Here is a 112,045-nt window from a genome sequence, read left to right on the forward strand (position 1 = left end):
CACCCGTCGGCCGCCCCGGACGTAGTCCTGCACGACCGCGACTCGCTGGCCGAACCAAGGATGCCAGCGGTAATGCACCTCACGACAATCGGTGCTGTGGGTCTTGTCTCGTTGGGTTGTACAACCACTACCGGCCGCACAGATCGCTGGTGTACGTCACCCCGGTCGAGTTCGCGGACCGCTGCCCCGCTCCCGCTCCGGAGTCGCTTTCGGCTACGCCTCAAGCGACTCCTCCGCTCCAGCAGGGCAGCGACCTTACCCAACCCGTACCTTCATAACGGGTGGTACAGAAAATCAATGCTGGTCACCCCCGAGGCGAGCAGCGGCTTACTGATTCTTGTCCGTGAATTATCCAAGCAGATTTCCCTCCTAGGTACCCCCGGTGTAGCCTACACCGGCACGTTCTATAACGCGTGCAAATCACCGAGTATTGGCTAATTGGCTAGGCTCAGTCTGAGAATCCCGATTCTGTCATCAATCGTAGGTAGCGTTTGAGACAGGCCCATTTAACCATGGCGAGGAAGTTAACGGCCGTCTTCTCGAAGCGGGTGAGAACGCGACGGCTCTCCTTGAGCCAGCCAATCAGTCGCTCGACAATGTTGCGTTCACGGTAGGCTTCACGGTCGAACTCAACGGGCCGCGCGTCGCGGTCTTCGTTGGCCTTCGAGGGGATCACCGGCTCGATCTCATTCTCCAAGAGCCAATCGTCGATCCAGTCGGCTCGGTACGCCTTGTCTCCCGCCAACCTCGCCGGATAAGCCAAGGGTTCGCCATCGTGATCCTCGCAGTCGATCCCTTCTAAGAGCGCTTCAAGCTCTTGCGATTCGTGCGTCTGCCCCGGCGAGAGCCGCACGCCCAGCGGGTGGCCGTGGCGATCGCACACGAGGTGGAACTTTGTTGAGAAGCCGCCGCGAGAGCGGCCTAACGCATGCTCAGCTGGCTCTTGGGGGTCCCCTTTTTGCCGCCACCCGCCGCGCACCGCGCCGCGCGGACGTGCGGGCCATCGACGCACCACAGGTCTTCATCGATCTCACCAACTTCGACGTGCGCCGCTACCAATCGACCGAGCGCCTCATCGAGTGTGCCGTCGCTGGCCCACTTGTTGAAGTGGTGGTAGACCGACTGCCACGGGCCGAACTCCTCGTGCAGGTCCCGCCACGGGCAGCCCGTGCGGAGCACGTAGAGGATGCCGTCCACCACGTCGCGCGGGTCCTTCCGCTTCCGGCCCACCGCCGCCGGCGGAGGGAATACGTCCGCGATCTGCTCCCACGCGTCGTCGCTCAATCGATCTCGCACCATCGCTAAGCCCTCCATGGTCGAACCGAAACGTACGACCTCAGCTTGCGATATCGCTACCCTACACCGCAAGATCAGTTCTCAGACAGAGCCTAGTAGTTACGCAATAAGCTAACCTTCATTTTTAGTCGCAAACCCTTGCACCACTTGGCGGCGCGTAACGCGCCAGCACCTCGACGGTCGTTGCGTAGATCGCTGCGACGGCGTCGACGTCTCGGGCGTAGCCACCCCCCATCGCGGCGACCACCGGCAGGCCGCGCTCACGGCACGCGGCGGCGACTCGTTCGTCACGCTCTCGGAGGCCGGCCATCGTGAGCTTCATGCGGCCGTAGCGGTCGTGCTCGTAGGGGTCGGCGCCGGCGATGTAGAAAACCGCCTGGGGGTCGAACCGCCGCCACGTCTCGGCGAGAGTCTCGTCGAGACGCCCCAGGTACTCCGCATCCTCGCAGGCGTCCGGCAGGGGGACGTCGAGGTCGCTCGTTTCTTTCAGGCGGGGGTAGTTCTTGCCGCCGTGGAGGCTCACCGTGAACGTCATCGGGTCGTCGGCGAAGATCGCGGCGGTGCCGTTCCCTTGGTGGACGTCGAGGTCGAGCACGAGGGCGCGCTCGAAGCGGCCCTCGGCGCGGAGGTTGCGAACCGCGACCGCCATGTCGTTGAAGACACAGAACCCTTGCCCCCGGTCGGGGAAGGCGTGGTGCGTCCCCCCCGCGAGGTGGCAGCCCCACGCGTCGCGGCCGGCGTCGCGCTCGGCGAACACGGCCCGCCCCGCCGCAAGCGTCGCCCCGTTGGAATGGAGCGACCGTTGCACAAACCCTTCCGACCAAGGAAAGCCGATCTCACGCTGCTCGACTTCGGTCAGCGTTCCCGAACGGACGCGGCGGACGTACTCGGCGGTGTGGACCCGGAGCAATTCGGCGTCGGTGGCCGGCGGCGCGGGGCGGAGTTCGATCGACAGCTCCGCAGCGAACGCCGTGACCCGCTGCCGCGTCAGCGCGTACTTGTTCCGTGGGAAGGCGTGCTTCTCCGGCAGCGGCAACGCGACGTGGTCGCTGTAGTAAGCGAAGAGCATGGCGGGGCGGGGCGGCTGGTTCGAGGCCTGAGTCCGTGGGGGGCGTCGGCCCCGGATCGGCTCTCAGCCCAACCGGCGTCCAACGCGGCCCTTCACCTCAGGCGCTCTCGGCCGTGGCGGTTTCGATCCGCTCGACGAGGACCCGTTCCACGCGGCGCTCGCTGACTTCCAACACGGTGACCCGGACCGAACCGTTGTGCACGACCTCTTCCCCCTGCCTGGGGACGCGGCCCAATTGCGAGAAGACAAAGCCGCCGATCGTGTCGAAGTCGCCGTCTTCGGGCAGCTCGAGCCCGAGACGCGAGTTGATCTCGTCGACGTGCGTCCGGCCGATCGCCTCGCAGACCCCGTCGCCGACCGAGCGGATCTCGTCCTCGACCTCGTCGTCGTACTCGTCGACGATCTCGCCGACAATCTCTTCAAGGACGTCCTCGATGGTCACGAGGCCCGCCACGCCGCCATACTCGTCGAGCACCAGCGCGATGTGGGTCCTTTCCTGCTGGAACATCTCGAGCAGGTCGTCGACCGCCTTGGTCTGGGGGACGAAGAGCGGTTTGCGGACGAGCTCGCGGACCGTCCGGCGATTGGCCGGGTCGTCTTTCGCCAGCTCGGGGATCAGGTCCTTGACGTAGATCACGCCCACGATGTCGTCGCGCGAGTCTTCGTAGGCGGGGATCCGGGTGTGTCCCATGCGGATGACGTCGGCGAGCAAACCGTCCCAAGTCTGATCGACGTGCACCATGTGCATCTCGGTGCGGGGGGTCATGATCTCCGAGACGTCGGCGTCGCCGAGTTCGATCACCCCTTCGATCATCTCGCGGGCGTCCTCTTCGAGGAGTCCCTCGCGGTGCCCCTCGGTGACGATGGTGCGGATCTCTTCGCCGATGGTCTCCTCGTCGGGGACCGACGGGTCGCGGCCGGCGAGGCGGTGGAGGATGGCGTCGAGCAGTCGGACCGCGGCGCGCAGCGGGGCCGAGAGCGATCCCATCGCTCGCCACACGGGCCAGGTGTGAAACAGAAACGGCTCGGCGAAGACGCGGCTGAACGCCCACGCCGCCGCGACACGGAGCATCGCGAGCGTCAGCCCCACCACCGCGGCGACGGCGAACAGCGCCAGTTCCTGGTCGTAACGCCCCAGCGTCCAGGCGAACGTCGCGATGGCGAACAACGCCACCGCGAACGCCCCGAGAAGGTCGATCCCGAGGGCGGTTGTCTCGTGCTGCCGGAGGATCTCGCCGAAGCGGTCGAGCCGGTCGCGCCGACGGCAGATCTCTTGGAGGTCGGTGCGGGAGAACTCACGCAGCGCGCGGGAGCTGATCGCGGTCAGGCTGGTCGCGACGAGCGATGCGGCGGCGGTCCAGAAGAGGGTCGATTGGCTCACCGGGGCGCCACCTCCGGGGCGGCGGTCGTCGGCGTGGCGGGAGGTTCGACGCCCGCCAGACGCAGGTACTGCGTTTCGGCGGCCCGCATCGCGGCGACCTCGTCGTCCGCCTTGTCGCGGTGGCCGGCCAGGTGCAGAACGCCGTGGACGACGTAGAGCAACAACTCGTTCTCGGGCGGCCAGCCGTAGTCGGCGGCGTTCTCGATCGCGGTGTCGGCGCTGACGATCACCTCGCCTTCCAGCCGCGGCGGCTCGTCCGTCAGGGCGAAGCTGAGCACGTCGGTCGGGTAATCGTGGGCCAGGTGCCGGACGTTCAGTTCGTGGATCGTCGGGTCATCGACGACGGCGACGCTGAGGTCCCCCTCGTGATAGCCGGCGTCGCCCAGGATGGCCGTGGCGACCCGGCGTATTCGATCCTCGTCGACCGCGAGGGCCGACTGCTGATTCGCAATTTCGATGTTCATCGGGGGGGTGAGGGCGTCAGTTTTGGAGGGCCGTGACGGCCTGTCCAGACAACCTGCCTTTCTAAGCGGTCTCCTGATCGGGGTATTTGACGCGTCCGTGGTACACTGCGGTTAGCGACTTTATCAAGCTTTCGCCGATGGTGTGAAGCTCTTGAAGCGTGACGCCGCACTCGTCGAACTGGCCGTCGTCGAGCCGCTTGCGGGTCAGTTCCTCGACGAGGTTCTCGATCCGCGAAGGGGTCGGTTCGACCAGCGCGCGGCTGGCGCTCTCGACCGCGTCGGCCATCATCAGAACGGCGGCCTCCTTGGTCTGCGGCTTCGGGCCGGGGTAGCGGAAACGGCTCTCGTCGACCTTGGCGTCGTCGTCCTGATCGAGGCTCTTCTTCTGCGCTTGGCGGTAGAAGTACTCGACGAGCGTCGTGCCGTGGTGCTGTTCGATGAAATCGATGATGCACTGCGGCAGCTTGTTTTGGCGAGCCAAGTCGGAGCCGTCTTTGACGTGGGCGATGATCACCAGCGTGCTCATCGCCGGCACGAGGGTGTCGTGTTGATTAACGCCTCGGCTCTGGTTCTCGATGAAGTACCCCGGCTTCAGCATCTTGCCGATGTCGTGGAAGTAGGCCCCCACGCGCACCAACAGGCCGCGGGCCCCGATCGACTCGGCGGCCGCTTCGGCGATCGAGGCGACCGTGATCGAGTGGTTATAGGTGCCCGGCGCGCGGCGGACGAGCTCTTGCAGGAGCGGGTGGGCGGGGTCGCCCAACTCGATCAGCGACAGGTCGGTCTGGACGTTGAAGATCCTCTCAACCAACGGCAGCGAGACCGTCAGCAACGAACCGGCGATCACCGGCCACAGCCCGGTCGCCACGGCCAGCTTGAGCGTGGGCCACAGCGGCTGGCTCTCGATGGAGCCGACGGCGAGCGTCGTGATGATCGCCACGACACCGGCCCAGAAGCCGACGACCAGTAGTTTGCTGCGGTGCCGCACCGAGTCGAGCAACGCGATCGAAGCCGCGGCCGGCGCCACCGCGACGATGGTCTCGCCGACGGACCAGCCAAGCCCGATCGCCGCGACCAGACCCGCGGTCGCAGTGACGAGCAACGCCGACTGGTGCCGGTACGCGACCGCGATGGTCATCCCAAGCAGCAGCAGCGGGATCATCTCGAGTCGCCAAGCCGAACCCGCCGCCAACAGCGTTCCGAGCATCCCGGCGCAGGCGAGCAGAAAGGCGATCAACAGCGTGGCGTAGCGCGACAGTTCGGCGACCGCCTCACGATCGGTCCGGTAGAGGCCGAGGCCACACAGGGCGAGCATCGCCGCGTAGACCCAGAAGACCGAGATCGCCCGGCGGATCCGTTCCCCCGTCGAGAGGTCGCTCAGCATCTGCTGGTAGTCAAGTTCGAGCAGCGCGACGCGGGCGTCGGTGAGCGGCTCGCCCGCTTCGGCCAAGCGGTCGCCCGGCTGATAGACGCGGAACACGTCGGCGACCTCTTCCGCTTTGCGGTCGGACTGCACGCGGGTGGCGTTCTCGTTGATCTTCAGCGTGACCGGCAGGTCGAGCCGCAAGCGGGCGAAGACGTGTCGCGCCACGTCAAGCGTCGGCATCAGCCGGCGGAGCGATTGGTCGAGGTCGTTGCGGACGTTGTCGATGAGGGCGTCGCGCACCGCGAGGTCGCGCTGCACCCCCTCGGCGCCCGCTCTTTGGACGAGGATCTGCTCGGCGTTGGCGTCCACCGGCTGCTGTTCAAGGATGCCACGGTCGGCGATCGGCCCGATCGCTTTCTCGAGCGCGGCGCCGAACAAGTCGCGGGACTCTTCGGTGGCCAGGGCGGTGCGGAACCGTTCGAACTCGGTCCGCTTCTCTTCGTCGGTCGGTTCGGGCGTCCCCTCGGCGAGCGTGGGCAGGTACGGCGACCAGACCGCCATGTCGACCGTCTCGAGCGACTCCGCCGCGGCCAGCTGGAGCACTTCGTTGCGCACCTGGGCCACGAGCTGGGTCAACGGCGCGGGGTCGTTGTCGTAGACCGCCTCGGCGAAGCGGCGGGCCCGGCTGCGGGCCTCGCGCGTGGCGCGCTCGTCGGGTTGCTTGAACTCGACGCGGGCGGTCAGGTCACGCGACGGGATCTGCGTGGGGGCGAAGTCGCGCGGCGGCTGCCACCCTTGCATCATCACCATCAACAACGCCGCGGCGAGCGCAGCGATCGCCAGGCGGAGCACCACCACGCCACGGCGCAGCTGCCCGAGCAGCGTCGAGAACCTGCCCGGGGGCAGTTCGACGGTCGCAACGCGTTGGCTGCGAGTGCGCTTTGACGGGGGGCTGGCCATCGGTCGGGCGAAACCATTGCGAGCGACGGCGGCGGCTCTTGGGGCCGCCCGGCGTCACGCCGCCGCGTTATCGCTTCTCCCCCTTCTCGTAGGCGTTGACGATGAGGCTCACCAAGCGGTGACGCACGATGTCTCGGTCGTCCAGTTGAACGCAGGCGATCTCCTCGATGCCCTCCAGCCGCTTCACCGCATCGGCGAGGCCACTCTGGGTGTGGGGCGGCAGGTCGACCTGCGTGGCGTCGCCGGTCACGACCACCTTGGAGCTCGCTCCCATCCGGGTCAGGAACATCTTCATCTGCGGGATGGTGGTGTTCTGCCCCTCGTCCATGATAATGAACGCGTTGTTGAGCGTCCGGCCCCGCATGTAAGCGAGCGGCGCCACCTCGATGATGTCCTCGCTGGTGTAGCGCTTGAGCTGGTCGTAATCCATCATCTCGCCCAGCGCGTCGAGCAGCGGGCGGAGGTAGGGGTGGATCTTCGCTTGGAGGTCGCCGGGGAGGAAACCGAGGCTTTCTCCCGCCTCGACGGCGGGCCGCACGAGCACGATCTTGCGGATCTGCTTGTTGCGGAGCGCCTCAACCGCGGCGGCGACCGCCAGGTAGGTCTTGCCGGTTCCCGCGGGTCCGACACAGAAGACACAGTCGTGCTCTCGGATCGCCCGCAGGTAGTTGATCTGCCCCTCGGTACGGGGCCGAATTGTCACGCCCGGCTGCTGGATGACCACCTCGACGCCGCGAGTCGCGGGGCGTTCGCCCGTCACCTCGGCGAGAATCTGATCGACTTGTTCGGTGGTGAGCGCGCCCTGGCGGCTGACCGCGGCCTTCAGCCGCTCGAAGATGGCGGTCGCATGCATAACGGCCTGCTCGTCGCCCGACAGATGGACCCGCCCGTTGCGGGTGGCGATCTTTGCGGGGATGCGTTGGCGGACCTTTTTGAGGTGCTCGTCACCTACGCCGAACAAGAGGACGGTCTCTTCCGGGCCGCCAACGGGGATTGTCGCTTCGATCATCCGGCGAGTATGGCCATCCGGTGAAAACGGCTGGGGAGGAGGTCGCCGAACCATGCGGCGTACGGCCTGCCGAGCCGCTGTAACTATACCCAACACGCCGGGTTACTGCCCAGCGGAGGGCGGACCGGGCGTCGCAAAGGTTGGCGCCGTCGCCGTTTATGCCGGAATTGCCGGCGGCAGGGCGCCCGAACCCCCTTGATTAGGGGCCCACGCAGCGGGTTATCCACATCAGGAACGCCACCGGGGCGGCGAACAGGATCGAGTCGAGCAGATCGAGCACCCCCCCAAAGCCGGGCATCCAAGTGCTCGAGTTCTTCAGCTGGGCGTCGCGTTTGAGGAGCGAAACCGCCAAGTCCCCCGCGACCCCCGCCGCGCCGACGAGCGCCGCGTACGACAGACACCCGCCGAGCCAAGCGGCCGGCGTGCGGTGGCTGTCGCACCCCAGGAGGTCCGCCAGCGGGCCGAGCGTCGCCATCGTCGCCACCGTCGAGAGGGCGAAACCACCGGCGGCGCCCTCCCACGTCTTGCCGGGGCTGAGCACCGGCGCCAACTTGGTCCGGCCCCACATCCGGCCGGTGAAGTAGGCGCCGATGTCGTTCGACTTCACGACGACGATCAGCGACAGCAGCGCGAGCATCCCCCACCGGCCGTCTTGTCCCCACGGCCCCCCGGCGAGCAGACGGAGCTGGGCGACGAAACCCATCAGCCCGCCGGCGTAGGCGATGCCAAAGATGGCGAGCGCCAGACGGGTGGTCGCCGACCCCGGCTCGCGGTAGCGGCGCATCTCGGCGCAGAAGACGACAAAGCATGACGCCGCTAGCCCGATCGCGACCCAGCCGACGCGGCCGGTGAGCGCCGCGCCGGGCATCTCGCCGAACGGCCAGAACGACGGCGCGAGGCTCGCCAACACCGTGGCCACCGCGCCCGGGACCACCAGGTAGCGCGACGGCGCCGGTGTTTGGTGGTTGTTCTCGAAGAGTCGAACCAACTCACCTGCCGAGAGGAACGCCCCGGCGATCGCCAGTGGCGACATCATCAGCCCGGGCCGCGCCGAACCGAAGTCGGCCCATGCGAGGCCCGCCAACAGCGCGACCAGCAGCACGCCGAGGATGAGTCGCCAGACAAGCACAGGGCGTATTGCGGTGGGGGGTGGGAGGGCAAGCCGCGGCGACTTAGCGGTTGAGCCCGCCGAAGCGTCGTTCTCGACCAGCATAGTCAAGGATCGCTTCGTGGAGCGTCGCTTCGTCAAACTCGGGCCACGCTCGGTCGGTTACCCAGATCTCAGCGTAGCTAATCTGCCAGAGGAGAAAGTTGCTGATCCGCATCTCGCCCGCGGTGCGGATCAAGAGGTCGGGGTCGGGCCGCCCCTCGGTGTAGAGGTGCTTGCCGATCGCTTGCTCGTCGATGTCGGCCGGGTCGATCTGCCCCGCCATGACTTGGTAGGCGAGCGACCGGGCAGAATCGACGAGCTCGCCGCGGCCGCCGTAATTGATCGCCAGATTGAGTTGTAATCCGTCGTTGCCGGCGCTCATCGAGACCGTTTTGTCGAGCTCGTCCAGCACGCGGTCGGGGATCCCCTCGCGACGGCCGATCATGCGGACGCGGACGTTGTCCTCCATCATGATGGGCCGCTCGTTGACGAGGTACGCCTCGAGCAGCTGCATGAGGAACGCCAGCTCTTCGGCGGGACGCTTCCAGTTCTCGCTCGACAGGCAGTAGAGCGTCAGGTGCTCGATCGGGGCGAGGCGGGCGCACTCGCGGGTGATCGCCCGCACGACGTGGCCCCCCCGGTCGTGGCCGGCGACCCGCGCCAGGCCCTGCCGCTCGGCCCAGCGGCCGTTGCCATCCATGATGATGGCGATGTGCCGTGGCCAGCGCTCCGCCGGCACGTCCGCAAGCGGCTCGGGCAGATCGGCGGCGGTTTCGGCGGACATCGGGCGGGAGAAACGATCGATTGTGGGAGGCGTCTCCAGACGCCGATTGCGGTATCCAGTCCGTTTCGGATTGCAGCGCGAAATCGGCGTCTGGAGACGCCTCCCACAGGTGTTGGTTCTCTTGTGAGGGTTCCCTACGCCCCCGTCGCCAACAGCTCCGGCTTGCCGGCCAGGATCGTCTGTTCGCGTCCCGGTCCGACCGAAACGATCGACACGGGTCGGCCGACCAATTCGCTGACGCGTTCCAGATAAGCCAAGGCGTTGGCGGGCAGGTCGTCCATCGAGCGGACGCCGGTCAGGTCCTCGCTCCAGCCGGGGAGCGATTCGTAGACCGGCTTCACCCGACGGATGTCATCGACGTGGCTCGGGAAGACCTGCGTCGTCTTGCCGTCGAGCTCGTAGGCGTTGCAGATCTTCAACTCTTCGAAACCGCTGAGCACGTCGAGCAGCATGACGGCGATGGCGTCGACGCCGCCGAGGCGGGCCGTGTAGCGGACCGCCACCGCGTCGAGCCAGCCGCAGCGTCGGGGGCGCTTGGTGACGGTGCCGTACTCGTTGCCTTGGTCACGCAGCTTCTGGCCGTCGGCGTTGTCTTGCTCGGTGGGGAAGGGCCCGCCGCCGACGCGCGTCGAGTACGCCTTCACGACGCCGAGGGTGTGGTTGATGTAGCGAGCCGGCAGGCCCGAGCCGTTCGAGATGCCGACGCCGCTGGAGTTGCTGCTGGTGACGAACGGGAAGGTGCCGTGGTCCACGTCGAGCAGCGCGCCTTGCGCGCCCTCGAAGAGGATCCGCTTGCCCGCCTCGGCCGCGGTGAGCAACAGTTCGTTGGTGTCGCACACGTGTGGCCGCAGCCGCTCGGCGTACGCCTTGTACTCGTCGTAGATCGCCTGCGGATCGAGCTCCGGCGACGCGCCGCCCGACATGGCCGCGATGACGGGCGTCTTCGCCGCGACGATGTGTTCGATGTGCTGGCGGAGCTCGTCGCGGTAGAGGTCGCCGATGCGGATTGCGTGCGAGCGGGCGACCTTGTCGCGGTAGCAGGGGCCGATGCCGCGCTGCGTGGTGCCGATGTTCTCGCCGTCGGTCGTGTTGGCGTCGAGCGCGCGGTCCTCGGCGAAGTGCCACGGCATGATGACGTGGGCGCGGTCGCTGATCTTGAGGTTCTTCTCAAGGCCCCGCACGTCGCGGCCGGCGAGCTCATCGAGCTCTTCGATCGCCTTGGCGGGGTTGATGACGACGCCGCCGGTGATGACGCTCGTCACCCCCTCGGTGAGCACGCCGCTGGGGAGGAGCGACAGCTTGTAGACCTCGCCGCCGACGACGACGGTGTGGCCGGCGTTGGCGCCCCCCTGATAGCGGACGACGAAGTCGTGCCGGGGGGTGAGCAGGTCGACCAGCTTCCCCTTCGCCTCGTCACCCCATTGCAGACCAATAACGCAAGTGCCGGGCACGGGGGACTCTCTCAAAACAGCGGGCGGGGGAGGGCGAAAACCAGCCTGGTAGTTTCGACCCCCGACGACCCCGCGTCAACCAGCCGGAGCCACCGCGGCGGCTCACCGGGTCCGGTGGTCACTCGGTCTGATACCGAGGCCTTGGCCGGATAAGGCCCTGGTGCGGCGGCCGGAAGAGGCACCAGAGGATCAGCCCCAGGGGCCAACTCGGAAGCAACGCCACGACTAAGGCGACGAGAAGAGCGGGTTTCTGCCGGGCCAACGCATCTCGGTACGCCCAGACGATGCTGTAGACGTAGGCGATCGCCACTGCCGCGAGGATCAAGATGCCGAGGAAGAGGCTGATCGCTTGAACGAACGGTGGGTCCCCCATAGCCGACTCCTAGCAGTAGAAGCGTGGTGCGATGGTTTATCTATTTTTCGCGATAGCGGTTAATCAATTGGGAGGTTCGTTGGGCAGGTCCTCGGGCTGCGGAAGCCTCGCGCCGTGGCGGAAGCTGAGGACCTTCACGATGAGGGCGGTCTCATCGACATGGTAGAGCGCGAGGTACTTCCCGATGAGGACCCGACGAACCTCATAGTCGCAATAGACTTGTTCGGCGGCAATCTGAAACTTTGTCGGCGTCGTCTGGAGGGCTTCGATTGCCTTAAGCACCGATTCGCCCCAGCGTAGTCCGATCTCGATCGACCCTGACTGCCTTTGGATATAGCCGACGTAGTCTTCGATATCTTTCATCGCTCGGTCAGAGATCTCGATGCGATACCGAATCATGCCCGCAGCCTTCCCAGGCGGGCATGCAATCGTTGACGGGCTTGCTCGACGGACATGACTCGACCAGCAAGAACGTCTGCCATTCCCTCATCACAGCGAGCGGCGCTTTCGCGGAGCTCCTCGTCGGTGAGGCTAGCCGACTCGTCCGTATCAGCATGGATCAGCCCGACGACACAGTCCTTGATGTACTCGCGGACGTCATCGTAACCATATTCCTTAGCGACTAAGGTCAATCTATCCATCTCAAGATCAGGAATCTGGATCGTCAAATTCATCGCGTTATCCTCCTGAGGCTTTAACCGCTCCCCCGATTCTACTCGATCCGCAGGTCGTAAGGCATCACAAGCCCGATCGGCTCCTTCGCAAACAGCTGACGCACCCAGCCGGTGCGGCGCACCGCTTCTTCGAGCTCGGGGAGCACGCCCCCGAGGTCGAGGCGCACGCGGACTTCGCGTTGTTCGTCGTTGTCGCCGAAGAGCGACTCGAAGAAGTCTTCCGCCTCGGGGTAGGTGTCGATCGTCACCTCGTCGTCCTCGGCGAGGCCGGCGAGCGACTTCGCTTTGGAGACCGCCGAACGGAGGTCGCCCAATTCGTCGATGAGCTCGAGCCGCTCGGCCTGGCGGCCCGTGTAGACACGGCCGCCGCCGAGCTCCTTGATGCGGTCTTGCGACAGGCCGCGGCCCTTGGCCGCCTTGGCCGTGAACTGCTCGTAGGTGTCGTCCATCAGCGACTGCAGCACGTCACGCTCCGACTCGGTGAACTTCTCGTTCACGCTGAACAGGCCGCTGTTCTTGCCGCGGGCGATCAGGTCGGTCGTCACGCCGAGCTTTTCGAGGAGTCCGCCGACCGCCATCTTGCCGCCGACGACGCCGATCGAACCGGTCACCGTCGCCGGCTCGGCAAACACATGGTCACAGCCCATCGAGATGTAGTAGCCGCCGCTCGCGGCGACGTTCCCCATGCTGGCGACGACCGGCTTCTCGATCCGTTGGATCTGGCTCCAGATCAGGTCGCTGGCGACCGCCGATCCGCCGGGGCTATCGACCCGCAGGACGATCGCCTTGACACGGTCATCGTCGGCCGCGTCGCGGAGCGCCTTGATCATCGTCGTCGAGCCGATCGAGTTGGCGCTGCCGAACAGGTCGCCCTTGCTCTCGCCGGTGGCGATCGGACCGACGGCGTAGACGACGGCGATCTTGTCTCCCCGGCCGGACGATTTCTTTCCGCCCGAGGCGATCATCCCCATCAGCTTGAAGAAACCGGCCGGGCCGCTGAAGTCGGTGTCGACCTTCTGTTTGCCGTAGTTCTCGACGAAGGCGAGCGTGTCGGTGTCATGCCGCTTCTTGAGGGCGTCGCGGAGGTCGCCTTCGTAGGCGAGGCGATCGACGAGACCCGCCTCGAGCGCCTGCGTTGCGGTCAGCAGCCCGCGGTCGATCGCCGCGACAACGGCGCCACGCTTCATCGGGCGGTCCATCGCGATGGTGTCGACCATCTGCTCGTACATATCGTCGATGAGCGACGTGATGTTCGCCTTGACCGGCTCGCTCCACTCGCGGCGGGTGTAAGGCTCGGCGGCGCCCTTGGCGTCGCCGACATGGATGAAGTCCGCCTTCACGCCGGCCTTCGCCAAGAGGCCCTTGTAGAACATCGGCTCGGCCCGGACGCCCGGCAGCAGCAGAAAGCCCGACTCGGGCATGACGATCTCGTCGCACGCGCAGGCGACCAGATAGCCAGCGGCCTCGGCCGCCTCGAGCACCGCGACCGCATGCTTGCCCTTAGCGCGGAACCGGGCGATCGCCTGCCGCACCTCGTTGCGTTGGCCGCTGCCAAGCGTGGGGCTGTCGATCCGCAGGACGAGGCCCTGGATCTTGTCGTCTGCAGCGGCCGCGTCGATGCGGGCGATCTGCTTGCGGAGATCGACCGACAGGTCGCCGAACGGCCCCGCGGCGCCGGGCGACTCGGGCAAGGCGCCGTCGAGCTTGAACCAGGCGTAACGGACCTTCTCGGCTTCCTCGGCCCGCCGCTTGGCGCGGTCGGCGGCGCGTTTCTGGGCGGGGCTCAGTTCCTTCTCGGCTTCTTCCGCCTTCGTTTTGTCCGTGTCTGGTTCTTTGGAGCGGTCGTCGTCGGTCGCTTTGTCGTCCGACGTCTCCGTGGCTTCATTGGCGGTGGGGGCCGTGGTGGCGCCCCCCTCTTCCTGGGACCACGCCCGCGTCGGGGCGAGCGACAGGGCCGCGACCAACAACCAAACCGGTAGCGAGAATCGAGGGCTCATGGCAGAGATCGTTATTTGAGGGAGAACTGACCGCGACGCCCTCAGGACGCCGCGGACGGCTTGTAGGGGTTGGAGCGATTCGCCGGGGTGGGGCCGATCTTGGCAAAATCCCCGACTTGACCATCTTACCCCGCTGCGGCGCGACGGGGAGCTTCGGCGTGCCAGGCCCCCCGCGTGGCGAGGAGCCGTCGGTCCGCCGGCATGGGGGGCTTGAGGCGAAGTCCCAAGCCGGTGGCAATTCTCTCTGGCCCGCCCCGCGAGCCCCTGCTACGGTCCGGCCGCTCCTCGTTCGAGCCCCCGACCTCCCCGCGGAACGGAGTCCGCCCATGGCCCTCGCCCGATCACTCGCCCTCCTGATGGCTGTCGCTCTCGCCACGCCGGCGGGCGCTCAGTTCTGGAACCCGTTCCGCTCGAAGCCTCAGGCCGAGCCCGCGGCCGCCCCGGTGCGGCAGGCGTCGGCCCAGGAGCCGCTTCGCTACAAGCTGACGGAGGAATCGGGCCCGTGGCTGATCCTGGCGACGACCTTCTCCGGCGAAGGCGCCGAGGCGCAGGCCCGCCAGCTCTGCGCCGAGCTGACCCAGACGCTCCGCCTGCCCGCCTATGTCCATGAGATGAACTTCGACCTGGCCGGCGACGAGCCGGTCGGCCGTGGCGTTGATCGCTACGGCGCCCCCGTGAAGATGCGTTATCGCTCGGGTGACGAACGCCGCGAGTGGGCCGTGCTGGTGGGCGACTACCCGTCGGTCGACGACACGATCGCCTCGCGCGACCTGCTGACGGTCAAAAGCGTAAAGCCCCAGGCGCTCGCGATCGACGCCGAGGGGCAGACGCGGCAAAACCTGGCCAACTACCGGGCGATGACCGCGATGATGACCGCCAAGGACGAAGGCGACGGCCCGATGCGGTCCGCCTTCATGACACGCAACCCGCTCCTGCCGGACGAGTTCTTCGCCCCCAAGGGGGTCGACAAGTTCCTTGAGAAGATGAACAAGGACCTCGACTACACGGCCCTAGCGATCCCGGGCCGCAAGACGATCCGCGTCGCCACGTTCCGCGGCCGCGGCACGCTTGTGGGCGCCAGCCAGTCGCGTAGCAGCAAGAGCCGTCGCAAAGACAAAGAAATCGACCCGCTGGTTGAAGCGGCCGAGAACGCGCACTTCCTCTGCGAGGAGATGCGCAGCAAGGGCTGGGAGGCTTACGAGTTCCACGACCGCACCGAGAGCTGGGTCAGTGTCGGCTCGTTCGACAAGGTGTTTAGTGACGACGGGCAACCGCTCGCCGAGGCGGTCGAGATCGTCCGCACGTTCGGCGCCGCCCACAACACGTCCTCGACGCCGCTCGATAAACAGCGCAACGCCCCCGTCGAGTCGGCCCGTGCCGCTCAGGTGAAGCAGCAGTTCAACAACCTCTTCACCAGCGAGATCGGTCAGGTCGCGACCGGCATGAACCCGAAGTACGCCCAAGTGACGTTCGAGAAGGGGCAGGCCCCCCGGCCGATCCCGTTCGACATCTACCCGGAGGCCGTCGACGCCCCAAAACGGAGCGTCAGCAGCGGCTTCGCCTGGCGTCGTTAATTCGTGGTGGCTTTGGGGCGGTGAGGGCGGTCTCCTGACCCCGATTTGTAGAAAGGGTCTCCTGACCAGACTTTTGGGAGGGGTCTCCTGACCGGATTTGTGGGAGGGGTCTCCTGACCCCGATTACGCGCCGCCGGCCGAGAAGGCTACGATGCCGTCATCGGCGTCGGGAGACGCCTCCCACAGTCGGAGCCGCCGGTTGACGATGTCATTTCCCACGCTGGTTATCGGTTCCCGGAACGCCAAGAAGCGCGATGAACTCGTCGGCCTGCTCACGCCGCACGGCATCGCGGTAAAAACGCTCGCCGACTTCCCGGACCTCACGCATGAGGTCGACGAGGACGGCGACACCTTCGAGCACAACGCCCGCAAGAAGGCGACCGAGTACGCACGGGCGCTCGGCCAGTGGGTGCTCGCTGATGACAGCGGTGTCTGTATCGACGCCCTCGGCGGCGCGCCGGGCGTCTACTCGGCCCACTACGCCGGCAAGCACGGCGACGACGCCGCGAACAACGCCCTGGTGCTCGAGAAGCTCGCCGGCCTGCCGCCCGAGAAGCGGGGCGCTCACTACGTCGCGATGCTCGTGCTCGCCGACCCGACTGGCGAAGTCCGCGCCGAGACCCGCGGCGAGTGCCACGGCCGGATCCTCGCCGAGGCGCACGGCGCCGGGGGCTTCGGCTACGACCCGCTATTCGAGGTCCGTGAGTACCACCGCACCTTCGGCCAGATGGGCCCCGCGGTAAAACGCGCCATCAGCCACCGCAGCCGCGCCATGCGGGCGATGCTGCCGCCGATCCTGAAGCTCCTGGCGACAACCTGAGCCGCAGGCGCTAGCCTCGGGCAGCCTCACAAGCGACTCACCAACCATTTGCAGCCACGATGCCGAATCCGTCGTCAAGCAACGCCCCGCTCCTCGTGCGATCGAGCCTCGCCCCCGCCTCGACGGTCTTCGTGCGCGAACTGCCCGGCCGCAACGACGTGTTCGTCGCTCAACTCGCCGCCATCTGCAAGCGAGTTGGCGCCGAACTGCATGTCGTCCCGGCCGGCGAGCCGTACGCCGAGAACCATGTCTGGATGCAAGACGCGGTCGAGTTTCTTGAGCGGTCCGACGGTTCCGGAACGGTCGCGTTGCTCGGCGTCCGCAATCAGGCGATCGACGACTTCGCCAAGCACCGCCTGCCGGGCGTCGAGACGCACCGTGTCGGCGCGTACCGCGAGGCGTTCGCCAGCGGCGAGTCGACCGCGGGCGAGGCGGGCGACTCGTGGATCGACTGGTTCGGCAACCTCGAGGCGTCGCCGCCGACCGCCATGTGGCCTAACGGCCGGGTGCTGTACGGCGTGAATCCGGCGACCGACGGGCAGCTGCATCCCGACGTCGTGGCGTTCCTCGCCGAGCAGGGCCTGCAAGAGCCGCTCGCGCTGGATGTCGGTTGGCTGACGGTGCGGCACGTCGACGAGATGTCGTCCTTCTTGCCCGCGAAGGATGGCGGCTTCTACGTCGCGGTCCCCGACCCGCTGGCGGCGCTGGCGTTGCTTGAGCGGCTCGATCAGGAAGGGCAGGGCGCCACGCCGCTGTTGTCGCCTTACGAAGAGGGGACGACGGTCGCGTCGATCCTCGCCGATGAGGATTTCGTGCGGCACAACGAGCGGCTTTGGCGAGAGCGGATCGAGCCCGCGGCCAGGACGCTCGTTGAGGGAATTGGCGCCGATGTCGACCGGCTAATCGGCCTGCCGGTGATGTTCCGCGCCAGCGGCGAGTCCCGCACGCCCAACGTGGTGAACTGCCTCGTCCTCCCTGGTCGCGACGGCGCCGCGGGCCAGATCGCTATGTCGGACCCCCACGGCCCAATGGTCGAGGGGGAAGACGTTTTCCAAGCCGATATCCGCAAGCGGCTCGCCGACGTCGACGCCGAGATTCACTTCGTCGACGACCGGCAGTATCACAAGTGGGCCGGCAACGTACACTGCGCGACCAACGCCATCCGTCCGCTGAAGCTTTGAGCCTCGTGGACGCTACGCCGCGGCGTAGTCCTCGGCGTAGTCGAGCACCCAGCGGTCGATCAGCTGGCGGAATTCCTCTTCGTCGAAGTCGGCGATCGGTTTGTGGTGCGTCCGGCTGAAACTTTCCTTGTTGCGGATGGCGCCCTTGGCGGTCACGTCGATGACGTGGAACTCGTTGAAGGGCCCGACCAGCAGCTGCAGCCGGCTGTAGAAGTTCTGGCGCTTGCCGCGTACGACGATCAGGTCGTCACGGTGGATGCCTGAGCCCCAGCCGCGATCCTCGACCAGCGACTCAAGCTTGAAGCCGGGCAGGTTGTCGGCCAATTCGCGCAGCCGTATCTCGATGTGCTCGGTCAGCAGCAGCCGGTGCTGCGAGTGGAGCCGGCGTTGCTCCTCTTCGCTGAGCGCGTCGGCGGCCGCCTCGAACTCTTTCTCGGCGCGGAGGCTGTGGCCACGCTGTGTGGCGCGTTTGAGTCGTTCGCTGAAATCCATGCCGCTCAGTTTTCCTTGCCTTCGAACGAGACTTTGTCGTAAATGTCGCGGAGCGTCAGAACCACCTCGGCCGTCACGAGCCGGACCTCGCTGTCGAGGCCTTCGGTGGGGTTGAACCGCCAGGCGCCGTCATCGAGCCGAGTGAAGTGCTCGACCTGCGGGGCGTCTTGCGACACCAGCAGGTACTCTTTGAGCGACGGGAGGTTGCGGTAGCTGGCGAACTTGTCGCCCCGATCGTACTCGGCGGTTGACTTGCTGAGGATCTCGAAGATCGCGTTTGGATTTAGCAGCGTGTCGAGGACATCGTCCTCAAACTCAGGCCCGCCGCAGACTACCGATAGGTCGGGATAGGTATACCGGCCGCCCGAGGCCACTTTGACCCGCATGTCGGAGATGAAGTGCTCACACGGTTTCCCCTTGAGCCCGACACCTAGAAGCGTGCCGATATTTGCCGCTATCCGATTGTGATTCCTGCTAGCGCCGCTCATCAGGCGGATTTGGCCGTTGACGAACTCGTGCTTCTCTTCGCTCTTCCGTTCGAAGGCGAGATAGTCGGCGGCGGTGGTGGTCTTCGGAGCGGTCTGCGTGCTCATCGACGCGTCCTCGGCGGGCGGGGGAGTCCCCTCTATCGTAGCACGGTCGGGCGCCCCGGCGGTACGCTGGTTGGATGGCCGAAGCCGTGACCCACGCCGACGTGCTGATCCTCGGCCAGGGGCTGGCCGGCTCGACGCTGGCGTGGCGGCTCGCTGAGCGGGGCGTCTCGGTCATCGTCATCGACCGCGGCGGGATCGACGAGGCCGGCCGCCCGAGCGCCTCGCGCGTCGCCGCCGGGTTGATCACACCGGTGACCGGCAAGCGGCTCACCGTGGGTCCCGACTACGTGGCGACTTGGGAGTCGGCCCGCTCGTTCTACCGCACGGTCGAGTCGTCGACCGGTGCGGCACTGCTGTGCGAGCAGCCGGCATGGCGATTGTTTCGCGACGCCGCCGAGCGAACCTCCTTCCTGTCTCGGTTAGAACAGCCCGGATTCGCGCGGCACGCCCGGTTGGCGGAGCACGACGAACTGCCCCCAGTCGTGACGGCGCCGTGGGGGGGCTTCGTGATGCCGGGCGCTGCGCGGCTGAACGTGATCGGCTATCTCAACGCGACCCGTGATTGGCTGGCGGGCAAGGGAAGCTACCTCCGGGCGGATGTCACGCTCGACTCCGACGTAACAGTGAACGCCGCCGGCGTTCGGTTTGATCGCCTTGGCGTTACGGCTCGCTGCCTGGTGGAATGCCAAGGCTACGCCGCGACGCTGCCGCCGCTCTCCCCGGTGAAGGGCGAGGTCCTGTTGATCAATGCCCCCGCCCTACAAGTCGACCGTGTCCTCCACGCCGGCGTTTGGATCGCACCCGAAGGGGGTGGGGGGTATCGGGTCGGTTCAACTACGGACCACGAGCGGATCGACTCGACGCCGACCGAAGCGGGGCGCCGCGAGCTTTCGGAGAAGCTACTGGCGTGTGGCGTCACGGGGTTCACGGTGGCCGAACACCTGGCCGCGGTGCGGCCCGCGACGTCGAAACGCGAGCCGACCTACGGTTTCCGCCGCGATCAGCCCCGGGTTGGCTGGTTCAACGGCCTCGGGGCCAAGGGCTCGCTCTGGGCGCCGGCCTACGCCGACCGGATGGCCGAATTGGTCGTGGGGTCGCTCTCCTGACGGCCCCTTCTCGGTCGCTGTGAAATCGGGGGCGGAAAGGGTAAATTGCGGGGCCCAACGAGGCCCCCGGCCGGGACGCTGGAAGCGACGAGTTTTGCCCCGCGGCCGGCGGGCCCCGCACTGCGACACCGAAGGAACCTGCGCGTGGCCGACGACGAAGTGAACGGACCGGACGACATCGAAGAGGGCCCTGCCCCCTCCAGGAGGCCCGCCACCAACGACGACGTCCCCGAAGGGGGCGTCCTGCTCAAGCCCGGCTTCGACCCGGTCAACGAGGCGATCGCCCTGCGGCTGGTCGACCTGCCGATTGAGGACGAGCTCAAGCAGTCGTACCTGACCTACGCGATGAGCGTCATCGTCAGCCGCGCGCTGCCCGACGTGCGCGACGGGCTGAAGCCGTCACAGCGGCGGATCCTCGTCGCCATGAACGACCTGGGCCTCACCCCCGGCGGCAGCACCAGCAAGTGCGCCGGTATCGTCGGCGAGACGATGAAGCGTTACCACCCGCACGGCGACGGGGCGATCTACCCGACGCTCGTCCGGATGGCCCAAGAGTGGTCGACGCGGTGCCTGCTGATTTCTCCGCAGGGGAACTTCGGCAGCATCGCCGGTTTGCCGCCGGCCGCCATGCGGTACACGGAAGCCCGTCTTTCGAACGTCGCGGCGATGATGCTCGAGGACATGAAACTCGACACCGTCGACTTCATCCCGACCTACGACGAAAAGCTCACCGAGCCGACGGTCCTGCCGTCGAAGTTCCCCAACCTGATCGTTAACGGTTCGGGCGGCATCGCGGTCGGCATGGCCACGAGCATCCCGCCGCACAACCTGGGCGAGGTCTGCCGCGGCATCATCGCGTTGCTCGACAATCCGGAGATCGGCATCTTCGAATTGATGGAGCACATCCCGGGGCCCGACTTCCCGACCGGCGGCGTCCTCTGCGGCCGCAGCGGCATCGTCAAGGGCTACACCACCGGCCGCAGCACGGTGGTGCTCCGCGCGAAGACCACGATCGAGGACGACAAAAAGAAGAAGCGGATCCTCATCCACGAGATCCCCTACCAGCAGTCGCGCGACGGCGTCATCAAGAAGATCGCCGGCCTGGTGAACGAGGGGCGGATCGCCGGCGTCAGCGCCGTCCGCGACGAGTCGGACCTCAACGAGCCGGTCCGCGTCATCATCGAGCTGAAGCGCGACGCCGACCCCGACGTGGTGCTCAACCAGCTCTACAAGTTCTCGCCGCTGCAAGACTCGCAGAGCGTCATCTTCTTGGCCCTCGTCGACGGCAAGCCGCGGGTGCTGAACCTCAAGGAGATGCTCGAAGAGTTCGTCCGGCATCGGGTGGTCGTCATCCGTCGGCGGACCCAGTTCCTGCTGTCGCGCGCCCGCAAGCGGAAGCACACGGTGCAGGGCCTGTTGCTCGCGCACGCCAACATCGACGAGGTGATCCGCGTCATCCGGGCCAGCAAGACGCAGCCCGAGGCGAAGATCGCCCTCATGCAGATCAAGACGCCCGGCGCCTTGATGAAACGGGCCCTCGGAGACGACGGCTACGCCCAGTTCCAGTCCGAGCGCGGCGTCGCCGAGGAGTACACGCTGACGCCCGTCCAGGCCGACGCGATCCTCAAGATGACGCTCGGCCAGCTCGTCAACCTCGAGCAAGAGAAGCTCGCCGAAGAGCACGCCCAGCTGCTCATCGAGATCGGCGAGTACCTCGACATCCTCGGCGACGAGAAGCGGATCTTCGGCATCATCCGCGAAGACATGGAGCAGATCCTCGCCTCGCGTCTGATCGACGAGCGCCGCACGATCATCAGCAACGAGGAGGTCGGCAACGTCGACCTCGAGGACCTGATCGAAGAAGAGACGATGGTCGTCTCGATCACCCACAACGGCTACATCAAGCGCACCGCGGCCAGCACCTATCAGGCGCAGCGCCGCGGCGGCAAGGGGATCAAGGGCGCCAAGAGCGACGACGACGACCCGATCGAACACGTCTTCGTCACCAGCACGCACGACTACCTGATGTTCTTTACGAACCAAGGCAAGGTCTACTGGCAGAAGGTCTACAACCTGCCCGAGCTGGCCCGCGACGCGAAGGGCCGCGCCGTGGTGAATCTTCTGAACTTCGCCGAGGACGAGAAGATCGCCGGCTGCACCGCGGTCCGCGATTACTCGCTCCCCGACCATTACCTGATGATGGCCACCCGCAAGGGCTTGGTGAAGAAGACCGACCTAGCCGCCTACAGCCGCCCGATGAAGACCGGCATCATCGCCATCAAGCTCAAAGAGGGCGACGAGCTCATGGCGGTTGAGATCGTCAAAAAGGGGGACGAGGTCCTGCTCGCCACCGCCGACGGCATGGCGATCCGCTTCGACGAGTCGGACGCCCGCTCGATGGGCCGCAACTCCAGCGGCGTGAAGGGCGTCGGCCTCAGCAAGGGGGACGAACTCGTCGGCATGGTCGTCGCCAATCCCGACGCGACGCTCCTCACCGCCACCGAGAACGGCTACGGCAAACGGACCCCGTTCGGCCCCAATGCGCCCGACCTGCTCCCAACCGAAGGCGAAGCGAGCACGGAGGAAGAGGACACCAGCTCGAGCGCCCGCTACCGCACGCAGAACCGCGGCGGCAAGGGTCTCCGCGACATCAAGACGACCGACCGCAACGGCAAGGTGATCGGCGTGACGAGCGTCACCGACGCCGACGAGCTGCTGCTGATGACCTCCCGCGGCAAGCTCCAGCGCATCCGCGCCGCCGAGGTGAGCACGATCGGCCGCAACACCCAGGGCGTGCGGATCATGGGCCTCGATAACGGCGACACGCTGATGGCGATCGTGAGGGTGCCGCTGGAGGAAGGGGGCGAGGCAGAGGCGGCGCCGGAGACGACGCCCCAAGAGTAGCACCGAACCGCGACCGTCAGGGAGTCGACCAACGCGGTAAGCGACCGTTATCGATAGGGGCGTTCGTTGAGACATCCTTCGGAAGACCAGTCGTTGAACCACCAATCGGCCGGTTGGCGCTGGTCGCTGTTGGGCGTGCTCTGGTGGGGTTTGAAGCGGTTGCTGGTGGCGGTCGTTGTGATCGTCGCCGTGGCGAACGTTTGGGCATGGGCCGACCCGCCCGAGCCGCTCCGCATCTCGGCTGAAACAACGCTGATAACCGAGCCGATCGCCGAGGATGGGCTCCCGGACTTCGCCGGGGCGCTGCTTGACCGACTTGGCCGGGGGGTGAAGCCCGAGGACAACGGGGCGATCGAGTTTTGGCAGGCGATTGGGCCGGGCGAGTTCGACCCGGAACTTCATGCGCTGCTCTTTAGCGCAATTGGATGTGCCGCGCCGGACCCCGATCTGGCGATGACGCCAATTCGTAGCGGGCAATCACTGGCTAACGTCGTAGCATGGTTGTCAGAGTCTCGGCCCGACCTCGACCCTAAGCAGATCAATATTCAAAGTGAGCAATTGCTCCACTTCGCACGCAAACGGCATGGCGCCGTCGAAGCTATTCCACCGCTCGTCTCTTGGTTCCAAGAAAACGCGAAGCAACTCGAATTGTTTCACGACTCGGCTAGCAAACCCTTCTTCTACAGTCCACCGCCAAACCTGCTCACTGTGCCCCCGGCTCCTCTAGTCGAAGCTTTGCTCCCAGCCGAACAGGGGGTGCGAGAGCCCGCGTTTGGGCTTGCGACACGTGCCGCATGGCATATCGGTATGGCTGAGTACAACGCAGCCTGGAGGGATCTCAATACGATTCTTGTGTTCGGAGAACGTTTTACCTCGGAACCCTTAATTACTCCGCAACTTGTCGGCGTAGCAATACGAGCGATTGCTTTCGAGGAGCTTAACCTCCTGGTCGATCATTGCGATGATGATGTGCTTCTACGGCAGGTAATCGACCGCCTGAACAGCTTGGGCGATCCCGATTGGATTGCCGATGCTCATGGGTTTGGGGAACCGCTCACGCTTATTGATAACGTGGTCTGTTCGATGTACTCAACTCGACCCGCGACGGAGTTGGACTTGTCGAAGGATCGAAAGGCCATCGAGCCCAATCTCTTGCTAGGCGAAATCCGCAGGTGGCAAGTTCGTGCGGCGAGGATCGCCAACATGCCAGACCGCCGATCAAGACGCCTCGCGGCCGATGCGTTTGAGCGGTCGCTGGACGAGATGGCTGACGGCTTGTCCTCATGGACGTTGCTCACGACCGCCTTCTCGAGAGCAGCGGTGAATCGATCAGTTGCCAGGATACATGTCGCCTTGCTGACGCCCGCTGTTGTAGCGTCCTTCTCTGCGGAAGACCGATCCTGCGCCCAGCAGCGCCTCACGCTCCTCATCGCCGCGCTCAAGCTCCACCAACTCCAGCACGGCGAGTACCCTGAGACCCTCGATGCCTTGACGCCAGAGCCCCTCGCCGAGATCCCGCTCGATCCATTCACTAACGAGCCCTTCCGCTACGAACGCCGCGACGAGGGCTTTGCGATCTGGAGTCTTGGGCACAACGGCGTCGATGACGGTGGCAGCGACCGATCGGGCGAGTTCGTCGCGGGCGACTACGCCCCGATCGATTGGACCGGCGAGCGTCCCAAGCCGGACGGACCTGACGACGTGGTCGTCCGGCTGCCGGTGCCGCGGTTGGAGCTGCCGGGTGTGGTGCGTTGAGATCGTTCGGCGGTTCACTCCCCGGGCTCGCGCCCGGGGCTCAGGCCCAACGGAATGGCTGCCTGTCTAGTCGATCGGAGCCTCGGGCGCGAGCCCGGGGAGTTGCGTCAGGCTCTGGCTTTAAGCCGCCGGGCGCCGGCGCTTCGCGGCAACGCTTGCGAACACCATCCCCATCGCCAGAAAACCCGACGCCTCGGGCACGGGCGCCACGATTGTCGTGAAGCCGATGTCGATGAACGAGGCGATCGTCATGTCGCTGATAAAGGTCGGGCTGTTGAGCCAACCGGTCATGAGCTCGTTGCGGAGGTCGCCGTCAACGCTCGTGATGCCGACCAGGCCCGCGCCGCCGAGGTTTTCGTTCCAATGGCCGTTGGCCGTCCCGGGGCCGCCGTCGAGTTCGACGTCGGGCGTGCCCGTCTGGCCGAACTCGCTCTGCCAGTAGGCGGTCGCGTTGGGGCCGGTGAACTCGCCCGTGCCGACCGAGGCGACGTTGTTGTTGGTCCAGAGCGTGCCGAAGCCCAGCACGTGGGCCATCTCGTGCAGCACGACGTTGCCGAATGAGCCGGCGGACACGAGGTTCGCCGCGTCGGCCGAGTCGAACGTCATCTCCCCGTCGGTCGCCAGGATGTAGTTGGCGGCGTCGAGCGCCACCTCGGTGGGGCCGGCTGACCCGAGGATCATCCCAGGCCCGTCAATCGGCGAGACTTGGGCGGTGATATAGACGGTGGTCAGCGGGTCGCCGACGAAGCCGCCGATGTAGCTGCTGCCGCTCGAGACCGCCTGGATGGCGCCATCTTGGTAGCCGACGAGCAGGTTCTGCCACGTCGTCGCGGCCGCCGCGAAGTAGGGCTCAAACAGCGGATCGCCCGTGTAGCTGACGTCGATCGTCAACGTCGCACGGGCGGGCGCCGTCGTGAAACAGACGGCGGCGAAGACAACAAGAAGCGTCGGGCGGATCATCGGACGATTTTTCTTCAGTGTCGCAGTTAGACGAGAGGCTGAGAGCCGCAACGAACGGAAGTCTCGGTCAGCGTCCGGGTGTGTCGTTCGGCTTCGATTTCGATCATGGTAGGAGGCGAGTGGTGACTCAAGCAGAATCGCGCCGCAATTCCGCCTTTTCTAAGTCCGTCGCCGGCGATCGCGTTGGACGGACGCCCCGCAAGCGAAGTGGATGGCCCATGCCGACCCGTATCTTTCTGGCCTTGTTGTTTGGCGTTCTGTTGACCGTCGCCACGGTCTGCCCGGGCGAGCCGCCGAACGTTGTTGTGATCTTCATCGACGACATGGGATACGCCGATATCGGTCCCTTCGGCTGCGAAGCGTACGCCACGCCGAACCTCGACCAGATGGCTTCGGCGGGGCGGATTTTCACCGACTTCCACGCGGCGACCGCCGTGTGCAGCGCGTCGCGCGCAGCTCTGTTGACGGGTTGCTATCCCGAGCGGGTGAGCGTCTTGGGCGCGCTGGGGCCCAACTCGCCCGTTGGCCTCGATCCCGACGAGGTGACGATCGCCGAGCTCTGCAAATCGCGGGGCTACGCGACCGCATGTTTCGGTAAGTGGCACCTGGGCGACCAGCCGAAGTTCCTGCCAACGCGGCAAGGTTTCGACGAGTACTACGGTCTCCCTTACTCGAATGACATGTGGCCTTACCCGGACGGCGAAGACACCCTCGAGAACGGCGTGAAGCGTGGGGGCGCCGAGCCCTACCCGCCGCTGCCACTCTACGAAGGCGAGCATATCGTTAACAAGAACGTCACTCCCCGGGACCAGAAGCAGCTCACTACGCAGTACACCGAGCACGCCGTCGATTTTATCGACCGCCACGCGGGCAAGCAGCCGTTCTTCCTGTACGTGCCCCACTCGATGGTCCATGTGCCGCTGTACGTGTCGGACAAGTTCGCCGGCAAGAGCGGCGCGGGGCTGTTCGGCGACGTCGTCATGGAGATCGACTGGTCGGTCGGTCAGATCCTGGCCGCCTTGGAGCGTGGCGGCGTGGCGGACGACACGCTGGTGATCTTCACGTCGGACAACGGCCCGTGGCTCAACTTCGGCGACCACGCCGGGTCGGCCGCGCCGCTGCGGGAAGGGAAGGGGACGATGTGGGAAGGTGGCTACCGCGAGCCGTGCGTTATGCGCTGGCCCGGGCGGATCCCCGCCGGGACGGTGTGCGACGAGCTCTGCTTGACGATGGACCTACTGCCGACGATCGCGAGGCTGATCGGCGCCGCGCCGCCCGAGCGGGCCATCGATGGCAGGGACATCCTGCCCCTGATGACCGGCGACGCCCCCACGCCCCACGAGGTGTTCTATTGCTACTACTTCGGCGAGCTGCGGGCGGTCCGCGACGGGCGCTGGAAGCTGACGCTGCCGCACCGCTACCGGACCCTGGCGGGGCGCCCGGGCGGGGCGGGCGGCAAGCCGGTCGCCTACCGGCAGGCCGAGGTGGGAGTCGAGTTGTTCGACCTCGACGCGGACATCGGCGAGACGACCGATGTCGCCACGGAGCACCCCGGCGTGGTGTCCCGGCTGCTAGCGTACGCCGAGCAGGCGCGAGGCGACCTGGGGGACCGATTGACCGGCCGAAAAGGGACCGGCGTGCGGCCGGCGGGCAAGGCGCCGACCCGGTAGGCCGCCGCTCGCCGCCGTGTTAGACTGCTCGGCTTCGCGCACGGCGTTCGCCGCTGTGCGCAGGCCGAACGATGAACACCGTCCCTCCCTCCGCTATGATTACCCCCGACCAACTCCGCGGCGCCCACGTCGCCCTCGTCACGCCCATGAAGCCGGTCGGCTCCCTGATGGGGATCGACTTCGAGCGTGTCTACCAGCTGATCGACACCGTCCTCGAGGCGGGCGTCAGCGGCGTGCTGTTCGCCGGCACCACGGGCCAGTCGGCCATGCTGAGCCATGACGAGCAGGTCGATCTTTGCACCCGCGGCATCGAGTACGCCCGCGGCCGGGCCGCCGACCTGGGGCGTCCCGTGACGTGCCTCGCCAGCGCGGGGTCGAACTCGACCGACGAGGCGTTGCACCTCACCGAGCGGATCACGAAGGCGATCCGCCCCGACGCACTCCTGCACGTCACCGGCTACTACAACAACCCGCCCCAAGAGGGCCTGCGGGCGCACTTCGAGGCGGTCGGCGACCTGGCCGAGCGGCTCGACACCTCGATCATCCTCTACAATATCCCGGGCCGCACCGGCAGCCGGATCGAGGCCGAGACGATGATCCGCCTCGCCGAGCACCCGGCGATCGCCGCGGTGAAAGACGCCACGGGGGACCTCAAGTCGCTCGAGGTGATCCGCGCCGCGACCGACCCGGCCGAGTTCTCGCTCCTCTCGGGCGAAGACCACCTGGTGGTCGACGTCATGCAGCGTGGCGGTGTGGGGGTCATCAGCGCGTCGGCGAACCGCTGGCCGCGCGAGTTCCAACGCATCACCGAGTTGGCGGCCGCCGGCGACTGGGACGCGGCGATCGAGCTACAGAAGGCGCTGCAGCCGTGCATCGACGCGGTGTTCTGCGTCAAGAACCCGATCCCGCTGCACCACATGCTAAAGACCGGCCTACGGATGCCGATGATGACCGTCGGCCAGCTCGACCCGGCCAACCGCGACCGGGCGATCGCCAAGATCGAGGCGGCCGAAGCGATCGTCGAGTTCCCGCACGTCGAAGCAGCCGCCGTTTGAGGCGACGTGAAGTAAGGGAGATGGGGAGATAGAGGGAGGGATAAGGTGATGGCCTATTGGCGGGGCAACGCGTAGCGGTTGCCACACGTCCTTTCTTTCTAAATAAGTCGGCGTGGTATCGAGTCGTTGTCGCCCCTCCGAACCGCCATCCCCCCATCTCCGTTCATCCCCAATATCTCCCTCCCAATAGTTCCCACTACGAGAGTTTCCCCATGACCGACTGCGCATCGCTTGCCCAGCGTATCGACAAGATCTGGGCAGGCGAAGAGGCGGCCGATGTCGGGCCCGTCGTCGTCAAGCAGGCGCTCGACCTGCTCGACTCCGGCGCTATCCGTGTCGCCGAGAAGCAGGGCGACGAGTGGAAGGTGAACGAGTGGGTCAAGAAGGCGGTGCTGCTGCACTTCCGCTACTCGGACAACCGTGAGATGACGGCCGGACCGATCGAGTGGTTCGACAAGGTCGCCCTCAAGACCGGGTGGCGTGACGCGAAGGTCCGCAGCGTGCCGACGGCGATCGCGCGGTTCGGCTCGTTTATCGAAGAGGGCGCCGTGCTGATGCCGTGCTACATCAACATCGGGGCGCGGGTCGGCTCGGGGACGATGATCGACACCTGGAGCACCGTCGGCAGCTGCGCGCAGGTTGGCAAGAACTGTCATATTTCCGGCGGCGTCGGCATCGGCGGCGTCTTGGAGCCGCTGCAGGCGAGCCCCGTCATCATTGAGGACGATGTCTTCTTTGGCGCCCGTGGCGAGGCGGCCGAGGGCGTGGTCATCGAGGAGGGCGCCGTGCTGGCGATGGGGTGCTACGTCGCCGGCTCGACGAAGATCTACAGCGTCCCCGAGGGCCGCGAGCTGCCGCCCGGCCGCATCCCCGCGCGCAGCGTCTGTGTCCCCGGCGCGCTGGCTTCGCGCGATGGGTCGCACCAGACGTACGCCCTGATCATCAAGAAGTACCGCGACGAGCGGACCGACGCCCGCACCGCGCTGACTTCGATCCTCCGCGAAGGCATCTAACGGTTCGCCACAGAGCCACCGAGGGCACGGAGGAATGCACAGAGAAGTTGGACAGGATCAACAGGATTTACCGGATGGCGTTAGAGATAAGGCATCAAAACCTTATCCTGTCGATCCTGTGAATCCTGTCTAGTTTTCTCAGCGCCTCTGTGGTTAATAAGAGAGTAGCAAACCCGATGCCGACTCCCGTCTTCATCGCCGGCCTGCCCGGCAAGATGGCCGCCGAGACGGCCGAGCTGGTCGCCGCCGCGGACGATCTCGAGTTGCTCGAGACCGGGCTCACGAGCCCCGTCCACGACGGCGAGACGCTCACCCTTGGCGGGCGAGTCGTTGCGTTGATTGCGGAAGACTCACTAACGAGCCTCGCCGTCCCGGCCGAGGCGATCGCGATCGACTACACAACGCCCGACGCGGCTCTCGACAACGTCCGCTGGTACACGGCCAGCGACGTCCCATTCGTGATGGGCACCACGAGTTTTGATCTCGACGAAGCCAAACGCCTGGTCGCCGCGTCGGGCGTATCCGCGGTGATCGCCCCCAATATGGCGGCGCCGATCGTGCTGCTGCAGGCCGCCGCGCGCTGGCTGGCGGAAGAGTTCCCCGGCGCCTTGGCGGGAGCCGACCTATCGGTGACCGAGAGCCACCAAGCGACCAAGCGCGACACGAGCGGCACGGCCAAGGCGTTGGTCGCGTCGGTAAACGGACTAGGCGTCCCCTACGGCGTCGACGCCATCCAGAAAATCCGCGATCCCGAGAGGCAAAAGAGCGAGGTCGGCGTCCCGGCCGAGCACCTCAACGGCCACGCCTTCCACCGTTACGAACTAACGGCCGCCGCCGGCACGGTGCAGCTCGTGCTTGAGCACAACGTGCTCGGCCGCCGCGTCTACGCCGAAGGGACCTTGGCTGCGGTGCGGTTCCTGCGCGACAAGATCGCCGGCGGTTCGCGCGGCGAGGTCTTCACGATGGAAGACGTGCTGCGGGGGGACTAGAGTGTCTGGTGGCGCCAGCACCCCACCAAATCGGTATTTGCCATCGTGACGGAAAACCTTACACCACTAGTCGATCTGGCCCGAATACTCGGCGGATTCGGGCTAGTTACGGTATTCCTTGCGGTTGCGAAGCGAATAGCAGAACGCCGGCGATGGCGTGCGTACAAATCGAAGGTTGCAGGTTGGCTCACCGATCTTGCTGAGGCGGAAACACGCCATCCAAAAGAGTTGACAGATCACGAATGGCAAGCGGATTGCGAAGAGATGCTAGGAGAGGTCGGTTTTTCGCCGTTCGAATCACACGAATTGCTGGGCACAGCGGTTACGGTTGCGAAGAAAAAAGCCTCCGAACGCTTTTTTATGTAAAGGGACATCCCGGTGGCGAATACAACGACGCGATTGACGGAAGAGCAGATTTCAAAGCGAGCTCAAGACCGGGTTCTGCAAAAGTTTACGACTCAACGCACTCGGTACTTATCCGTCGCGATCCTGACGATGATTGGAGGACTTGTTTGGTGCCTAGCCGGCGCCAATGTGAATGGTCTACTGACAATCCTTGTGGGGCTGATCTTCGTCGCGCTCTATTTGGACGCCAACGGCGTTGTCCATGAAGTCCGAAAACGGCCAGCAAAGAGACTCACTACCGACTTCTCAGTGCTTGGTGAAAAGAACACGATGGCCGGCCAGTCGGTTTCTGAAAAATTGATTCATCAGCCCAAGGCATCGTAAGCCTCTTTCTCAAACGGGTTGTCAAGATAGGCCCGCCCGCCGGCGAGCCACACCACGGCCGAGGCGCCGAGGTAGGCGGGGCCCATCAGCGGGCCCCAGCGCTCGAACTGGCGGACGTGGACCATCTCGTGGTCGTGCGCCATGTCGACGTAGGCCTTGGTTTGCCCGAGAACCGTATGTCCGAGCGTGATCGCGGCGCACTGATCACCGAGTGGCGTGCGACGGACCGCCCAGCGCGTGAACCCACCGTAGAACTCCAGAACGCCTTCGCGCCGCTGGACGCCGCCGCCGGTGGCGAGGCCGATCGCACCGACGAGCACGCCGATCGCGGAGTAGGGTGACGCCCACACGATCCGGGCGAGGCGAATGAGTTGCTGCATAGGGATGCTCATTGTGGGAGGGGTCTCTGACCCCGATTACGGCTTCCATTCCTTATCGGCTAGTAGCGCGTAATCGGCGTCGGAGACGCCTCCTACAGTTCTCGATCCCTCTTAATTCGGCCAGAGCCAAGCGAACGCTGCGCCGGTCGCCAGTGCGTACGCCAAGCCGTCCAGCGAATCGAGCAACCACTTACGGCGGAACCAGATGAGGTGCGGGACGCCCGCGGCGACGTGCGTCAGCACCCCGGCGGTCGCCGTGAATCGGAAGACATCGACGAGCGGCGTCTCTTTGTGCAGGCCAATCGTCGCCAGGTAGCCGATCGTGAAGGCGGCCGCCATGAAGAAGGCGAGCGTCATGCCGATGTTGGCGCCCATGCTCGGCTCGTGGGGCCAGTAGATGAGCATGCCGCGGGCCTTCGACGGGTCTTTGCAGTTCGGGTCCGCGGTGAGGACGTACTGCCCGTCGGGCTGGGCGCCGAGCGACTTGGCGGCGTCGTCGATCGGCCCGAAGCCGAGGTGGCCCCACTCCGACCGGTGGTGCGGCAGAACCGTCCACGCTAGCGTGCTGAGAACGTGGGTGGCGAGCCCCGCGACAAGGATCGGCAGCCAGATGTCGGCGAGCGAGACAGGCGTCATAGCGGGGTTTTGGTAAGCGAAGAGGGGGCCGGGGAGTGGGTCGGCGGTGTTTGCCCCCGCCAGCCCGGCCCCCTAGATTGACTGACGGGGCGAAACGTCCCCAACGTAATAGAAATCGCCACCAACTCCCAACTAGGAACCACCCCGATGACTTTCCGCGCCCCGCTTTTCGCCGTGATCGCCCTTGCCGGCTTCGCTTCGCAGGCCGCCGCCCATTGCCAGGTGCCATGCGGCATCTATGGCGATCAGCGTCGTTTCGATGAGATGCTCGAAGACACCGAGACGATCACCAAGGCGATCGACCAGATCGGCGAGCTGTCGGGCACGCACGATGCGACGGGTCACAACCAACTCGCTCGCTGGGTGGTGACCAAGGAAGACCACGCCACGAATGTCCAGCGGATCATTGGCGACTACTTCATGGCCCAACGCATCAAGTCCGACGACTCGACCTACGGCAAGAAGCTGATGGCGGCCCACAAGGTGATGGTCGACGCGATGAAGGCCAAGCAGGCCGCCGACCCGGCGACCGCCAAGGCGCTCGAGAAGTCGATCAAGGACTTCTACGAGGCGTACGAAGGCAAGGCCTACGAGGCCGCTCACACGCACTGATTGTCTTACTCGACGCGACGGCGTTCCGCCTGGAGCGCCGCGGCGATCCACCCCACGACCCGGTCGGCAACGGCCGGGTCGTTGGCGTTGGCTGCGGAGGAAGGAGAGATGTCGAGCTCGCCTTCGAAAGGGACGCCGCTCGCCGCGAGCTTCATCCGCAACCGGTCGGCGCCCTCCCACCAAGGGTCGTCGGCGGGGCACCCGAGCCACTGCCGCCGGGGCCAGCCGAGCGGGTGGAGGTGCAGTAAGGCGGAGTCTTGGCGGCACGCCTCGGCGTCGCGGTAGCGGGCGGCCAGCGAGCGGACCGCCTCGGGCGACACGCCTGCCGGGGGAGGCATCCGCCGGTCGATAAGCAGGTGACAGTCCACCGCCGGACGCCAAGCCGCGACCACTGGGAACTGGCGGGCCCGCTTGTAGGCGATCCGCAGCGCCCCGTGCGCGCCGGCGCCGACGCCCGCCAGGGCCAGCGGAGTCGTGTCGCCCCAGCGGTCCCGTGCCCACGGGATGATGCCATCAAGGAGGAGCGACTCGGCCGAGGGGGCGTCATCGCCAGTAGCAGGGCGATCGGTCCACCACGGGTCGCCCGCCAGCGGCGCCACCGCTGCTAACTCGTGGGCGCCGAGGGCGGCGGCCCAGGCGGGGTCGTCGAGCGGCGTTAGCCCGTCGGCGTCGTGCAGCAGCACCACCACCCCGGCGACGGGCCCGGGAGGCTCGCGCCACAATCGATCCGTCTCACGGCGCCAGCCCCGGTTATTAAGCATGGAGTCGTTGGGCATCGCCGTATCGGAGACGGTCGGGTAGCCTCACGCCACCCCCTGTTAGATCCCCTTGGAAAGACCGTGCCCCGCCTGCTGCATCTGATCAGCGACCTCGAACCCGGCGGCGCCGCAACCCAGTTGCGGCTGCAGATCGCCGCGCGTGGCGAGCAAGAGGACGCGTCGGTCGCGACGCTGCGGCGTCCTGGGCCACTGCGTGACACGCTCGCCCAGGCCGGGGCGCCCGTGGTCTGGACCCCCCGCCGATTCCGTGTCGACCCGTTCGCGCTGGCCGCTCTGGTCGGCGAGCTGCGGCGTCGGCGGCCCGATGTGGTGCAGAGTTGGGACAACGCGTCGGCGGCGTTCTGTCGCGCTGCGAAGCGGCTCCACCGGTTCGCCTGGGTCCATACGCACCGCGGGGGGCCGCTTGGGTCGCTCCAGGGCGTCGAGGCGGTCCTCGCCACCGACGCCCTCGCCGCGGCCTCGGCCGGTGAGCAGACGACGGCGCCGGTCGTCGTGGTCCCGAATGCGTTCGACCCCGCCATCGCGCCGACGGATCGGGCCAACCGTTCGGCCGCCCGCGGGCGGATCCGGTCTGCCGGCTGGGACGTGTCCGACGACGCGCCGGTGCTGCTCTGCGTCACTCGGATCGACGACGCGGCCGCGGTGAAAGAGATTGCCTGGGCGAGCGACCTGATTCGGGTCGTCCGCCCCGGTTTGCGGCTGCTGGTCGCCGGCGACGGCCCGGGACGGCTGGCGTGTGAGCGCTTCGCCGCCAAGGCGACCGAGCGGGGGACCGTCCTCTGGATCGGCGCCACGAGCGGGCTAGCGACGCTCTATGCGGCGGCCGACATCGTCTGGGTGGGCCGCGGCGCCGGCGCCGCGCCGACGCCAGCCATCGAGGCGATGGCGGCGGGCAAGCCGCTGGTGATGGCCGAAGGCCCGGGCCGCGACCTGCTGCTACCAGACTGGCTGCTACCAAACGACACCTCGTCCGCCGCCGCGTCCGCGGGGCCGTGTTGTCGGCTCCCCTGGGACGACCGCGCCGCGTGGGCCCGCACCACCAAGCGACTCTTTGAAGAGCCCGACCGCGCGGCCGCTGTCGGCGCCGCTGGCGCGGACCGCGTCCGCAACGCCCACCGCATCGACGCCGTCATGGCGGCGCGCTCCGCGGCGTTGGCGCGCGTCGTGTAGCGGCTGCCGGGTCAAATCCCGGCGTCGACGCCGCGGGCGGAGACCAAGCGGAAATGCGACGTGTCGATCACCGGGGGCCGCCAAGCCGAATCGGGCTCGTCGGGCATCAGCTCGCCGACATAGCGGCGGCGTTTCTCGCTGAGCGTCCACTGGTTGCGAATCGACGCACAGGCGTCCGCAATCTCGTCGGGACTGGGGAGATAGTCGATCCGCCGCACGTCGTCGGTGATCGGCTCGTGGTTCTCGAAATACTTGACGCTCGCTCGCACAGCAGGCCTCCGTATGTTCCGGTTCCTCGGCGCCGGCGAACCCCCCACTAGGGGCCCCCGGCATGGGACGTCGAGTGCCCGTCGCTGCAAGTGACGGGCCGATCGAGTCGCTAGCACATGGCTGAGAAGATGCCCCACTCGTGTGTGGATCGTGTGTAGATATTACGGAGAAGACCGCGAAAGTCCTATGAAAAGAGAGCGTCTGACCGGACGGGCCGTCCGATGTCGAGACTTAGCGACATGCGTCTGTCACGGGCGTCTGTCACGGGCGTCTGTCACGGGCGGTTCGGGAGAGCGCAACCGACGCCGGACTGTCCCACCGCTGTAACCGCGATAGACTGTGGACACGCGGGTGACTGACGCCCGCCAGCAGGCGGGATCGATCTCCCGATGTTGTGCAACTCTCATCAAATCGCGGTTCCCAGGGAGCGGGGCGAAGTTATGAAGGATGTTCTTGCGGTCGTGCTGGCTGGCGGCAAAGGCGCTCGGCTCGAGCCCCTCACCCGTGACCGGGCCAAGCCGGCGGTCCCGTTCGGCGGGATCTACCGGATCATCGACTTCACGCTCTCGAACTGCCTCAACAGTGGGATGCGCCGCATCCTGGTGCTGACGCAGTACAAGGCGATGAGCCTCGACCGGCATATCAACCTGGGCTGGCGCGATTTCTTCTGCCGCGAACTGGGCGAGTTTGTCGATGTCGTGCCGCCCCAGCAGCGGATCGACGAGCAGTGGTACCAAGGGACCGCCGACGCGGTGTACCAGAACATTTACACGCTCGAGAAGGAGCGGCCGAGCCACGTCGTCATCCTCGCCGGCGACCATATTTACAAGATGGATTACGCCAAGCTCGTGCAGTATCACGAGCAGCAGAAGGCCGACCTCACCATCGCCGCCCTGACGGTGAGCAAGGAAGAGGCGACCGCCTTCGGCGTCATGCAGGTCGACAGCGAGCAACGTGTCATCGGGTTCGAGGAGAAGCCGAAAGACCCCAAAACGGTTCCGGGGGAGCCCGACGACTGCTTGGCGTCGATGGGGATTTATGTCTTCAACGCCCCGTTCCTCTTCGACGAGTTGTGTCGCGACGCGACGCTGCCCGAGTCGGCCCACGATTTCGGCAAGAACATCATCCCATCGATCATCGATTCGCGGCGGGTGTTTGCGTTCCCGTTCCGCGACGAGAACAAAGGGACCCAGGCGTACTGGCGCGATGTCGGCACGATCGATTCGTATTACGACGCCAACCTCGAGCTCACGAACGTCGAGCCGCAGCTGAATCTGTACGACGATCGCTGGCCGATCCGCACGCACCAGCCGAACCTGCCCCCCGCGAAGACGGTGTTCGCCGCCTGGGAGGCGGGGGATGACGACACGGTGCGTCGGGGCGAAGCCCTCGACAGCATCGTCTGCCAAGGCGCCATCCTGTCGGGGGGCGTGGCGCGGAAGTGTGTGATCGGCCCGCGGGCGCGGATCAACAGCTACGCCCTGGTCGAGGAATCGATCCTATTCGCCGGGGTCAACATCGGCCGCCGTTGCCGGATCCGCAAAGCGATCATCGACAAGGGGGTCCACGTCCCCGAAGGGACCGAGATCGGCTACGACCACGACGCGGACCGCGCGCGGGGTTTCACCGTCTCGCCCGGCGGGGTGGTGGTGATCGCCAAGGCCGACGGCGTGCTGCCGATCAACTAACGCCGCCTCGTGCTAGCGGTTGGTGATTAACACGTTTTCCACCGTCGTCGTCAGACCGACCGCTTGCCGGCTTTTCCACGGCGCGTAAAAAAGAAGGCTGCGATGGCGACGGGCCGGTCGGAACGACCCACGCCACGGCGCCTCAGAACCTCTCAAAAAGAGCAACCACTATGTCTCGCACAAGCGTCGCCGTAGCCCTCTCGGTCGCCCTTATCACCCCCACTGCCGGGGCGTTCTCGCTGTCGTCGGTGTCAAGTTTCTTGTCGGATCGCGGCATCCATGTCACGCTGCCCGAAACGAGCATCAACTTGCCACCCCGGGCGGAAGCGGCGATTCAAAAAGCCCTGTCCAAGGCGGAGTCGACCTTCGACCACCTCTTCGGTGAGGGCGGAATCCTTGACGGCGTTGACCTGCCGGACATCGACTTGCCGAACTTCGATCTCCCGGATGTCAACATCCCCGACGTCGATCAGATCGTCAGCGACGCGTTGGCCCGTGTCGAAGAGCGTGCCGCCGCGGCCCGTTCGCGCGCCCGCTCGGCGCTCGAAGACGCGTTGAGCCGAGCAGAGAGTGTCCTCGACGGCCTTGATCTGCCACAGATCGATCTGCCCGAATGGAATCTGCCCAACGGGGACCTCCAGGAGATCGTCGACAACGCCCTTGGCAAGGCTCAGTCCAGGGTCGAGGACGTCATCGGTCGTGTTGAGGACAAGCTCGACCACATTGACGGCCTGCTCGATGACCTGTTCGGCAACGCCACTCCCGAGGTCGCGACGGTTCTCGCCAGCCTGCCCGTCGCCAACATCCCACCCGCTGCGCTGCAGTCGATCGAGTCGTCACTCGCTTCGATCAGCTATCGGGCGCTGCCGCTAACGGCCGCCGTCGCTGTCCCCGAGCCGACCGCCGTCGTGGCGGCGATTGGTTGCGTGGTCCTCGGCGTGGCGGGTCGCCGCCGCCGCTAGCGTCGCACGGCGGGCGCCCGTGCGTCGGCCGTTTCACTCGGGGCGGACGCGGGCCGAATCGACTCGACGAGCCGGCGTACGGCTGCGTCGTCGGCCTTGCCGTCGGCGACCGGCAGGGTCGTGGTCGCGGCGAGGGCCTCGTGCGGGCCCGCCAAGTGGTGGTGTCGCCACTCGACCGGCTGCTCCTCCGCCTTGCCGACCGACGCGACCATCAGGCGACGTACGCCCTTGTCGTCGGGGGTTTCTTGCGATTTGACCACCTGTTGCAGTCCCTCGCCGAGGGCGTAGCGGACCTCGCGCTCAAACTGCCCGAGCGGCAGCTTCCGCTGGGGGGTCGAGGCGAGGGTCGTCACGGCGGCGACCTGACCTCCCTCGACGCGGCGGAGCGTTGTGGCCTGGTGGTCGTCGGCGACCACGAACCAGTCGCGTCCAGCGAGCAGGGTCCATGCCCCCCCGCCGGCGGTGACCAGCAAGCGGTCGTCAGACGACGCCGCGGCCGCCTGCGACAGCAAGTCGGCGCCCAGCCGTTCTTCCTCGTCGGCGGGGTCAATTGTCACGTTCAGCTTGGCGATGGCCTCGACCGCCGGAGTCGCAGGGCCAACGGCGCGCGACTCCTTCCAGGCGAGGTTCAGCCGCGACACCCGGCCGAGCTGGCGATCGAACAACGCCACGCCCCGCAAGTCGATTTCAACGCGGGCGCCATCCACCTCGCCATGCACCGGGCCGGCGAAACGGAGGCGGGCGTGCGTCGACGTGATGTCACTAACGACTCCGACCACCTCGCAGACTTCGCCCTTCTTTAGCCGCAGCAACCGTTCGACCGCCCCGGACGGCACCTTCCAGGTCCCGCCGTCACGGACATTGCCGAGCGGCAGCAGGCCGTCGATATCGAGCGGGTCGGCCGCCAGCTGCACGAGGTCCAGTTCGCCGCGGGTCAGCGGCCCGCTTGCCGCCGTGATCTTGGCGCCTCGTTCGCCCGGCCGGGCTAACAGCAGTCGGGCGTCGTCGCGGAGCGCTGCGGCGGATTGATCGACCCGACGGGCGAAGACGGGCTGGGGGCCGCTGTCGGGCAGCTCTTCCTGCACGTAGGCGAGCCGGTAGTCGCCGCGCGTCGGGACCGCGTCGGCAGCTCCCTCGGCGGTGACCGACCCGGCGAAGCGGAGCGACGCCTCGACGGCGAGGGGCCCACTTCCGAGGTCGGCCCACGGAGTGAGATCGACCGATTCGGCCGCGATTGCCCCGCCGACCAGCAGCAGAAGACTGGCAAGACAGGTCGAGACGCAGCGAAGCGAGGATCGGGTCATGGCGCGACGGCGTTTTGCAGGGAGGTCCTAGGGGCCGCGCCGGTGAACCTTCGGGCCGGACGGCACGTCTCCTTTACATGATCGACCTGTCGACGAGTCGGCATGACGCCATCCGTCCCCCCAGAAGTGGCGCAGCGGCGACGCGGTGTTCTTTTCCGCTTCGCGTCGGCGGGGTTTGGGTAAGCGAGGGGGACAGTAGGGCCCCGATTTCTGCCTGGTCGGCCCCAGGAAACGAAGTTTCCCTCGACCAAACGTAAAAAACCCGCGTACAACAAGAGCCGCTCAAGTCGGGGAACCGGCGCGTAAACCCATGCGGCTCTTCGGCTAACGTCGCGCTGCTAGCAAACGCTGGGACGACGCCGCTGAACTTTCTGACCGCTGTCCGTTTGAAAAAACATGCAACGCTCCTATCGCATCGACACCATCAACGAGCTTCGCCGGCAGCAAATCCGCCGAGCGAGCACCGATGAGCGTCTACGCCGGCTCGAAGAAGTCGAGCGGGCGGTGGCGGAGCTCGACCCGGCCCGCGATTACGCGGTCGATCGGGTCGTCACCCGGATCGGCTGCCGCGGATGGGTCCGCCCCGACCGCGACAAGGCGCCCGGCGCCGACCTCATCCACGACCTTCGGCTGCTCGTTGAGGACCTCAGCGACTCGGTCGATCTGCCGGCGGACGCCGTCGGTGAGCAGGTCTTGACGGTCGAGGACCTGGCGAAGCAGTTCAATGTCTCGACCAAGACGATCGCCCGTTGGCGCGAAGCGGGGCTCGTGAGCCGTAAGCTGTTGTTCGACGGACGCAAGCGGGTCGGCTTCTTGCGTAGCAGCGTCGATCGGTTTGTCCGCGCCAATCAAGACCGTGTCGAACGGGGGGCCCGCTTCCGCCAGCTGACCGATACCGAGCGGCTGGAACTGATCGCCGACGCCCGCCGTTTGGCGGAAGAGGGCTACGGCCGCGCCGAGGCGATCCGGCTGTTGGTGGGCCGGACGGGCCGGACCGCCGACACGGTGCGGGCCATTTTGGCCGCCCATGAGCAGAGCGAGGCGATCTTCGCCGAGACCGCCGGCGTGCTCTCCGACCGCCAGAAAGAGCAGATCTACGCCGAGCACCTGGCTGGCGCGTCGGTCGAGAAGCTGATGAAGCGGTACGGCCGGTCGAAGACAACGGTTTATCGGCTGATTTCCGAGGCCCGTTTCGAGCGGATCCAGCGGATGCCGTTGGACCTGATCCCCAACGACCGGTTTAGCCGGAAGGGGGCCGATGCGGCCTGCCTGGGGCCGATGCCCGAGCCAGAAACCGCTCCGCGGAAGGCGCGGCGGCCGAGCGATCTGCCCGCCTACTTGGCGAGCCTGTACGAGGTGCCGCTGCTCACCCGCGAGCAGGAGGGGCACCTCTTCAGGAAGTACAACTACCTGAAATACAAGGCGGCCAAGCTACGCGACTCGTTGGACCCCAAGCGGCCCCAGTCGGTCGTCATGGACGAGATCGAGTCGCTCTACGCCGAGGCGGTGGAGGTCAAAAACTACCTTTCGCGGGCCAACCTGCGGCTGGTGGTGTCGATCGCGAAGAAGCGGATGACCCCCAATCAGAGCTTCTTCGAGCTGGTCAGTGACGGCAACGTGTCGCTCATGAAGGCGATTGAGAAGTTCGATTTCGCCCGTGGCAACAAGTTCAGCACCTACGCCACCTGGGCGATCGTGAAGAACTACGCCCGGACGATTCCGGGCGAGTACAAGCACCAGGACCGGTTCCGGACCAGCTACGACGAGCTGTTCGACAGCACCGAAGAGCACCGGGCCAACCCGACGTTGCGGGAAGCGGCTCAGAAGGACCGGGTGGAGAAAATCCGCAAGATCCTCGGCCGCCTCGACGACCGCGAGCAGCAGATCGTGATCTCTCGGTTCGGCTTGGACCACAACCGCGAGCCGCTGACGCTCAAGGAAGTGGGGGCCGAGATGGGGGTCACCAAGGAGCGTGTCCGCCAGATCGAGGCCCGCGCCTTGACGAAGCTCCGGGCCGCGGCGGCAGAAGACCGCATTGCGCTGGAGCTGTAGCGGCCCATTTGCCGATGGTTCCAGTCCGAGCCGCGGCCACCACGGAGCGTCTCACCTTCCGCCTTCGAGGCAGGGGGGGCCGCTCGCTGGCGGCCGCGGCTCGGGCTTTTTATAGGCGAAGCGCGGCTGAGTTCCTGGTGAGGGTTGAGCGTGAGGCGAGTCGGGGAGGCCCCCCAGTCGCCGGTTGGAGGAGCGATCGATCGGCTTTTGCGAGCGAAAGCCTGAAGTTGTGGGGTTGCGGGGGTCGGGTCCCCCGCTATATTGGGCGATTCCCGCGACTTTCCGGCTTCCGGTACGGGGTGACCTTCCTCAACGCGGCTCGTGTTTCGGGCCCGCGCCGAGTGGAATCACCCTTCCTCTGGCGGCTGGTTGATCTGAGAGGTGAGTTCGTCGAGCGAGGTGGCGGAGCGGAGAGATCGCCGCGATTCGTGCTAGCGTAGCTCAATTGGCAGAGCAGCTGATTTGTAATCAGCAGGTTGTGGGTTCAAGTCCCTCCGCTAGCTCTCGGGCAGCGACGGGCGGTGCGGCCAGCGGGCCGCCTGCCGGTGGCTGTCGGTGTGGCGGCGGAGGGCAGGGCGAGGGCGGCCGCCTCGGCGGGCCGGCCTTGGTCGGCCGTCGGTTCTTGTCGGCGACGCTTTGGCGTCGAGGGCAGGGGGCGGCGACGCCGGAAAAGGTGGGTTACCGAAGCGGTCAAACGGGTCTGACTGTAAATCAGATGGCTATGCCTTCGCAGGTTCGAATCCTGCACCCACCACTGGTTCGAATGCGGAGTGACGAATGCGGAATGCGGAATAGACCCTAGGAGGGCGTTGCCAGGCATCATTCCGCATTCCGAAATCCAAATTCCGGATTTCATCGCGGGTGTAGCTCAATGGTAGAGCAACAGCCTTCCAAGCTGATGACGAGGGTTCGATTCCCTTCACCCGCTTGCAGAGTTGATAAAGCGTTTTCGAGGCGACGGTTTTGAGTTATTGAGTTGCGGAGCTGGCGGCGGACCGCTGACAGCCCAACGCTCTTTACCTGCTGCTGTAGCTCAGTTGGTAGAGCGCGTCCTTGGTAAGGACGAGGTCACGAGTTCAAGTCTCGTCAGCAGCTCTGCGGCGCCGGCTCGCCGGCCAGAGAGATGCGGCCAGAGGGAGTGAGGCGTCGGTTTGAAGTGAAACAGAGTCGATCGAAACACAGAGTCGATTGAAACAGCGTCGATTTGAGAACAGAGGCGGCAGAGAAGAAATTTGACGGCCTTGGCCCCCGGGTGGGCTGGGGCTCTTGGGAGAGTTAGGATCAAGAGCGTGGCTCTTTAACACCAGCACCCTTTCAGCAACTACCAGCGAGTTCAGAGAAAAAGATGGCCAAGGACACCTTCGCGCGTACGAAGCCGCACGTCAACGTCGGCACCATCGGTCACATCGACCACGGCAAGACCACGACCACCGGCGCGATTGTCGCGGTGCAGGCGGCTAAGGGGCTCGCCAAATTCAAGTCGTACGCCGACATCGCCAAGGGCGGCACGGTGCGTGACGCGACCAAGACGGTCACGATCGCCGCGGCTCACGTCGAGTACGAGACCCCCAACCGGCACTACGCCCACATCGATTGCCCGGGCCACGCCGACTTCGTCAAGAACATGATCACTGGCGCCGCCCAGATGGACGGCGCGATCCTGGTCGTGTCGGCGCCGGACGGCCCGATGCCGCAGACCCGCGAGCACATCCTGCTCGCCCGCCAGGTCGGCGTGCCCAAGATCGTGGTTTACCTCAACAAGTGCGACCTCGTCGATGACGAGGAGCTGCTGGAGCTGGTCGAGCTCGAGGTCCGTGAGCTGCTGTCGGCCCAGGGCTTCCCTGGCGACGACGTGCCGCTGATCCGTGGCAACTCGAAGGCCGCTTACGAGAACCCGTCGGACCCGGCGGCTCAGAAGTGCATCGACGAGCTGATGGAAGCGATCGACACCTACATCCCCGAGCCGACTCGCGAGACCGACAAGCCGTTCCTGATGGCGATCGAAGACGTCTTCTCGATCGAAGGCCGTGGCACCGTGGCCACCGGTCGTATCGAGCGCGGCACCGTCAAGGTGGGCGAGGAAGTCGAGATCGTTGGACTGACGGAAGTCCCGGTCAAGACGACCTGCACCGGCGTCGAGGCGTTCAACAAGACGATGGACCAGGGCCTGGCTGGCGACAACGTCGGCTGCCTGCTCCGCGGCGTGAAGCGTGAGGACATCCAGCGTGGCCAGTGTCTGGCCAAGCCGGGTTCGATCAAGCCGCACACCAAGTTCGAGTGCGAGGTCTATATCCTCAGCAAGGAAGAGGGTGGTCGCCACACGCCGTTCTTCAGCGGCTACCGTCCGCAGTTCTACTTCCGTACGACCGACGTGACCGGCGCCGCCAACCTGGCCGGCGACGCCGAGATGTGCATGCCTGGCGACAACGCCAAGCTGATCGTCGAGCTGTCGAAGCCGATCGCCATGGACGATGGCGCCCGTTTCGCTATCCGCGAGGGTGGCAAGACGGTCGGTTCGGGCGTCGTGTCGAAGATCCTTGAGTAAGTGACGAAGCACAGGTGGCGAAGCAAGCCGGCGACGGCCCTTCGCCATTTGTGCTTGATTTAGGGGCGTAGCTCAATTGGCAGAGCACCGGTCTCCAAAACCGGGGGTTGTGAGTTCGAGTCCCACCGCCCCTGCTGATCGGTGGCGCAGGCGAAGAGCCAAAGCGAACGACGAGCGAAGCCAAACTTCCGGCCAATGGATGGCCGGGGCTGAAAGACAGGGCGGCGGCGCCGCCATCGCGACTAGGGCGAATTAACGGTGACCGCTTACCTTCAAGAACTGTTTCAGCTGCGGCTGTTCAAGCCAAAGCAGGGGCGCAACGCCCGTCAGGTGACGCTGATTGCGATCGGCGTCGTGTTGGCGGTCGGGGCGTGGTCCTTGAAGGGCTGGCTCGAGGCGGAGGGAGCTTCCAGCGGCGTCGCGCTTGGCGCGCCTCTGGCGCTGCTGGCCGTGACTGGCTGGGCCGCTTTCCGCCTCATCCAGCTGCCGAAGTTCGCTGAGTTTCTCATCGCCGTCGAGGCGGAGATGGGCAAGGTCAGCTGGCCGACGCAGTCGGAACTGTTCAAGGCTTCGGCGGTCGTGATCTTCGTGATCTTCGGCCTCGCCGGGCTGCTGTTTATGTACGACTGGATCCTGAAATACGTGCTGTCGGGTCAACTGCTCACCGACCTTTTCGGCCTGTTTGGCTGAGCGGTTGATTGACAGTTAGCCCCGCCGCGACCAACCCGTCGCAGCCGTGCGGGCGCCCACAGCGAAGAGGTTACGTTGAGCGACGAAACGTTAGAGAGCGAAGTCAAGCCGCAAGACGCCACGGACACCCCGTCCGCGGCGCCGGTCGATGATGTGTCGGATGACGCCGCCGAGGCGACGCCGGTAGAGCCGACGGCCGAGGAAGTGGCGGAGACGGCGCGGCTGGCGGTCGAGGCCGCCGAGCTCGACGCGGCCGAAGCCGCGATGGACGACGAGGAAGAGACCATCGCGCTCGCCCCCACGGGCCCGATCGAAGAGCTGAGCGAGGAGGAGCTGGCCGAGGATATCCAAATCAATTGGTACATCCTCAAGGTTCAGAGCAACCGCGAGCGGACCTCCTCCGAAGCGCTGAAGCGGAAGGTGGCGATCGAGGGGATCGAGCGGTATTTCGGCGAGATCATCGTCCCGACCGAGAAGGTTACCGAGTTCAAGAACGGTAAGAAGAAAACCGTCGAACGCAAGATCTGGCCGGGTTACATCGCCGTTCAGATGCACGTGAACGACGACACCTGGTTTGCGATCCGCGAGACGTCGGGCATCGGCGACTTCACCGGGGCGTCCGGCAAGCCGATCCCGATGAGCCAAGCGGACATCGAGAAGATTCTCCCTAAGGAAGAGGGCGAAGAGGGCGAGGACGACAGCCCGAAGCTGAACATCAAGTTCGCGGAAGGGGACAAGGTCAAGGTCACCGACGGCAACTTCGAGAATTTCGAAGGGGACGTCGACGCGATCGACCACCAAAGCGGCAAGATTACGGTCATGATCAGCATCTTCGGGCGGAGTACGCCGGTCGAGCTGGAATACTGGCAGGTAGAAAAGCTTTGAGGCCTTAGGTCTCAGGCCCCAGGCCTTCGAGAAGAGTAATACAGATGGCGAAGCAATTAGTCGGACAGGCGCGGTTCCAGATCCCGGGCGGCCAAGCGACACCGGCCCCCCCGGTCGGCACGGCGCTGGGTAAGTACGGCATCAACCTCGGCCAATTCGTGCAGGCGTTCAACGACGCCACGCGGGAAGCCAACGGGATGATGATCCCGGTGGTGGTGAGCCTGTACAACGACCGTTCGTTCGAGTTCATCACGAAGAGCCCCCCGGCGGCCGTCCTTCTCAAGAAGGCGGTTGGCTTGGCGAAGGGCTCGGGCGTGCCGAACAAGACGAAGGTGGGCAAGGTGACCCAGGCCCAGCTGGAAGAGATCGCGACGATGAAGATGAACGACCTGAACGCCCGCGATGTCGAGCACGCCTCGCGGATGATCGCCGGCACGGCCCGCAGCATGGGCTTAGTCGTTGAGGGTTGAGTGGTCGATGGCTGGCTGGGTCGAGGGATGAAAGCGAAGCCGGTCGCCCAAGGTGCCCAGTGACCCAAGGCGGCTGGTGAACGCTGAGTTAACGAAAGATCAAGCGACAACGCATGAAGGTGGGACGCCAAGCAAGTTTGCACGGCGGTTTGGACCACACTTCCCCAAATAACAGCCGGACCGGTCCCCTCAGGGGGGCGAGGCTCTGGCGAACCTACCAAGGGTGAAGCAGCGATGCCAAAACTAAGCAAGCGGCTCAAATCCGCCACCAAGAAGCGTCCGAGCGATCCGCTCCCGCTGAAGGACGCGGTCGTCGCCCTCAAGGGGTTTGACGCGGCCAAGTTCGACCAGTCGGTCGAGGTGGCGATGCGGCTCGGCGTTGATCACACGCAGGCCGACCAGATCGTCCGCGGTTCGATCGTCCTGCCCAACGGCATCGGTAAGGTCCAGCGGATCGTGGTCTTCGCCAAGGGTCCCGCGGCCAAGGCGGCCGAGGTCGCTGGCGCCGACGAGGTTGGTGACGACGAGCTGGCGAAGAAGATCCTCGGCGGCTGGACCGATTTCGATGTCTGCATCGCGACGCCCGACATGATGAAGGTTGTCGGTCCATTGGGCCGTGTCCTTGGCCCTCGTGGCTTGATGCCGTCGCCCCGTGCCGGCACCGTGACGCCCGACCCGGCGTCGGTCGTTGAAGAGTATAAGGCCGGTAAGGTCGAGTTCCGCAACGACAAGGGCGGCAACGTCCAGGCGATTGTCGGCAAGCTGAGCTTCGACGCCGACAAGCTGTCGGAGAACATTCAGGCCTTCGTCGACAAGGTGGTCGGCATGAAGCCATCGGCGGTGAAGGGTATTTACGTCAAGAGCGTTTACATCTCGGCCACAATGAGCCCCAGCGTTCGGCTGGCGGTCTAAAGCGGCTTGTGATGTTTCGCCTTCGTGATTCAATTCCTGGCCAGTTTCGGCCGGGCTCGCAAAGAGAAGAGGGCTAAGAGCGAGGAGCGGTCCTTCCCGTTGACCCTTCCGCCTTTAGTCTCCAGCCTACGGCCTCCGTTATGAGCAAGTACGTCAAAGAGATGATGACCGACGACCTCTCCACGAAGTGGGATGGGGTCGAGGAACTGATGCTGGTGAGCTTCGCCGGCATGGAAGCCAACGACACCGTCGAGTTGCGTAAGCGGCTCCGCGGCAAGAACATCCACATGATGGTGGTCAAGAACAGCCTGGCCCGTCGGGCGACCGAAGGGACGGTGCTGGCGCCGGCCTTCGAGGGCGCCCAGGGCGCTCAGGCCGTCGTGTGGGGCGCCGAGGACGTGGTCGCGCTCGCGAAGGAAGTGATCGCGGTCGCCGAGACCCCCCAGTTCAAGCTCTTCGAGCCGACTGGCGGCGTGCTCGACGGTGCGAAGCTGTCTTCCGACGAAGTGAAGGCGGTCAGCAAGTGGCCGACCCGTGGCGAGATGCTCAGCACGATCTCGGGCCAGATCATGGGCCCGGCGATGACGCTGTCGGCTCAGCTGCTCGGCCCGGCGAAGATGCTTGCCAGCCAGATCAAGCAGAAGAGCGAAGAGGAAGGTGGCGAGGACGCCGGCGAGTGATCGCCGCGGACTCGCCCAGGCGGCTCCTCCGCAGCGGAGCGGGCCCTCGCAACGGACTGCGAACAAGACGATAAGAATAGTAGACCACTCGGTTGTGGCGCAGCCTCAGCAGCGTTTGCCCGGCCGGTACCCCCGTAGAACGCGACGAACCCCCGTTCGACCTTACAGGCCGATCTGACCAGTTTGGGCCGGCCGGCCCGTAGCAACGACTTTTAAGAGAGAAGCAAAGATGAGCGAAGAAGCCGTGGCGGAAGCCCGTGAGTTTGCCAGCACGATCAAGGAAATGGGCGACAAGATTGTCGGCCTGACCCTGAAGGAAGCCAAGGAACTCAGCGACTACCTGAAGGAAGTGCACGGCATCGAGCCGGCCGCCGGCGGTGGCGCTGTGATGATGGCCGGTCCGGCCGACGGCGGCGGCGCCGCCGCTGTTGAGGAGCAGACCGAGTTCGATGTCGTGCTCGAGTCGTTCGGCGACAACAAGATCAGCGTGATCAAGGTCGTCCGCACCGCGACCGGCCTGGGTCTCAAGGAGGCCAAGGACGCCGTCGAAGGCGCCCCGACGAAGCTCAAGGAAGGCGTTTCGAAGGAAGAGGCCGAGAAGCTCAAGACGGAACTCGAAGAAGCGGGCGCGAAAGTCTCGATCAAGTGATCGAGGCGTCGCACCCCCGTCGTCATGGCGGGCCCGGTTGGGCTCGGCAAGCGGCGGGGTGTCGAGGCCCAACGACGCGTCGCGCCCGGCTCGGGCGCCCGCGTCGGTTGGGGCCTTTCAGCCCCTGCTTCTTTTGTCGCCACGGATGAGTTTGGATTCTAGCACGTCACCTGCGCCAACCCCGCGCCGCGGGCCGGCAGAGCCGATCGCTGAAAAGCGAAAATCGGCCCTCCACCGGTCAGGGCTCGGGGTACGCGCTTTGGCGTCGCGCGCCTGATCGCTCGTTCCGGCTCTCGTCGCTCGGACTGGGCGTCGACGCCCGGTCCGCTCGGCAGGGCCCGCCCTTGATTCGCGTCGTTGTTACCACCCGCCTTCCCCGCGTGAACGCCCCGACGGGGTTCATCACTTAAAAGGTTGCTCAGTACGGGATTCCCCGTCGCTGTGGTAGCCCGGTTGAGAAGTTCGGTTCCCGCCAGGGGGGGCCGTGATTCTCACCAAGGATGAATCTTGAAGGCGCAGCCTGTTCCGCAAGGAGCCGCCACTATGGCCGTTACCGCCCAGCGCCGCCTACACACCCCCGACGTCCGCACCTTTGGTAGCGAACGGACCGGGTACGAAGTGCCCGACCTGACGGCGATCCAGACCGTCAGCTACGCCCGCTTTCTGCAGTACGACGGCACGAACCCCGAGAAGCGTAAGGACGAGGGTCTCGAAGCGGTCCTGCGCGAGATCTTCCCGATCGAGAGCTACGACAAGTCGGTCAGCCTCGAGTACGTCCGCTACGAGCTCGGCAAGCCCCGCTACACGCCCGACGAGTGCCGGCAGCTGCGGCTGACCTACGGCCGTCCGTTGCGGGTCTGGCTGCGTCTGAACCGCGAGCAGCCGATCGAGGAAGAGGTCTACCTGGGCGACCTGCCGGTGATGATGGGTGGCGGCGAATTCATCATCAACGGCGCCGAGCGCGTCGTGGTGAGCCAGCTACACCGTTCGCCCGGTATCGACTTCGTCTCCGAGATCGAAGCGGGCGACCGGAAGGTCTACTCCTGCCGGGTGATCCCCGAGCGCGGTAGCTGGATCGAGATCAACACCACTAAGAAGGACAGCGTCACCGTCCGTATCGACCAGAGCGGCAAGTTCTCGATCGTGACGCTGCTGCGGGCGATGGACCCGAGCATGGGTCTCGACTCGGATATCCTCAAGGCGTTTTACGAGGTCACCAAGCAGAAGATCGTTGACGGCCGCAGCGTCGTGAAGATCGAGGGCAAGGTCGCCGTCGAGGACATCGTCTACCCGGTCGGCAGCGACCGGGCCGGCGAGATCGTCCTCGAGGCGGGCCAGCGGATCACGAAGAACACGGCCGAGGTGATCTGCACGTCGGGCGTCAAGTCGATCGAGATCATGGACCCGCCGCCGTCGCCGCACCTGCTCAACGCGATGGCGGACGACGTCACCAGCAGCCATGAAGAGGCGCTGCTGCGGATCTATCAGCGTCTCCGCCCGGGCAACCCGCCGCAGCTCGAGAAGGCGCGGACGTTGTTCTCGGAGAAGTTCTTCGACACCAACCGCTACCGCCTCGGGCGCGTCGGCCGCTTCCGCATGAACCGGAAGCTCGGCATCGACGTCCCCGAGGACGAGATGGTGCTGCGGGCCGAGGACCTCGTGTACGCGGTCAAGTACGTGCTCGGATTGGCGTCGAACGACTCGGCGATGTACGTCGACGACATCGACCACCTGGGCAACCGGCGCCTGCGGACGATCGACGAGCTCGCCGCCGACGAGATGCGGAAGGGCTTCCTGAAGCTCCGCCGCACCGTGCAGGAGCGGATGAGCCTCAAGGACGCGGAGGACATGACCCCGCGGAGCCTGATCAACCCCAAGAGCATCTCGGCGGCGATCGAGTACTTCTTCGGTCGGGGCGAGTTGTCGCAGGTCGTCGACCAGACGAACCCGCTGTCGATGCTTACGCACGAGCGGCGTCTATCGGCCCTCGGACCGGGCGGTTTGAACCGCAAGCGGGCCGGCTTCGAAGTGCGTGACGTCCACATCAGCCACTACGGCCGCATCTGCCCGATCGAGACGCCGGAAGGCACGAACATCGGACTGATCAGCTCGCTGGCCATGTACGCCTCGGTCGACGAGTACGGCTTCTTGGTGACGCCGTACCGCAAGGTCAAGGCGGGCAAGTTGCTCGACGAAGTCGTCTGGCTCCGGGCCGACGAGGAGCACGAGGCCTACGTCGCCTCGGCCGACGTCCCCGTGAAGGGGGGCGTCATCCAGGGCGACACGGCCGGCCTGATCGTCGCCCGCACCCGGGCCGACTTCTTGCTCTGCCCGGTCGACAGCATCCAGTACGTCGACGTGGCGCCGAGCCAGATGATCGGCGTGTCGGCGGGCCTGATCCCGTTCCTCGAGCACGACGACGCCAACCGCGCGCTCATGGGCTCGAACATGCAGCGGCAAGCGGTGCCGCTGCTGGTGGCCGAGCCGCCGATCGTCGGCACCGGCCTCGAGCAAGAGGTCGCCAAGCACTCGGGCATGCTCGTCCGCGCCGGCCACAAGGGGACCGTCACCTATGTCGACGCCACCCGCATCGAGATTGGCCCCGAGGTCCACGAGCTGCGCAAGTTCGTCGGCCTCAACGAGCGGACGTGCCAGAACCAGAAGCCGATCGTCAAGCCGGGCGACAAGGTCGAGAAGGGCCAGGTGATCGCCGACGGCGCCGCCACCTGGCAGGGCGACCTGGCGCTGGGCCGCAACGTGCTCGTCGCGTTCATGTCGTTCGACGGCTACAACTACGAGGACGCGATCATCCTCTCGGAGGAGCTCGTGCAGAAAGACACGTACACCTCGATTCACATCGAGGAGTTCGACGTCGAGATCCGCGAGACGAAGCTCGGCCGCGAAGAGTTCACCCGCGACATCCCGAACGTCAGTGAGAAGATGCTCCGCAACCTCGACGAGGGGGGCGTCGTCCGTGTCGGTACGTTCGTGCGTTCGGGCGACATCCTGGTCGGCAAGGTTTCGCCGAAGAGCAAGACGGAGCTCACCCCCGAAGAGAAGTTGCTCCACGCGATCTTCGGCCGGGCCGGCGAGGACGTGAAGAACGATTCGCTCGAAGTCCCCTCGGGCGTCGACGGCATCGTCATCGATACGCAGAAGTTCTCCCGCCGGATGAGCCTCTCCGAAGAAGAGCGAAAGGAATTCGAGCGCTCGCTGAAGACGGCCGAGGCGGACGGCGCCACGAAGATCGCCGAGGCGTTCACCGCCATGGTGACGGAGATCGAGGACGTCCTGAAGAAGAAGCTCACCGACGACGACGGCAACAGCATCGTCCACGAGCGCGACCCGAAGAGCGTCGCCGAGCAGGCGGCGATCTTCCGCCTCGAGCGACTCGACGTCCGCAGCCCCGAGCGGTCGAAGGATGTCGAGAAGATCTACAAGCAGATGTGGCCTGCCGTCGAAGAGGCAATCGACACCCGCGACCGCACCCTCAACAGCATGAAGCGGGGCGACGAGCTCCGCAGCGGCGTGCTGCAGATGGTGAAGGTCTACATCGCCACCAAGCGGGTGATCTCGGTCGGCGACAAGATGGCCGGGCGTCACGGCAACAAGGGTGTGATCAGCAAGATCATGCCGGTCGAGGACATGCCGTTCCTGTCGGACGGCACCCCGGTGCAGATCATGCTCAACCCGCTCGGCGTTCCGAGCCGCATGAACGTGGGTCAGATTCTTGAGACCCACCTCGGCTGGGCCGGCTCGAAGCTCGGGTTCCGCTCGATCACCCCGGTGTTCGACGGCGCCAACGAGGGCGAGATCAACGACTGCCTCGAAGAGGCGGGTCTGCCGCGGCACGGCAAGGCGCGGCTGACCGACGGCCGCTCCGGCGAGCCGCTCGAGCAGGAGACGACCGTTGGCTACATCTACATGCTGAAGCTGCACCACTTGGTCGACGACAAGGTGCACGCCCGCAGCACGGGGCCCTACTCGCTCATCACGCAGCAGCCGCTGGGTGGCAAGGCGCGGTTCGGCGGCCAGCGGTTCGGCGAGATGGAAGTGTGGGCCCTGGAGGCGTACGGCGCCGCCTACATCCTCCAGGAACTGCTGACCGTCAAGTCGGACGACGTCGAGGGCCGGACCAAAATCTACGAGTCGATGGTCAAGGGCGAGAACACGCTGGAGGCCGGCACGCCGGCGAGCTTCGACGTGCTCACGAACGAGATCCGCGGCCTCGGTCTCAACATGCAACTAGAGAAACGCGGGCTGTAGGATCGCGGGCTGCAGGAAGGGAGAGGTGGAGATAATTGGGGATAAGGGGATGGTCACCCGGTGGGGCAAGCCGTGACAGGCGATGCGGAAATCACCGAACAGATCATCCGGGCGGTCATCAAGGTGCACCGCACCTTGGGGCCGGGGTTCCTCGAATCGATTTACCACAACTCCTTATTGATCGAGCTAGAGAACCAAAGGCTGCTTGTTGAGTCCGAGAAACAAATCGTTGTGATTTACGAGGGAAGGCCCGTGGGAAGCCACCGGCTCGACCTCCTCGTTGAAGGGCGAATTGTTGTAGAGCTGAAAGCCATCGACGACCTCTCGCAGGCCCACTACGCCCAGCTGCGGTCCTACCTAAAAGCGAGCCGACTTGAGACGGGCTTGCTTATTAACTTCGCAAAAGAGAAAGCGGACTTTCGACGAGTAGAAGTCCGCGTCACCGAATAGCCATCTCCCTATCCCCCCTTTATCTCCCCCATCTCCCTTCAAAAACGTTTCCTAGAAAGGAGCGGTCGGCATGAGCCTTCTAGAATCTTCCAATTACGATCGGATCAACGACTACGCGTCGGTGAAGATCAGCCTGGCGCGCCCGCACGACATCCGGAGCTGGTCGTTCGGCGAGGTCAAGAAGCCCGAGACGATCAACTACCGGACCTACCGCCCGGAGAAGGACGGTCTGTTCTGCGAACGGATCTTCGGGCCGGAGAAGGACTGGGAGTGCGCCTGCGGCAAGTACCGCGGCATGAAGTACAAGGGGATGATCTGCGACCGCTGTGGCGTGAAGGTCACGCACAGCCGCGTGCGTCGCAAGCGGATGGGCCACATCGAGTTGGCCGCGCCGATCGTCCACATCTGGTTCTTCAAGGCCATGCCGAGCCGTCTAGGCTCGCTGTTGGCGATGAAGACCACGAGCCTTGAGAAGGTGATCTACTTCCAGGACTACGTGGTCGTCGACCCGGGCGACACGCCGCTGAAGTTCCAGCAGATGCTGACGGAAGAGGAGTTCCGGACCGCCCGTGAGGAGTACGGCGAGGGGGCCTTCGACGCCGACATGGGCGCCGACGCCATCCGCAAGATGCTCATGCAGCTCGACCTGGTGACGCTCTCGGAGACGCTGCGCGAGGAGCTCAAGACCACCGGCAGCAAGCAGAAGGCGAAGGACCTGATCAACCGGCTGAAGACGGTCGAGTCGATCCGCGACTCGGACAACAAGCCGGAGTGGATCGTCATGGACGTGATCCCGGTGATCCCTCCCGACCTGCGTCCGCTGGTCCTTCTCGACTCGGGCAACTTCGCCACGAGCGACCTGAACGACCTGTACCGCCGGATCATCAACCGCAACAACCGGCTCAAGAAGCTGGTCGATCTCAACGCCCCGGAAGTCATTATCCGGAACGAGAAGCGGATGCTGCAGCAATCGGTCGACGCGTTGTTCGACAACAACCGCTGCAAGCGGCCGGTGCTCGGTTCGTCGAACCGCCCGCTGAAGTCCTTGACCGACATGATCAAGGGCAAGCAGGGCCGGTTCCGTGAGAACCTGCTCGGCAAGCGCGTCGATTACTCGGCGCGGAGCGTCATCGTCGTCGGTCCGACCCTGCGGCTGCACCAGTGTGGCCTGCCGAAGAAGATCGCGCTGGAGCTCTACCAGCCGTTCATCATCCGCCGGCTCAAGGAGCTCGGGCACGCCGACACGATCAAGTCGGCGAAGAAGATGCTCGAGCGGAAGGACGAAGAGGTCTGGGACATCCTCGAAGAGGTGATCACCAACCACCCGGTGCTGCTGAACCGGGCGCCGACACTGCACCGGATGGGTATCCAAGCTTTCGAGCCGATCCTGGTGGAAGGCAACGCCATCCGCCTGCACCCGCTGGTGTGTAAGGGCTTCAACGCCGACTTCGACGGCGACCAGATGGCGGTCCACCTGCCGCTGTCGATCGAGGCCCAGGTCGAGGCCCACACGCTGATGATGTCGACGCACAACATCTTCAGCCCCGCCAACGGCCAGCCGATCATCAGCCCGTCGCAAGACGTGGTGATGGGTTGCTACTACGAGACGATGGACGTCCCCGAGGCGAGCGGCGACGGCATGTCGTTCGGCTCGTTCGAAGAGGTCGAGATGGCTCACTCGCTGGGCAAGGTCCACACGCACGCCCGGATCAAGGTCCGCCTGCCGAAGGACCGTTGCCTGCGTGAGGAGATGAACGACCCGAAGAAGAAGGGCCGCGTCATCGACACGACGGTCGGTCGCGTCTTCTTCAACGAGATGCTGCCCAAGGGGATGCCGTACTACAACCACTCGATGCGGTCGGGCGCCCTCTCGAAGGTGATCAGCGACAGCTACGAGTTCCTCGGTCGGCGCCAGACGATCACCCTGCTGGACGACATGAACCAGCTCGGCTTCAAGAAGGCGACCGCCAGCGGTCTGTCCTTCGGCACCGACGACCTGGTGACGCCCGACACGAAGGGCAAGATCCTCGCCAAGGCGGAGAAGGAAGTCCTCAAGCGGAACAAGCTCTACCAGCGTGGAATCATCACCGAAGGCGAGCGCTACAACGGCGTCCTCGACGCGTGGACCCACGCCCGCGAAGAGATCACCGCCGAGATGATGACGGCGCTCGAGAACGACTACCGCGGCAACCACTACGTCAATCCGATCTTCTTGATGGCGCACTCCGGCGCCCGTGGTGGCGTCGAGCAGATGCGTCAGCTCGGCGGTATGCGGGGTCTGATGGCCAAGCCGTCCGGCAAGATCATCGAGACGCCGATCAAGGCGAACTTCCGTGAAGGCCTCACGGTGCTCGAGTACTTCAGCTCGACGCACGGCGCCCGCAAGGGTCTGGCCGACACGGCGCTCAAGACGGCCGACTCGGGTTACTTGACCCGTAAGCTGGCGGACGTCGCGCAGAACGTCGTCGTGACGATGGAAGACTGCAAGACGACGCAAGCGATCACCAAGGGCGTCCTGTACCGCGGTGAGAAGGTCGAGGTCGGTCTGGCCGACACGATCAAGGGCCGCGTCAGCCGTCAGAATATCGTCAACCCGATTACGGACGAGGTGATCGTCGCCGAGAACGGCATGATCACCGCCGAGATCGCGCGGAAGATCGAAGAGCTCGGCCTCGAGAAGCTCCAGGTCCGCAGCCCGATGACCTGCCGGGCGCCGCTCGGCGTCTGTCGCAAGTGCTACGGCATGGACATGTCGACCGGCTCGATGGTCGAAGAGGGCATGGCCGTCGGCATCATCGCCGCCCAGAGCATCGGCGAGCCGGGCACCCAGCTCACGATGCGGACGTTCCACATCGGTGGCGTCGGTAACCGCGACGTCGAGCAGTCCGACATCAAGGCCGCCAAGGGAGGCCTCGTCCGCTTCGCGAAGCTCAACGCCGTGAAGAACGAAGAGAACAACCTCGTTGTTCTCGGCCGCAACGGCGAGCTGGCCCTGGTCGACGACCGTGGCCGCGAGATTGAGAAGTACGAGATCCCGACCGGCGCCGTGATCGCCCTGGAAGAAGGGCAAGAGGTCAAGGCTGGCGACACGCTTTGCGAGTGGGACCCTCACTCTATCCCGATCCTCGCCGAGGTCGGCGGCAAGATGCGGTTCGAGGACCTCGTCGAAGGCGAGACGATCCGCGCCGAGAAGGACCCTTCGGGTCAGATGCGGTACATCGTCATGGAGCACAAGGGCGACCTGCACCCGCAGTTGGTGATCGAAGACCCGAAGGACGGCAAGGTCCTCGACTTCTACTACATGCCGGAGAAGGCGCACTTGGTGGCCCGCGAAGGCGACACCATCCGCGCCGGCGCCGTCATCGCCAAGACGCCGCGTGAGGCGGGCGGCACCCAGGACATCACGGGTGGTCTGCCCCGCGTCACCGAGATCTTCGAGGCTCGCAAGCCGAAGGACCCGGCCGTCATCGCCGAGATCGACGGCACGGTCGAGATCCTCGCCGAGAAGAAGCGTGGCAAGCGGTCGATCATCGTCCGCAGCGAGTCGGGCATCGAGCGCGAGCACCTCGTCACCCACAACAAGCACCTCCGGGTGCACACGGGCGACATCGTCAAGGCGGGCGACTCGCTCGTCGACGGGCCGTTGGTGCCGCACGACATCCTGATGGTCTCGGGCGAAGAGGCGGTGCAGCAGTACCTGACCCGCGAGATCCAGAACGTCTACCGGTCGCAGCGCGTCGAAATCAACGACAAGCACATCGAGATCATCGTTTCGCAGATGTTGCGGAAGGTGAAGATCGATTCGCCGGGCGACACCGACCTGTTGCCGGGCTCGGTGCTCGACAAGTACGACTTCCGCAAGGCGAACGACCGGATCGGCGACTGCCTGCGGATCTCCGACAAGGGCGACAGCGAGTTCGAGGTCGACGCCATCGTGCCGAAGGCGGTCCTCGAGCAGGCGAACGCCCAGATCGAGGCCCTCGGCGGCGAACTGGCCAAGGGGACGAAGCCGAAGAAAGCGACCGCCTCGACCCAGCTGTTGGGCATCACCAAGGCGTCGGTTCAGAGCTCGTCGTTCATCTCGGCGGCTAGCTTCCAGGAGACGACCAAGGTGCTGACCGAGGCCGCGCTCGCCGGACGGACCGACCACCTGGTCGGCCTCAAGGAGAACGTGATCCTGGGCCACCTGATCCCGGCCGGAACCGGTTTCCGGGCGACCAACGAGTCGGAAGTCCGGATCCGCCCCGAGGCCCTCGAGGCCTTGTCGGTGGAGACCGCCGGCGTGCTCGATCGGTCGTTCCCGCTGCTGGACGGCGACGCCCCGGCGCCGCGTCCCGCTGCGGACCCGAGTGGCCCGTCGACGCTCGACGCCCTGCTGGGCGGCGGCGGCGGCACGGACGAGTGAACGGAAGGGACGATTTCAAGCAAGAGCTAACGACGGTGGGATCGTGGCCCGAGAGAATCGGGCCACGATTCGCCGATTGACAATCCGACACGATCCCCTAAGATGCGGGGCTCGCGGCGCGGTCCGGGGCGACCCGATGCGCCGTTTTCCCGCTGAAATAGCTGATCTTACGAGCGCCTAGCGCCCTCCAACTGCCTAGGCTTTCCAACTAGCGCCCGTTATGCCCACGATCAACCAGCTCGTTAAAAAGAACCGCAAATCGAAGCGGTCCAAGAGCAAGTCGCCGGTCCTCGACCGCTGCCCGTTCAAGCGGGGCGTCTGCCTCCAGGTCCGGACGATGACGCCGAAGAAGCCGAACTCGGCTCTCCGGAAGATCACGCGTGTGCGGCTTTCCAACGGGAAGGAAGTCACCGTCTACATCCCGGGCGAAGGCCACACGCTGCAGGAGCACAGCATCGTGCTGGTCCGCGGCGGTCGTGTCCGCGACCTCCCGGGTGTGCGTTACCACGTCGTCCGCGGCGCCCTCGACTCGCTGGGTGTCAGCGGCCGTAAGCAGTCTCGCAGCCTTTACGGCGCGAAGAAGGACGGCGGCGGCCCCGCCAAGAAGAAGTAAAAATGCGTTCGGCTGTCAGCCATCAGCTGTCAGCTATTCCATCTCACTGCCTAGCTGATCGCTGCCAGCCGACCGCTGACAGCCCCCGACCCATGGCCCGCATCACCGCCAGCCGCAAAACGCTCAAGCCGGACCCCGTTCACGGGTCGCTCCTGGCGAGCAAGTTCATCAATTGCCTGATGCACGACGGCAAGAAGAGCACCGCCCAGTCGGTGTTCTACGACGCCCTGGAGGTGATCCGCGGCCGGATCGCCGATCAGGAGCCGATCGACGTCTTCACGCAGGCCCTTGAGAACGTCAAGCCGGCGATCGAAGTCCGCAGCAAGCGGGTTGGTGGCGCCGCCTACCAGGTCCCGATGCAGGTCAACCGCAACCGGCAGCAGGCCTTGGCGATCCGCTGGATCCTGGCCGCGGTCCGCGACAAGAAGGGCCGCCCGACGCACCAGAAGCTGGCCGACGAGCTCGTCGCCGCCTTCAACCGCGAGGGCGCCGCGATGACCAAGCGAGAGAACGTCCACCGCATGGCCGACGCCAACAAGGCGTTCGCCCACTTTGCGTGGTGAGATAGCTAAAGCCCACTCGCAAAAGACACAGAGGGGTCAGGCGTCAGGGGTCAGGATTCTGTGTAGAATCCCGGTCCCTGGCGCCTGACCCTTTTTCCTGCGCTGACGAGAAGGGGAACCGCCAAGACGCCAGGAACGCGCCAGGAACGCCAAGAAGAGAAGATTAAGACTGGCTAGACAGGATCGACAGGATGCAAGCTTGCTAGTCATCCTGTAAATCCCGTCGAAGACTTTTTGGCGTCTAGGCGGTTCCCCTTTCTGACTGCTGAAGCCTGATACCTGACCCCTGAAGTCCCGTGCCCGCTGACTTAACCAAGCTCCGCAACATCGGCGTCATTGCCCACATTGATGCGGGCAAGACGACCGTCACCGAGCGGATGCTCTACGTCAGCTCGGCCAAGCACCGCGTGGGCGAGGTCGACAAGGGGACCACGACCACCGACGACGACGCCGAGGAAGCCGAGCGCGGCATCACCATCTACTCGGCCTGCGTGCAGTTCCCCTGGAAGGACGTGAAGGTCAATCTGATCGACACGCCCGGGCACGTCGACTTCACGGCCGAGGTCGAGCGGAGCCTGCGGGTGCTCGACGGGGCGGTTGTGGTCTTCAGCGCCCGCGAAGGGGTCGAGGCGCAGAGCGAGACGGTCTGGCGCCAAGCGAACCGCTACCACGTGCCGCGGATCGCGTTCATCAACAAGATGGACCGCGAGGGGGCGAGCTGGGAGAACGTGCTCGGCGAGCTCGAGTCGCGGCTCGGCGCCAAGCCGGTGGCGCTGCAGATCCCCGCGGGCGAGGGCCCGCCGCACGTCGCCAACCCGTTCCGGGGCGTCATCGACCTCGTGAAGCAGAAGCTGCTCACCTTCCCGGGTGGCAAGGAGGGTCGCGACATCGTCGAGGCGCCGATTCCCGACGACCTAGCGGACGAGGCGGCCCTCTACCGCGAGCAGATGCTCGATCAGCTCTACGGCTACTCGGACGAGCTGATGGAGCTCGCGTTGGGGGGGGAAGCGATCCCCGAGGCGCTCATCCGCAAGGTGATCCGTTCGGCGACGGTGCACCTGCAGATCCAGCCGGTGCTGTGCGGCTCGGCGCTGCACGGCATGGGGGTCGAGCCGCTGCTCGACGCGGTGGCCGCTTATCTGCCGCACCCGCTCGAGATGCCGCCGGTCGAGGGGATTGATCCCACGGGGCGCGACGGGGCGAAGACCAAGGGAAAGCGGGCGGCGCGGCTGAAGTCCGAAGTGGGAAGTGGGAAGGCGGAAGACGCGGGCGAACCCGAGGCAAAGATTGCCCGCAAGCCCGACGTGACCGAGCCGTTCTGTGGGCTGGTCTTCAAGATCCTGCCCTACAAGACGGGCGACCTCTACTGGGTCCGCGTCTATTCGGGCGAGCTGAAGCCCAACAGCCGGGTCCTCAATCCGGGCCGGGACCTCAAGGAGAACGTCGCCCAGATCTGGCGGATCCATGCGTCAAAGAAGGACGAGCAGCTCGACCACGCCCAGGCGGGCGAGATCATCGCGCTGTTGGGCCTCCGCGATTCGATCACCGGCGACACGCTCTGCGACACCCGCGCGCCGATCTTGCTGGAGTCGATCGAGTTCCCCGACACGGTGATCTCGATGGCGATCGAGGCGGAGAACTCGGAGGAGAAGAAGAAGCTGCTGGGCGTCCTCGACATGCTCCGCAAGCAGGACCCCACCTTCCGGGCGAGCGACAACGCCGAGACCGGCGAGACGATCATCTCGGGCATGGGCGAGCTGCACCTCGAGGTGATCCAGCACCGGCTGGCCCGCGATTTTGGCCTCAAGTTCCGCGCCCGCCAGCCGCGTGTCAGCTACCGCGAGTCGGTCGCCAAAAAGGTCGAAGTCACCGGCGAGTGCAACCGCAACATCAACGGCGTCCAGCACACGGCGGCCGTTCGGCTGCGGGTCGAGCCGTTCACGCCGACCGGCCCGCTGGCCCACGTGGCGCCGCCGGTGGTGGTGAGCGTCGATCCGAAGGCGGCGAAGCCGTCACTAGAAGGCGGCGGCGGCCTGACCGACGAGTGGGTCAACCTGGTTGTCGAGGAGCTGCAAGCCGCGGCGGAGGGGGGCGGCACGCTGGGCTTCCCGCTGCTGAGGCTGAAAGTGACGGTCCTTGGCGGCGAGGTCCATGAGACCGACGCGACCGACATCGGCTTCCGCACCGCGGCGTCGCTGGCGTTCGACAAGGGCCTCCGCGAGGCGGGCGTCGTCCTGCTCGAGCCGATCATGGCCCTGCAGATCACCACGCCCGAGGAGCACATGGGCGACCTGGTCGGCGACCTCCAGCAACGCCGGGCGATGATCGAGCAGACCGCCCAGCGGGGCGGGGCGACGGTGATTTACGCCCAGGCGCCGCTGGCGAACCTCTTTGGCTACTCCAGCGCGATGCGCTCGCTCAGCCAAGGCAGAGCGGGGTGCAGCATGACGCCGAGTGACTACGCCCCGGCGCCCGATGACGTGGTGCAGAAGTTTTTGGGGGAGTGATTGATGAGTGACGCTGGTTTCTATGCGTTGGCTTACGCACCCGGTCTCATCACTCTCGGTGTGCTAATCGCGATGATGTTCAAGCAAGGGCGTGTCAGTTGGTCACTGGGCTGTGCGATGGTCGGTTGCTTGCTTGCTGCGTCGTCGCCGTGGATCCTCTTCTGGTTTACGTGGAATATCCTCGAAGTCCACACGGCCAACTTCGGCGCCGCAGCTCTTGAGTTTGCCCAACCTATTATCACCCCGATGGGGGCAGGTCTCGGCGCTCTCGTTGGTAGCGCAATTGGCTCGGCGATCGATGGTCCTAGTGACGCCAACGCGGACGAAAGGGGCGATTTGCCACCGATTATGTAAGTAGTGCTTCGGATGGAGAGCCCTAAGCGCCAGCGCCGGGAGTGAACCCGGTAATCAGCTCGCCAACAGTGTACCCGCGTTCACTGACGGCGATCGCGATTAGGGCTCCCGATTTGTCGGAGAATCAAATTTTGAAGTGGAAACCCACTCTCGGAACGGAGGGGTGAGCCGGTGTTGCGGGGTTCCAAATGACGAATTCAGCCACCAATCCGGCTGGCCCGGTCACGGTGGGTTTGCCGGGGGCGCCGAGGATTCTTCGCCCCGGCGCGGATAACTTGCCGATTTCCACCTGACCCCGTTGACACCCGAGGCGAGGGCCCCTAACCTTTGCGATTCTCCGCCCAGCGCGGCGGGGACAGTAGGGGGGCGGCTCGCCGATCCCCTCGCTGAATCGCCAGCGGCCCGCCCTCGGTAGTTGCGACGGGCCTTCGAGAAGTCTGGCTCACAAATTAGCTAAGCAATCCCCGCCAGGGGTACGGAGAAGTGTCGTCGTGGCGAAAGAGGTAATCCGCATCCGCATGGAAGCGTACGACCACTCGGTCTTGGACCAGAGTGCCGCCGATATCGTCGACACCGCCAAGCGGACCAGCTCGGTCGTGCACGGCCCGATTCCCTTGCCGACGCGGATTGAGCGTTACACGGTCATCCGTGGACCGCACATCGATAAGAAGTCGCGTCAGCAGTTTGAGATCCGCACGCACAAGCGGCTCATCGACATTGTCGAGGCGACCGCCAAGACGATCGAGGCTCTCAACAAGCTCAGCTTGCCTGCCGGCGTCGATATCAAGATCAAAGCGACCGCCGGCTGACGCTAGCGGTGGCTGAGGGCCGTGTGGCCCGAAGCCCTGAGGCCCGAGGCCTGAATCCTTAAGTATGCCTGGAAGCAAGCCGGGTAAGCCGCCCTGAGGGGCGCGTCTCCCGGCTGCGACTGACCCCACATCGAACCACCGGCCGACCGCCCCGTCGCATTGCGACTAGCGGAGGCCCTGCCGACTGACTTCCCTATGTCTGTCAATGCTCCTACCGCCGGAATCCTGGGCCGCAAGGTCGGGATGACCCAGGTCTTTGACGAGTCCGGCTCCGTGGTTCCTGTGACGGTTGTTCAGGCCGGTCCTTGCCATGTCTTGCAGGTGAGGACGCTCGACCGCGACGGTTACGAAGCGGTCCAGATCGGCTTTCTCGATAAGCCGCGTCGCCTGGCGAGCCGGAGCGAGCGGGGCCATGTCGCCAAGCTCGAGAGCAAGCGTTCTAAGAAGCGCGCCGAGGGCGGCGTTGAGTCGCCCGTGAAGGCGGGTTGCGAGCCCAAGCGGTTGGTCCGCGAGTTCCGTGCGACGGCTGCCGGTTTTGCCGGTGGCGTCGAGGTCGGCGGCGAGATCACCGTGGCGTCGCTCGAAGGGGTCGCCCGGGTCGATGTGACGTCGACGAGCAAGGGTCGCGGCTTCTCCGGCGCCATGCGGCGGCATAACTTTGCCGGCCAGCGTGCGACGCACGGTGTCAAGAAGTGCCACCGCCACATGGGCGGGACGGGCTGCAGCACCTACCCGGGCCGTGTCTTCAAGGGCAAGAAGATGGCGGGTCAGTACGGCGCCGCCCGGACGACCGTCCGCAATCAAAAGCTCGTTGCCGTCGACACCGAGAACAATCTGCTGCTCGTCCGGGGCGCGATCCCGGGCCACAAGGGGACCTTCGTGGTCGTCCGCACCGCCAACATGTTGAAGTAGTCGAGGAGCGATCGACTGCCAGCGGTCAGCTGGCGGTTGTCGTCGCTTGTTGATCGCTGACCGCTGATAGCTGACAGCTCTCCTATGCCAAAACTCACCATTCACGACCGCAAAGGCGCCAAGGTCGGCACTTACAGTGTCGAGGCCGAAGACTTTGCTCCGTCGATCAACAAGCAGCTGCTGCACGACGCCGTGGTGATGTACCAGGCCAACCTGCGGCAGGGCACGCACCAGACCAAGACCCGTGGTCAGGTCGCCGGCTCGACCAAGAAGCTCTACCGCCAGAAGGGGACGGGCAACGCCCGCGCCGGTGGCAAGCGTTCGGGCACGCGTCGCGGTGGTGGTCACATTATGGCGATCAAGCCGCGTGACTACAGCTACCGCATGCCGCGGAAGGCCCTGCAGCTCGCGACGCGGATGGCCCTGGCGACAAAGGTGGCCGACGACGAGCTGGTGGTGATCGACGAGCTGTCGTTCGACTCCCCCAAGACCAGCGACATGGCGGGCCTCATCAAGGCTCTCGGTTGCGACGGCAGCTCGCTGCTGATCACGACGAGCGGCCTCGACGCAAACGTTTACAAGAGCGCCCGCAACCTGCCGCGAGTGGCGGTGTCGCCGGCGTCGGACCTCAACGCCCTGTGCCTTCTGAAGGCGAAGCGGCTGTTGATCACGAAGGCCGCCCTTGACCTGCTCAAGGAACAGGCCGCCAAGCACAAGAAGCCCGCGAAGGAAGAGGCGCCCGCCAGCTGACGTCGCGACCAGCCCGCCGGCCCCGCCGACGGATCGTTCGATTGCTAACGGCTAACCGCTCACAGCTCCTATGCCACGCCATATACCGCAGAAAACGTCGCTCACGCTCGAGCCGCACCAGGTGATCCTGAAGCCGTTGGTGACGGAGAAGGGCGTGCACCGCTCGACGCGTCACAACGCTTACGCGTTCGAAGTGAACAAGCTGGCGACCAAGATTGACGTCCGCAACGCGATCGAAAAGCTCTTCGACGTGAAGGTCGTGAAGGTCGCGACGCAGAATCGCAAGGGCAAGACGCGTCGCACGCGTTTCCGGCTCGGCCAGACCTCCGACTGGAAGAAGGCGATTGTGACGCTGCACGACGACAACCGCATCGATTTCTTCTGAGATACGCCTGAACCGTCGATCGTGAGCCGCGTGCTGACGACTGCCAAGAGCCAACCGCTACCAAGCTAACCGCGAACAGATTGCCATGGGCATTCGAGTCTACAAGCCGACCACCGCCGGGCGCCGCAACGCCTCGGTGAGTGACTTCAAGGAGCTGACTCCCGGCGCCAAGCCGGAGAAGTCGCTGCTGCGTCCGCTCCACAAGAAGGGTGGCCGCAACAACCAGGGCGTCATCACTTGCCGTCACCGCGGCGGCGGCCACAAGCGTCGTTACCGGCTGATCGACTTCCGCCGCAACAAAGACGGGATGGTCGCCGAGGTGGATTCGATCCAATACGACCCCAACCGGTCGGCGCGGATCGCCCTGCTGAAGTACGAGGACGGCGAGAAGCGTTACATCATCGCCCCGGTCGGCCTGACGGCTGGCGACAAGGTGGTGTCGGGTGAGGACGCTCCGCCGAAGGTGGGCAACTGCCTGCCGCTGTCGAAGATCCCGCTGGCGACGGTCGTCCACAACGTCGAGATGCGGCCCGGTCGCGGCGCTGTGATGTGCCGGTCGGCCGGCACCAGTGCGACGCTGATGGCCCGCGAGGCGGGCTGGGCTCAGATCTCGCTCCCGAGTGGCGAAATCCGCCGCATCCCGGCCAATTGCCGGGCGGTGGTTGGATCGACCAGCAACCCCGATCACAGTGCGGTTCGCCTGGGCAAGGCGGGTCGCAAGCGTTGGTTGGGTCGTCGTCCCCACGTCCGTGGCACGGCGATGAACCCGGTCGACCACCCGCACGGTGGTGGTGAGGGCCGCACGAAGGGCGGACGTCACCCCGTCAGCCCGACCGGCAAGAGCGCGAAGGGCGGCATGACGCGTCAGCGTCGCAAGCCGTCGAACTCGGCGATCGTCCGTCGTCGTAAGAGCCGTCGGTACGGCGTCCAGAAGTTGGTGAAGAAGTAAGAACAGGGCGTTCGGTCGGGCCACTAAGCGATTACGCTGGTTGCTCACGGATCGCTGACCGCTGACCGCTGACAGCACACAATGAGTCGTTCACTTAAAAAAGGCCCCTACGTCGATCCGAAGCTCTACGTCAAAGTAGAGAAGCAGAACGACGCAGGCTCGAAGACGCCGATCACCACCTGGGCGCGTGCTTGCACGATCGTCCCGGAGTTTGTCGGTCACACGTTCATGGTGCACAACGGCAAGCAGCACCTGAAAGTGTTCGTCACCGAGGACATGGTCGGTCACAAGCTGGGCGAGTTCTCGCCGACCCGCAGCTTCCGCGGACACGGTGGCAAGGGGAAAAAGTAATCAGTAGTCAGTAACCAGGAGTCGGTAACGCACCGACCCCTGACCCCTGATCCCTGAAAACCGCATCATGGCCTACAAAGCAATTCACAAGCACGCCCGCATCAGCGCCCAGAAGGTGCGTCCGCTCGCGGACCTCGTCCGGGGCAAGCGGGTGGATGACGCCTTGGCGATCCTCAAGTTCCAGCCGCACCGGGGCGCCCGGATGCTGGAGAAAGTGATTGCCAGCGCCTTCGCCAACGCCGAGGACCGTGGCGCCCCCAACCGGGCCGGCCTGAAGGTCATCGAGGTGAAGGTCGACGGCGGCCCGATGTTCAAGCGCGTCCAGCCGGGCTCGCGGGGCATGGCCAAGATCATCCGCAAGCGTTTCAGCCACATCACGGTCGCCGTCGAGTAAAGCGACGACCAGCAGCGAAGACACCCAACACGAGTCGCACCGACTCGAGCCTACAGCCTCCGCCTAAGACATGGGTCAAAAGGTCAATCCGATCGGCTTCCGTACCGGCATCATGCAGGACTGGAAGAGCCGTTGGTACGCGTCGAAGAAGGAGTACGCGGAACTCCTGATCGAAGACCACAAGATCCGCGCTTACGTCAGCAAGAAGTATAAGTCGGCCGGCATCCCTGAGATCCAGATCGAGCGCACGCGGGACGAGGTGAAGGTCGTCCTGTACGCCGCCCGCCCGGGCGTGATCATCGGTCGCAAGGGAACGCACGTCGAGCAGCTTCAGGACGAGCTGCAGGCCCTGGTTGGCCGTCGGATCAATATCAAGATTGAGGAGATCTCCCGCCCCGAGCTGCAAGCGCACTTGGTGGCGGAAGACATCGCTGAGCAACTCGCCAAGCGGGCGGCGTTCCGCCGCACGATGAAGCGGGCGCTCGAGCAGACCATGGAGGCCGGGGCCAAGGGGATCAAGATCCAGATGGCCGGGCGGTTAGGCGGCGCCGAAATGGCGCGGCGTGAGAAGCAGATTGCCGGATCGATGCCCTTAAGCACCTTGCGGGCAAAGATCGATTACGGTTTTGTCGAAGCGATGACCCCGCAAGGCCACATCGGCATTCAGGTGTGGATCAATCAAGGCGAGTACGAGGATCAGAACAATGGCGTTGATGCCCAAGAGGGTCAAGCATCGAAAAAGCCAAAGAGGTCGTATAAAAGGTAACGCCACACGCGGCAATCGCGTGATTTATGGCGAGTACGGCTTGCAGGCTGTCGAGGGTGGCTGGATCAGCGCCCAGACGATCGAAGCCGGCCGAATCGCGGCGCAGCAGTACGTGCGTGGCGAGGGACGCCTTTACATACGGATCTTCCCAAGCAAGTCGGTGACGTCCATCCCGCTCGAAACCCGCATGGGTAAGGGCAAGGGTGAACCCGATTTCTGGGCGGCGGTCGTGAAGCCCGGGACGGTGTTGTACGAGGTGGCTGGTATCTCTGAGGCGGCGGCGAAGATCTGCTTCGCCCGTCTGGCCCACAAGATGCCGGTCCGCGTGCGGCTGGTTCGACGCGAAGCGATTTAGAGACAGACATTCGGTCTTCGGAGTTCGGCCTGCTGGGCCGACCACGGGCGACCGGTAGCAAGCACGACAGCTGAAAGCCAAGAAGCATGACCAAAGCAATCGAACTGCGTGAGATGAGCGACGAGCAGCTCGGGCTCACGATCGACGAGGCGGCCGACAAGCTGTTCCGGCTCCGGGTTCAATCCCAGACCGAGAAGCTCGACAGCCCGAGCGAGATCCGGCGTAACCGCCGCTTGATCGCCCGTTGCAAGACGATCCAGACCCAGCGTGAACAGGCCGCCGCGGCCAAGAGTTAAGTCGAAACGCGTAAATAGAAAGAGCTCGCCGCCCGGCGCCGAGCTAACCGCTAGAAGCTCTCACTATGCCTAAGAAGCAAGCCACCGGCATTGTCACCAGCGACCGGGCCAGCAAGACCCGTCGGGTGGAGATCAATCGCCTGGTGAAGCACCCGAAGTACGGCAAGTTCATCCACAAGCGGACCGTCTGCCACGTCCACGACGAGCAGAACGAGTCGGGCGAGGGGGACACCGTCGAGATCATCGAGTGCCCGCCGAAGTCGAAGCTGAAGCGTTGGGAATTGGTCCGCGTCGTGGCGAAGAGCCAGGCGGTCGACCTCGGAGCGTTGCGGGCGGCTCAGAAAGCTCAACTCGCCGCCGAGGCCTCGACCGGAGCGGACGGTCAGGCGGCGGACGAGGCCAAGGGCTGATCAGGGAGCGTTGGCGAAGGGCAGAAGCAGGCGACGCCACCCGGCCGGAGCCCTCCACGAGTTACCAAGCGGATAAGAGAAGACGATGATCCAGATGCAGTCGCGGCTGAACGTCGCAGACAACACCGGCGCCAAAGAGGTCATGTGCATCAAGGTGCTTGGCGGAAGCAAGCGCCGCACCGCAGGCCTTGGCGACGTGATTGTCTGCAGCGTTAAGAGCGTGATCCCCGGCAGCGACGTCAAGAAGAAGGCGGTCGTCCGTGGCGTGATCGTCCGGGTGCGAGCCCCGACGCGTCGCACCGACGGCAGCTACGTCCGCTTCGACACGAACGCCATCGTGTTGATCGACAAAGACAACAACCCGCGCGGCACGCGGATTTTCGGTGCGGTCGCCCGCGAGCTGCGGGACCGCAAGTTCATGAAGATCGTGAGCCTTGCAAACGAAGTGGTTTGAGAATCAATTCATCGAACCTGTGGTCAGCGACCGCGGGCACAGATGCAGAGCCGGACTGAGAAGCGAAACCGGTCTTAGAAGAGAATCAAAAAGTCATGTTGATCAAAACTGGTGACACCGTCGAAGTGATCGCCGGCGCCGACAAGGGCGCTCGCAGCAAGGTGATCAAGGTCGACCGCACCGCCGGCAAGGCGCTCGTCGAGGGCGTCAACAAGGTGTTCAAGCACGTCAAGCGGAGCCAAAAGCACCCGCAGGGCGGCCGCTTGAGCAAGGAGATGCCGATCGACATCTCGAAGGTTCAGTACTACTGCGAAAGCTGTGGCAAGCGCGCCCGCTTGGGCCTGCGTTACACCGACGAGGGCGCCAAAGAGCGGTACTGCAAGAAGTGCAGCACCAGCGCCGGCGAGATCGCCCCCGCCAAGCCCGCTTACGCGAAGAAGTAGACCCCGCGTCGCAAGACCGCCCGTTCAACACGCCGAGCCCTGCGGCTCAACTAGCAAAACCGAAGCAAGATGATCGCCACCGCCCGTCTAAAAGACCGCTACGAGAGCGAGATCCTGCCGCAGCTCACCGAGGAGCTCGGCCGGAAGAATCGCCTGTCGTTGCCGCGTCTGGAGAAGATCGTCGTCAGCATGGGCGTCGGCAGCGCGATCAGTGACAAGAAGCACATCGACGAGGCGACGTCGGCCCTGGCCGACATCACGGGGCAGAAGGCACAGGTCTGCAAGTCCCGCAAGTCGATCGCCGGTTTCCGCCTCCGCGAGGGGATGCCGATCGGCGCCAAGGTGACGCTCCGCGGCGTGCGGATGTACGAGTTCCTCGACCGCTTGATCTCGATCGCCCTGCCGCGTGTCCGCGACTTCCGCGGCGTGAAGAAGACGGCGTTCGACGGCAGCGGCAACTACAGCCTGGGTCTGACCGAGCAGTTGGTCTTCCCCGAGCTGAACCCGGACAAGTACACGCGGCCGCAAGGCATGAACATCGCGATTTGCACCCGCGGCGCCACGAACGAAGAGGCGCAGCTGTTGCTAGAGAAGTTTGGTTTCCCGTTCAAGCGGGAAGAAGACTGATCCCAGCGGCGCCAAGAACACTACACACCCATCCTAGAAGACAACCAGCCGGCCGAAGATGGCAAGCAAGTCCAAGATCGCCAAAGCGGAGAGGAAGCCCAAGTTCAGCACACGGCGTGAATGCCGTTGCAAGCTGTGTGGACGCCCTCGCGCGGTGTACCGCAAGTTCGGCATCTGCCGGATCTGCTTCCGCAAGCTGGCCGACCGCGGCCTGATCCCGGGCGTCCGCAAGGCGAGCTGGTAAGCGATACGAGGGCCCGACTCGTCGGGCCCGATCAGAGACAGCGTTTCACAATCGCCGCGACGGCGAGCCTCTCCCAAATCACGAGCTCCGCGCCACAGCACCCGAGCCTCCGGCCTCAGGACTCAATCCTCCCATGATGACCGACCCGATCGCCGACATGCTCACACGGATCCGCAATGCGGTCCGAGTTGAGCGTTCCGCCGTTGAGATGCCGCTCTCGAAAGTGAAGCGTGGCGTCGCGGAGGTCCTCAAGCGCGAAGGGTACATCTGGGATTGGGCGGAAGAGCAGGTCGAGGAAGGCCGCCCGATGAAGCAGCTCCGCCTGGACCTGAAGTACGGTCCCAACGGCGAGCACGTCATCCAGACGATCCGCCGCGTCAGCAAGCCCGGCCGCCGCGTTTACCAGCAGGCGAAGGGGCTCCGCCCGGTCCTTAACGGCCTCGGCATCTCGATCGTCAGCACCAGCCGTGGTGTCTTGAGCGACCGGGAAGCCCGCCAGAAGAACCTCGGTGGCGAAGTCCTGTGCGAACTGTGGTAAGGAAATAGCGTTCAGCTTTCAGCCCGCTTCTCAATAGAAACAGGGCTGTCAGCTTTTCAATCGATAACCCCAGAGCTGACCGCCGACAGCCAACCGCTGTCAGCCCCTAAGCCATGTCACGACTCGGCAAAAAGCCCATCCCGATCCCCAGCGGCGTCAAGCTGAGCGTCGCCGACCGTGTCATCACGGCCGAAGGCAAGCTCGGCAAGTTGACCTACGAGCACCGGCCCGAGGTCGCGATCGAGATCGACGAAGACGCCAAAGAGGTGACGGTCACCCGCGCCGGCAACGACCGCGAAGACCGTGCTTTCCATGGTCTGACACGGGCTTTGCTTGCTAACATGGTGGTCGGCGTCTCGGAAGGCTACGAGAAGAAGCTCGAGATCCACGGGGTCGGTTACCTCGGCGCCATCTCGGGCGACGTCCTGCAGCTCCGCGTCGGTTTCGCCAACGAGATCCAGAAGAAGATCCCGTCGGACCTCCAGGTGACGTGCCCTGACCAGACGCACGTCGTCGTGAAGGGGCTCGACAAGCAGCGCGTCGGTCAGTTCGCCGCGGAAGTGCGTGCGGTCCGCAAGCCCGAGCCGTACAAGGGCAAGGGCATTCGCTACGAGGGTGAGCAGGTCCGTCGCAAGGCGGGCAAAGCCGCTAAGTAGTCCCCATCCCGCGGATCGCCTCGCCGCTCGCGGCTTAACGGGGTGCGGCTCAACGGGCTCAAGCAAAGAACGCCGAAGCAAAGAAACAGGTCATGGACAAACAACGCTCTCTCGACAAGCAGCGCCTTCGCCGCAAGTACCGCGTCCGCAAGCGGACCCGCGGGACGGCCGAACGGCCCCGTCTGTGTATTACCCGCACGCTCCGCAACATCACGGTCCAGCTGATCGACGACGAGTCGGGCAAGACGCTCGCCTCGGCCTCGACGCAGGACAAGGGTCTGTCGGGCGCGCTGAAGTACGGCGGGAACGCCGACGCGGCCAGCGCCGTTGGCAAGGCGATCGCCGAGCGGGCGACCGCGGCGGGCTACAAGACAGTTTGCTTCGACCGGGGCCCTTACAAGTACCATGGTCGGGTCGCCGCCCTGGCGGCCGCCGCTCGCGAAGCGGGTCTCGAGTTTTAAACATCATCTAATCCAGCCGGCGGCAGGCGATCGTTCGCCTCTCGCCCCGCAGCCTCTAGCTCCCGCAACGCCGTGGCCCGCGAACGACGCGAAAAGAAATCAGATCGCCAGCAGGGCGAGCTGTCCGAAAACGTGGTGAAGATCAAGCGCTGCAGCGCCGTCGTGAAGGGCGGCCGCCGCTTTAGCTTCGCCGCGCTGGTCGTGGTCGGCGACAACAAGGGGAAGGTTGGCCAGGGCTACGGCAAGGCGAACGAAGTGCCCCCCAGCGTCGAGAAGGCCCGCAAGGCCGCGATGCGGAACATGGTCGCCGTGCCGATGAACGGTTCGACGATCCCCCACACGGTCAAAGGCCGCTTCGGCGGAGCCGAGGTGATTCTCGTGCCGGCCGCTCCGGGCACCGGTGTGATCGCCGGCGCCGCGGTGAAGGCGGTCTGCGAGTCGGCCGGCATCCACGACATCCTTACCAAGAGCTTCGGGTCCACCAACCCGGTCCCGCTGGTCAAAGCGACCATCGAGGCCCTCAAGAAGCTGCGTACCAAGTCCGACATCGAGCGGCTGCGGGGAGTGACGTTGTCATGATTCTGAATGAAGTCCACCGCGGTATCCAAAAGAACCGCAAGCGTAAGCGCATCGGTCGCGGCCCGGGTTCGGGCCACGGCAAGACGTCGGGGCGCGGCCACAACGGAGCCAATTCGCGGGCGGGCTCATCGCCCCACGCGATGTTCTCCGGCGGCACGACCCCGATGTGGCAGCGCATCCCGAAGCGTGGTTTCAACAACAAGTGGGCCAAGACGGTTGTCGTGGTCAACTTGGGTGAGATCGACGCCGCGTTCGACGCCGGCGCCGAGGTCACGATCGAGGCGCTGGTTGCCAAGAACGTCGCCAAGGGCCGTTTCGACGAGCTCAAGGTGCTGGGCGACGGGGAATTGACCAAGAAGCTCAAGATCAACGCCCACCGCTTCAGCAAGTCGGCCGCCGAGAAGATCCAGCAGGCCGGCGGCGAGATGGTGGTCGTCCCGGGGCCGATCCCGGTGATTGTCAAGCAGCGGGAAAAGCGGGCGGCCAAGAAGGCGGCCGCCGCCAAGGCCTGACGCGAAGCGATTTTCTGGGGATCGCCTGCGCGGCAGCGGGCTTGCACCGGAGCGGCCCCGCGGCCTACCGTTTCTATTTCCGGACGACGACCGGCGGCGTCCCGGCAAGGCCCCTGTCCCCAGGGGCGACGCCGGCAGCCCCTTCGCGGCGCCGGAGCCACCGCCCCCACCCGGCTTAACGGATTGCGTTCGGTCCTATGTTCGAGAAGCTCCGAGTCGTCTGGCAGATCCCCGAGCTGCGGCAGAAGATCCTGCTGACGGTGTTGATGCTGCTGATCTATCGGGTCGGTTTCCAGATCAGCCTGCCGATCGTCGACGTCGAGCGGATCCAGGCCTTCCAGGATTCGCAGGGCGGCCTCAACGGCATGCTCCAACAGGTCGCGATCCTCAGCGCCAGCAAGCTGAACGACATCACGATCTTCGGCCTGGGCATCATGCCCTATATCTCGGCCTCGATTATCTTTCAGCTGCTGGGGAGCGTGATCCCGTCGCTGGAAGCCCTCCAGAAAGAGGGCGAGTCGGGCCGCAAGAAGATCAACGAGTACACGCGCTACGCGACCGTGATCCTCTGCCTGATCCAGAGCTGGTTCTTCGTCACGTCGTTCGCCAACTCCCAGGGGCTGGTGGCGGCGGAGTTTACGAATCCCGCCACGGGAAATATGACCTTCGGCTGGACCATCGTCTCGGTCCTGACGATGACGGCGGGCACCATCTTCTTGATGTGGCTCGGCGAGCAGATCGACGAGTACGGCATCGGCAACGGCATTAGCCTGCTGATCATGGCGGGCATTCTCGCCCAGATGCCGTACGCCGGGTTCCAGCTCTACCAGCAGTCGTCGCTGACGCTCGGCGACACCGCCAAGCTCGACCCGCCGCGGCTGCTGCTGCTGGCGGCCATGTTCATCCTGGTGGTGGTCGGCACGGTCTACATCACGCTGGGGCAGCGCCGCATCACGATGCAGAGCGCCAAGCACCAGCGCGGCCGGCGGACCGTCGGCGGCGGCAAGAGCTACCTGCCGCTCAAGGTCAACCAGGCGGGCGTCATGCCGATCATCTTCGCCAGCAGCCTGCTGATGTTCCCGGCGTTGCTGCTGACCCAGGTGGCGAATGTCGCCCAGGGCTGGGAGGACGGCGCCTTGAAGACCGTGCTGTTGGGGCTCTCGGGCGCGTTCCAGCGAGAGACCTTCCTCTACAACCTGACGTTCCTGGCGCTGATCTACTTCTTCTGCTACTTCTGGACGGCCATCACGTTCAACCCGAAGGACATGGCCGAGAACTTGAAGAATTTCGGCTCGTTTATCCCCGGTTACCGGCCCGGTAAGCGGACGGCTGATTACCTTGAGAAGGTGATGTTCCGCATCACCTACGTCGGCGCCGGGTTCCTCGCACTGATCGCGATTATCCCGACGCTGATCGTCAGTTGGCTTGGCGTCGACTGGGGGATCGCGATGTTCTACGGCGGCACGAGTCTCTTGATCGCCGTCAGCGTGGCGTTCGACTTGGTGCAGAAGATCGACAGCCACCTGGTGATGCGGAACTACAAGGGTCTGTTGGAATAGGCGCCGCTTCGACTGCGCGCCCAGCGCCCCAACGACCGGCGGAGGGTCGCGAGTTATGAGAGTTGTGTTTATTGGTCCCCCTGGCGCCGGCAAGGGCACTCAGTCGCTCCGTGTCGCGAAGTCCCTCGGGCTGACGCACCTGTCGACCGGGGATATCCTCCGCAAGTCGCGTGACGAAGGGCAGGCGATCGGTCTCGAGGCCGCCAAGTACTTCGAGTCGGGCCGCCTGGCGCCCGACGAGTTGGTCATCCAACTGGTCGAGGACCGGCTCGACGACCCCGACTGCCAGAACGGCTACCTGTTCGACGGCTTCCCACGCACGCTGAGGCAGGCCAAGGCGCTCGACGCGTTGTTGGCTAAGCGGGGCAAGCCGCTCAACGCCGTGATCGAGTTTGTGATCCCCGAGGCGGAGCTGTTTGTTCGGCTCTCGTCGCGTGGACGAGAAGACGACAGCGAGGAGACGGTCCGCGAGCGGTTGCGGCTGTACGCCTCGTCGACGGCGCCGCTGCTCGGGTACTACGAAGAGCGGGGCGTCCTCTGCCGGGTCGACGCGCTCGGTACGCCCGACGAGGTGTTTGGCCGCGTGGTGGCGGACCTTGAAGAGCGGCGGACGGCGTAGCGGCGCCGACCCAGCAACCCGAACCAACGCTTCGCCGGCGAGACGCTCCCGGCGAACGCCAACCTGTCCCCACAGGGCGAAGCGGCCGTGATCCAACTCAAGAGCGATAGAGAGATCCGGTTGATGCGTCGCGCGGGGCTGGCGGTCTGGAAGGCCCACGACATCGCCGGCTCGATGGTGAAGCCCGGCGTCACCACCCGCGAGATCGACGCGGCGATCGCCGACTACTTCAAGAGCCGGGGCGGGACGCCGCTGTTCCTCGACTACCCGAACCACGACGAGGGCCTGCCCGCCTTCCCCGCGGTTACCTGCATGTCGAAGAACGAGGCGGTCGTCCACGGCATGCCGGACGACATCCCCCTGAAAGAAGGGGACATCCTCAGCCTCGACACCGGCGTGCGGATCGGCGGTTGGTGCGGCGACGCCGCCTACACCTACAAAGTCGGCGAGGTCTCGGCCGCGGTGCAGCGGTTGCTCGATTGCACCGAGGCGGTGCTCGACCTGGCGTTCGACCTGCTGCACACCAAGACCCGTTGGAGCCAGGTCGCCTCGACGATGGAACGCTACGTCAAGGACCACGGCTTCACGTCGGTGGAGAACTTTGTCGGCCATGGCATCGGCCGCAAGATGCACGAAGACCCGCAGGTGCCGAACTTTGTCAGCCGGTCGTTGCGGGGGCGCGGCGACTTCGCGATCGAGCCCGGCCTGGTGATCGCTGTGGAGCCGATGGTCAACATGGGGACCAAGCAGGTCAAACTGCTCCCCGACCACTGGACCCAGGTCACCGCCGATGGCAAACCGAGCGCCCACTTTGAGCACACGATCGCGATCACGAAGGAAGGCCCGAAGCGCCTGACCGAGGCGCCGGCCGAAGACGAGATGGACCTGCTGGAGGATTGAGGCGAGTTTTTTTCGGGGCGCCTCCGAGGGCTTGCGCCCCCGGCTCAGGAGCCACGGGGTGGTGCGCCAGCCGGATGCCTCTGAGCCGGGGGCGCAAGCCCTCGGAGCGAATCCCAACCCCGCTCCCGACCCCCCCCATTTTCACACAATCCACCCGGCCGCCAGCGGCGTCTTACCAGAAACCTCCCCAACAGGGGTTGAACACCCCGGGGGGAGTCCCCTATTATCCTCGATTCTCTATGCCTCCCGGCCGCCAGTAGGGCGACGCCAGGTCGCAGCCCCCGATACCAATTAAGCGACGACGCCCGCCCCGGTGGGCTCAGCCGCAATACGAAGGGCGGATTACGCCCACCGAGTGAGAGGCCCCAGCGATGAAAGTCCGAGCCAGCGTCAAGCGGATCTGCGCCAAGTGCAAGGTCGTCAAGCGTCGTGGAGTGATCCGCGTCGTTTGCGAGAACCCGCGCCACAAGCAGCGTCAGGGCTAACGAGTCTCCGCCCACAGCTCCGCCCGATCCCACACATTCTCAGCCGTAACTTACGACAAGCGTCCTATGCCACGTCTTCAAGGTGTCGACATCCCCGGCGACCGGCCGACGGTGATCTCGCTGCAGTACCTGTATGGGGTCGGCCCGCGGGTCGCTCGCGAACTGTGCGAGAAGGCCGGGATCGACCCGAACGTCCGCGCCCGTGAGATCACCGAGGACGAGGCGGCCCGCATCGCGGCGCTGCTCGACAAGGATTACACGGTCGAGGGTCAGCTCCGCCGTCAGGTGTCGCAGAACATCGCCCGCCTGCGGGACATCGCCTGCTACCGCGGCCTGCGTCACCGCCGCGGCTTGCCGGTCCGCGGCCAACGCACCAAGACCAACGCCCGCACGCGCAAGGGCCCGAAGAAGACCGTCGCCGGCAAGAAGGGCGTCAAGGACCTCCGCTAGCACGCGGTTCCAAGAACCCCCGGCCAGGACTTCCAGCGTCCCGCCCGGGAGGCCGCCAACCGGCGAATTGTTGGAACCATCGGCCGACCCGTCCGCGGGTTCGGCGCCAAGAAATAAGCAATCAAGCAGCTTTCAACCCACCGAGACCAAGCCGTGGCGAAGACTTCCGGCAAGTCGGGCGACTCTTCCCGTCGCAAGACCAAGCGCAACATCGCTGTAGGCGTCGCTTACATCAATGCGACGTTTAACAACACGACCGTGACGATCACCGACCCGAAGGGCGACACCCTTTGCTGGGCGACGTCCGGCACCAGCGGGTTCAAGGGCAGCCGCAAGGCGACCCCGTTCGCCGGTCAGTGCGCCGCGCAGCAGGCCGCCGAGAAGGCCAAGAAGTACGGCATGCGTGACGTCGAGGTGAAGGTGAAGGGCCCCGGCAGTGGCCGCGAGAGCGCGATCACCGCCCTGGAGGCCGCCGGCCTGAAGGTCAAGTCGATCGAGGACATCACGCCGCTGCCGCACAACGGCTGCCGCCCACGCAAGAAGCGTCGCGTCTAGTTTCTGATATAGCTCCCGCTGTCGGGGACGACGCGGCTCACTGAATCCTGTTTTCCTGAAGCCTGATACCGTCAATGGCTCGCTACACCGGTCCCGTCTGTCGTCTCTGCCGCCGCGATGGCGCTAAGCTCTTTCTTAAGGGCATGCGCTGCGACTCCGCCAAGTGCGCTTTCGAGCGTCGCGAAGGCCCCCCGGGGCAGCAGACCCCCCGCCGCGGCAAGATGACCAACTACGGCATCCAGCTGCGTGAAAAGCAGAAGCTCAAGCACTACTACGGTGTCCTCGAGAAGCAGTTCCGCCTCTACTTCCAAAAGGCCGAACGCTCCAAGGGCAACACCGGCGAGGTGCTGATGAGCCTGCTCGAGCGTCGGCTCGACAACGTGGTTCACCGCCTCGGCTTCGGCGTCAGCCGGGCCCAGGCCCGCCAGCTGATCGCCCACGGCCACATCACGGTCAACGGCCGCAAGTGCACGATCCCCAGCGCCCTGGTCCGCGCCGGCGACGTGATCCGCGTCAAGAACCGGGCCAACAGTCTCGACTCGGTCCGCTCGGCGCAGTCCGAGAACAGCAAGATGATCCCCGACTACCTGGCGGTGACCGAGAGCCAGGTCCCCGAGGGGATCGTCGGCCGGTTGCCGGCTGCCGAGGACGTGTCGCTGCCGATCGAGACCCATTTGATCATCGAGCTCTGTTCACGCTGACGCCCGTCGCGGCGCCGGCCGCCAGCCCGTGTCTGGCGGCTTGAGCGACGAGCCGGTAACGAAACGACCCCACACAAGCAGCGGCCACAAGCGCCGGCCAATCGCCGCCAGCTGACAGCCGAAAGCCTCTCCGCAGGAGAACCCCGATGCATATTCGTTGGCGTGGACTTGAACTGCCGAGCATGGTGACATGCGAGCAGGAGACGCTCTCTAGCACCTACGGCAAGTTTGTCGCCGAGCCGTTCCACCGCGGCTTCGGAGCGACCGTTGGCAACAGCCTCCGCCGCGTTCTGCTCTCGAGCCTCGAGGGGAGCGCCGTCACTCAGATCAAGCTGCACAACGCGCAGCACGAGTTCACCACGATCCCGGGCGTCCTGCAGGACGTCACCGACATCGTGCTGAACGTCAAGTCGCTGGTCGTCAAGAACCACCTCGACGCCACCAAGGTGCTCCGCGTCGAGCGCAACTCGGCGGGTGACATCCTGGCCGGCGACATCGACACCGACGAGTCGGTCGACGTCATCAACAAGGACCACGTCCTAGCGACGCTGACGGACAATGTGCCGTTCGTCATGGAGATGGTGATCGAGAACGGCCGCGGCTACGTGCCCGCCACCGAGCACAGCGCCAACGTCCAAGAGATCGGCATCATCCCGGTCGACGCGATCTTCAGCCCCGTCACGCGGGTCCGCTACGAGGTCGAAGAGACCCGTGTCGGTCAGAAGACGAACTACGACAAGCTGACGATGGAGATCTGGACTGACGGCTCGGTCGGCCCGGAGATGGCGATGGTCGAGTCGGCCAAGATCCTCCGCAAGCACCTCAACCCGTTTGTGCAGTACTCGGAGCTGGGCCCCCAGGTCCGCTCGCCGGCCCGCGTCATGTCGACGGGCGGCCTCGACCCCAGCGTCGAAGCGAAGCTCAACATGCCGATCGCCGAGCTGAACCTCAGCGTCCGCGCCGGCAACTGCCTCGAGTCGGAGAACATCCTCACGGTCCGCGAGCTCGTCACGCGCACCGAGGACCAGCTGCTTGAGGTCCGCAACTTCGGCGAGACGACCCTCACCGAAGTTCAAGAGAAGCTCCGCGACCTTGGCATGCACCTCGGCATGCGTGTCAGCCCGCCGGTCGGCGTCTGACACCCCCAACGGCGGTTGGCTATTAGCCGTGAGCTATTAGCCGATCGCTCCGCGATCGAATATTTTGCTAACCGCTAACAGCTAACAGCTCAAAATGCGTCACCGCAAACGAGGCCGCAAGCTCGGCCGCAACCCGAGCCACCAGCGGGCATTGCTCCGCAGCCTGGCCAGCGCCCTGATCCTCACGGAGCGCGACACCGAGGACCTGCGTTACCTCGACCTCGAGTCCGAGCCGAAGGTGAAGGGCCGCATCATCACGACCATCCAGAAGGCGAAGGAAGTCCGCCCGCTGGTCGAGAAGTGCGTGACGATCGCCAAGAAGTCGCTCGAAGCGAGCCGCCAAGCGGCCGATCTCGGGCCGTCGGCCGAGCGTGGCAGCGACGCCTGGAAGAAGTGGCGTGAGAGCGACCAGTGGCGCAAGTGGAACACCGCGATCGCCCCCTCGGTCACCGCCCGCCGCCGTTGCCTGCAGTTGCTGGGTGACAAGCAGGCCGTCAGCGTGCTGTTCGAAGAGGTCGCCCCCCGGTACGAAGACCGCCCCGGTGGTTACACCCGCGTGATGCGTCTGGCGACGCCGCGTCTGGGTGACGCCGGCACCCGTGCGATCCTCGAGTTCGTCGGCAAGAACGACCGCGCCGTTGAGAAGGCCGCCAAGCCCGCCTTCGACGGCGGCTCGGACGAGCCCGCCGAGGCCGCGACCGCGGAGTGATCCCCGGTAAGAACGTGAACAACTCAAACGGGCGACGCTTCTGAGCGTCGCCCGTTTTGTTTTTAACCACGACGGACACGAAGGGCGCGACGAGCGATTTGGTAGGGCGATGTCGGTCCCTGTCGTTGGCCGTCGTGCTCGTTGTGTCCGTCTTGGTGAATCCCTCTGTGTCGGTGTTGGACCGAAGTAGGAGGCGGCTCCGACGCCGATAACACGCACCAAGCCTCCGTGTATTGGAACGCGAAATCGGCGTCGGAGACGCCTCCTGCAACGTGTACAAAGCTGGGATGCCGTTCGACTTCACCGCCGCGATGGAGCGCCTCTGCCGCGACCTGTGCGCGCGGATTGATGAGCTCTCGCACATCGACATGAGCCGCGTCGCGGTGGGCTACCGCCAGGCGCGGCGACGCGTCACACACGGCTTGCAGGCGTCGCTGACGCCGCTGCGATTTGAGGGGGGCGCCGAGTGGGGGATGATCCGCCGCCGGCGGTACGCTTGCCCCCGCGTCGTCGATCGGTACGGCCGCGAGTGCCTGTACCTGTTGAACTTCTATCTCCCGAGGTTCTTCGACCATCCGTTCGAAGAGCGGCTGACGACCGTCGTTCATGAACTGTGGCACATCGGCCCCCAGATGGACGGCGACCTGCGGCGGCACGAGGGTCGGTGTTACGCCCACGGACCGTCGCAGAAGGGGTTCGACGAGCAGGCCGCCCGGCTGGGTCGGCGTTGGTTGGCGGGCGACCCGCCGCCAGACCTGCTGACGGTGCTCGAGGCGAGCTTCGCCGACTTGCTAGCAGAGCACGGGGCGGTGGTGGGATCGCGGTTCGCCACCCCGAAGATGGCGCCGCTATCGGGGCGGGCCGCCGGGTAGGGGGCGATTGGCGACGCCGTCGATCTTGCCCCGGTTGCTAGCGATCGGTATCGTCCGCGCGGACTCGTCGCCGCCCCCTTCGCCCGTCGCCACGCGTGCCCCCAATCGCTCGTTACTGCCGCTTTCTCGTGTTGCTCGTCGCCTTGGCCGCGGTGGGTTGTAGCACGCTGCTTTCGGTGAACGACAAACCGCTCCCGGTCGGCTCGCCGCTGCGGACAGCGGGCCGGTCGTCGGACGGGGTGCGGTTCGAGGTCTACTGGGCGACGCTGCCTCCCGATGTCGAGGCGGACGACCAGGCGAGCCTGTGGCGGTTCGTCCAGGAAGAGCGTCTCGACGAAGGGCTCCGCGCGCGATTGCAACGCAACGGTCTTCGGGCGGGCGTCGTGGGGGGAGTCCCCCCGCAAGAAATCATGCGGCTTCTCGACCCCCGGCCGAGCGACGCGCCGGACGACGCCGACGGGACGGTGAGCCGCCTCTCGGCGCCGACGGGCGTCAAGAAACAAGAGATGACCGTTCGGCCCGGCGAGCCGGCCCAGGTGAACGCCAGCGAAGTGTCGCCCGAGGCGACCCTGCTGTTGGCCGATGAGCGGGGCCCGTGGGGCGAGACCTTCCAGCGTGTCCAAGCGATCTACAAGGTCGGCGTCGAGCCACGCCGGGGCGGCGGGCATCTGATCTCGGTCGCCCCGGAGTTGCACCACGGCGAGGCGCGGATGCGGTGGGTCGCGGACGGCGCCGGCGCGATCACCCGCCCCAAGGCGACCCGCGAGGAGCGGGCCTTCCCGGACCTGCGGATCGAGGCGCCCCTGATGGTCGGCGAGATGCTGCTCGTGACGAGCCTCTCCGACTCGCAGAGCCGGCTGGGGGACTTCTTCCACAGGGCGGACGGCGAGGTTTCGGGCGCCCGCAAGGCGATCCTCGTGCGGCTGGTGCAGACCCCGCCCGAAGCGGACTTCGCCGCGGCCGCCGCCGACCGGCTCGATTTCTAACCGTCGGTACGCCTGAGCCGTGGACGCGAGCCCTCGGAGCATTCCGGCGCCGTCAGTCAACTCCGCTGCGCTCCGAGGGCTCGCGCCCACGGCTCAGGCCGGCGCCGAATTCGACTGTTAAATCGCGCATCCGACGCGACGTTCTGACCCTCCCGCCCGGAGCCCGGCGGCGGTACCTTGGGGGGCGGCTGACCGCTCGGGCGAATTGATCGCCCGTGGGTCCCCAACCCCGAAGTCAACACAAGCAGTAGAGGAGTCTCCGATGCCCCTGGTCCCAATGCGTTTGCTGCTCGACCACGCCGCCGAGAACGGCTACGGCCTGGCCGCGTTCAACGTGAACAACATGGAGCAGATCCAGGCGATCATGGAGGCCGCCGAAGAGACCGATTCGCCGGTCATCATCCAGGCGTCGCGCGGCGCCCGGAAGTACTCGCAGGACGCCTACCTGCGGCACCTGATGCTGGCGGCCGCCGAGCTGTACCCGAAGATCCCGATCGTTATGCACCAGGACCACGGCAACGGTCCCGAGACGTGCCAGAGCGCGATCGATCACGGTTTCACGAGCGTCATGATGGACGGCTCGCTGAAGGAAGATGGTTCGACGCCCGCCGACTACGACTACAACGTTAAGGTCACCAAGCAGGTCGTCGAGTCGGCCCACAAGCAAGGCGTTTCGGTGGAGGGTGAGCTCGGCTGCCTCGGTTCGCTCGAGACCGGCGGCGGTGAGCAAGAGGACGGCCACGGCGCCACCGAAGAGCTGTCGCACGACCAGCTGCTGACCGACCCGGACGAGGCCGAGCGCTTCGTCGCCGACACGGGCGTCGACGCCCTGGCGGTCGCCATCGGCACCAGCCACGGCGCCTACAAGTTCACCAAGAAGCCGACCGGCGACGTTCTCGCGATGGACCGCATCATCGAGATCAACAAGCGGCTGCCGAACTGCCACCTCGTGATGCACGGCTCGTCGAGTGTCCCGCAAGAGCTGCAGGACATCATCAACGAATTCGGCGGCGAGATGAAGCAGACCTACGGCGTGCCGGTCGAAGAGATCCAGAAGGGGATCAAGTACGGCGTGCGGAAGATCAACGTCGACACCGACAACCGCATGGCGATGACCGGCGCGGTGCGTAAGCTGCTGGCGCAGCACCCCGAGAAGTTCGACGTCCGCGACTGGATGAAGCCGGCCCGCGAGGCGATGAAGCAGGTCTGCATCGCCCGGATGACGGCCTTCGGCCAGGCCGGCAACGCGGGCAAGATCAAGCCGAAGACGATCGGCGACTTCGTCAGCTACTACAAGTAAATAGCTGTCGGCACTCAGCATTCAGCAGCCGGCGGGGGGTCGTCCCCGCCGGCTCTTTTGCTGCGCCGGGTGGGAGCGTGGTAAGATAGAGCTATGAGCACGGTTGAACTCGGAACCAAGGCGACTTTGTCGCTGATCACCGCGGATGACTTGGGCAGAGACTACCGCGATCAGCGGTGCGATCTGGTCGAAGGGAAGGTGCGCTTGATGTCTCCTGCCGGTTTTGGTCATGGAACGCTCGCCGCACGGATCGCGACGGCGCTCAGCTATCACGTTGAGTCGCAACGCCTTGGCATGATTGCGGGCGCCGAGACGGGGTTTCGAATCGGACAGAACCCCGACACGGTGCTCGCCCCGGATGCGGCCTTTATACGCAATGTTCGAGTCGAGGAGATTGGCGTTACCGAGGCCTACTTCCCCGAGGCGCCGGCGCTTGCGGTGGAAGTGACCAGCCCCAGCGACACCGCCGAGCAGGTGGACGATAAAGCGCGGCGCTGGCTCGCGGCGGGCTGTGAAATGGTGTGGGTCGTCTACCCACGCGGCAAGTCGGTGACGGTCTATCGCTCGCTCGACGACGTGAAAATTGTCACCGGCGACGCGGCGCTCGACGGGGGCGACGTCCTGCCCGGGTTCAGCTACCCGCTGGCGGAGCTTTTTGCCGGGCTCGACCCGAAATGATCCGTCGCGACCTGCCGAGCGGTGGCGACGGGGCGGCCGAACAATGGCTGCTCGTGACGCAGCCCGACCACGCGCGGGTGAGTTGGGAACTGGCGAAGGCGTGGGACAACGCCGAGTTCGCGACGCTTGTCTGCCCCGCCGACCAGCCCGGTCACGAGCTGGCGTCGGTTCGGGCCGAACTGCTCGAGGCAATTCGCTGTCACGATGACGGCTGGATTGGCTACGCCGACGCGCTGCTGATCGACGCGGAAGGTAGGCCGCTCAGCTTCACCGAGATGCCCCCCGACGCGGCTCAAGCAATCTGGACCGCTTCGATCGAAGCGTGTCGGGCGATCGGCCCATTGGCGGGGTGGGTGGTGGCGTCGCACTTCTACTCCCTCCAGGCTGGTCGGGACGCCGACTATCCGCAGTGGGTGGGCTGGCTAGAAAGCGTCGATCAACTACGCACGGGCTGGCTCGACGAGTGGCGGCAGGCGTCGCCGCACCACCTCACCGAGCTTGCCGATCGTTGCCTGGTTTGGCTGCAGGCTTTCGACTGGATGAGCCTGTGGCTTTGTTGTGTGTGTCCGATCACCGAAGGGGACGAGGCGGCCGAGCCGATGACGACCGGCGGCCCCGAAGCGGGTTGGCGCCCCCTCCGTTTTGTCGCCGACAAGTGTCGAGAGCCGGTGCGGGTGACTCCGTGGCCGTTCAAGACGGCGGAACTGACGCTGTCGGTCGACGCCCGACTTGGTTCGATTGAAGGGGCGGCGAGCAAGCTCAGCTGGCGGCTCGTCCCTAGTGAATGACGCCGCTCTCGGCCGGGTCGAAGCCGCCGGCCGGTGGGTCGACCAGCGCGAGGATCTTGCCGCCCGTCTTGAGGTCGAGCGGCTGGTCCTCCGTGGCGAAGCGGGCGCGGCCCCCGTCGAGAAATTTGCAGAGCACGATCGCCGTTGGGCCGTACTGTTCGGTGAACTTCTCGAAGGTGTAGTCTTCGCTGAGCGTTGTCTTTTTGATCTGCGCGCCCATCTCCACCCGGCGGCGGAGCTCGTCGTAGGTGACGCCGGGGCCGAACAGCAGCCGGCCGTGCAGGTGGGACGGGATTCGGCGTTGGCGTTCTCCCGCCTTCTTGGTCGGCGAGAGTTGGTAGACGTTTTCGCTGCCGAAGACCTCACGGAGCTCGGTGGCGGCGATCGAGTTGACCTCGTCGTTGGGCGTCATCGCCATGAGCCGGCCGATGCCCCCCAGGTCGAGCCCCTGCATAACAAACTCGCTGCCGATACTGGCGTAATGGGCGCGGAGCCCCGCCATGCGGGCGGCCTGAACGCTTTGCGGGTTGGTGTCGACCAGCAGCGCCGGGATGTTCTCTTTCTGAAGCGACTCGGCCAGCATCCGTGCGAACTGAGCGGCGCCGGCCAGGAGCACGCCCTGGGGATCGGCCTGAGAGAGCCCGAGACGGCGGGCCAGGGGGCCGAGCGTCAGTCCGTAGGTCAGAACGGTGCCGACGATCACCATGAACGTCGCGAGCACCAGGCGGTCGCCCTCGGGCGCGAGCTCGGTGTCTTTCAACCCTAGGGCGAACAAGGACGCCACCGCGGCCGCGACGATACCCCGCGGATGGATCCAGGCGAGCAGCAGCCGCTCGTTCCGGGACAGGTCGCTGCCGACGGTCGCCAGCAGGGTCGCAACGGGGCGTATCAGAAAAATCAAAGTGGCGACAAAGGCGAGGCCCCCCCAGCCGATCTGTTGGATCTCGTCCCAGCCGATCGTCACCCGCGACGAGAGCAGGATGAACAGCACCGCGATCAGCAGCACGCGCAGGTTCTCTTTGAACTCGACGACGTGCTTAACCGACGTGCGATGCTGGTTGGCCAGGATGAGCCCGAGGACCGTCACGGTGACCAGCCCCGACTCTCCCGCCAGGGCGTTGGAGACCGCAAACATCAGCACCACGAGCCCCAACACGACGGCGTTCTGCAGGTAGTCGGGGACGAGGTAGCGCTGCAGCAGATAGGTGATCAGCCAAGCGGCCGAGCTCCCTAGGGCCACGCCGACGAACGACGTCTTGGCGAGGATCCAGGCCGACTCCGAGGCGAGGCCATTTCCCATGCCGTGCACGACGAGTTCAAAGACCAACGCGGCGAGGATCGCGCCAATCGGGTCGTTGACGATTCCTTCCCATTTGATGACCGAGCCGATCCGGCCGGTGGGTCGCACCTGGCGCAGGAGCGGCAGGATGACCGTCGGTCCGCTAACGGTTAGTAGCGCGCCGAGCAGCGTCGCCATCGGCCAGCTGAAGTCCATCAGCCAGTGGGCGGCGACGGTCGACGTTCCCCACGTGACGAGCAAGCCGACGGTCACCAGACGGAGCACGACCGAGCGGGTCTCTTGGACCTCTTTCAACTGGAGGCTCAGGCCCCCCTCGAACAGAATGACGCCGACCGCCAGCGAGATAACCGGCAGCAGGGCCTTGTCATCGAGGTAGGTCTCCGGAGGGCCCACGGCGATGCCCAGCGCGAACCCGAAGGCGAGCAGCAGGACGATCGCCGGCAGCCGGGTCCGCCAAGCGAGCCACTGGGCGCCCACGCCCAGCGAAAGGACCAGAGCCAAATAGAGGGAAGTGCTCAGCACGGTGGCGTCTTAGGGCGGGGCGTTGGGCGGAGTCGGGGGACGCTGGTCCTTGTATATGACGGGCGAAGGCCCATGACGCCAGCGGCTCCCCAACCGTTTTAGACGACACAACCGGGCCGCAGGCGGCTGCCAGGGCTTCTCCAGAGGCCCGTAAGTTGCCCCGCATCCCGTGCGGAATTAGACTTGATTACTTGGAGCGGGCGATGGACCGGCCCTCCGCGCCCCCGGTTTCGCCGCATTCCCCTCCATCTACGCCGCCCCCTTCGTGGGGCGACCCGCGATGCCCCGCCTGCCGCTTATTGTCTGTTCGCTCGGTCTGGCGGCATTGCTGCCCGGGCTCGCGTTGGGCCAGTTTACGTCGGCCGAGGCGACGCCCTCGTCGGCGCCCGCCGCCGCCCCGCGGGATTTCGCCCCGGGCGTTGAGACGGTGATCCCCCCGTCGATCGATCCGGCGGAGACCGTCACGCAGCACGACGTGGTCGAGATCCGGGCCAACGAGGCGCTCGATTGGCAGCCCAAGCTGCTGGCCGATCAGACGCTCTACCAGGACGCCGAAGACACCCGCTTTACGCGGGAAATTTGGTGCCTGGAGTTTGGCTTCAAGCCGCTGCGGATGATCCGCTTTGCGGACCCCTCGACCGAGTCGGGTCAGCGGTTCGTCTGGTACCTTGTCTATCGGGTGAAGAACACCGGGGCGGCCCTCAAGCCGACCATGAGCGAGGCGGACGGCGAATTCACCGCCGTCGCCGCCGACTCGGGCCCGATCCGCTACCTGCCGCACTTCGTCCTCCAGGGCCACGACGTGGGGCCCGAAGGGGGAAAGGTCTACCGCGCCTACCTCGACCAATCGATGCCCGAAGCGGTCGCCGCCATCGGCCGCCGCGAGGCGCCCGGCCGCAAGCTGTACACGTCGACCACGATGCCGCTCGAGCCTCTCGCCGTTGGCGAGGAGCGATGGGGCGTCGCTTTGTGGAGCGACATCGACCCGGAGATCGACTTCTTCAGCGTCTACGCCCGGGGGCTCTCGAACGCCTACGAATGGACCGATCCGGCCGGCGCCTACGCCGCCGGAGACCCCCCCGGAAAGGGGCGTGAGTTCGTCCGCAAGACGCTTCAGCTGAACTTCTGGCGTCCCGGCGACCGATTCTTGCAGCACGAGAACGAGGTCCGGTACGGGACCGCCCCCGGCAAGGCCGACCTCTATGGGGTCGAAGAAGGGGTTGATTACCGCTGGGTCTACCGGTAGTCTGCGGGGCTCGTTTAGAACACCTGACGGCCCCCGTTCTCCAGCTCTGTCTGGCGTGGGGGTCCCCAGCTAGCCCCACGATGCAAGATGGCACATAAGAAAGGCCAAGGCTCAAGCCGTAACGGCCGCGATTCGAACGCCCAGCGACGCGGCGTCAAGAAGTTCGGCGGCGAGCACGTGATCCCCGGCAACATCTTGATCCGCCAGGTGGGCAACAAGTGGCGCCCCGGCAAGAACGTCGGTCAGGGCCGCGACTACACGCTGTTCGCCCTCACCGAGGGCCACATCCTGTTCGATCAGGAAGGCCGCCGGATCAACGTGGTCTCCGCCGAGCAGCTGGCCGAGAACATCGCCGCCAAGCACGCCGCGGCCGCCGCAGCGAACTGAGTGCCCGAGAAACGGGCTTCCGCGCACAGCACTAGAAGGGACGCGCGCTGTTAAGCGCCGTCCCTTTTTTGCTGCGCAGAGGAGTTTATCAAGGCAGAGCAGGGGATGATTGGGGATAAGGGGATCGCAAGCGAACGGTCCCGTTTTCCTTCGCTCCAATTACGGTTGATGCAGGGGGGGTGTGACATACTTATTGTTAGAGGGGGGCAACCGCGGAGCGGCTGTTTGGCCATCTCTTCTACTAGCAGTACGAACAACTTGCTGCGTCGCACCTGAAGAATTCACAAACGACTACTAGAGCGTGCTTCTTGTAAGCGTAGCGATTTGGTCGTCGGCGAGGCGAGCTGGGCGAGGCGACCGAAGCAGGCGAAGCGGTGCTTCGTCGATGCAGGTCAACGACGCCCAGCGAAGCTGCAGCCCGACCAAACGCTACCCTTACAAGAAGCACGCTCTAACGTCCGCTTGCGATCCCCTTATCTCCAGTCATATCCCCCCCATCCCCCTTCTTAACCCCACCATTAGAGTGTTCGTTGATCGAGTCACCGTCGATGTCGAAGCCGGCCGCGGCGGCGACGGCTGTATGTCGTTCCGGCGTGAGAAGTACGTCCCCCGTGGTGGTCCCGACGGCGGCGACGGCGGCGACGGCGGCAGCATCATCGTCGTCGCTAAGCACGGCGTCGACTCGCTCCAAGAGTTGGTTCACCGCAAGCACTGGCGCGCCAAGAATGGCGCCCCGGGCCGTGGGTCGGGCTGCCACGGCGCGAACTCCGACGACCAGGTGATCCACGTCCCGCCCGGCACGGTGGTGCGTGACGAGGCCCACGACTTGGTGCTCCGCGACCTGACCACCGATGGCGACACCGTGATCGCCGCCCGCGGCGGCAAGGGGGGCAAGGGGAACACCCGCTTCAAGTCATCGACCAACCAGGCGCCCCGCGACTGGACCCCCGGCGGCGAAGGCGAGAAGCGCCGACTGACGTTCGAGCTCAAGGTGATCGCCGACGTCGGGCTGCTCGGCATGCCCAACGCGGGCAAAAGCACGCTGCTCTCGCGGGTCAGCCGAGCCAAGCCGGAAATCGCCAACTACCCGTTCACCACGAAGAGCCCCAACCTGGGCATCGTCGAGATCGACTGGGACCGGCAGTTCGTGATGGCGGACATCCCCGGCCTGATCGAGGGCGCCAGCGAGGGACACGGCCTGGGGCACGAGTTCCTCCGCCACGTCGAGCGGACCCGCGTCCTGGTCCACCTCGTCGAGCCGATGCCAGAGGACCAGTCCGACCCGGTCGAGAACTACCGCACGATCCGCCACGAGATCGACGCCTACAGCACGCAGCTGGGCATCGACCTGGCGAGCCGCCCCGAGATCGTCACGGTGAGCAAGAGCGAGCTCCCCGGCAGCGAGGAGATCGCCAGCCAGTTGGAGGAGGCGACCGGCGGCGAGGTCCTGCGGTTCAGCTCCGCGACCGGCGACGGGCTCAAGGCGCTGGTCCAGCGGGTCTGGGAGACCCTGCACCCGGCGGACGAGTAACACCCTCGGCCGCAGCTTGGTGGCGACTAGGTCTTTCACAAAGCTGAATTCTAGGATGAGCCGATTGGGCGCTAGCCCCGGTTGAATCACGAAGAACCGTGGCTAGAAACCGTGGCTAGCGCCAAAACGGCTCATGGCGCCGACCCTCATTTTCTAGCGTTGACAAGGCACTAGCCTCCCCGCTTCCGCAGAGCTTTGGTGAGCGTCCGGTCGAGCGAGTTCGCGAAGGTCTGTAGGTCCTTCGGCGAGAGCGGTTTGGGGCCGCGGGTTTCGACGCCGGCGGCCCGCATCTCTTCCATCAGGTCCCGCGACGCTAGGCGGTCGTGGACGGTGGCGTCGTCGAGCAGCTCGCCGCGGACGCCGATCGCAACGCCCCCCGCCGCCACGACCCGCGCGGACAGGGGGATGTCGCCGGTGACGACCACGTCGCCCGGCCTTACGCCCTCGGCGATGCGGTCGTCCGCCACGTCGGGGCCGTCGGGGACCGTGATGGTGCGGACGTACCCGTTCCGCGGCGCCCGCATCGTCTGGTTAGCGACGAGCACCGCCTCGATCCGCAGCCGCTGCGCCGTGCGGAAAATCAGCTGCTTGATCGTAACGGGGCAGGCGTCCGCGTCGACCCACAAGCGGAGCGGGGGCGGGTCCTCGGCGGCTTCGGGGGTGGTCACCCTTCCGTTTTAGCACGGCGCTGGGGTTTGCGAGCCAGGACCCCCGGCGAATCGACAAGCCCTCGCAGCAGGATTGGAATGACACGGACCCCACCCAACCCATCCGGGGAGCAATCGGGAGGGCCGAATGCGAAACCAAGGCGCAACGCCGAAACTCGGGGGTTCAGGTGCGCAAAGCAGCGATGCAAACCGTTGACAGCGCAGGGGAGCTTGAATCAGCATGAATTGTAGCGCCGGCTCGGCTCGGCGTTTACAGACCAGGCGATCCTTGTTCCGCACCCAGGATGACTAATGAAGGTTACTCGTTTCGTAGCTCTGGCCCTCGGGCTGGCGCTGCCGGTCGCCTCACAGGCGGCCTCCCTCTACTCGGAAGACTTTAACGTCGATCCGACCGCCAACTGGACCGTCAACGACCCCGCCGTGACGGACACCATTGCGGACTTCTTCTACGACTATTCGGCCATTGGCGTGCCGGCCGCCCCCGGTGGAACGGGCACCACGGGCCTGAAGATGACGGCCAACAACACGACCGGCGTGTTCGGTGGTTTCAGCGTCTCGCCCACCGGCCAGAGCTTCACCGGCGACTACGTCGTTGAATTCGACATGTGGCAAAACTACGTCGGCCCCCTCGGCGCTGGCGGCAGCGGCACCACGCAGCTGTCGATGGCCGGCATCGGCACGTCAGGCACGGTTGGCGTCTACCCGGGATTCAACTCAAACGAGAACGTTCTGTTTGCTGTGACACTCGATGGTGGCAGCAGCTCTGACTTCCGCGCTTACTCGTCGGTGGCGCCGACCAGCTATGTCGCCGGCGACCCAGTGTACGCCGCCCCTTCACGTGACGGTGTTAACGCCTACTACACGACGCCCTTCCCGGGCGGCCAGTCGGCTCCTGGCGATCAGATCGCGCTGTTCCCCGGCCAGACGGGCGCCGTCGATGCCGGCGAGGTCGGGTTCGCGTGGCGCAAGGTCGCCATTCAGGTCGCCGGCGGATTCGCCACTTGGTCGATTGATGGCACCGACATCGCCACCGTCGATCTCTCGACCGTCACCCTCGGCGGCGGCAACATCCTGTTCGGTCACAGCGACACGAACGGAGGCGTCTCGTCCGACGCCAACGACTTCCTGCTGAACGTCACGTTGATCGACAACCTTGTCGTGACGGCGATCCCCGAGCCGGCCACGCTGGGCCTCGTCGCGTTGGGCTTCGGCCTCGTCGCTGCGTCGCGTCGCCGTAGCTGAGTCACGGACTACGCCGCGTTCTTTCAATGACGCCGCTCCCGCCTCTGAGCGGGGGCGGCGTTTTTTTGTTGGCGAACAGAGTCATTTGAGATGGATCCGTTCTGCCGGTCGTGATGACGCATTAACCCTCGTCGCCACGACGGTCCCGCCACGGTAGACGGCGTCGAGGGGCGTTGATGCCGGGCCGACTCCGATACGATGATGCGTCTTCAGCCGTAGCCGCTTTTGCCGCGCCGTCCTCAATACGCCACTCTATTGAGGCGAGCCGGATGGTCGACCGAGGGAGCCTCGCCAAGAATGCCCCGTCCCCCGTCACCGACAGCCCTGCCGAGCGAGCCGCGTTCCGCCCCGTCAATGATTCCCAGCGTCATCCTCTCGATTCTCGTCGGACTCCTGGTGGTGGTGACGGTGGCGCCACTGCTGCCGGTCGGCGCTTGGTTCGTGCGGCTTGGCGACTTCCCCCGGATGCAGATCGTGGCGGTCGCCGCCTTGCTGGGGATCCTCGTCGCGATGCTCGATGTCGGACGCGGCCCGCTTGAGCGACTGACGTGGCTTGGCGTTTGTGGCTTGGTGGTCTTGTGGCAGGCGAGTCATTTCGTTGCGCTGACGCCGCTGTGGCCCGTCGAGTCGCCCGCTGCCGACGGGAAGGACGCGATCCGCGTCGCGGTCGCGAACCTCCGCTTCGAGAATACGCAGCGAGAACAAGTGGTGGAGGAACTCACCGCCCTCGACGCGGACGTGCTCCTCTTGATCGAGATCGACGAGGCGTGGGCCGAAGCGCTCAAGCCGCTGCGATCCAAGTACCCCCATCGCCACGGTGTGGTGGCGGAGGAGGGGCTCGGCATGATTCTCTGGAGCAAGCTTTCGGTGTCGGGCTGTGAGGTCCGCCATCTTGTTTCCGAACAGCGGCCATCGATCTTCGCCGATATCGAAACACCCGACGGCGCGACGGTCCACTTCGTGGGCGTCCACCCCACGCCGCCCGGTCTGTACGAAGAGGATCACGACGAGCGCCACGACAGCCGCATCCGTGACGCCGAACTGATGCTGGTCGCACGTGAGGTCGCCGAACGGCCGGACGACCGCTGGCTCGTGACCGGCGACTTCAACGACGTGGCGTGGAGCCACACGACACGCCTTTTCAAGCGGATGAGCGGCCTGAAGGACCCCCGCGTTGGACGCGGACTCTACAACACTTACCACGCCGACTACCCGTTGGTGCTGCGCTTTCCAATCGATCACGTCTTCGTGTCGGCCGGAGCGGGGGTCGCTGATTTACGACGGTTTCGGCCTACTGGGTCCGACCACTTCGGGATCCTGACTTCTTTGGCGTTCCAATCTAGCGAGAAGAGCCGGCCCGATCCCGAAGGGGATGACCCGGAGGAATCCGCCGAGTTGATCGCCGAGGGACTCGACGATGCCGAAGCGATGGCGCCGGACGATCCGCCAGAGAAATCAGCGTCGCCGTAGTGTCCGTACGAGCCCCGCCAATTGACGCGGAACGCGTCGGCTAGGCGCGGCGGAGGGCGACCGCGGCGAGGACGTCGTCGGCGCCGCTGGCGGCGAGGCGACGCAGGCAGCCCTCGGGGGTCATGCCGCGGTGGGCGTCGGCGGTGACTGCCCGGTAGATGTCGCCGAGGCGGCGTTCGATGAGCGGGCTGGTGAGCCGGGGGTCGCCGGCGGTCAGGACGAGTCGTTCGCGGATCGCCAGATCGAACGGCCGGGCCGCGTAGGCCGCCTCGTGCTCGCTCCAGCCGAGCGGCACTAGGTCGCCAGAGTGCGTCGTCGTGCACGCGGCGCGGACCGACAGGTTCACGGTCGGGCCAGCGAAGGCCCAAGTCCCTGAGCCACCCAGGCCGGCGTCGGCGTCCTCGGGGGCGTCGACCAACACGGCGGTGACGGCCAGCCCTTCACCGGCCAGCGGCGACTCGAGCAGCCGCCGGTTCAGCAGCGTCAGCAGGATACCGGCGTCAGCGGCGCGCGGGGCGAGCTGCTGCGCCTCGGCGACGAGCCACTCGACGGCCGACCGTTGGCTTGCCGTGGTGCTGTCGGGCGAATCGATCGCGGCAACCGCCAAGCCAAAAAGGCGCCCCCCGGGCAGTTCCCAAACGCCGGCCGAGGCGAGCCCTGCGGCGTGTGGCGCCGTCCAGGCAGCGGCCTCGACGGGGGGGGCGGCGATCGCAGTAACTGTCGGTCGGCGACCGGCGCCCAACGATTCGGACACAGACGAATCGGCGTCGCTCGCTTCCGATGCTTCGGCTTGGCCCGCGGCCTGAATGGTTGGGTTGTCGCCCGCAGCGGCCCGCTCGACTTCCAACGCGAGCCGACCAGCGACGATCTCCGCCAGTTCGACCGCTTCATCGGCGATCGTCAGCGGCGCTGCGCTCATCAGCCAGAGGACGCCGTGGATCGTTGTGTCGGACGAAACCGGTAAGCAGATCGCGGCGCCAATCGGCCCCGCGTGCAGGTCCCAGCCCGCCGCGTCGGCAGGCTCTTCGACAACGACCGCGCCGCCGGCGAGGGCGGCGACGTCGGCTGGGGCCTTGGCCAGCGGGCGGTTGGTCGTGGCGGGGCGTTCCGCGAACGACGAGTCTTTCCGCGCCCACCTGGACGCCAACCCGAGCCCCCGGCTCGCTTCGTCCAGCAGCCAGAGCTCGGCCGCCTGGAAGCCGCCCTGCTCGTGGCAAAGGCCCTTGGCGGCCCCGCGGAGGACGGCCCGCACCACCGGCCCAATCCGCTCGGATACCGCCGACGGCGTCGCGGCGTTCTTCGGCGTGGTCAGCGGTTCGGAGGACATGAGCAAGGTGCGAGTTGGAAGGCGCCAGGCGTAAGTTGTAGGTAACGACCCTCAAAGGGCAGCGAGCCCCCAGGCGTCAGCCGGGTGAGTTTTCCGAAGAGAGTTTTTCCCTCCACCTCAGAAAACCCGCCGCAGCTTGCCCAGAATCCGGCTCTTGCAGTTGCATCGGCTAGCAAGGTCGGCGACGCTGCGGCGCAGCGAAAACTTGCGGGTTGTAACGGCGGGGTGGTTGGCGGCGGCTTTCCGGCCTTGCGGGCGGTGAGTTGGTCCCTCCCCCGGCTGACGCCTGGGGGCTCGCTGTCCCTCGGCTGGCGATGCGACGATGCGGCTTCTAAACGAACCACTCAGATAGCGCTTTCACCTAAATACGATATGCCCCTCCACGTCCGCATTCTGATCGGTATGGCGCTCGGCCTCGTGGTGGGGGCGATTGCGGTCGCCTTTGGGGGGGCGTGGCTGATCACCGACTGGGTGAAGCCGTTCGGCACGGTCTTCATCAACTCGTTGAAGATGATCGCGGTGCCGCTGATCGTTGCGTCGCTGGTGAAGGGGGTCTCGGACATGCGCGACCTGGGCCGGCTGTCGGCCCTCGGCGGGCGGACCGTGGCGCTCTACCTCTTCACAACGGTTGTGTCGGTGTCGCTCGGTCTGGTGGTGGTCAATGTCGTGCAGCCGGGCCTGGCGATCGACCAGGCGACCCGAGAGAAGATCCAGGCCGGCTCGGCGGACGCGGCCGCGAGCAAGATCGAGCTCGCCCGGCAGACGCAGGAGCAGGGCCCGCTCCAGCCGCTGATCGACCTGGTGCCGGAGAACGTCTTCGCCGCCTCGGCCAGCAACGGCTCGATGCTCCAGGTGATCTGCTTTGTGCTGCTGTTTGGCGTGGCGTTGGTGCTCACGCCCGAGGAGAAGTCGGCGCCGGTCAAGGCGTTCTTCGACGGGCTCAACGACGTCGTCCTACGGCTGATCGATCTGATCATGCTCGCCGCGCCGGTCGGCGTGTTCGCGCTCTTGGCGGCGCTGGTGGCCGAGACGCCGTCGTGGGACGTGTTCCAGGCGTTGATGCTTTACAGCCTTTGCGTCGTGCTCGGGCTCTCGCTGCTGATCTTCGGGTTCTACCCAGCGCTGGCGGTCCTGTTCGCGGGGAAGGGCTACGCCGAGTTCTTCAAGGCGCTCGGCCCCGCTCAGCTGTTGGCGTTTAGCACCAGCAGTTCGGCGGCGACGCTGCCGGCGACCATGGAGCGGACCGAGGAGCACCTCGGCGTTGACGAGGAGGTGACCAGCTTCGTCCTCCCGATCGGCGCCACCGTGAACATGGACGGCACGAGCCTCTACCAGGCCGTGGCCGCGGTGTTCATCTGCCAGGTGGGCGGCATCCACCTCACGCTCGGCGATCAGCTATCGATCGTGCTGACGGCGACGCTCGCCTCGATCGGTACGGCCGCCGTGCCGAGCGCCGGGATCGTGATGCTGGTGATCGTCCTCGGGACGCTGCGGGTGCCGGAGGAGCAGATCGCCCAGGGGATCGCCCTGATCTTCGCCGTCGACCGGGTGCTCGACATGTACCGCACCGTGGCCAACGTTACGAGCGATGCGACCGTAGCGACCCTGGTCGCCAAGAGTGTGGGCCTGCTGCACGAGCGACCGGAGGAGCGGACGCTGGAGGAGCCGAGCAATCCGTCCGACGAATAGCGCCAAATTCACGCTACTCTGGCAGCAGCCGCAATGCGGCAAAGGCTTGCGGCCGGTAGACGTCGAAGTCGCGCCGATCCAGCGTGAAGACGGTTGCTATATCTTCGCGCTCGGCGAGGTGCATCAGCGATGCGTCGGCGAGTTGATAGCCTTGGTCTCGGTAGGTCGATAAGATTCCGCGAATCGCCGATGCGTCGCTTTCATCCAAGGGAAGCAATTCCAGAAAGCCAGATTGGAGACCTTCGAGAAGCTTGGCTACCGCATCGGGATATTGGCGGAGCAGATAAGCCGCTTCGGTCAGGACGGGCCAGCAAGTTAGCAACGGCAGACGGAGCGTCTTGAGCGCTTCGATGGATTGCTTGTGATGTTGGTCGCTCTGATTCAGGATGGCGACCAATGGCCCGGTATCGGCAAGGACCACTTCACTCATTTCCCGAAGCCTTCGAGGTACTTAGGATTCGTCGAAAGGTCGCTTGGAGCGTCCTTGACGATCCCTATCAAGCCCAGACGCATGGCAGCGTCGTACGCGGACTCGTCCTTCAGATGTTCAGCAAACGCCTTTACGTCTACCTGCATTGCTCTTAGTCGGGCTGTTACTTCGGCTACGCGCTCTTCAAATGACTTCGACACCTGACAAGATTGCGACTTAGCGCCGTTGCCTCGGTGAGACAATGTCCCCATCTCTCGCAAGAACCTCCGCGGCGAGACGTTCAAGAGACGGCTCTGCTGCGCGAGATACTCGAGGTTGTCCGGGCTTTCTAAAAGTTGGTCGAAGGCCGTGTCCATAACCGAATCATACTCCGCAGAGCCAGCGAAAGCCCATACAGAACAAAAACTGCCTTCAGGACGTCCGCACAGCGGAGCCTACTCCGTGATCATGTCCTTCACCGTCATCCCGCCCGGGATCATCGGCAGCACGTGCTCTTGGTAGGGGACCGCCACGTCGAGGATGTACGGGCCGTCGTAGGCGATCATCTCCTTGATCGCGCCCTCGAGGTCTTCGGGCTTGTCGACGTAGGCGCCGCCGCAGCCATAGCCCTTCGCGATCATCACGAAGTTGGCGTAGCGGTTGGCCTGGTCCATTTCGCCGATGCCGTCCCCCTCGCCGTGCCACTCGGGCTTGTCGATCGGGCCGAGGTAGGTGTGGGCCCGGTTGCCCCTCATGAACCGGTCCTCCCACTGCACCACCATGCCGAGGTGCTGGTTGTTGAGCAGCAGCACCTTCACGGGGAGCTTCTCGCAGACCAGCGTGCTCAGCTCCTGGATGTTCATTTGGAAGCTGCCGTCGCCGTCGATGTCGATGACCAGCCGCCCCGGGAAGGCGGCCTGGACGCCCATGGCGGCGGGGAGGCCGAAGCCCATCGTCCCCAGGCCGCTCGAGCTGAGCCACGTCCGCGGCTTCTGGAACTTGTAGAACTGGGCGGCCCACATCTGGTGCTGGCCGACGCCGACCGTGATGACCGGGTCCATGTCGGCCGTCATCTGCCAGAGCTTCTCGATGGCCGATTGCTGGGTGATGCCTGGGTACGACTTGTCGTAGGTGAAGGGGTGGTCCTTCTTCCACTTCTTGCACTGGGCGACCCAGTCCGAGATGTCCTCGGGCGCCTCGACGATCTTGTTCAGCTCGGTGAGGGCGTATTTAACGTCGCTCTGCACGGGGATGTGAGCCGGCTTGTTCTTGTTGATCTCCGCGGCGTCGATATCGACGTGGATGATCTTGCCGTGCTTGCAGAACTCTTCGAGCTTGCCGGTGACGCGGTCGTCGAAGCGGACGCCGAGGCTAATCAGCAGGTCGGCTTGGTCGACGGCGTAGTTGGCGTAGACCGACCCGTGCATGCCGAGCATGTCGAGCGACAGCTCGTCGGTGCCGGGGTAGGCGCCGAGGCCCATGACGGTGGTCGTGATCGGGATGCCGGTCTTCTTGACCAGCGTGCGGAGCTCTTCCGAGGCGTCGCTGAGGATGACGCCGCCGCCGGCGTAGATGACCGGCTTGCGGGCGCGCTTGATCGCGGCGGCCGCTTGGCGGATCGCCTCGGGCTTCGCCTCGGGCTTGGCCGGGTTGTAGCCGGGCAGGTTGAGCTTGCAGTCCCAGTCGGGGACGCAGCTGGCGAGCTGAACGTCCTTCGGCACGTCGACGAGCACCGGGCCGGGCCGGCCGGTCGAGGCGATCAGGAACGCCTCCTTCATAACGCGCGCCACATCGTTGACGTCGGTCAGCAGGTAGTGGTGCTTGGTGATGCCGCGACAGACCTCGACCATCGGCGTTTCTTGGAACGCGTCGGAGCCGATAACGCCTGTCGGCACCTGGCCGGTGATGCAGACCAGCGGGATGCTGTCGAGCTTGGCGTCGGCGATCGCGGTGACAAGATTCGTGGCGCCGGGGCCCGAGGTCGCCATGGCGACGCCGACCTTGCCGGTCGAGCGGGCGAGCCCCTGGGCGGCGAACGCGCCACCTTGCTCGTGGCGAGGGAGAATCGTGCGGAGCTTGTCCGAGACCCGCGTCAGCGCCTGGTGCAGCGGCATGCTGCAGCCACCCGGGTAGGCGAAGATCGTGTCAACGCCGTGCCGCACCAGCGACTGCACAAGGATGTCGGCGCCCGAGAGGAGCTGGGTTTGGGCGGCGGTATCGGTGGAGGCCATCGGCGGAACGGGGGGACAGAGCGGAACGGGTTAGGCGGAGCAGGCCGCCTTTAGAAGCGGGGAGTGCCGGAAACTGAAGCGGGGAGTGCCAGAAGCTAGCTAAAGCCCCCGGGCGTCGTTCGGGGACAGACACGTAAATCCGCCTCCCTAGCGAGCCCCACATAATACGCCGAGAGAGGGGCCTCGAACAACCGATTCGCGGTGAGGAACGGCCTCGGCGCTAGGTTGGGCCATCCGATCGGGGGGCGACAGGTGCTGAGACGGGGCGTCGAGCGGCGACGGGCCGGAGCCCGCTCATCCTTAAGAACATGCAACCGTCCCCGCAGGTTCGCTGCCTGCGGTTGTTCCCTGGCGTCGGGACGGCTCCGCGGGGGCTCCAGAGGGCTCAGCCAGGCTGCTTCCGCATGAGGGTCAGGCTGTAGAGCACGACGATCGATCCGCCCGCCAGGAGGCTCCAGGGCGCCCATTCCGGCGGCGTCACGTCGCGGGCCGGCGCAACGACTTGGCCCGACCGCATCTGCGGCTTGAGCACAGCCTTGTGGATCGCCAGGGACTCAACGCCCAGCAAACACACGTAGGCTCCGACGGCGAGGAAGAACGAACGCCACATGGCGGCGGGCGGCTCCTGGGAATACGGGAAGAAGGCGAGACGGGACGGGGGCGCCGGGGCCGCTAGCACGGCCTGCATCGGAGTTTTATCGGCCCGCTCACCACGGTCCGCTTAGCCGACGCGACGCATATCCGCTGGCGCCGATCAGGCAGTTGGGACCGGCGCCCCGTGAGGATTCCCGCAAATCCGGGTCAATCGGCTCAACCGGCACGCCCTGAGGAACCGATTAACGGCGTGAGGCTGTGTGTGCTGCGCCCCGACAGGGAGCACCACGCGGCCGACGACGGACGCCTACAGGCCAAGGGACTGGCGACATGCGAGCTTCGACGTTGCGGATCTATCGCGGACCCGAAGACGACACCGCCCCGGCGGTTCCGTCGGTGCGGATGTCGGCCGACAACCAGTCGGTGACGGCCCCCGCGGCGCAGATCCTTCCGCTGCTAGCGGACGCGATCCAGAGCCAGCGGACTTGGCTCGCCGACTTCGCCAACGACGAGGTCACGGTCTCGGCCGACCTCTACGAGGTGCTGATGGCGTACCAACACTTCCGCCGCCCCGTCGCCTGACTCGTTCAGTCGCCTGACCGAACATGTCCAGTCGATCCAGCGCCTCACGGCTTAGGGAGTCCCTCGGGGACCTCATACGTCGCGCGTAGTTCTTCGTAACGCTGCTTCATGCCGGCGAGCACTTCGGCGTGCGACGGGTCGTCGTGGACCGAGGTCATTTCCTCCGGGTCGCTCCGCAGGTCGAAGAGTTGCCACTCGTCGGTCTTGGGGAAGTGCATCAGCTTGTAGCGATCGGTCCGCACGCCGTCGTGCGCGGCGACCTTGTGCGCGCCCTGCGACTCGTAGAAGGCGTAGTAGATCGCGTCGCGCCAGTCGGCCGGCGTCTCGCCGCGTAGGATCGGCGCAAAGCTCTCGCCTTGCATCTCGGCAGGCTTCTCGACGCCGGCCGCCTCGAGCAGCGTCGGGCCGTAGTCGATGTTCTGCACCATCGCCTCGGGGCGCAGGCCCGGCTCGATGACGCCCGGCCAACGGACCAGCAGTGGCATTTCGAGCGACGGCTCGAACATCCATCGCTTGTCGTACCAGCCGTGCTCGCCGAGGTAGAACCCTTGGTCGGACGAGTAAACGACGAGCGTGTTGTCGGCCAAGCCAGCCTGGTCGAGGTAGTCCAGCAGGCGTCCGACGCTCTCGTCCACCGCGGCGATGCAGCGGAGGTAGTCCTTGATGTACCGCTGGTACGTCCAGGAGAAGATTTCTTCGTCGGTCATCTCCCCGGCGGCGACCGCCGCTAAGAACGCCTGGTTGCGGGGTTCGTAGTGGGCGTCCCAGCCCGCGCGTTGTTCGGGCGTCATCCGCTGGTACTCGCCGTTCGGGTACCCGGTCACGAAGTACTCGGGCAGCTGGTTCTCGCCCTTGAACTTCATGTCGTGACCCCAGTGCATGTGGTCGCGGATCGTCATCTCGCTCTCGGCGAGCAGTTCGGTCCGCCCCGCGTAGTCGTCGCGGAGGGTGCTCGGCTCCGGGATGGGGCCGTCGTTGAGCGTCTTGAGGTGACGCGGGGCGGGCGCCCAATTGCGGTGGGGCGCTTTGTGCTGACACATCAGCAGGAAAGGCTTCTCCTTGTCCCGGCCCTCGTCGAGCCACTCGATCGCCATGTCGGTGATCAGATCGGTGCAGTACCCCTGGCGACGGTGGCGTTTGCCGCCCGGCAAGAGGAAGGCGGGGTTGTAGTAAGAACCCTGGCCCGGAAGCACTTCCCAGTAATCGAAGCCAACCGGGTCCGTGCCGAGATGCCATTTGCCAATGACCGCGGTTTGGTAGCCGGCCTTTTGCAGCAGCGGCGGGAACGTCGTTTGGTGACCGTCGAAATGGTCGCCGTTGATCATGAACCCGTTCTTGTGGCTGTGCTTGCCGGAGAGGATGCACGCCCGCGAAGGGCCGCAAATCGAGTTCGCACAGAACGAGTTGCGGAACAACGCCCCCTCGCTCGCCAGCCGGTCGAGATTCGGCGTCTGGTTGATTTGGGAGCCGTAGGCGCCGATCGCCGCGGTGGCGTGGTCGTCGCTGAAGATGAACAGCAAGTTGGGTCGCTCGGCGGCGCCCGCTGTCGAAGCGAGCAACACGAAAACCAACAACGCGACAGGGTGGAGAGACACGGCGTCGGGTTCCCAAGTGTTGACGAGGCCAAGTGTTGACGAGGAAGAAAAGTCAGCGAGGGCCGCCTGTCAGGATAGCACGACGGCTCAAGCGATACCGGCGTGGACCGCGTCGACGAGCGCTCGGGCGTTCTCGGGCGGCGTCGGCGGCACGATGCCATGGCCCAGGTTGAAGATATGCCCGGGGCGCCCAGCGACGCTTGCGAGCAATCCGCGCGCACGTCGTTCGACGGTCTCACGCGGCGCAAGCAGCGTCAGCGGGTCGAGGTTCCCCTGCACCGCGACGTTGGGCCCCAGCCGGTCCCACGCCGTGGCGAGCTCGACACGCCAATCGACGCCGACGACGTCGCCGCCGGCCTCGGCGATCAGCGGCAGCAGTTCGGGGTTGCCCGCGCCGAAGTGGATCACCACCGCCCGTGGGTCGAGCGCGTCGATCAATTCCTTGGTGTAGGGGAGCACGTAGCGCCGGTAGTCCGCCGGCCCGAGGCAGCCGACCCAGCTGTCGAACAACTGGACCGCTTGCGCGCCGGCGGCGATCTGCGCGTTGAGGTACAGCGCCGCGGCGCGGGCGAAGCGACGCATCAGCTCGGCCCACGCCCCTTCGTCGCGCTGCATCAGCGTTCGCGTGTGCAGGTAGTTGCGGCTGCCGCCCCCCTCGATGGCGTAACTGGCGAGCGTGAACGGCGCCCCGGCGAAACCGATCAGCGGCAGGCCGCTCGGCAGGTCGGCGCGCGTCTGCTTGACCGTCTCGACGACGAACCACAACGAGTCGACGCTCGTCAGGTCCACCACCCGGTCGACATCTTCCGATTCGCGGACCGGGTTGTGGATCTTCGGCCCGTCCCCCTTGGCGAACTCGAGGTCGAATCCCATCGGCTCCAGGATCGGCAGCAGGTCGCTGAAGATGATCGCCGCGTCGACGCCTAGGTAGTCCACGGCGGTGCACATCACCTCGCTGCACAGCGCGGGGTTCTTGCACAGGTCGAGGAACGAGGTCTTGGCCCGCACCTCGCGGTACTCGGGCATGTAGCGCCCCGCTTGACGCATCAGCCACACCGGCGTCCGCGTGACCGGTTCGCGCCGGCAGGCGCGCAGGAAGTCGCTGTCGGCCCAAGGCTGACCCGCGACAGCGTCACGCAAGACTTGCAATCGCGATTCATCGGCGAGCGGGCGACGACCGTTGCGACCCTTCTGGTCGTCGGAGTCCTCATGCGTCGCAACTCCGACGACTCGCGCCGCCGGCTCGCCGGTTAGCAGCTGGCGGAGCTTCGCCTTGCGTTCGATGATCGCGTGCGCGCCGCTGGCCGCGTCGGCGACCATCTTGCCCATCGCGCCGGACGACTCGATATCGACCGGCAGGTCGAGCGCGCGGAGGCGTTCGCTTGTCGTCGGTCCGATCGAGACGACGACCGCGTTGCGGAAGCCTTCGCGCACCGCTTCCTCGATCCCCAATCGCTCGGCGACGACAAGCAGGTTGTTCAGCTGGTTCGCCGACGTGAGCATCACGACGTCGACCTCGCCCGCCGCGAGTCGCTTGGCGTTCGCTTCGAGCGGCGCCGTGTCGTCGGGCAGCGCCCAACGGTACACCTGCAGCCGATCGACCCGCGCGCCGCGCGCCTCGAGGCCGGCGATCAGGCTGGGGTTGGTCTCGCCATACTCTTGCAGACCGATCGTCTGGTTCGCGACAGGGAGATTCGCGTCGATCGTCGCGAGCACTTCGCGCCAGGTGTTGGGCGCCGGCGCGCGGTGCGTTGGCGTCAGGCCGAGCTCGCGCATCACCGCGACCGGCTTGGGCCCGCGCGCGAGCGTGGGGATATCACTCAGGGCGTCGAGCAGACGCTGACGCCCGACGTGACGCTCGACCTGCTCGATGAACATCCGCACGCCAACGCCGGTGAGCAGCAGGACCATGTCGATCTCGCCACCGACAAGTCGGTGGGCGAACTCGATCGCGGGCCGGTCGTCGTCGACAAGTTCTTCACGCATCGAAGGACTTACCAGCGCCACGCCCTTTTGCTTCTCGATGAGCTTCGCCATCTCCGCAGCGCGACGACTCTCAAGCGAAACGACACGCAGCCCGTCGAATCCTTTCTTGGATTCGACGGCGGTATCGATCGACGCGGGATCGCTCATGGGAAGTCTTGTGCTAGGCGGGGGACGACGGAAGGCGATTTCAGCGACGCGAGCTTACCGAGATTACCGCGCCGACCCTTCCGAAACACGGGTCACAGCAACGCGAATCGCCCGCTCTTTTGCGCGAGTTCGTCGGCTTGCTTGACAATCGATGACGACTCCGCAAAACTCCCTTCTCATCGCTCGCGACGTTGGTTGGAACACGACGCCGCAGCGACCGAACACCGTTCGGTTTTCTCTGCTGATCGCGGATGATTGAGTTTGCGGTCGTTTACTGAGGAGTGAGAGGTACGCGCGTCCTGCGCGCTGATTGACGAACTGACCGCTTCGCCGGTCGTTACGCACCGAAGCCAATACTGCCAACATAATCGCGAGCGCCGAGCTACTTCTGAGTGGCTGCTAGCGACGTAATTCACTTGGGAGGCGGGACCGAGGGAAACGAATCCACCGACGCATCGCGTCAATGACACGGAAGTCCCTCCCAAGCTTTTTTTATCCTTCCGAACGACTCCTCCATGCCCCGCACGCTGGTGTCGCTCGGTTCGAATCTCGGCGACGCCGCCACGGTGTTCGACGCGGCGATTGAGAAGTTGCGGCGACTCGCGCGCGGCGGTTTGCTTCAGGTAAGCCGGCGCCACCGGACCGAGCCGATCGGCGGGCCCCCCGGACAGGCCGCGTTCCTCAACGCCGTGGTCGGTTTTGAGACGACGCTCCCGCCTGACAGGTTGTTGGCGGCGTTGCAGGGCGTCGAAGCGGCCCATGACCGTCAACGCCCGGAGCGCTGGGCGGCCCGCACGCTTGACCTCGATCTGTTGCTCTACGGCGACGAGGTGATCGACCAGCCTGGCCTCCGCGTCCCGCATCCGCGGATGACCTTCCGGCCGTTTGTGCTTGGGCCCGCCGTGGAGATCGCCGCCGACTGGCCCCATCCGGAGACGGGCCAAACCCTCGGCGAGTTGTGGGAGCGGCTTCGATCGGGTGACGACGGTCTCTTACTGCTGGGGGATGACAACGGCGTCGTCCGCCGCTGGGTTGGGGAAATCCGCAGTTCTGTCACGATCAACGACGCGTCGGCCAAGGCGCCGCGGTTGACGATCGACGCCCAGCCAACGAGCGCCCAGCCGGGCCCGGGCGACACTCCCCCGTCGGGGCCACGGCTTGCTTTGTCGGACTGCGCGCCGGAGCATTGGCGAGACGAGGTGCTGGCGGCGCTCGACTGCGTCTGGCCAACCGGGCCTCGCTAGGCCGCCGCCACTCCCCCGTCCAGCAGTGCTGTCGACTCCCGTGACCCCGACTCCTGTGTCTCTACCGCTGCTGTTAGCCGAGATCGACGCCACCCGCGAATGGGTTCGAGGGCGGCAACGCGCCGGCGAAACAGTGGGCCTGATCCCCACGATGGGGGCCCTGCACGAGGGGCATCTCTCGCTCGCCAAGGCCGCCCGGCGAGACTGCGACGCGGTGATCGCATCTGTCTTCGTCAATCCGACGCAGTTTGCGCCGAGCGAAGATTTCAATCGCTACCCTCGTGATTTGAACCAAGACGCCCAACGACTTGCCGCGGTGGGGGTCGACGCCGTCTTCGCCCCGGCTGTTGAAACGATGTACCCCCCCGGGGCGGCGACGAGCATCGATGTTGGTCCCGTGGCCCGTCTCTTCGAAGGGGCGAGCCGACCGACCCACTTTGCCGGCGTGGCGACGGTCGTGGCGAAGTTGTTCACCATCGCCCCGGCCGACCGGGCCTACTTCGGACAAAAAGATTATCAGCAGACGGTTGTTGTCCGGCGGATGGTGGCCGACCTGAATCTGCCGGTCGAAGTCGTGATCGGTCCCACCGTCCGCGAGCCAGACGGCCTGGCGATGAGCAGCCGCAACGCGTACCTCTCCCCCGACGAGCGGCAGCGAGCCGTCGCGCTGTCGCGGGGCCTACAGGCGGCCCAGCGCCTCCACGCGGCGGGCGAACGCCGTGCTAGCACGCTGAGGGAATGCGTGAAGAACGTCGTGGAAGCCGCCTCAGGCGTCGAACTGCAGTACGTCGCCGTGCTGCGCGACGGCACAATGGACGAGCCCGAGGTGATCGAAGGCCCCGCCGTCATCGCGGTCGCCGCTAAGGTTGGCGCTACGCGGCTGATCGACAACGTTCGGGTTGAGTCGTGAAGACCACCGCGGAGGTCGCGGAAGGTCTTCGACAGGATTTACAGGATCGACAGGATTACTGATCTCGACACCAACTCCGGTTGATCCTTTCGATCTCGTCTCCCTTTTTTCTCTGCGACCTCCGCGAACTCCGCGATAAACAACCAGTCGTTCAAAGTAGCCACGCCCCATGCTGAGTGAACTCTTCCGCATCCCGGTCTCGCTAGGCGGGGTCCCGCTGCTGGGGCTTGGCGTGCTGTTGGCGTTGTGGCTGGTCGGTTTCGGCGTGGTCATGGCGCGGCATGCGGCGCGCCACGGCGTTGACGCCGATTTCTGGGGCTACGCCCAACCGGCCGTGATCGGGGCGTTGGTGCTGCTCTTTGCGCCCCGTTTCGCGCCGGAGGGAATCCCCATCCGCGGCTACGGCGTGATGTTGCTGCTTGCGATTTCGGTCGGCGTCGCGATGGCGGTTCACCGCGCCCGGCGGCACGGAATTGCGCCTGACACGATCTTTGCGCTGGTGTTCTGGCTCTTTGTCGCCGGGATTGCCGGCGCCAGGTCGTTCTTTGTCATCGAGTACTGGGACGAGCGTTACGCGGGCCGTCCCCTCGGCGAGACCATCGTCGATGTGCTGCAGTTCACCGAAGGGGGCCTCGTCGTCTATGGCTCGGTGATCGGGGGTCTGGTCGCCTTTGTCTGGTTTGTCCGGCGGCACGGCCTGCCGCTCCGCGGGATGGCCGACATTCTGGCGCCCTGCTTCATGGCGGGGCTCGCCCTCGGCCGGCTCGGTTGCCTGCTAAATGGCTGCTGCTACGGCGGCCCCTGCGACTTGCCGTGGGCGGTGACGTTCCCGGCCGATAGCCCGCCGTTTATGGACCAACTGGTGCACGGCAAGTTACACGGCGCGGACCTGGTGGAAACGGAGAAGGGGATCGCCTTGAGGCGGGAGGACGACGGTCGCCTGGAGCTCATCGACTCGATCAACGGCACGCCGGTTGACAGCCTCGTCGACGCGGCGACTCCCCTGATCAACGCCTTCGTTGCGGGCGAGCAAGTGACGTTCGATCTTTCCGACGCCGAACGAACGACGGCCCCGTCGAGCCAGTCGTACCCGCCCGCGGCGCGCCAGCGCAGCTTGCCGGTGCACCCGACGCAGGTCTACAGCTCGGTCAACGCCGCGCTGACGGCTTGGCTGCTGTGGGTCTGGTTCCCGCACCGGCGGCGAGACGGCGAGGTCGCGCTGCTGATGTTCACGCTTTACCCGATCAGCCGATTCTTGCTGGAGGTGATCCGGACCGACGAATCGGCGATCTTCGGCACGGGGCTGAGCATCTCGCAGAATGTGAGCCTCGTGGCCCTGGCGCTGGCGACGGTCGGATGGGTTTTGCTGCTCCGCACCCCCCCAGGGCGGCGCCTCGAGGAGGTTCCCCTGCCGGCGTCGCCCGGCGGCCGAACTCGGGCGGCGACCGCCGCGTAATCGAGAAGGTACATTCTGGAGCGGACTTTGCATGTCCGCTCCGTCTCAACTCCAACTCACTTCGTCCCCACGAACCTGCCATGCGCGTTCTCGGACTCCTTGTTGTCGCGGCTGCCGCTTTGACGGCGGTTCAATTTGTTTCCCCGGCGGTCCGCGCCCAGGACTCTGCCCCGACTAACGGCGCCCCGGCCGACGGCGCCGTCGCTGACGACGCCCCCGCTGCCGAAGAGGGGACGCTCATCCAAATCGGTCCCGATGGCGGTGTCCGTGTCGAGGTCGATGGCGCCGCGCGGCGCGACCGACGGCCGGGCCGCCGCCTGGGTCGCCAGCCCGGCTTCGTCGAGGCGCCGCAGGTGGTTTCACGCTACTGGATTGGCATTGGTGGGGGACCGCTGCCGGCCGAATTGCGGGCGCAGCTACAGATCGATGCGAACGAAGGGTGGCTGATCCGCACCGTCGAGCCGGACGGCCCCGCCGCCGAGGCGGGCGTCAAGCAGTTCGACATTCTCCTCCGCGCGAACGGCAAACCGGTTAGCGACATCTCCCAGCTTGCCGAAGAAGTCGGCGAGCAGGGCGAACTGCAAGGCCGGATCACGCTCGACCTGCTCCGCGGCGGGCAGCCCCAGACCCTGTGGGTCAAACCGATCGAGCGGCCGCTCGACGCCGTCTTGCCGGCGGAGCCCCGCCGCGAGCGGTTCGGCTTTTTCGGCCGTGACGGACGTGAAGGGCTCTTTGGCCCCGGGGGCCTGCTCGACGGCGACGGCTTACCGCGCGGCGAGGGGGGGCTCGGCGAGTTTGCCGAGATGATCCCGCAAGTCGTGTCGGGGGTTTCGGTCAGCGTTTCTCGCCAGAACGACGGCCCGGCGAAGGTCACGGTCACGCGCGGCGAGCAGACTTGGGAGTTCGACGAGGGCGACCAAGACGCGATCGCCACGTTGCCCGGTGACGTACGACCGATGGTCGAGCGGATGCTGCAGCAGAACGGCGGCGTCTTCCAGCCCGGCTTCGAGGGCTTCGGCCTCAACACGCCGGGCTTCCAGATGCAGCTTGAGGGCCCCGAGGCCCGCGTCATGCAAGAGCGGATGCGGGCGATGCAAGAACGGATGCGGGCCCTCCAGCAGCAGTTCGGCGCCCCGCCGGCCGGCCCCGGCGCGCCGATGATTGAGCCGCAGATCGAACTCGATGAAGCGCCCGCTTTCAACGCCGAGGCCCCGCCGGAGCCGAAGCCGGAAGTCGAAGGGCCGACCGAGCTTGAGATCCCCGCCAACACCGAGGAGTGAGTTCACTCCGCCCCCCTGAAAAGAGAGCCCACGAATCGAACGAATCTCCTCGAATTATTATTCGAGTCGATTCGTGAAATTCGTGGGCTCTTTCTGTTTTGCGAGGTAGACGGGTTGCCCCGGGCGAGAAGTGAGGCCACTCGGACTAGCTGTTTTCGAGGCTAACGACGTTCGGCGGTGTGCTGCGCCGCAGCTGCCCGCAGGCGGCGTTGATCTTGTCCCCCTTGCGGTGGCGGAAGCGGATCTCGACGCCGCCCGCCTCAAGGATCGCGCGGAAGCATTGCTGCGCCTCCATCGTCGGCGTGCGGTAGGGGAGCCCCTCGACCGGGTTGTACGGGATGACGTTGAGCAACGCGTTGCGCGACTTGAGCAGCTTCACGAGCTGATGGGCGTGCTCGGGCTGGTCGTTGAGGTCGGCTAGCAGGACGTACTCGAACGTCAGTCGGCGGCCGCTCACGTCGTAGTAGTCGTCGGCCGCGGCCATGATGGCGTCGACGCCGATCTTCTGGTTCACCGGCACGATGCGGTTGCGCAACTCGTCGTTGGGGGCGTGCAGCGAGATCGCGAGCCGATAACGGCTGCCGTCTTCCGACCGCGCCAGCCGCCGGATCGCAGGGGGGAGTCCGACGGTTGAGATGGTGATCCGCCGCGGGCTGACGCCGAGCCCGTCGGGGCGGCTTACCTCGGCGAGGGCCGGCAGCAGGTTGTCGAGGTTCGCCAGCGGCTCGCCCATCCCCATGACGACCAAGTGGCTGAGCCGCTCTTCCGGTCCGAGGCGGTGCTGGAGCAGGAGCACCTGTTCGACGATCTCGCCGGTGGTGAGGTTGCGATCGACGCCATCGAGGCCGCTGGCGCAAAAGACGCACCCCATCGCACAGCCAACCTGGGTGCTGATGCACATGGTCCGGCGCAGGCTGGCGGCGTCTTGGACCCGCTTGCCGATGTTTTCGCGGAGCAGAACGCACTCGATGCGTCCGCCGCCGGTGAGTTGGAGCAGCAGCTTCTCGGTGCCGTCGTCGGCGGCCGTGTGCTTGGCGACTTCGGCGGTCCACAGACGCAGTTCGCCCTCGAGCTGGGTCCGCAGCGCTTTGGGAAGGTCGGTCATGCCGTCCCAGCCGGCGGCGCGCTTCTCGAGCAGCCACTTCCGGACCTGCCCAGCGCGGTACTTCGGCAGCCCAAGCCGCTCGCACGCAGCGGCGAGCGTCGTGTCGATGTCGTCGAGCAGATGGGGCTGGGGAACCACAGAAACTCTGAGGGATCGGAGGACGCGTAGAGCGGGGATTACGCGGTGAATGAGACGGACATTATCAATTGTAGGAGGCGTCTGGGACGCCGATGACGGCCTCGACGCCTCGGGGGTGATGGTGCGCGTTATCGGCGTCGGAGACGCCTCCTACCGATGCAGTCCCCCCGGCGCTTGCTCCACTTATCCTAATTCGACCGCAACAAGACCGGCGCCATGGTGCTCAGGTAGTACGCCCGGGGCGTTGAGAGCTCGATCAAGGCCCGCAGGTCGACGCCGCTCGCCGCGGGGGGCTGGTGCGACGTCGCGTTGAGGAACTGCTGGATCGGGGTCTGCCGCTGCTCGTACTCGACGCACCGCACGGTCGAAGGCGACAGGTTGGCGAGTTGCATGGCGCGGTCGATCGCCGCTTCGAGGAAGCCGAGCGTATCGACCAGTCCGAGTTCGACCGCTTGCTTGGCGGTGAAGATCTGTCCGGTCGTGACCTTCGTCATCGTCTCTTCGTCGGCCGCCAACGCCGGTCGGCCCGCCCGCACGATCTCCTTAAAGCCTTCGAAGGAGATGTCTACCAGCTCTTGCAGCACCTCGGCTTCCTTCTCGGTCCGGGGCTTGGTGGGGCTCCCCATCAGCTTGAGATCGCCGCTGACGACCGACAGGTCTTGCATGCCGGTGATGTTCATCGTCCGAGAGAAGTTGTAGCTGGGGATTACCACGCCGATCGAGCCGGTCCAGGTGGTTGGCTCGGCGTAGATGGCGTTCTCTTGGTCGCCGACCGCCATCGCCAGGTAGTAGCCGCCGCTCGCGCAGAGGCTCCCCATGCTGACAACCATTGGCAGGTCACGCTCTTCGCGGAGCTCCTTCACTTTGTGGTAGAGCCGGTCGCTGTAGGTGACCGTGCCGCCGGGCGAGTCGATCCGGAGGACGACGGCCTTGACCGTGGGGTCCTTCTCGATCGCCTCGAGCTGGTCCTCGACGAACGTGTCGCCCTCCATGATGGCGCCGCTGACGTGGACGACCGCGATCTTATTGCCGGCCTCCTTGCTGAGGCTGTGGTACTTCTCGCGGGGGCCTTCGCCGTCGCCGAAGTACTGCTGCACCTGCGAAGCCATCCCGATCATCGAGATGACGCAGATCCCCAACAGGACCAACAGCACCTTGCCGAAGCGGCCGAAGAGGCTTTCGCGGGGCTGGAGGATCAGTTGGGGGGCGGGCGGCGTAGCGGGCGTGGCTTCGGACATAGCGCTTCGGGGGATAAACGCGAACGGGTTGCAGCGGGTGAGGGGCCCAACGCCCCTCTCGCATCGTATCCGGCGGCGGTCGGTCTGGTCAGGTTGGCGCCCAGCGGCCGCGGCCGCGACCTTGCCGGTTGCGACGAATAGCGAGGGCCCGACCTTGCCCCCGAGCGGCCGGCGCCGGTAGGCTCTCCGAGCTAGGGGAGTCCCCGTGACGCCTCTTTAGCGAGCCCGCCTCGAAGGAAGAAGGAGCGACCCAGCGTGTTTGTCACAGCGTCCACGGAGTGCTTTCCCGATCTCGGCCCCGAGGCGGTGCTAGAGCAGCTGATTGATTTGGGCTTCACCTCCGTCGAATTGGCGTTGAACGAATCGGCTCCCGGCGGCTGGATGAAGCCCTCGGAGGTGCTGTCCGAACCGGACGCCGCCCTCAAGCGTTGCGGCTCGACCGCCCGGATGGACATCGCCGCTATCACGGTGCAGATCGACGCCGAGGGCGAACCCTGCCTCGACCAGTTCGAGGCGGTCTGCAAGCTCGCCAAGGCGCTGAAGGTCGTGACGCTGGTTGTCCCCAGCTCACCGCTCGGCACGCCATTCAACGAAGAGATCGAGAAACTCAAGAAGATGGTGGCGCTCGCCGCGCTCGAGGGGGCTGTCGTCGCCCTCAAGACCGAGATCGACTGCATGACGCAGGACCTCGACACGGCCGTGGTCTTTTGCCAGCACGTGAAGGGGCTTGGCCTGGCGCTCGACCCGAGCTGCTACACGACCGGCCCTCACAAGGGCAAGGCGATCGACAAGGTGCTGCCCTACGTGCGGCACGTCCATCTCCGCGACAGCACCAAGGACGAGATCCAGGTCCGCGTCGGCCAGGGAGAGATCGACTATGGCAAGTTGATCACCCAACTCCAGCGGGCCAAGTACCGTCGCGCGTTGTCGATCCACATGACGCCGATCGAAGGCCTCGAGCACGCCCCCGAGGTGCGGAAGCTGCGGCTGCTGCTCGACAGCCTGCTGTAGCGAAGCGGGCCTCGAAAGCGGAGGCGAGCCGCCGCGCTCACAGGTAACTCGTTAGCAACTCAAGCAGCGCCGTAACGGAATCGATCGAAGCCGTTTCGTTCGGCGTGTGGTAGCCGGTCGTCGGGACCTGAAGCGTCGCGCCGTTGATAGCGCCGCCGGTCGCCGCGGCGAGGCGGCCTAGTTCGGTGCGGCCCAGCGAGGCGGGGCGGTCGCGGCCGACGTTCTGCGCCTCAACGTAGGCGTCCTTGTGGATGTAGCTGAGCCCCAAGGCTCCGCAGCGGTCTTCGAGTTCGGCGATCATCGCGTCGGCGAACGGGGCGTTGGCGTCCTTGCGTCGCAGCACCAGCTGCTGCGACGACGCCGCGGCGGTCGTAGGGAAGGGGCTCGTATCGAGCACCAGCAGTCGCTGCGTCGTGAGCCGTTGGCTCTGGAACCACGAGAGGGCGTACCGCCAACTCCGGCCCGCCTCTTCTTGGGCCGTGAAGAGCGCGGTCCCTTGGAAGCCGCTGCGGAACAGGTGAACGATCATCGCCACCGACAGCACGTTATCGAGCTGGGCGGTGAGCATCCCGTCGCTCAGCCGCAGGCGGTCGAGGTACGAGACCGGCGTCCCCGGCTGGAGGAATCCCAGGCCGTCGAGCTCGAAGATCAGGTTGCTCCGCTCGGGGCAGACGTGGGACGACGTGATGATTCCTTGTCCGAGATAGGTCCCCGCGTACGGCAAGTGGGCCTGCACACGCTGACCGGCGAAACGGCCGTGCAACGCGTGGATCATCTGTTCCGACACCGAGTCGCCCGTCTGTTCGCTACGGTTGCTGGTGATGAACGCCGCGTACTGGAACTCGTTGGGCCCGGTACAGAACAAGCCGTGACGGTCGATGTGGGCCGAAAGCACTAGGCTCTCGGGACGCGATCCCTGGGCGACCAAGACCCCCTGGTAGTAGGCGACCCGGACGCCGAGTTCCTCGAGCTCGCGACGGAGCACCCGGAAGAACGAATCCTCGGCGCCGACGACGCTCGGCTCGCGGACGAGGTTCTGCAGGACATCGAGAAAGGGGGCCAGGTCGCGCGGGGCGGCGCCGATTTCCTGGTCAATGCCGGGGTCGGCAAGCTCATTCATGCTCATAAGGCGGGCGCCGGGGGCGATTCATCAACGGCTTACGGCGAGAGCAAAATCTGGACCAAGTCACGGTGCGAGCCGGCGGCCGTCGGCCTCCATCCGTCCGGTTTGGCCGGCGCCCCTCCGCCTCTTGCGGGGTTAAGCTATCGGAATAGGGGACGCCGTTTGGCTACTAGCGACACCACGATCCGCCATTACACCGAGTCCGACCCGGACGTGCGGCTCATGCTGCGCGTCCGCGACGACGACGCGGCGGCGTTTGGCGAGCTGGTCGATCGGCACCAGGACCGCCTCGTCTCGGTGCTGACGTACCAAGTCGGCCGTCGCG

General features: G+C 65.6%; 113 protein-coding genes and 5 tRNA genes (1 of these 118 cut by a window edge). 83 read left to right on the plus strand and 35 right to left on the minus strand.

The window, feature by feature from the left end:
• From Pla108_RS21630 to sppA (Pla108_RS11615), 15 genes are all read right to left on the minus strand, one after another.
• Positions 1–263: DUF503 family protein (locus Pla108_RS21630; RefSeq protein ID WP_146445119.1), on the minus strand; the 263-nt coding region annotated here is incomplete at its 3' end.
• Between the two features lie 185 nt (positions 264–448).
• Positions 449–1,015: an IS5 family transposase gene (locus Pla108_RS11550; protein ID WP_146445120.1), complete on the minus strand. Its 567-nt coding sequence runs from the start codon at positions 1,013–1,015 to the stop codon at positions 449–451.
• Positions 922–1,299 (minus strand): IS5 family transposase, encoded by a 378-nt coding sequence (locus tag Pla108_RS11555; protein WP_197526501.1) that lies wholly within the window; start codon positions 1,297–1,299, stop codon positions 922–924. Before Pla108_RS11555 ends, Pla108_RS11550 begins: the two co-directional genes overlap by 94 nt.
• Positions 1,300–1,420: 121 nt before the next feature.
• Positions 1,421–2,365, minus strand: a complete 945-nt coding sequence (locus Pla108_RS11560; protein WP_146445122.1) for a histone deacetylase family protein — start codon at positions 2,363–2,365, stop codon at positions 1,421–1,423.
• 97 nt (positions 2,366–2,462) lie between these two features.
• Positions 2,463–3,746, minus strand: a complete 1,284-nt coding sequence (locus Pla108_RS11565; protein ID WP_146445123.1) for a hemolysin family protein — start codon at positions 3,744–3,746, stop codon at positions 2,463–2,465.
• Positions 3,743–4,210, minus strand: coding sequence for an rRNA maturation RNase YbeY (gene ybeY, locus Pla108_RS11570; protein ID WP_146445124.1), 468 nt, complete (start codon positions 4,208–4,210; stop codon positions 3,743–3,745). Before ybeY ends, Pla108_RS11565 begins: the two co-directional genes overlap by 4 nt.
• Before the next feature lie 61 nt (positions 4,211–4,271).
• Positions 4,272–6,536: an HD family phosphohydrolase gene (locus Pla108_RS11575; protein WP_146445125.1), complete on the minus strand. Its 2,265-nt coding sequence runs from the start codon at positions 6,534–6,536 to the stop codon at positions 4,272–4,274.
• 67 nt (positions 6,537–6,603) lie between these two features.
• Positions 6,604–7,545, minus strand: a complete 942-nt coding sequence (locus tag Pla108_RS11580) for a PhoH family protein (protein WP_146445126.1) — start codon at positions 7,543–7,545, stop codon at positions 6,604–6,606.
• A 199-nt stretch (positions 7,546–7,744) separates the two neighbouring features.
• Positions 7,745–8,674: a phosphatidate cytidylyltransferase gene (locus tag Pla108_RS11585; RefSeq protein ID WP_231934446.1), complete on the minus strand. Its 930-nt coding sequence runs from the start codon at positions 8,672–8,674 to the stop codon at positions 7,745–7,747.
• A gap of 43 nt (positions 8,675–8,717) precedes the next feature.
• Positions 8,718–9,479 carry an isoprenyl transferase gene (locus tag Pla108_RS11590; protein ID WP_146445128.1) on the minus strand — a complete coding sequence of 254 codons (762 nt, stop codon included), beginning with the start codon at positions 9,477–9,479 and terminating at the stop codon, positions 8,718–8,720.
• 134 nt (positions 9,480–9,613) lie between these two features.
• Positions 9,614–10,930, minus strand: a complete 1,317-nt coding sequence (locus Pla108_RS11595; protein WP_197526503.1) for an adenylosuccinate synthase — start codon at positions 10,928–10,930, stop codon at positions 9,614–9,616.
• A gap of 118 nt (positions 10,931–11,048) precedes the next feature.
• Entirely contained in the window at positions 11,049–11,303 is a 255-nt protein-coding gene (locus Pla108_RS11600) for a hypothetical protein (protein WP_146445129.1), read from the minus strand.
• A gap of 63 nt (positions 11,304–11,366) precedes the next feature.
• Entirely contained in the window at positions 11,367–11,702 is a 336-nt protein-coding gene (locus Pla108_RS11605) for a type II toxin-antitoxin system RelE/ParE family toxin (RefSeq protein ID WP_146445130.1), read from the minus strand.
• Complete coding sequence (locus Pla108_RS11610; RefSeq protein ID WP_146445131.1) at positions 11,699–11,977, minus strand: hypothetical protein; 279 nt, start codon at positions 11,975–11,977, stop codon at positions 11,699–11,701. Before Pla108_RS11610 ends, Pla108_RS11605 begins: the two co-directional genes overlap by 4 nt.
• Before the next feature lie 38 nt (positions 11,978–12,015).
• Complete coding sequence (sppA, locus tag Pla108_RS11615) at positions 12,016–13,974, minus strand: signal peptide peptidase SppA (protein ID WP_146445132.1); 1,959 nt, start codon at positions 13,972–13,974, stop codon at positions 12,016–12,018.
• A gap of 326 nt (positions 13,975–14,300) precedes the next feature.
• Between sppA (Pla108_RS11615) and Pla108_RS11620 the strand changes: the two genes are divergently transcribed.
• The 3 genes from Pla108_RS11620 to Pla108_RS11630 all read left to right on the plus strand — a co-directional run bounded on the left by Pla108_RS11620 (position 14,301) and on the right by Pla108_RS11630 (position 17,549).
• The gene (locus Pla108_RS11620; RefSeq protein ID WP_146445133.1) at positions 14,301–15,548 is read left to right on the plus strand and encodes a hypothetical protein; all 1,248 of its coding nucleotides are present in this window, start codon (positions 14,301–14,303) and stop codon (positions 15,546–15,548) included.
• 205 nt (positions 15,549–15,753) lie between these two features.
• Complete coding sequence (locus Pla108_RS11625) at positions 15,754–16,368, plus strand: non-canonical purine NTP pyrophosphatase (protein ID WP_146445134.1); 615 nt, start codon at positions 15,754–15,756, stop codon at positions 16,366–16,368.
• A gap of 59 nt (positions 16,369–16,427) precedes the next feature.
• Positions 16,428–17,549: a protein-arginine deiminase family protein gene (locus tag Pla108_RS11630; RefSeq protein ID WP_146445135.1), complete on the plus strand. Its 1,122-nt coding sequence runs from the start codon at positions 16,428–16,430 to the stop codon at positions 17,547–17,549.
• A 12-nt stretch (positions 17,550–17,561) separates the two neighbouring features.
• Here Pla108_RS11630 and Pla108_RS11635 read toward each other — a convergent pair whose 3' ends face one another.
• Both Pla108_RS11635 and Pla108_RS11640 read right to left on the minus strand, forming a co-directional pair.
• Positions 17,562–18,041: a hypothetical protein gene (locus Pla108_RS11635; RefSeq protein WP_146445136.1), complete on the minus strand. Its 480-nt coding sequence runs from the start codon at positions 18,039–18,041 to the stop codon at positions 17,562–17,564.
• 5 nt (positions 18,042–18,046) lie between these two features.
• Positions 18,047–18,634, minus strand: a complete 588-nt coding sequence (locus Pla108_RS11640; RefSeq protein WP_146445137.1) for a Uma2 family endonuclease — start codon at positions 18,632–18,634, stop codon at positions 18,047–18,049.
• A gap of 74 nt (positions 18,635–18,708) precedes the next feature.
• Between Pla108_RS11640 and Pla108_RS11645 the strand changes: the two genes are divergently transcribed.
• The 3 genes from Pla108_RS11645 (at position 18,709) to Pla108_RS11655 (ending at position 24,399) form a co-directional block, all read left to right on the plus strand.
• Positions 18,709–19,740, plus strand: coding sequence for an NAD(P)/FAD-dependent oxidoreductase (locus tag Pla108_RS11645; RefSeq protein ID WP_146445138.1), 1,032 nt, complete (start codon positions 18,709–18,711; stop codon positions 19,738–19,740).
• Between the two features lie 144 nt (positions 19,741–19,884).
• Entirely contained in the window at positions 19,885–22,644 is a 2,760-nt protein-coding gene (gyrA, locus tag Pla108_RS11650) for a DNA gyrase subunit A (protein ID WP_390615652.1), read from the plus strand.
• A 129-nt stretch (positions 22,645–22,773) separates the two neighbouring features.
• On the plus strand, positions 22,774–24,399 hold the full coding sequence (locus tag Pla108_RS11655) for a hypothetical protein (RefSeq protein ID WP_146445139.1): 1,626 nt from the start codon (positions 22,774–22,776) through the stop codon (positions 24,397–24,399).
• 120 nt (positions 24,400–24,519) lie between these two features.
• Here the strand turns inward: Pla108_RS11655 and Pla108_RS11660 are convergent, their stop codons facing one another.
• Positions 24,520–25,359 carry a peptidase gene (locus Pla108_RS11660; RefSeq protein WP_146445140.1) on the minus strand — a complete coding sequence of 280 codons (840 nt, stop codon included), beginning with the start codon at positions 25,357–25,359 and terminating at the stop codon, positions 24,520–24,522.
• A gap of 218 nt (positions 25,360–25,577) precedes the next feature.
• Between Pla108_RS11660 and Pla108_RS11665 the strand changes: the two genes are divergently transcribed.
• The 6 genes from Pla108_RS11665 (at position 25,578) to Pla108_RS11690 (ending at position 30,815) form a co-directional block, all read left to right on the plus strand.
• Positions 25,578–27,029, plus strand: coding sequence for a sulfatase family protein (locus Pla108_RS11665; RefSeq protein ID WP_146445141.1), 1,452 nt, complete (start codon positions 25,578–25,580; stop codon positions 27,027–27,029).
• Positions 27,030–27,100: 71 nt separating this feature from the next.
• Complete coding sequence (dapA, locus tag Pla108_RS11670; RefSeq protein WP_146445142.1) at positions 27,101–28,084, plus strand: 4-hydroxy-tetrahydrodipicolinate synthase; 984 nt, start codon at positions 27,101–27,103, stop codon at positions 28,082–28,084.
• Between the two features lie 212 nt (positions 28,085–28,296).
• Complete coding sequence (locus tag Pla108_RS11675; RefSeq protein WP_146445143.1) at positions 28,297–29,097, plus strand: 2,3,4,5-tetrahydropyridine-2,6-dicarboxylate N-succinyltransferase; 801 nt, start codon at positions 28,297–28,299, stop codon at positions 29,095–29,097.
• 176 nt (positions 29,098–29,273) lie between these two features.
• Positions 29,274–30,086 carry a dihydrodipicolinate reductase C-terminal domain-containing protein gene (locus Pla108_RS11680; RefSeq protein WP_146445144.1) on the plus strand — a complete coding sequence of 271 codons (813 nt, stop codon included), beginning with the start codon at positions 29,274–29,276 and terminating at the stop codon, positions 30,084–30,086.
• Between the two features lie 45 nt (positions 30,087–30,131).
• Positions 30,132–30,452, plus strand: coding sequence for a hypothetical protein (locus tag Pla108_RS11685; protein WP_146445145.1), 321 nt, complete (start codon positions 30,132–30,134; stop codon positions 30,450–30,452).
• Between the two features lie 12 nt (positions 30,453–30,464).
• The gene (locus Pla108_RS11690) at positions 30,465–30,815 is read left to right on the plus strand and encodes a hypothetical protein (RefSeq protein WP_146445146.1); all 351 of its coding nucleotides are present in this window, start codon (positions 30,465–30,467) and stop codon (positions 30,813–30,815) included.
• Here Pla108_RS11690 and Pla108_RS11695 read toward each other — a convergent pair.
• The gene (locus Pla108_RS11695) at positions 30,797–31,195 is read right to left on the minus strand and encodes a hypothetical protein (protein ID WP_146445147.1); all 399 of its coding nucleotides are present in this window, start codon (positions 31,193–31,195) and stop codon (positions 30,797–30,799) included. The genes Pla108_RS11690 and Pla108_RS11695 overlap by 19 nt on opposite strands.
• Positions 31,196–31,306: 111 nt before the next feature.
• Positions 31,307–31,831, minus strand: coding sequence for a hypothetical protein (locus Pla108_RS11700; protein WP_146445148.1), 525 nt, complete (start codon positions 31,829–31,831; stop codon positions 31,307–31,309).
• A 147-nt stretch (positions 31,832–31,978) separates the two neighbouring features.
• Here Pla108_RS11700 and Pla108_RS11705 point away from each other — a divergent pair, with 147 nt between their 5' ends.
• Entirely contained in the window at positions 31,979–32,443 is a 465-nt protein-coding gene (locus Pla108_RS11705) for a superoxide dismutase [Ni] (protein WP_146445149.1), read from the plus strand.
• Positions 32,444–32,448: 5 nt separating this feature from the next.
• On the opposite strand, the gene Pla108_RS11710 is transcribed toward Pla108_RS11705, so the two are convergent.
• Positions 32,449–33,219 carry a hypothetical protein gene (locus tag Pla108_RS11710; protein WP_197526504.1) on the minus strand — a complete coding sequence of 257 codons (771 nt, stop codon included), beginning with the start codon at positions 33,217–33,219 and terminating at the stop codon, positions 32,449–32,451.
• A 63-nt stretch (positions 33,220–33,282) separates the two neighbouring features.
• On the opposite strand from Pla108_RS11710, the gene Pla108_RS11715 reads away from it, so the two are divergent.
• On the plus strand, positions 33,283–34,392 hold the full coding sequence (locus Pla108_RS11715) for a glycosyltransferase (RefSeq protein WP_197526505.1): 1,110 nt from the start codon (positions 33,283–33,285) through the stop codon (positions 34,390–34,392).
• Between the two features lie 11 nt (positions 34,393–34,403).
• Here Pla108_RS11715 and Pla108_RS11720 read toward each other — a convergent pair whose 3' ends face one another.
• Positions 34,404–34,661 (minus strand): hypothetical protein, encoded by a 258-nt coding sequence (locus tag Pla108_RS11720; RefSeq protein ID WP_146445152.1) that lies wholly within the window; start codon positions 34,659–34,661, stop codon positions 34,404–34,406.
• 441 nt (positions 34,662–35,102) lie between these two features.
• Between Pla108_RS11720 and glgC the strand changes: the two genes are divergently transcribed.
• Positions 35,103–36,350, plus strand: coding sequence for a glucose-1-phosphate adenylyltransferase (gene glgC / locus Pla108_RS11725; protein WP_146445153.1), 1,248 nt, complete (start codon positions 35,103–35,105; stop codon positions 36,348–36,350).
• A gap of 170 nt (positions 36,351–36,520) precedes the next feature.
• A complete protein-coding gene (locus Pla108_RS11730; protein WP_146445154.1) occupies positions 36,521–37,312 on the plus strand; it encodes a hypothetical protein in 792 nt (263 codons plus the stop codon).
• On the opposite strand, the gene Pla108_RS11735 is transcribed toward Pla108_RS11730, so the two are convergent.
• On the minus strand, positions 37,309–38,616 hold the full coding sequence (locus Pla108_RS11735) for a hypothetical protein (protein WP_146445155.1): 1,308 nt from the start codon (positions 38,614–38,616) through the stop codon (positions 37,309–37,311). The two genes, Pla108_RS11730 and Pla108_RS11735, sit on opposite strands and share 4 nt — an antisense overlap.
• 396 nt (positions 38,617–39,012) lie before the next feature.
• Between Pla108_RS11735 and Pla108_RS11740 the strand changes: the two genes are divergently transcribed.
• The 54 genes from Pla108_RS11740 to Pla108_RS12005 all read left to right on the plus strand — a co-directional run bounded on the left by Pla108_RS11740 (position 39,013) and on the right by Pla108_RS12005 (position 83,289).
• Positions 39,013–40,668 carry a sigma-70 family RNA polymerase sigma factor gene (locus Pla108_RS11740; protein WP_146445156.1) on the plus strand — a complete coding sequence of 552 codons (1,656 nt, stop codon included), beginning with the start codon at positions 39,013–39,015 and terminating at the stop codon, positions 40,666–40,668.
• A 430-nt stretch (positions 40,669–41,098) separates the two neighbouring features.
• Positions 41,099–41,171, plus strand: a tRNA-Thr gene (locus Pla108_RS11745).
• Between the two features lie 169 nt (positions 41,172–41,340).
• Positions 41,341–41,422 (plus strand) — tRNA-Tyr (locus tag Pla108_RS11750).
• A 103-nt stretch (positions 41,423–41,525) separates the two neighbouring features.
• Positions 41,526–41,596 (plus strand) — tRNA-Gly (locus Pla108_RS11755).
• A gap of 94 nt (positions 41,597–41,690) precedes the next feature.
• Positions 41,691–41,763, plus strand: a tRNA-Thr gene (locus Pla108_RS11760).
• Positions 41,764–42,013: 250 nt separating this feature from the next.
• Positions 42,014–43,213, plus strand: a complete 1,200-nt coding sequence (gene tuf / locus Pla108_RS11765) for an elongation factor Tu (RefSeq protein WP_146445157.1) — start codon at positions 42,014–42,016, stop codon at positions 43,211–43,213.
• 61 nt (positions 43,214–43,274) lie between these two features.
• Positions 43,275–43,347 (plus strand) — tRNA-Trp (locus tag Pla108_RS11770).
• Positions 43,348–43,471: 124 nt separating this feature from the next.
• Positions 43,472–43,903 (plus strand): preprotein translocase subunit SecE, encoded by a 432-nt coding sequence (secE, locus tag Pla108_RS11775; RefSeq protein WP_146445158.1) that lies wholly within the window; start codon positions 43,472–43,474, stop codon positions 43,901–43,903.
• A gap of 75 nt (positions 43,904–43,978) precedes the next feature.
• Positions 43,979–44,788, plus strand: coding sequence for a transcription termination/antitermination protein NusG (nusG, locus tag Pla108_RS11780; protein WP_197526506.1), 810 nt, complete (start codon positions 43,979–43,981; stop codon positions 44,786–44,788).
• A gap of 44 nt (positions 44,789–44,832) precedes the next feature.
• On the plus strand, positions 44,833–45,258 hold the full coding sequence (gene rplK, locus Pla108_RS11785; protein WP_146445159.1) for a 50S ribosomal protein L11: 426 nt from the start codon (positions 44,833–44,835) through the stop codon (positions 45,256–45,258).
• Positions 45,259–45,492: 234 nt separating this feature from the next.
• Positions 45,493–46,170 carry a 50S ribosomal protein L1 gene (gene rplA / locus Pla108_RS11790; protein ID WP_146445160.1) on the plus strand — a complete coding sequence of 226 codons (678 nt, stop codon included), beginning with the start codon at positions 45,493–45,495 and terminating at the stop codon, positions 46,168–46,170.
• A gap of 140 nt (positions 46,171–46,310) precedes the next feature.
• Entirely contained in the window at positions 46,311–46,850 is a 540-nt protein-coding gene (rplJ, locus tag Pla108_RS11795) for a 50S ribosomal protein L10 (protein WP_146445161.1), read from the plus strand.
• Between the two features lie 229 nt (positions 46,851–47,079).
• Entirely contained in the window at positions 47,080–47,499 is a 420-nt protein-coding gene (gene rplL, locus Pla108_RS11800; protein WP_146445162.1) for a 50S ribosomal protein L7/L12, read from the plus strand.
• Between the two features lie 543 nt (positions 47,500–48,042).
• On the plus strand, positions 48,043–51,765 hold the full coding sequence (gene rpoB / locus Pla108_RS11805; protein WP_146445163.1) for a DNA-directed RNA polymerase subunit beta: 3,723 nt from the start codon (positions 48,043–48,045) through the stop codon (positions 51,763–51,765).
• A gap of 60 nt (positions 51,766–51,825) precedes the next feature.
• Complete coding sequence (locus tag Pla108_RS11810; protein ID WP_231934448.1) at positions 51,826–52,215, plus strand: GxxExxY protein; 390 nt, start codon at positions 51,826–51,828, stop codon at positions 52,213–52,215.
• 70 nt (positions 52,216–52,285) lie between these two features.
• Positions 52,286–56,620 (plus strand): DNA-directed RNA polymerase subunit beta', encoded by a 4,335-nt coding sequence (rpoC, locus tag Pla108_RS11815; protein ID WP_146445164.1) that lies wholly within the window; start codon positions 52,286–52,288, stop codon positions 56,618–56,620.
• Positions 56,621–56,840: 220 nt separating this feature from the next.
• Entirely contained in the window at positions 56,841–57,233 is a 393-nt protein-coding gene (rpsL, locus tag Pla108_RS11820; RefSeq protein ID WP_146445165.1) for a 30S ribosomal protein S12, read from the plus strand.
• A 92-nt stretch (positions 57,234–57,325) separates the two neighbouring features.
• Entirely contained in the window at positions 57,326–57,796 is a 471-nt protein-coding gene (gene rpsG / locus Pla108_RS11825; protein ID WP_146445166.1) for a 30S ribosomal protein S7, read from the plus strand.
• A 296-nt stretch (positions 57,797–58,092) separates the two neighbouring features.
• Positions 58,093–60,303, plus strand: a complete 2,211-nt coding sequence (locus Pla108_RS11830) for an elongation factor G (protein WP_146445167.1) — start codon at positions 58,093–58,095, stop codon at positions 60,301–60,303.
• A gap of 3 nt (positions 60,304–60,306) precedes the next feature.
• Positions 60,307–60,657 carry a hypothetical protein gene (locus Pla108_RS11835; RefSeq protein ID WP_146445168.1) on the plus strand — a complete coding sequence of 117 codons (351 nt, stop codon included), beginning with the start codon at positions 60,307–60,309 and terminating at the stop codon, positions 60,655–60,657.
• A gap of 491 nt (positions 60,658–61,148) precedes the next feature.
• Complete coding sequence (gene rpsJ / locus Pla108_RS11840) at positions 61,149–61,466, plus strand: 30S ribosomal protein S10 (protein WP_146445169.1); 318 nt, start codon at positions 61,149–61,151, stop codon at positions 61,464–61,466.
• A 243-nt stretch (positions 61,467–61,709) separates the two neighbouring features.
• Positions 61,710–62,378 carry a 50S ribosomal protein L3 gene (gene rplC / locus Pla108_RS11845; RefSeq protein ID WP_146445590.1) on the plus strand — a complete coding sequence of 223 codons (669 nt, stop codon included), beginning with the start codon at positions 61,710–61,712 and terminating at the stop codon, positions 62,376–62,378.
• Between the two features lie 84 nt (positions 62,379–62,462).
• On the plus strand, positions 62,463–63,128 hold the full coding sequence (gene rplD / locus Pla108_RS11850) for a 50S ribosomal protein L4 (protein ID WP_146445170.1): 666 nt from the start codon (positions 62,463–62,465) through the stop codon (positions 63,126–63,128).
• Positions 63,129–63,198: 70 nt separating this feature from the next.
• On the plus strand, positions 63,199–63,513 hold the full coding sequence (gene rplW, locus Pla108_RS11855) for a 50S ribosomal protein L23 (RefSeq protein ID WP_146445171.1): 315 nt from the start codon (positions 63,199–63,201) through the stop codon (positions 63,511–63,513).
• An 85-nt stretch (positions 63,514–63,598) separates the two neighbouring features.
• Positions 63,599–64,462, plus strand: a complete 864-nt coding sequence (gene rplB / locus Pla108_RS11860; RefSeq protein ID WP_146445172.1) for a 50S ribosomal protein L2 — start codon at positions 63,599–63,601, stop codon at positions 64,460–64,462.
• An 81-nt stretch (positions 64,463–64,543) separates the two neighbouring features.
• The gene (rpsS, locus tag Pla108_RS11865; protein ID WP_146445173.1) at positions 64,544–64,813 is read left to right on the plus strand and encodes a 30S ribosomal protein S19; all 270 of its coding nucleotides are present in this window, start codon (positions 64,544–64,546) and stop codon (positions 64,811–64,813) included.
• Positions 64,814–64,880: 67 nt separating this feature from the next.
• Positions 64,881–65,207 (plus strand): 50S ribosomal protein L22, encoded by a 327-nt coding sequence (rplV, locus tag Pla108_RS11870; protein ID WP_146445174.1) that lies wholly within the window; start codon positions 64,881–64,883, stop codon positions 65,205–65,207.
• Between the two features lie 70 nt (positions 65,208–65,277).
• A complete protein-coding gene (rpsC, locus tag Pla108_RS11875) occupies positions 65,278–65,973 on the plus strand; it encodes a 30S ribosomal protein S3 (RefSeq protein WP_146445175.1) in 696 nt (231 codons plus the stop codon).
• Positions 65,921–66,328, plus strand: a complete 408-nt coding sequence (rplP, locus tag Pla108_RS11880; RefSeq protein ID WP_231934449.1) for a 50S ribosomal protein L16 — start codon at positions 65,921–65,923, stop codon at positions 66,326–66,328. Before rpsC ends, rplP begins: the two co-directional genes overlap by 53 nt.
• Before the next feature lie 86 nt (positions 66,329–66,414).
• The gene (rpmC, locus tag Pla108_RS11885) at positions 66,415–66,624 is read left to right on the plus strand and encodes a 50S ribosomal protein L29 (RefSeq protein WP_146445177.1); all 210 of its coding nucleotides are present in this window, start codon (positions 66,415–66,417) and stop codon (positions 66,622–66,624) included.
• A gap of 65 nt (positions 66,625–66,689) precedes the next feature.
• Positions 66,690–67,034 (plus strand): 30S ribosomal protein S17, encoded by a 345-nt coding sequence (rpsQ, locus tag Pla108_RS11890; RefSeq protein WP_146445178.1) that lies wholly within the window; start codon positions 66,690–66,692, stop codon positions 67,032–67,034.
• An 85-nt stretch (positions 67,035–67,119) separates the two neighbouring features.
• On the plus strand, positions 67,120–67,488 hold the full coding sequence (rplN, locus tag Pla108_RS11895) for a 50S ribosomal protein L14 (protein WP_146445179.1): 369 nt from the start codon (positions 67,120–67,122) through the stop codon (positions 67,486–67,488).
• A gap of 95 nt (positions 67,489–67,583) precedes the next feature.
• Positions 67,584–67,931, plus strand: coding sequence for a 50S ribosomal protein L24 (rplX, locus tag Pla108_RS11900; RefSeq protein WP_146445180.1), 348 nt, complete (start codon positions 67,584–67,586; stop codon positions 67,929–67,931).
• A gap of 69 nt (positions 67,932–68,000) precedes the next feature.
• Positions 68,001–68,558 carry a 50S ribosomal protein L5 gene (gene rplE, locus Pla108_RS11905; protein WP_146445181.1) on the plus strand — a complete coding sequence of 186 codons (558 nt, stop codon included), beginning with the start codon at positions 68,001–68,003 and terminating at the stop codon, positions 68,556–68,558.
• A gap of 58 nt (positions 68,559–68,616) precedes the next feature.
• The gene (locus tag Pla108_RS11910; protein WP_145116688.1) at positions 68,617–68,802 is read left to right on the plus strand and encodes a type Z 30S ribosomal protein S14; all 186 of its coding nucleotides are present in this window, start codon (positions 68,617–68,619) and stop codon (positions 68,800–68,802) included.
• A 133-nt stretch (positions 68,803–68,935) separates the two neighbouring features.
• Complete coding sequence (gene rpsH / locus Pla108_RS11915; RefSeq protein ID WP_146445182.1) at positions 68,936–69,340, plus strand: 30S ribosomal protein S8; 405 nt, start codon at positions 68,936–68,938, stop codon at positions 69,338–69,340.
• 113 nt (positions 69,341–69,453) lie between these two features.
• On the plus strand, positions 69,454–69,996 hold the full coding sequence (rplF, locus tag Pla108_RS11920; protein WP_146445183.1) for a 50S ribosomal protein L6: 543 nt from the start codon (positions 69,454–69,456) through the stop codon (positions 69,994–69,996).
• Positions 69,997–70,088: 92 nt separating this feature from the next.
• Entirely contained in the window at positions 70,089–70,457 is a 369-nt protein-coding gene (rplR, locus tag Pla108_RS11925; RefSeq protein WP_146445184.1) for a 50S ribosomal protein L18, read from the plus strand.
• 72 nt (positions 70,458–70,529) lie between these two features.
• The gene (rpsE, locus tag Pla108_RS11930) at positions 70,530–71,036 is read left to right on the plus strand and encodes a 30S ribosomal protein S5 (RefSeq protein WP_146445185.1); all 507 of its coding nucleotides are present in this window, start codon (positions 70,530–70,532) and stop codon (positions 71,034–71,036) included.
• The gene (gene rplO, locus Pla108_RS11935) at positions 71,033–71,548 is read left to right on the plus strand and encodes a 50S ribosomal protein L15 (RefSeq protein WP_146445186.1); all 516 of its coding nucleotides are present in this window, start codon (positions 71,033–71,035) and stop codon (positions 71,546–71,548) included. Before rpsE ends, rplO begins: the two co-directional genes overlap by 4 nt.
• Before the next feature lie 197 nt (positions 71,549–71,745).
• The gene (gene secY / locus Pla108_RS11940; protein ID WP_146445187.1) at positions 71,746–73,107 is read left to right on the plus strand and encodes a preprotein translocase subunit SecY; all 1,362 of its coding nucleotides are present in this window, start codon (positions 71,746–71,748) and stop codon (positions 73,105–73,107) included.
• 55 nt (positions 73,108–73,162) lie between these two features.
• A complete protein-coding gene (locus Pla108_RS11945; RefSeq protein WP_146445188.1) occupies positions 73,163–73,726 on the plus strand; it encodes an adenylate kinase in 564 nt (187 codons plus the stop codon).
• A gap of 87 nt (positions 73,727–73,813) precedes the next feature.
• Positions 73,814–74,626: a type I methionyl aminopeptidase gene (map, locus tag Pla108_RS11950; protein WP_146445189.1), complete on the plus strand. Its 813-nt coding sequence runs from the start codon at positions 73,814–73,816 to the stop codon at positions 74,624–74,626.
• Between the two features lie 371 nt (positions 74,627–74,997).
• On the plus strand, positions 74,998–75,111 hold the full coding sequence (gene rpmJ / locus Pla108_RS11955) for a 50S ribosomal protein L36 (RefSeq protein ID WP_145116680.1): 114 nt from the start codon (positions 74,998–75,000) through the stop codon (positions 75,109–75,111).
• Positions 75,112–75,177: 66 nt separating this feature from the next.
• Entirely contained in the window at positions 75,178–75,561 is a 384-nt protein-coding gene (rpsM, locus tag Pla108_RS11960; RefSeq protein WP_146445190.1) for a 30S ribosomal protein S13, read from the plus strand.
• A gap of 153 nt (positions 75,562–75,714) precedes the next feature.
• Entirely contained in the window at positions 75,715–76,116 is a 402-nt protein-coding gene (rpsK, locus tag Pla108_RS11965) for a 30S ribosomal protein S11 (RefSeq protein ID WP_146445191.1), read from the plus strand.
• A 74-nt stretch (positions 76,117–76,190) separates the two neighbouring features.
• On the plus strand, positions 76,191–76,817 hold the full coding sequence (gene rpsD / locus Pla108_RS11970) for a 30S ribosomal protein S4 (RefSeq protein WP_146445192.1): 627 nt from the start codon (positions 76,191–76,193) through the stop codon (positions 76,815–76,817).
• A gap of 146 nt (positions 76,818–76,963) precedes the next feature.
• Positions 76,964–77,956 carry a DNA-directed RNA polymerase subunit alpha gene (locus Pla108_RS11975; RefSeq protein ID WP_146445193.1) on the plus strand — a complete coding sequence of 331 codons (993 nt, stop codon included), beginning with the start codon at positions 76,964–76,966 and terminating at the stop codon, positions 77,954–77,956.
• Positions 77,957–78,050: 94 nt separating this feature from the next.
• Complete coding sequence (locus Pla108_RS11980; protein WP_146445194.1) at positions 78,051–78,665, plus strand: bL17 family ribosomal protein; 615 nt, start codon at positions 78,051–78,053, stop codon at positions 78,663–78,665.
• A 287-nt stretch (positions 78,666–78,952) separates the two neighbouring features.
• Positions 78,953–79,537 carry a hypothetical protein gene (locus Pla108_RS11985; RefSeq protein WP_146445195.1) on the plus strand — a complete coding sequence of 195 codons (585 nt, stop codon included), beginning with the start codon at positions 78,953–78,955 and terminating at the stop codon, positions 79,535–79,537.
• Positions 79,538–79,632: 95 nt separating this feature from the next.
• Positions 79,633–80,523, plus strand: coding sequence for a hypothetical protein (locus Pla108_RS11990; RefSeq protein WP_146445196.1), 891 nt, complete (start codon positions 79,633–79,635; stop codon positions 80,521–80,523).
• Positions 80,524–80,785: 262 nt separating this feature from the next.
• A complete protein-coding gene (gene fba, locus Pla108_RS11995; RefSeq protein WP_146445197.1) occupies positions 80,786–81,823 on the plus strand; it encodes a class II fructose-bisphosphate aldolase in 1,038 nt (345 codons plus the stop codon).
• Positions 81,824–81,916: 93 nt separating this feature from the next.
• On the plus strand, positions 81,917–82,501 hold the full coding sequence (locus Pla108_RS12000) for a Uma2 family endonuclease (RefSeq protein ID WP_146445198.1): 585 nt from the start codon (positions 81,917–81,919) through the stop codon (positions 82,499–82,501).
• Positions 82,498–83,289, plus strand: a complete 792-nt coding sequence (locus tag Pla108_RS12005; protein WP_146445199.1) for a DUF3891 family protein — start codon at positions 82,498–82,500, stop codon at positions 83,287–83,289. Before Pla108_RS12000 ends, Pla108_RS12005 begins: the two co-directional genes overlap by 4 nt.
• On the opposite strand, the gene Pla108_RS12010 is transcribed toward Pla108_RS12005, so the two are convergent.
• Positions 83,279–85,111, minus strand: coding sequence for a cation:proton antiporter (locus tag Pla108_RS12010; protein WP_146445200.1), 1,833 nt, complete (start codon positions 85,109–85,111; stop codon positions 83,279–83,281). The two genes, Pla108_RS12005 and Pla108_RS12010, sit on opposite strands and share 11 nt — an antisense overlap.
• A 280-nt stretch (positions 85,112–85,391) precedes the next feature.
• On the opposite strand from Pla108_RS12010, the gene Pla108_RS12015 reads away from it, so the two are divergent.
• The 3 genes from Pla108_RS12015 to obgE all read left to right on the plus strand — a co-directional run bounded on the left by Pla108_RS12015 (position 85,392) and on the right by obgE (position 88,275).
• Positions 85,392–86,357 (plus strand): hypothetical protein, encoded by a 966-nt coding sequence (locus tag Pla108_RS12015; RefSeq protein WP_146445201.1) that lies wholly within the window; start codon positions 85,392–85,394, stop codon positions 86,355–86,357.
• A gap of 87 nt (positions 86,358–86,444) precedes the next feature.
• On the plus strand, positions 86,445–86,744 hold the full coding sequence (rpmA, locus tag Pla108_RS12020; RefSeq protein WP_146445202.1) for a 50S ribosomal protein L27: 300 nt from the start codon (positions 86,445–86,447) through the stop codon (positions 86,742–86,744).
• 523 nt (positions 86,745–87,267) lie between these two features.
• The gene (gene obgE / locus Pla108_RS12025; RefSeq protein ID WP_146445203.1) at positions 87,268–88,275 is read left to right on the plus strand and encodes a GTPase ObgE; all 1,008 of its coding nucleotides are present in this window, start codon (positions 87,268–87,270) and stop codon (positions 88,273–88,275) included.
• Between the two features lie 170 nt (positions 88,276–88,445).
• Here the strand turns inward: obgE and Pla108_RS12030 are convergent, their stop codons facing one another.
• A complete protein-coding gene (locus tag Pla108_RS12030) occupies positions 88,446–88,943 on the minus strand; it encodes a YaiI/YqxD family protein (protein WP_146445204.1) in 498 nt (165 codons plus the stop codon).
• Positions 88,944–89,234: 291 nt separating this feature from the next.
• On the opposite strand from Pla108_RS12030, the gene Pla108_RS12035 reads away from it, so the two are divergent.
• Both Pla108_RS12035 and Pla108_RS12040 read left to right on the plus strand, forming a co-directional pair.
• Positions 89,235–90,185, plus strand: coding sequence for a PEP-CTERM sorting domain-containing protein (locus Pla108_RS12035; RefSeq protein ID WP_146445205.1), 951 nt, complete (start codon positions 89,235–89,237; stop codon positions 90,183–90,185).
• Positions 90,186–90,482: 297 nt separating this feature from the next.
• Positions 90,483–91,655 carry an endonuclease/exonuclease/phosphatase family protein gene (locus tag Pla108_RS12040; RefSeq protein WP_146445206.1) on the plus strand — a complete coding sequence of 391 codons (1,173 nt, stop codon included), beginning with the start codon at positions 90,483–90,485 and terminating at the stop codon, positions 91,653–91,655.
• Positions 91,656–91,695: 40 nt separating this feature from the next.
• Here the strand turns inward: Pla108_RS12040 and Pla108_RS12045 are convergent, their stop codons facing one another.
• Complete coding sequence (locus tag Pla108_RS12045; protein ID WP_146445207.1) at positions 91,696–92,982, minus strand: GAF domain-containing protein; 1,287 nt, start codon at positions 92,980–92,982, stop codon at positions 91,696–91,698.
• Positions 92,983–93,354: 372 nt separating this feature from the next.
• Between Pla108_RS12045 and Pla108_RS12050 the strand changes: the two genes are divergently transcribed.
• Entirely contained in the window at positions 93,355–94,671 is a 1,317-nt protein-coding gene (locus Pla108_RS12050) for a dicarboxylate/amino acid:cation symporter (RefSeq protein ID WP_146445208.1), read from the plus strand.
• A 13-nt stretch (positions 94,672–94,684) separates the two neighbouring features.
• Here Pla108_RS12050 and Pla108_RS12055 read toward each other — a convergent pair whose 3' ends face one another.
• The 4 genes from Pla108_RS12055 to Pla108_RS12070 all read right to left on the minus strand — a co-directional run bounded on the left by Pla108_RS12055 (position 94,685) and on the right by Pla108_RS12070 (position 97,999).
• Positions 94,685–95,101 (minus strand): type II toxin-antitoxin system VapC family toxin, encoded by a 417-nt coding sequence (locus tag Pla108_RS12055; protein ID WP_146445209.1) that lies wholly within the window; start codon positions 95,099–95,101, stop codon positions 94,685–94,687.
• Positions 95,098–95,457: a hypothetical protein gene (locus Pla108_RS12060; RefSeq protein ID WP_146445210.1), complete on the minus strand. Its 360-nt coding sequence runs from the start codon at positions 95,455–95,457 to the stop codon at positions 95,098–95,100. Before Pla108_RS12060 ends, Pla108_RS12055 begins: the two co-directional genes overlap by 4 nt.
• 78 nt (positions 95,458–95,535) lie before the next feature.
• Positions 95,536–97,311, minus strand: a complete 1,776-nt coding sequence (gene ilvB, locus Pla108_RS12065; protein WP_146445211.1) for a biosynthetic-type acetolactate synthase large subunit — start codon at positions 97,309–97,311, stop codon at positions 95,536–95,538.
• 385 nt (positions 97,312–97,696) lie between these two features.
• Positions 97,697–97,999, minus strand: a complete 303-nt coding sequence (locus Pla108_RS12070; RefSeq protein ID WP_146445212.1) for a hypothetical protein — start codon at positions 97,997–97,999, stop codon at positions 97,697–97,699.
• A 236-nt stretch (positions 98,000–98,235) separates the two neighbouring features.
• On the opposite strand from Pla108_RS12070, the gene Pla108_RS12075 reads away from it, so the two are divergent.
• Positions 98,236–98,487 carry a hypothetical protein gene (locus tag Pla108_RS12075; protein ID WP_231934450.1) on the plus strand — a complete coding sequence of 84 codons (252 nt, stop codon included), beginning with the start codon at positions 98,236–98,238 and terminating at the stop codon, positions 98,485–98,487.
• Between the two features lie 44 nt (positions 98,488–98,531).
• Here the strand turns inward: Pla108_RS12075 and Pla108_RS12080 are convergent, their stop codons facing one another.
• Positions 98,532–100,082 carry a sulfatase family protein gene (locus Pla108_RS12080; protein WP_231934451.1) on the minus strand — a complete coding sequence of 517 codons (1,551 nt, stop codon included), beginning with the start codon at positions 100,080–100,082 and terminating at the stop codon, positions 98,532–98,534.
• 87 nt (positions 100,083–100,169) lie between these two features.
• Positions 100,170–102,215: a uroporphyrinogen decarboxylase gene (gene hemE / locus Pla108_RS12085; RefSeq protein WP_146445213.1), complete on the minus strand. Its 2,046-nt coding sequence runs from the start codon at positions 102,213–102,215 to the stop codon at positions 100,170–100,172.
• A 515-nt stretch (positions 102,216–102,730) separates the two neighbouring features.
• Between hemE and folK the strand changes: the two genes are divergently transcribed.
• The 4 genes from folK to Pla108_RS12105 all read left to right on the plus strand — a co-directional run bounded on the left by folK (position 102,731) and on the right by Pla108_RS12105 (position 107,105).
• Positions 102,731–103,459, plus strand: a complete 729-nt coding sequence (gene folK, locus Pla108_RS12090; RefSeq protein ID WP_146445214.1) for a 2-amino-4-hydroxy-6-hydroxymethyldihydropteridine diphosphokinase — start codon at positions 102,731–102,733, stop codon at positions 103,457–103,459.
• Positions 103,460–103,514: 55 nt separating this feature from the next.
• Positions 103,515–104,369 (plus strand): pantoate--beta-alanine ligase, encoded by an 855-nt coding sequence (gene panC, locus Pla108_RS12095; protein WP_231934452.1) that lies wholly within the window; start codon positions 103,515–103,517, stop codon positions 104,367–104,369.
• Between the two features lie 169 nt (positions 104,370–104,538).
• Positions 104,539–105,825 (plus strand): prolipoprotein diacylglyceryl transferase, encoded by a 1,287-nt coding sequence (locus Pla108_RS12100; RefSeq protein ID WP_146445215.1) that lies wholly within the window; start codon positions 104,539–104,541, stop codon positions 105,823–105,825.
• Positions 105,826–105,905: 80 nt separating this feature from the next.
• Positions 105,906–107,105, plus strand: a complete 1,200-nt coding sequence (locus tag Pla108_RS12105) for a S1C family serine protease (protein ID WP_197526507.1) — start codon at positions 105,906–105,908, stop codon at positions 107,103–107,105.
• A gap of 145 nt (positions 107,106–107,250) precedes the next feature.
• Here Pla108_RS12105 and rlmN read toward each other — a convergent pair whose 3' ends face one another.
• Positions 107,251–108,348 (minus strand): 23S rRNA (adenine(2503)-C(2))-methyltransferase RlmN, encoded by a 1,098-nt coding sequence (gene rlmN, locus Pla108_RS12110; protein WP_390615678.1) that lies wholly within the window; start codon positions 108,346–108,348, stop codon positions 107,251–107,253.
• A 188-nt stretch (positions 108,349–108,536) separates the two neighbouring features.
• Positions 108,537–109,586, minus strand: coding sequence for a signal peptide peptidase SppA (gene sppA, locus Pla108_RS12115; protein WP_146445218.1), 1,050 nt, complete (start codon positions 109,584–109,586; stop codon positions 108,537–108,539).
• Between the two features lie 255 nt (positions 109,587–109,841).
• Between sppA (Pla108_RS12115) and Pla108_RS12120 the strand changes: the two genes are divergently transcribed.
• On the plus strand, positions 109,842–110,597 hold the full coding sequence (locus Pla108_RS12120; RefSeq protein WP_146445219.1) for a sugar phosphate isomerase/epimerase family protein: 756 nt from the start codon (positions 109,842–109,844) through the stop codon (positions 110,595–110,597).
• A 37-nt stretch (positions 110,598–110,634) separates the two neighbouring features.
• Here Pla108_RS12120 and Pla108_RS12125 read toward each other — a convergent pair whose 3' ends face one another.
• Positions 110,635–111,723, minus strand: a complete 1,089-nt coding sequence (locus Pla108_RS12125) for a peptidase M42 (protein ID WP_315851607.1) — start codon at positions 111,721–111,723, stop codon at positions 110,635–110,637.
• A gap of 159 nt (positions 111,724–111,882) precedes the next feature.
• Here Pla108_RS12125 and Pla108_RS12130 point away from each other — a divergent pair, with 159 nt between their 5' ends.
• Positions 111,883–112,045 carry the beginning of an RNA polymerase sigma factor gene (locus Pla108_RS12130; protein WP_197526508.1) on the plus strand. Its footprint extends 518 nt past the window's final position, so 163 of the gene's 681 nt are visible here — the first part of the coding sequence; its start codon is at positions 111,883–111,885; its stop codon lies off the right edge, out of view.

The organism is Botrimarina colliarenosi (genome assembly GCF_007859955.1).
Taxonomy (GTDB): Bacteria; Planctomycetota; Planctomycetia; order Pirellulales; family Lacipirellulaceae; genus Botrimarina; species Botrimarina colliarenosi.

Bases quoted from the DNA above. Each gene is read 5' to 3' on its own strand.
- Pla108_RS11975 (WP_146445193.1), top strand. From the start codon at position 76,964: ATGCATATTCGTTGGCGTGGACTTGAACTGCCGAGCATGGTGACATGC.
- rplD (WP_146445170.1), top strand. From the start codon at position 62,463: ATGCCAAAACTCACCATTCACGACCGCAAAGGCGCCAAGGTCGGCACT.
- Pla108_RS11625 (WP_146445134.1), top strand. From the start codon at position 15,754: ATGTCATTTCCCACGCTGGTTATCGGTTCCCGGAACGCCAAGAAGCGC.
- folK (WP_146445214.1), top strand. From the start codon at position 102,731: ATGCCCCGCACGCTGGTGTCGCTCGGTTCGAATCTCGGCGACGCCGCC.
- rplX (WP_146445180.1), top strand. From the start codon at position 67,584: ATGTTGATCAAAACTGGTGACACCGTCGAAGTGATCGCCGGCGCCGAC.
- rplF (WP_146445183.1), top strand. From the start codon at position 69,454: ATGTCACGACTCGGCAAAAAGCCCATCCCGATCCCCAGCGGCGTCAAG.
- Pla108_RS11980 (WP_146445194.1), top strand. From the start codon at position 78,051: ATGCGTCACCGCAAACGAGGCCGCAAGCTCGGCCGCAACCCGAGCCAC.
- ilvB (WP_146445211.1), bottom strand. From the start codon at position 97,311: ATGGCCTCCACCGATACCGCCGCCCAAACCCAGCTCCTCTCGGGCGCC.
- rplW (WP_146445171.1), top strand. From the start codon at position 63,199: ATGCCACGCCATATACCGCAGAAAACGTCGCTCACGCTCGAGCCGCAC.
- Pla108_RS12015 (WP_146445201.1), top strand. From the start codon at position 85,392: ATGCCCCGCCTGCCGCTTATTGTCTGTTCGCTCGGTCTGGCGGCATTG.
- secY (WP_146445187.1), top strand. From the start codon at position 71,746: ATGTTCGAGAAGCTCCGAGTCGTCTGGCAGATCCCCGAGCTGCGGCAG.
- Pla108_RS11705 (WP_146445149.1), top strand. From the start codon at position 31,979: ATGACTTTCCGCGCCCCGCTTTTCGCCGTGATCGCCCTTGCCGGCTTC.
- rpsC (WP_146445175.1), top strand. From the start codon at position 65,278: ATGGGTCAAAAGGTCAATCCGATCGGCTTCCGTACCGGCATCATGCAG.
- rpsL (WP_146445165.1), top strand. From the start codon at position 56,841: ATGCCCACGATCAACCAGCTCGTTAAAAAGAACCGCAAATCGAAGCGG.
- Pla108_RS11635 (WP_146445136.1), bottom strand. From the start codon at position 18,041: ATGGATTTCAGCGAACGACTCAAACGCGCCACACAGCGTGGCCACAGC.
- Pla108_RS11630 (WP_146445135.1), top strand. From the start codon at position 16,428: ATGCCGAATCCGTCGTCAAGCAACGCCCCGCTCCTCGTGCGATCGAGC.
- Pla108_RS12070 (WP_146445212.1), bottom strand. From the start codon at position 97,999: ATGCAGGCCGTGCTAGCGGCCCCGGCGCCCCCGTCCCGTCTCGCCTTC.
- Pla108_RS11740 (WP_146445156.1), top strand. From the start codon at position 39,013: ATGCAACGCTCCTATCGCATCGACACCATCAACGAGCTTCGCCGGCAG.
- rpsM (WP_146445190.1), top strand. From the start codon at position 75,178: ATGCCACGTCTTCAAGGTGTCGACATCCCCGGCGACCGGCCGACGGTG.
- Pla108_RS12005 (WP_146445199.1), top strand. From the start codon at position 82,498: ATGATCCGTCGCGACCTGCCGAGCGGTGGCGACGGGGCGGCCGAACAA.
- Pla108_RS11575 (WP_146445125.1), bottom strand. From the start codon at position 6,536: ATGGCCAGCCCCCCGTCAAAGCGCACTCGCAGCCAACGCGTTGCGACC.
- rpmJ (WP_145116680.1), top strand. From the start codon at position 74,998: ATGAAAGTCCGAGCCAGCGTCAAGCGGATCTGCGCCAAGTGCAAGGTC.
- Pla108_RS12000 (WP_146445198.1), top strand. From the start codon at position 81,917: ATGAGCACGGTTGAACTCGGAACCAAGGCGACTTTGTCGCTGATCACC.
- Pla108_RS11590 (WP_146445128.1), bottom strand. From the start codon at position 9,479: ATGTCCGCCGAAACCGCCGCCGATCTGCCCGAGCCGCTTGCGGACGTG.
- Pla108_RS12125 (WP_315851607.1), bottom strand. From the start codon at position 111,723: ATGAGCATGAATGAGCTTGCCGACCCCGGCATTGACCAGGAAATCGGC.
- Pla108_RS11645 (WP_146445138.1), top strand. From the start codon at position 18,709: ATGGCCGAAGCCGTGACCCACGCCGACGTGCTGATCCTCGGCCAGGGG.
- Pla108_RS11560 (WP_146445122.1), bottom strand. From the start codon at position 2,365: ATGCTCTTCGCTTACTACAGCGACCACGTCGCGTTGCCGCTGCCGGAG.
- Pla108_RS11620 (WP_146445133.1), top strand. From the start codon at position 14,301: ATGGCCCTCGCCCGATCACTCGCCCTCCTGATGGCTGTCGCTCTCGCC.
- fba (WP_146445197.1), top strand. From the start codon at position 80,786: ATGCCCCTGGTCCCAATGCGTTTGCTGCTCGACCACGCCGCCGAGAAC.
- Pla108_RS11555 (WP_197526501.1), bottom strand. From the start codon at position 1,299: ATGGTGCGAGATCGATTGAGCGACGACGCGTGGGAGCAGATCGCGGAC.
- rpsS (WP_146445173.1), top strand. From the start codon at position 64,544: ATGAGTCGTTCACTTAAAAAAGGCCCCTACGTCGATCCGAAGCTCTAC.
- sppA (WP_146445132.1), bottom strand. From the start codon at position 13,974: ATGAGCCCTCGATTCTCGCTACCGGTTTGGTTGTTGGTCGCGGCCCTG.
- rpoB (WP_146445163.1), top strand. From the start codon at position 48,043: ATGGCCGTTACCGCCCAGCGCCGCCTACACACCCCCGACGTCCGCACC.
- rpsH (WP_146445182.1), top strand. From the start codon at position 68,936: ATGATGACCGACCCGATCGCCGACATGCTCACACGGATCCGCAATGCG.
- rplP (WP_231934449.1), top strand. From the start codon at position 65,921: ATGCCCAAGAGGGTCAAGCATCGAAAAAGCCAAAGAGGTCGTATAAAA.
- Pla108_RS11835 (WP_146445168.1), top strand. From the start codon at position 60,307: ATGAGTGACGCTGGTTTCTATGCGTTGGCTTACGCACCCGGTCTCATC.
- Pla108_RS11730 (WP_146445154.1), top strand. From the start codon at position 36,521: ATGTCTCGCACAAGCGTCGCCGTAGCCCTCTCGGTCGCCCTTATCACC.
- Pla108_RS11700 (WP_146445148.1), bottom strand. From the start codon at position 31,831: ATGACGCCTGTCTCGCTCGCCGACATCTGGCTGCCGATCCTTGTCGCG.
- Pla108_RS11910 (WP_145116688.1), top strand. From the start codon at position 68,617: ATGGCAAGCAAGTCCAAGATCGCCAAAGCGGAGAGGAAGCCCAAGTTC.
- Pla108_RS11675 (WP_146445143.1), top strand. From the start codon at position 28,297: ATGACCGACTGCGCATCGCTTGCCCAGCGTATCGACAAGATCTGGGCA.
- rpmC (WP_146445177.1), top strand. From the start codon at position 66,415: ATGACCAAAGCAATCGAACTGCGTGAGATGAGCGACGAGCAGCTCGGG.
- rplR (WP_146445184.1), top strand. From the start codon at position 70,089: ATGGACAAACAACGCTCTCTCGACAAGCAGCGCCTTCGCCGCAAGTAC.
- Pla108_RS11600 (WP_146445129.1), bottom strand. From the start codon at position 11,303: ATGGGGGACCCACCGTTCGTTCAAGCGATCAGCCTCTTCCTCGGCATC.
- Pla108_RS11660 (WP_146445140.1), bottom strand. From the start codon at position 25,359: ATGATCCGCCCGACGCTTCTTGTTGTCTTCGCCGCCGTCTGTTTCACG.
- Pla108_RS11640 (WP_146445137.1), bottom strand. From the start codon at position 18,634: ATGAGCACGCAGACCGCTCCGAAGACCACCACCGCCGCCGACTATCTC.
- tuf (WP_146445157.1), top strand. From the start codon at position 42,014: ATGGCCAAGGACACCTTCGCGCGTACGAAGCCGCACGTCAACGTCGGC.
- Pla108_RS11610 (WP_146445131.1), bottom strand. From the start codon at position 11,977: ATGAATTTGACGATCCAGATTCCTGATCTTGAGATGGATAGATTGACC.
- glgC (WP_146445153.1), top strand. From the start codon at position 35,103: ATGAAGGATGTTCTTGCGGTCGTGCTGGCTGGCGGCAAAGGCGCTCGG.
- rplC (WP_146445590.1), top strand. From the start codon at position 61,710: ATGACCCAGGTCTTTGACGAGTCCGGCTCCGTGGTTCCTGTGACGGTT.
- rplV (WP_146445174.1), top strand. From the start codon at position 64,881: ATGGCCTACAAAGCAATTCACAAGCACGCCCGCATCAGCGCCCAGAAG.
- rpoC (WP_146445164.1), top strand. From the start codon at position 52,286: ATGAGCCTTCTAGAATCTTCCAATTACGATCGGATCAACGACTACGCG.
- Pla108_RS11580 (WP_146445126.1), bottom strand. From the start codon at position 7,545: ATGATCGAAGCGACAATCCCCGTTGGCGGCCCGGAAGAGACCGTCCTC.
- Pla108_RS11605 (WP_146445130.1), bottom strand. From the start codon at position 11,702: ATGATTCGGTATCGCATCGAGATCTCTGACCGAGCGATGAAAGATATC.
- rplE (WP_146445181.1), top strand. From the start codon at position 68,001: ATGATCGCCACCGCCCGTCTAAAAGACCGCTACGAGAGCGAGATCCTG.
- rplJ (WP_146445161.1), top strand. From the start codon at position 46,311: ATGAGCAAGTACGTCAAAGAGATGATGACCGACGACCTCTCCACGAAG.
- hemE (WP_146445213.1), bottom strand. From the start codon at position 102,215: ATGAGCGATCCCGCGTCGATCGATACCGCCGTCGAATCCAAGAAAGGA.
- dapA (WP_146445142.1), top strand. From the start codon at position 27,101: ATGAACACCGTCCCTCCCTCCGCTATGATTACCCCCGACCAACTCCGC.
- rplL (WP_146445162.1), top strand. From the start codon at position 47,080: ATGAGCGAAGAAGCCGTGGCGGAAGCCCGTGAGTTTGCCAGCACGATC.
- rpsD (WP_146445192.1), top strand. From the start codon at position 76,191: ATGGCTCGCTACACCGGTCCCGTCTGTCGTCTCTGCCGCCGCGATGGC.
- Pla108_RS12045 (WP_146445207.1), bottom strand. From the start codon at position 92,982: ATGTCCTCCGAACCGCTGACCACGCCGAAGAACGCCGCGACGCCGTCG.
- Pla108_RS11985 (WP_146445195.1), top strand. From the start codon at position 78,953: ATGCCGTTCGACTTCACCGCCGCGATGGAGCGCCTCTGCCGCGACCTG.
- Pla108_RS11680 (WP_146445144.1), top strand. From the start codon at position 29,274: ATGCCGACTCCCGTCTTCATCGCCGGCCTGCCCGGCAAGATGGCCGCC.
- Pla108_RS12040 (WP_146445206.1), top strand. From the start codon at position 90,483: ATGCCCCGTCCCCCGTCACCGACAGCCCTGCCGAGCGAGCCGCGTTCC.
- Pla108_RS11945 (WP_146445188.1), top strand. From the start codon at position 73,163: ATGAGAGTTGTGTTTATTGGTCCCCCTGGCGCCGGCAAGGGCACTCAG.
- Pla108_RS12055 (WP_146445209.1), bottom strand. From the start codon at position 95,101: ATGAGTGAAGTGGTCCTTGCCGATACCGGGCCATTGGTCGCCATCCTG.
- Pla108_RS12035 (WP_146445205.1), top strand. From the start codon at position 89,235: ATGAAGGTTACTCGTTTCGTAGCTCTGGCCCTCGGGCTGGCGCTGCCG.
- Pla108_RS11735 (WP_146445155.1), bottom strand. From the start codon at position 38,616: ATGACCCGATCCTCGCTTCGCTGCGTCTCGACCTGTCTTGCCAGTCTT.
- Pla108_RS11695 (WP_146445147.1), bottom strand. From the start codon at position 31,195: ATGCAGCAACTCATTCGCCTCGCCCGGATCGTGTGGGCGTCACCCTAC.
- Pla108_RS12060 (WP_146445210.1), bottom strand. From the start codon at position 95,457: ATGGACACGGCCTTCGACCAACTTTTAGAAAGCCCGGACAACCTCGAG.
- Pla108_RS11665 (WP_146445141.1), top strand. From the start codon at position 25,578: ATGCCGACCCGTATCTTTCTGGCCTTGTTGTTTGGCGTTCTGTTGACC.
- rpsG (WP_146445166.1), top strand. From the start codon at position 57,326: ATGGCCCGCATCACCGCCAGCCGCAAAACGCTCAAGCCGGACCCCGTT.
- Pla108_RS11710 (WP_197526504.1), bottom strand. From the start codon at position 33,219: ATGCCCAACGACTCCATGCTTAATAACCGGGGCTGGCGCCGTGAGACG.
- rplN (WP_146445179.1), top strand. From the start codon at position 67,120: ATGATCCAGATGCAGTCGCGGCTGAACGTCGCAGACAACACCGGCGCC.
- rpmA (WP_146445202.1), top strand. From the start codon at position 86,445: ATGGCACATAAGAAAGGCCAAGGCTCAAGCCGTAACGGCCGCGATTCG.
- rplA (WP_146445160.1), top strand. From the start codon at position 45,493: ATGCCAAAACTAAGCAAGCGGCTCAAATCCGCCACCAAGAAGCGTCCG.
- Pla108_RS12100 (WP_146445215.1), top strand. From the start codon at position 104,539: ATGCTGAGTGAACTCTTCCGCATCCCGGTCTCGCTAGGCGGGGTCCCG.
- ybeY (WP_146445124.1), bottom strand. From the start codon at position 4,210: ATGAACATCGAAATTGCGAATCAGCAGTCGGCCCTCGCGGTCGACGAG.
- rplB (WP_146445172.1), top strand. From the start codon at position 63,599: ATGGGCATTCGAGTCTACAAGCCGACCACCGCCGGGCGCCGCAACGCC.
- Pla108_RS12050 (WP_146445208.1), top strand. From the start codon at position 93,355: ATGCCCCTCCACGTCCGCATTCTGATCGGTATGGCGCTCGGCCTCGTG.
- Pla108_RS12075 (WP_231934450.1), top strand. From the start codon at position 98,236: ATGCGAGCTTCGACGTTGCGGATCTATCGCGGACCCGAAGACGACACC.
- Pla108_RS12105 (WP_197526507.1), top strand. From the start codon at position 105,906: ATGCGCGTTCTCGGACTCCTTGTTGTCGCGGCTGCCGCTTTGACGGCG.
- rplK (WP_146445159.1), top strand. From the start codon at position 44,833: ATGGCGAAGCAATTAGTCGGACAGGCGCGGTTCCAGATCCCGGGCGGC.
- sppA (WP_146445218.1), bottom strand. From the start codon at position 109,586: ATGTCCGAAGCCACGCCCGCTACGCCGCCCGCCCCCCAACTGATCCTC.
- rpsQ (WP_146445178.1), top strand. From the start codon at position 66,690: ATGCCTAAGAAGCAAGCCACCGGCATTGTCACCAGCGACCGGGCCAGC.
- rplO (WP_146445186.1), top strand. From the start codon at position 71,033: ATGATTCTGAATGAAGTCCACCGCGGTATCCAAAAGAACCGCAAGCGT.